Raw genomic sequence first — 114,359 nt, 5'->3', positions numbered from 1 at the left:
CGAGGGACCGGCCGGTGGGGAGCTGTGGCCGGCCGGTCCGGACCGTGAACGATCACCGGTCTACGCGATGTTTTCGTAAACACGATGTGTCCGGAAGTGTGTGAGGGCCGCGGGATACTGTCAAGGCGTCGGGCAGAGGCGGCCCAGGTTTTTGACCCGCCGGTGTGTTTGCGTCAACATTGCGGGGCGGGGGCACACCAGGTGCGCCCTCGCGATGGGCCCCGAGAGAAGGCGGTCGGCTGTGGCGGAGAAGGCGACGAGAGCACCCCGCTCGCGCACGCCCCGGAAATGGCCCTCGATGGCCGAGGTCGCGGCGAAGGCGGGGGTGTCCTCCCAGACCGTCTCGCGCGTGGCCAACAACCACGACAACGTGGACGCCACGACGCGCGCCAAGGTCCTCGACGCCATGCAGGCGCTCGGATACCGCCCGAACGCGGCGGCTCGTGCGCTGGTCACGGGCAAGTTCGGGGCGCTGGGTGTGGTCAGCTTCGACGTCGGCGCGCACGGGAACGCCCGGACGCTCGCCGCCATCGCGGACGCGGCTCGCGAGGGCGGCTTCTCCGTCAACTTCATGGGGATCCGGGCGCAGACCGAGGCCGCCGTGCAGCAGGCCTTCCGCCACCTGATGCTCCAGTCCGTCGACGGCATCGTGCTGATCGAGTCGCAGATGCTCGACACGCCGTCGCTGCGCCTGCCGCCGACCATGCCGATCGTCGTCGCGGACGGCGACACCGGGCACCGCTACCCCCATGTCGACTTCGACCAGGCCCGCGGCACCCGGAGCGTGGTCGCCCACCTGCTGGAGCTGGGCCATCGCACGGTGCACCACGTCAGCGGCCCGCGCGACTCCTTCGCCGCCCGGCGGCGCGCCGAGACCTGGGAGCAGACCGTCGTCGCGGCCGGAGCCCCCCTGCACCCCGCCCTGCACGGGGACTGGAGTGCCGAGTCCGGCTATCTGGCCGGCCGGACGCTGGCGAAGATCCCCGATGCCACGGCCGTATTCGCGGCCAACGACCAGATGGCGCTGGGGGTCCTGCGCGCCATGCACGAGGCCGGGCGCAAGGTACCGGAGGAGGTCAGCGTGGCCGGCTTCGACGACGTCCCGGAGGCCCGGTTCTTCCAGCCGCCGCTGACCACGGTCCACCAGGACTTCGACGTGGTGGGGCGGCACTGCGTGACGCTGCTCCTGGAGCAGATCGAGCGCCGTGCGGGCGGCCCGCACCGGCTCGCCGTCGAACCCACCCTCGTGGTCCGGGCCAGCACGGCGCCGCCGCCCGCCTGACCTGCTCACGGTCCCGCGACGGCCCGCCCGCGTACGCGTGGGCGGGCCGCACTTCGTCATGCCTGTGGGGCCGGGCGTTCGCCCGCCGTCCGGCACGCCCCAGGATATGGCCAGGCCCGCGACTCCCGGCCGATTTCCCTCTGTTCGCTACCGCATCATGCTTGACGCCCGTCTCGGGGTGGTGCCACCATCAGCTATCGATGATTACGTAAACATGGTTCATCGACCCAGTCTTCTTCCGGCCCGTCGGCCCCGAGGCTCCCCCTCCCCCGCTCCGTTCCCGACGGTCGCTCAACGACGCAAGGAACCACCATGACGCTCCTGTCGCCGTCCGCCCAGGCAGTCCGGCCACCCCGGCCGAGGCGGCGCCGCCCTCTCGGGCGGTACGGCCTGACCGGATGGGGATTCGCCGGACCGTTCGTCGCGGTCTTCGCACTCGTCTTCCTCGCGCCGATCGGATACGCCGCCTACCTGAGCCTCTTCCGGGACCGGATGATCGGCGGCAGGTCGTTCGTGGGCATGGACAACTACCAACAGGCGCTGACCGACCCGCAGTTCTGGGAGGGCCTGGAGCGCGTCGGTCTCTTCCTGGCCGTTCAGGTGCCGATCATGCTGGGCATCGCCCTGCTGGTCGCGCTGGCGATCGACAGCGGCCGGCTGTACGGGAGGTCGTTCTTCCGCGTCGCCGTCTTCCTGCCGTACGCCGTGCCCGCCGTCGTCGCCAGCCTCATGTGGGGTTTCATCTACGGCACGCAGTTCGGGCTGGTCGGCAACATCAACGACACCTTCGGCCTGTCACTGCCCGACCCGCTCTCCCCCTCGCTGGTGCTGGCCTCGATCGGCAACATCGTGACCTGGGAGTTCGTCGGCTACAACATGCTGATCTTCTACTCGGCCCTCAGGGTCGTACCTCGCTCGCTCTACGAGGCCGCGGCCATCGACGGAGCCGGCGAATGGCGGATCATCTCCTCGGTCAAACTCCCCGCGATCCGCGGCGCCCTGGTCATCGCCACCATCTTCTCCGTCATCGGCAGCTTCCAGCTGTTCAACGAGCCCAGCATCCTGCAGAAGCTCGCGCCCAACGCGATCACCAACGACTTCACCCCGAACCTCTACACGTACTCGCTGTCCTTCGCCGGACAGCAGCACAACTACGCCGCGACCGTGGCGATCGTGATGGGCGTGATCACCGCGATCATCGCCTACGCGGTCCAGCTGCGCGCCATGCGGAAGGGCTGACCCATGACCACCTCCCGGCGGCCCCCGCACACGCCGCTCAACCCACGCCGCAGCGTCCCGCTGACCCTGATCACCGGCGTCGTCGTCCTGTACACACTGGCCCCACTGCTGTGGCTGGTCATCAACGCCACGAAGAACCAGCGAGGGCTGTTCGACTCGTTCGGCCTCTGGTTCGCCGACGACTTCAGCCTCTGGGACAACATCACCCGGACCCTCACCTACGACGACGGCGCCTTCGTCCGCTGGTTCCTCAACACCCTGCTGTACGTCACGCTCGGAGCCGGGGGCGCCACCGTCCTGGCCGTACTCGGCGGCTACGCCCTGGCGAAGTACGACTTCCCCGGCCGGCGCGCCGTGTTCGCCGTCGTCATCGGCGCGGTCGCCGTCCCCGGCACGGCTCTCGCCGTACCCACCTTCCTGATGTTCAGCAACATGGGCCTGACGAACACCCCTTGGGCCGTGATCATCCCGTCCCTGATATCTCCGTTCGGGCTCTACCTCATGTGGGTCTTCGCCTCCGAGGCCGTCCCCGCCGGGCTGCTGGAGGCCGCGCGGATCGACGGATCGAGCGAGCTGCGCACCTTCTTCACGATCGCGCTGCCCCTGCTGATGCCGGGGACCATCACCGTCCTGCTGTTCTCGATGGTCGCGACGTGGAACAACTACTTCCTGCCGCTGATCATGATCAAGGACCCGGACTGGTATCCGCTGACCCTCGGCCTCAACGCCTGGAACGCCCAGGCCCAGACGGCGGGCGGCGAAGCCGTCTTCGACCTCATCATCACCGGCTCCCTGCTGACGATCGTGCCGATCGTGGCGGCCTTCCTGCTGCTCCAGCGCTACTGGCAGTCCGGTCTGGCCGCGGGCAGCGTCAAGGAATGACGCCGCCTCCCGGTCCTCCTCTCCCCTCCCCTCCGCCGCATCACCGACCAGGAGCACATCCCATGAGAACGCACTCCACCCGCAGGCTCCTCGGCGCGCTCGCCGTCGCCTCCGCTCTCGCGCTGACCGCCACGGCCTGCGGCGGTTCGGACTCCGACGCGAGCGACAGCTCCCCCAAGGGCGTCAGAGCGGCGCTCGAAAAGGGCGGGAAGCTGACCGTGTGGGCCTGGGAGCCCACGCTCAAGAAGGTGGCGGCGGACTTCGAGAAGAAGTACCCCGACGTCGATGTCGAACTGGTCAACGCGGGCACCGGCGACAAGCAGTACACGGCTCTGCAGAACGCGATGGACGCCGGTTCCGGTGCCCCGGACGTCGCCCAGGTCGAGTACTACGCCCTCGGCCAGTTCGCCATCGCCAAGTCCGTCGAGGACCTGGCTCCCTACGGCGCGCGGAAGTACGGCAAGACCTTCACGACCGGCCCGTGGAACGCGGTCACGCGGGACAAGTCGGTCTACGCCCTCCCGATGGACTCCGGGCCCATGGCCTTCTTCTACAACAAGAAGGTCTTCGACAAGCACGGCGTCAAGGTGCCGACCACCTGGGACGAGTACGTGGAGGCGGCCCGCACCCTGCACAAGGCCGACCCCAAGATCTTCATCACCAATGACACCGGGGACGCCGGGGCGACCACCAGCCTCATCTGGCAGGCCGGCGGACGCCCCTACAAGGCCGACGGCACGAACGTGAGCGTGGGCTTCGACGACGCGGGCACCAGGAAGTACACCGCGACCTGGCAGAAGCTCCTCGACGAGAAGCTGGTCGCGCCGGTCACCTCCTGGAGCGACGCCTGGTACAAGGGCCTGGCCGACGGTTCCCTGGCCACCCTCTCCATCGGCGCCTGGATGCCGGCCAACCTCACCTCCGGGGTCCCGGCGGCCTCCGGCGACTGGCGGGTCGCACCGCTGCCGCAGTGGACGAAGGGCGACCGGACGAGCGCGGAGAACGGCGGCAGCTCGCTGGCCGTGCCGAAGGCCGCGAAGAACAAGGAACTGGCCTACGCCTTTACGGAGTTCGCGACGACCGGTGCCGGTGCGAGCGCCCGTGTCGCCCAGGGCGCCTTCCCGGCCACCCGCGCCGACCTGGAGTCGAAGGCGTTCCTCGACGCCCCGTTCCCGTACTTCGGCGGGCAGAAGGCCAACCAGGTGTTCGCCGAGTCGGCCCGTAACGTCGGCGCGGACTGGTCCTACCTGCCTTATCAGGTCTACGCGAACTCCATCTTCAATGACACCGCGGGCAAGGCGTACGTTTCCTCCACCACGCTCTCCGACGGACTGAAGGCCTGGCAGGACGCGAGCGTCAAGTACGGCAAGGACCAGGGCTTCACCGTCGACTAGTCCGGCCACCGATTCCCGCTGTTTGTTTCCTTTGCGCTCTCGGAACGTCTGGGCGTGCCACCGGCATCGATGGCACGCTCAGACGAACTGGGAGTTTTTTCCTTCCTGTTCACAGATTCGGCGCGTGAACATCACAGGCGTATTTCAACCCGTCACGCCTCTTGACGCGGAGGAAACCGCGTTATGTTATGCAGTTAAACGTTTGAATGTGTTTGATTTCGACGATTCCGGTTCCCTACCGAGGCACCCTCAGCCCGCAGCCTCAATCTCTCTCGAACCGGCCTCCGCGCGACTGTGCAGCGGCGGCCGCTGTCAGTACAAAGGAGCCCCTGATGTTCCGTTCCACCTCCAGCCGTGCGGCCGCCGCCACCGGTCTCCTCCTGGCCCTCGGCCTCACCTCAGCGTGTTCCTCGGGCAAGGAGGCCACCGACGACGACCAGGGCGGCAAGGTCAAGGGCGCGATCTCGCTCACGTATCTGCAGAAGCAGGGCGACCAGGAGTACTTCATCGGCGAGGCCGCGGGCGCGAAGGCCAAGGCGAAGGAGCTCGGCATCGGCCTCAAGGTGGTGAACCTGGGCAACGACGCCAACAAGACGGTCAGCGAGGTGCAGTCGGCGATCGCGCAGAAGACGAGCGGCGTCATCATCGTCGTTCCGGACCCCGCCGTCGGCCCGCAGGTCGTGCAGACCACGAAGGAGGCCAAGGTCGCGCTGCTGACGTCCGACGACCAGATCTGCGCCACGGGACCCGACCCGGCCAAGTGCGGCAAGGACGATCTCGTCCCGCGGATCGGGTTCAGCGGCGACCAGATGGGCGGGGAGGTCGGCAAGCGCGCCGCCGCCGAGTACAAGAAGGCCGGCTGGAAGGCCGCGGACACCCGCATCATCTCGGCCTGGAAGCAGGACGTCACCGTCTGCGGCGACCGGGTGGCAGGGGCCAAGAAGGCGTTCCAGGCCGCCGTTCCCGGTGTGAAGACCATCAACGTCCCCACCGACAACACCCCCACGGGCGCGCAGGACAAGATCGCCGCGACGATCACCGCGAACTCCAAGGTGAAGAACTGGGTCGTCTGGGGCTGCAACGACGAGAACGTCATGGGCGGCGTGACCGCGCTCGCCAACGCCGACGTCAAGCCGGACAACGTTATCGGAGTCGGTCTCGGCGCCTACCTCGCGTGCAAGGAATGGCAGTCCGACAAGCCGACCGGCATGAAGGCCGCCCTCTTCATCAACGGCAAGGACGTCGGCGCCCTGGCCGTCCAGACCATGTACGACAAGCTCAAGAAGGACAAGAAGTTCCCCGCCGAGGCCTTCGCCCCCACCACCATGGTCGACTCCACCTCGTGGAAGGGCGCCGGAGTCACCTGCAGCTGAGTGCTCCCGGCGGGCGGCCACGACACGCCGCCGCCCGCCGGTGAACCCACCGCGCTTCCGCCCTTGCCTGCATCACGCCATCGAGGTGAACCGACCCATGACCCCAGAGCAACACCCGGCCGCCGCACCGGAACCCCCCGGCGGCCCGGCGGCGCCCCACCCCACTCCCGTCGCCGTCTCTGGCCTCACCAAGCGCTTCGGCACCGTGCAGGCGCTCGGCGGCGTCACACTCGACTTCCCGTCCGGACAGATCACCGCGCTGATGGGTGAGAACGGCGCCGGAAAGTCCACACTCCTGAAGATCCTCACCGGCGACCACCAGCCCACCGAGGGGGGCGTGGTCATGGACGGGGAGGACATCACGCTCGACTCCCCCGCCCGCGCACGGGCCGCCGGTATCCGGATCATCCCGCAGGAACCCGAGATCATCCCCCACATCTCCGTGGCGGAGAACGTGTACGCCGGCGCCCTCCCCCGCAAGCGCGGACGGGTGCTGGACCGGGCCGAGCTCAACCGGCGCATCAGGGCCGACCTGGACCGGCTGGGCTTCGCCCACGTCCTGGACCCCGCGCTGCTCGGCTCCCAGCTCACGCCCGCGCAGCGCCAGTTGGTCGAGATCATGCGTGCGCTGACGGGTGCCACGACCGCGCGGCTGATCGCCTTCGACGAACCCACCTCTTCGCTCTCCGAGCACGAGGTGGACGCCCTGTTCACCCTCATCCGGCGGCTGCGCGACGAGGGCATCGCCATCGTCTACGTCTCGCACCGCATGCAGGAGATCTTCCAGCTCGCCGACCGCATCGCCGTCCTTCGCGACGGCAGCCTGGTCGGCGTCCAGGACGCCGCCGCCACCAACGAGGGCGAGCTCGTACGCCAGATGGTCGGCCGTGACCTGTCCGCCGCGTTCGTACGCCCGCATGTCGCGACCGACCGCCTGGTCCTCGACGTCCAGCACCTCACCACCGACGACGTCACCGACATCTCGCTGCAGGTCCACGCGGGCGAGGTGGTAGGCCTCGCTGGCCTGATCGGGGCCGGCCGCTCGGAACTCGCCCTCGCGCTCGCGGGCGACCTGCCCATCCGTGAGGGCACGGTCACGCTCGACGGCGCGCCGCTGCGCAGCGGCCGGCCGGGCGAGGTCATCGCCGCGGGTCTCGGGCTGGCGCCCGAGGAACGCAAGGCCCAGGCGTTGTTCCTGCAGCAGTCCATCAAGGAAAACACCTCGCTCGTGGTGCTGGACCGGTTGCGGCGCTTCCGCTTCGTCCGGCGTACGGCGGAACGCCGCCTCGCGCAGGAGTACACCGACCGGCTCCGGGTCCGGGCCCCGTCGGTCGACCACGAGGTGCGCAAACTGTCGGGCGGCAACCAGCAGAAGGTGGTCCTGGCCCGCTGGCTGGCCCGCAAGCCGAAGGTGCTGGTCCTGGACGAGCCGACCCGCGGCATCGACGTCGGCGCCAAGGCGGAGATCTACCAGATCATCGCCGACCTGGCGGCCGAGGGGGTCGCGTTGCTGGTCATCTCCTCCGAGCTCCCCGAACTCCTGGGCCTCGCGGACCGTGTGGTCGTGATGCAGAACGGCCGCATCACGGGCGAACTCGACCGCGGTGAAGCCACCGAAGAATCCATCCTCCAGCTCGCCATGGCCGACGACATAGTCGGCACCGCCCCCGGAGCCTCCTCATGACCCTCACCAGTTCCCCCTCTCCGTCCGTGAAGGGAACCCCCGGCGACAGCCCCGCCCCGCGCCGATCGAAGCTCCTTTCCGGCCTGGGCGGCCAGAACGTCAGCCTGATCGGTGCGCTCGCCGTCGTCCTCATCCTGTTCGGTGTCCTGAACGACAACTATCTGAGCCTGTCGAACATGCAGGTCATCGCCGAAGCGGCGACCATCACCGGGCTGCTGGCGATCGTGCAGACCGTGGTCATCATCTGCGGCGGTCTGGACATCTCCGTCGGCTCGCAGGTGGGCGTGGCCTCGGTCGTCAGCGCCATGGTGTTCACCTCAGCCGGCTCGAACGCCTTCCTCGGCATGGCCGCGGCCGTCGGCGTCGGTGTCCTGATCGGCGCGCTGAACGGCCTGGTGATCGTCTACGGCCGGGTCAACCCCACGATCGCGACCCTGGCGGGGCTCGCCGCCTACAAGGGGCTCGCCCAGCTCCTGTCGGACGGACGGGCCCAGGGATACGTCCTCAACAACGACTTCTTCATCTTCCTCGGGCGCGGCAAGATCGCCGGTCTGCCGGTCATGGTCTGGATCCTGATCGTGGTGGCCGTCGTCGTCCACCTGCTGCTGAAGTACACCGACATCGGGCGCAACCTGTACGCGATCGGCGGCAACGACACCGCCGCCCGGCTCGCCGGTATCAACATCAACAAGTACCTGATCTGCGTCTACGCCCTCATCGGCGTCGTCGCCGCCATCGCGGGCATCCTGCTGACCGCCCGCACCGGCTCCGGTCAGCCCGTCTCCGGCAGTGAGGGCCTCGAACTCAAGGCGATCACCGCGGCGGCCCTGGGCGGCGCGGCGCTCAAGGGCGGCAAGGGCGGTATCGGCGGCACCCTGCTGGCCGTGGCGCTGCTCGGCTGCCTGGAGAACGGCCTGACCGTCCAGGGCATCAACACCTTCTGGCAGAACGTCGCCCAGGGCGCGCTGCTCGTCATCGCCGTCGTCATCCAGCAGCGCCGCAGCGGTGAGCGGGCGGTCGGGCTGCCGCACTGACCGCTTCCTCCGTCGCCGCGCCGGCCGGCGCGGCGACGGACCGTTCAGCGGGCGGAACGCCGGACGTACGTCGTCACCGGTCGCTCAGTGGCGGCCGACCTCGATCCGGATCAGGTTGCGCCCGCGGATGGCGTAGAACCTGCCACGCTCGTCCACCGCGGCTCGCGGGATGCCGTACCAGTCCGCGTCGAGCGCGACCAGGTCCGTACGCGCGAACGTCCTGCGGTCGTAGCGGACGAAGTCCGAGCTGGACGCGCCGTACACGTACCCCCGGTCGGCCAGCAGGGTCCCGTAGTTCGGCACGACCGGGCCGTGGTTGGCCGTGTGGATCACCTTTCGGGTGCGCAGGTCGATCACGAAGAAGTCGCCCTTGTAGCACATGACGTACAGGTGATGGCCGAGCACGGTGAGCCCGGTGATACCGGTGGGCTTGGTCTGCGGCGTCATCCGCCACAGCTCCCGCTTCCGGACCGGGTCCCACGCGACCAGTGTGCCTGCGGTGGAGGCGCCGTTCTGACCGCCGAGATAGGCCACGCCCTCGTGGGCGACGACCGCACGGATCATCTGGTCGTCGTCGATCGGGTTGACGGCGACCGTGGTGGCGCCGCTCCTCGGATCGAAGGTCATCAGCGATCCGGCCAGATCGTAGTCGGACTGGATGCCCATCAGGGCCAGTCGGTGCCGGTCGTCCCAGACGATCTGGTGCGGGCGGTTCTGCTTCGGCGGCAGATCGGCCAGCTTGCGGGGCCACTCGTCGTCCGTGCGCGGGTTGTACGCCAGGAGACCGATCGCGTTGTACTGGGCGAGGTAGGCGGTGCCCTTGTGCAGCAGGATGTCCTTGGCCTCGCTCGTCGCCAGCACCCTGCTCTGCTTACCGGTTCGCAGGTCGTGCCGTGCCACCGTGTTCGTCCCGCCGACGTACACGTTGTGCGTGTCGGCGGCCACCGACATCGCCAGCTGCGGGCCGATCGGAGCGCCTGCCTCGATCAGGTCCCACGAGGTGTCGGAGCCGGTGCTCGGGTCGACCTCGAAGATCAGGCCGAAAGCAGAGACGACGATCACCTTGTCGCCGCGGATCCACAGGCCCCAGAGCTCGCCGAAATTGCCCTCCTTGAGCTTGATCTCACGGAACTTCCCGGTGCTCAGCGTCAGTTCGATCAGCGCGGCACCATTGAAGTACATCTTGTCGCCGAGCTTGCGCGGCAGCCGGAGGAAGGACTGCTTGCTCTGAACGAGCGTGTACGTGTCCGGGTCATCGGCGTCCATGATCGCGACCGCCGCACCGTCGGCGGTGGTCGAGCACACGTACAGCGTGCCGTCGTAGAGGCCGATGTCACGGACCTCCACCTGCCCCGCGAATTCCTTCGGGAGGATCGAGGTGATCTTCTTCGTGGCGCGGTCCATGACGAAGAGTCCGGCCTTGGTGCTGGTCGGAGTGGCGCCGAGCGACGCGCCCGTTCCGATGTAGATCCTGTCCTCGGTGGCCAGCAGGCAGCGGATCATCGGGACGTCCGGATCGGGGATCGCGATCTCGGTGAGCTCACCGGTGGCCGGGTCGTACTGACGCAGCTTGGGCCGGGGCTCCCGTCCACCGAAGAAGATCTTGTTGTCGGGGGACGCGCTGATGGCGTACGGGTCGAGGCCGGGGATCGAGTGGAGATCCTCCTTGGGCGCGCCGGCCGCGGACAGGTCGAGCCGGATGAAACCGGGGCCGGGCGCGGAGTCGTACTCCCGGATCGCCGAGTACAGATACCGCCCGTCCGGGTCGACGGCGAGCAGCTGGGTGCTGATCCCGGGACCCTCGGTGACGCTGGTGACCTTCCCGGTGCCGAAGTCGAAGCCGATGATCCGCGTCGGGTCGATGTTGCGCGAAGCTATGTACGCCTTGTCGCCCACCGGAATGGCGGCGGCGAGCGAGAAGTTGTTCACCCCCGGGCCGAGGTCCGTGACCCGCACCCCCGCGTTCCGCGCCGCCACGGCGTCGGTCGCGGGCAGGCCGGTGACGGCCAGCGCACCCGCACCGACGGCTCCCCACTGCATCAGCTTCCGTCGTGTGATCTGTCCGTCCTGCATGTTCAGTGCTCCTTCGTAGGGTTTCTGAGGATGCGCACGGGGAGTTCATGGCCTTCCCCGTGGCCGGATGGATCAGGCGGCGGTCCAGCGCAGGCCGCCCAGGAGGTGGCCTCGGAAGGCCGGGTCTGTGTAGGCGTCGGCCGCGTGGCCCAGCGACGTGTAGAACGCGCGCCCGGCGCCGGACTCCCTGCACCACACCAGGGGGTGGTCGGCGCCCATGCCGCCACCCTCGTAGCCGGATTCGTCGATGGTCGCGAGGACCTGTACGCCGGGGCGCCGCGGGTTGCTCCGGAAGTCGTACCACTCGTCGTTCCAGTCCCACCGCCGCGGCAGATGACGCGTCGACGGATGGTCCAGGTCCTCGACCAGCACGGTGCCGGGCTGGAAGTCCGGGTGGCCGGCGAAGCGTGCGCCGAGCAACTCCCCGTAGTACGGCCAGTCGTACTCGGTGCACGCGGCGGAGTGGACGCCCATGAAGCCGCCGCCGTCGGAGGTCCAGCGCCGCAGCGCCAGCTGCCCGTCCGGGGTGAGCACCTCGCCGCTGGTGGACAGGAAGACCACCGCGCTGCGCCCGGCGAGGGAGGCGTCGGTGAAGACCGAGGGGTCCTCGGTGGTCTCCACGGTGAAGCCGTGCTCCTCCCCCAGCTCCCGCAGGGCCGCCTGTCCGGCGGGGATCGAGTCGTGGCGGTAGGCCGTGGTGCGGGTGAAGACGAGAACGTCCGACAGACGGTCGGGCTGGGACATGCTGGCGCTCCTGGTTCTGGACGTGCGGGATGATCGTCAGTCTCACAGGGCGGGGCGGGGCGGCGCGGCGGCCGCCCGGGGCGCTCAGGCCGAGGTGGTCAGGGCCGCGCGGTTCACGGGATACGCGAACTCCCGCCCGGCGCAGTACCGTTCGACCTCGTCCAGGGCGCTGCGGGTGATCCGGGCGAGCTCACCGCCGAGCGATCCGGCGATGTGCGGGGTCAGCAGCACGTTCGGCAGGGCGTACAGCGGTGAGGCCGCCGGCAGCACTTCGGGTTCCGTGACGTCGAGAACGGCGTGGACGCGCCCCGACAGCGCCTCCGCGGTGAGGGCCTCGGTGTCGATGAGTGAGCCGCGCCCCGTGTTGACGAGCGTGGCGCCGTCCCGCAGGAGCGAGAGTCTGCGGGCGTCGAGCAGATGGTACGTCTCGGGCAGCGCGGGTGCGTGCAGCGAGACGACGTCGGAGACGGCCAGCAGTTCGTCGAGCTCGACGAGCCGGGCGCCCATCGACCGGGCGGACTCGGGGTCGAGGTGCGGGTCGGCCAGCAGGATGTCGAAGTCGTGGGGCCGGAGCAGCTCCAGCACCCGGCGTCCCACCAGGGACGCGCCGACGAGTCCGATCGTCCGGCGGTAGTTGCCGAATCCCGGGAAGTGGGCCGCCCAGTCCAGGGCGTCGCGGTGTTCGCGGTAGAGCCCGCCGATCTCCAGGACGCGCTTGTTGGCGAAGAGGATCGCGGCGAGGGTGTATTCGGCGACGGGTACGGCGTTGGCGGCGGCCGCCGTGGAGACCTGGATGCCTCGGTCCCAGCAGGCGTCCGTCACATGGTGTTTGACGCTTCCCGCCGCGTGCACGACCGCCTTCAGCGCCGGCATGCGGGTCAGTACGGTGTCGTCGAGCGGGCGGCAGCCCCAGGACGTGATCAGGATCTCGACGGCGGCCAGGTGGGGTACTTGGTCGAAGTCCTCCGCGACGAAGTCCGGTTCGATGTCGACGAGGCGGGTCAGGCGGTCGGTCGCGGCACGCGGGAAGAGTGCGTCCCGGTGCGGCCGGCCCATCGCGAACAGGGCGCGGGGGCGGGGCGGGGTGGATGGCATGGGGGTTCCTCGGGACGATGGCCTACTTGACGGCGCCGGCTGTCATGCCGGACTTCCAGAACCGCTGGAGCATCAGGAAGAGGATGACCAGCGGGACCACGGACACCAGCGATCCGACGATGGCCAGGAGGTAGTCCTGTGGGTGCCCCTGGGAGAGCGCGGAGGAGTACCAGACGTACAGCCCGAGGTTGACCGGGAAGAGGTCCTTGTCGGACAGCATCACCAGGGGGAGGAAGAAGCTGTTCCAGATCTGGGTGAACTGGAAGAGGAAGATGGTCACGAAGCCCGGTGCGATCATGGGCAGACCGATCCGGCAGAAGGTCCTGAACTCCCCCGCCCCGTCCACACGGGCGGCTTCCAGGACCTCGTTGGGGATGTACGAGGCGCTGAAGACACGGGCCAGGTACACCCCGAACGGGAACACCAGGCCGGGGATGAACACGCCCCAGAAGGAGTTCACCAGACCGGCTTTGGCGGCGAGCAGGTAGAGCGGGATCGCCATCGCCGTTCCGGGCACCATCACGCCCAGCAGGACGAAGGAGAAGAGCCTCTCCTTGCCGGGGAAGTTCAGTTTGTCGAACGTGTACCCGGCGGCCACGCTGAACACGGTCGCCAGCAGCGAGCCGACACCGGCGTACAGGACCGTGTTGAGCAGCCAGCGCAGGAAGATTCCGTTGTCGACCTGGAAGAGGTACTTGAGGTTGTCGACGAGCGCGAAGTCCTTGCCCGGGGCGAAGCCGTTGGTGGCGAAGAGGTCCTGGCGGCTCTTGGTGGACGAGAGGAACAGCCAGAGCATCGGCAGCAGTGTGTAGAGGGCGGCGAGACCGAGCATGGCGGTCACACCGGCTCTGGACAGGAGGACCGATGGCCGGTTCCCGGCGCCACGCCGCCCCGGCCCGCGGTTGTCCGTCCGGCTCTTGCCCGTCCCGCTCCTCTCCGTCCCGTTCCCGCCCGTGCTGTCCGGAGCCGGACCGGAGCCGTAGGGGGCGACGCGTGTCATGGTCTTGGTCACGGCTTGCTCCTGCTGCGCGAAAAGCGGGTGACGAGGAAGGACAGCAGCGCGGCGAACAGCGCGATGAGCAGCGAGGCCGCCGCTGCCAGTCCGAAGTCGTTGTGGGTGAAGGCGGCGGTCTGGACGAACATGTTGGGGGTCCAGCTGCTGCCGATGGAGCTGGACGCGCTGTAGATGACCTTCGGTTCGGTGAAGAGCTGGACCGATCCGATGACGGTGAACAGCACGGCCAGGGCGATGGCCGGACGGATCATCGGGACCTTGATGGAGAGGGCGGTACGGATCTGGCCGGCGCCGTCGATCTTCGCCGCGTCCAGGGCCTCGGTCGGCACCGCCTGGAGGGCCGCGTAGAAGATGACCATGTTGTAGCCGATCCACTCCCAGACGGCGATGTTCGCCGCCGAGAAGACCGCGTTGTCGGCCGACAGGAAGTCGATGTCGAGGCCGCCGGCGTTGAGGAAGTCGATCACCGGGCTGAGTCCGGGCGTGTACAGGTAGACCCAGATGAGTGCCGCGATCAGACCGGGCACCGCGTGCGGGAGGAACAGCGCCAGCTGGAAGAAGGTCCGCGCCCTGGTCAGCGCCGAGTCCAGCAGCAGGGCGAGGGCGAGCGCGCCGCCGATCATTATCGGGATGTAGATCGCGACGTAGGCGGCGATGGTGAGGAATCCGCCGCGGAACGCCGGGTCCGACAGCGCGTGTACGTAGTTGTCCAGTCCGGCGAAGACCTCTTTTGTCCCGCCGAAGCCGAGGCCGGAGGTGTGGGTGGTGAACAGGCTCATCCAGCCCGCGTAGACCAGCGGGGCGAGGGTGACGGCGGTGAAGAGGACGAAGAAGGGTGCCAGGAGCAGCGTGGCGGTGCGGCGCTGGGCGCGGGCTGACGGAGTTGTCATACCGGGCCTTTCTCGAAAGGGGGAGCGGGAAGCGTCGGGGCGGGAACCGATGCCGGCCTCGGCCATGCGTGGCGGGCATCGGCTCACCGGGGTTCGCGAACTGCTTCGCGTACCTACGGGGCGACCTTCATCCCGCGCCGCTTCATGTCCTGGACGGTCGCCTGCTGGGCGCCGGTGAGGACGTCGAAGAGCTTCACCTTGCCCTGGGCGACCTTCGGAAGCTGGTCGACGACTGCCGTGTTCGTGGTCCCCATGACGGGGCCCCACGTCCAGCCGGGCCGGACCGCCGCATAGGACTTGTCGCCCAGCGCGTACACGTCCTGTCCGCCGAAGTAGTCGGTGGGGAAGGCGGCCTTGGTGACCGGCACGAGCTTGGGGTCGGCCGGGAACATGCTGCTGGTTCCGGAGGAGACCCACGCCTTCATGCCCTCGGGGTCCGTGGTGATCCACTTGATGAACTCCGCGGCGGCGGCGCTGTTCTTGGCGCCCTTCGGTATGACGAAGGAGGAGCCGCCGTACATGGCGGAGGCGGGCTTGCCGTCCCAGGTGGGCACCGGGGCCACCGACCACTTGCCCTTCTGGTCGGCGACGGTCGCCTGCTGGGACCCCGCGCACCAGCTCGCGCAGACGTAGGCGACGGTGCGGCTCTGCTGGACGCTCGTCCAGAACGGGTCGAGCGAGCTGACCGAGCTGATCAGGTCCTTCCGGGCGAGGTCACCCCAGTAGTCGGCGACCTTCCGGGAGGGGGCGTCGTCCAGCGACACCTTCCAGGAGTCCTTCTCCGTGCCGAACCACTGCGAGCCGGCCTGCCAGGCGAGGGCGGTCAGGAGTCCCGGGTTGTCGGTGTAGAGAACCCCGCCGCGGGCCTTCGGGTCCGCCTTCTTCACCTGCTCGGTCATGTTCCGGTACGCGTCCCAGGTCTTCGGGACGCTGATCTTGTGGCTCTTGAAGAAGTCGTTGCGGTAGTACAGCATCAGCGGGGCCGCGTCGCGGGGAACGCCCCACGTCTGGCCGCCCAGCTCGACCAACTGCCTGACGGACTCGGGGAAATGGTCCTTGACCAGGGGCCCGAGCGAATCGCTCAGCGGCTCCAGCTTGTCCTGGGTGGCGAACTCGGGCAGCTGCGGGTACTCGACGACCGCGGCATCCGGGGCGGTGCCGGCCTTCACGGCGTTGGTGAGTTTGGAGTAGTACTCCTGGCCGGAGGGCACCGCCTCGAAGGTCACCTTGATGTCCGGGTGGGTCCGGTTGAAGGCCTTCGCCACTTCGTCGGAGCCCTTGACGAAGGACCAGAAGGTGACCTTTCCGGTGCCCTTGTCCGCCGTGGAGGTCCCGCTGTCCGAGTCCCCACACCCCGTGGCGAGAAGGCCGATTGCCGCGACGGAGCCGACCAGCGCTGTCAGTCGTCTACGAAACATGATGTGCCACCGATCGTTTGCTTGGGTGTCACCGCAATCATTCGTTACGTACGACAGCGAGTCAATGCATCTGATTTCGTTTTTTGATAACGAAACCACTTGGCATCACTTGCCTACACTTCGCTCCGTCGGCTGGCCCCGCAGGACGCCCGGACCCGCAGTTCCGGGCGGAGCAGGATCTCCGCCAGTGGGGTGGACGGGTCGGACAGTCGGCGTAGTGCCAGGTCCAGCGCCCATGACCCCACGGCCTGCTTGGGGGGCGCGACCGCGGTCAGGGGTACGTCGCTCAGCTCCGCGACCTCGTCGTCATAGGTGACCAGCGCCAGGTCTTCCGGCACGCGCAGACCTCGTGCGCGCAGGATGCCGACGAGAGCGATGGCATCGATGTCGTTGTGCACCAGCGCGGCCCGGACCTCGCCGGACTCCACGGCTGCGACCACTTCCTCGAAGCGGGCGTCGGCCACAACCGCGTCCCCGGTGGTGCTGATGAGGAACTCCGGCCCCGGCGTCAGCCCCATGGCCTTCACGGCGTCGCCGTGCCCCTTACTGAGAAGTGCCGTGTTGGGGCTCTCGATCCTGGCGACGAGGGCCACCTTGTCGTGCCCGAGCCCGGCGAGATGGCGCACCGCGAGGGCCGCGCCGTAGGCGTGGTCGGACGCCACCTGCTCCAGCCGCCCGGCCTGAATCCCGGCCCGGCGCTCCACCAGCACGGCCGGCACATCGAGGGTGCTCAGCCACTGCTCGGCCGCCTCCAGTGGGCGGAGCCCCGGGTGCAGCATGAGCAGCAGGCTGTTGATCCCGCCCGCCACGAGCTGTCGGACCTGTTCCTGATTCTCCGCCAGCGACTCCCCGGAGACGGCCAGTACGACGCGGACGCCGCGCGCGCGGGCCGCGTTCTGGACGCCCCGGATCACCTCCGCGTAGTAGTAGCCGCCCGGCGGCACTACCAGCCCGACGGCGTACTTCTCCCCCGCGAGAGCCGGGGCGGGGGCCGGGCCGGTGGCCGGGGCAGCGCCCGGGGCTTCGGCGGTCGCGGCGACGGGAACGTTCGGCGCCAGGGCCGTGGCCCCGCCGTGCACGCGGTTCAGCAGCCCCTGACCGGCGAGCTCCCGCACGTCCTGGCGCAACGTGACGGCGGAGACCCCCATCTCCTCGGCCAGCACCGTCACGGTGATCGAACCCTGGCGCTCCACCGCGCGCAGGATCGCTTCCCGCCGCTCGTTAGCCAACACCTTCAGTCCCCTCTCGGTAACGAGTGACCCGTCGTCCTTCACTCGACAACCGAAAGATATCAATCAAAGGTCAACGATGGCCTGGAGCAGCGAATCGGCGAGGGGTTCGGTGGACGCGGTGATCAGGACCTGCGGTACGTGCTCATCGACGGTGGACGCTCACGGCATAGCCGCCGCCGTCGTAGGGCTCGGCGTCCCAGGAGGCGAAGTGGTCGACGAGGGTGAGGCCGGACGCGGCGCAGTAGTCGTCGTAGTCCGACAGCGTGAGGCCGGGCGGTACCGGGAGGTGGGCTTCGTCCAGGCCGAAGCCGGCGACCAGCAGCCCACCCGGGCGCAGGGCCGCGGACAGCCGCTCCACCACCGTCGCCTCGGTGTCGGGGGCGAGCAGGGGGAAGATATTGCCCGCGGCGACGACAAGGTCGAACCCTCCCGGGATATCGATCCGGGCCGGGTCGAACTCGGCCAGATCGACCTCGAACCACGGCAGTCCCGGCGCCTGCTTCCGCGCCACGGCCAGCATCGACGCGTCGAGATCCACCCCGACACAGTCGTACCCGAGCTCCGCGAGCCGGATCATGACCCGTCCGGTACCGCATCCCGCGTCCAGCACCCGCGCTCCGGCCGGAACGAGAGCCGCACAGAACCGCGCCTCACCGTGTACGTCCTCGCCACTGCGGGCCAGGGTCGCGAATCGTGCGGCGTAGTCCTCCCCTGACGCCTTCCCGGCGAAATCCGTCCAACGACTCATGGGGCCAAGCATAGGGCGCCTCTCGCCGGCCGAAGCCGACACCGGAGCCGCACACCGAAGCCGAACGCCGGCAGCGACCCCTTGCCGGGGCGGAGGGGACGATCTAGCGTCACGTGCGGTGCATGACAACGATGTCTTCGAGCAGGCGCACGACGGGAGTGGTATGCAATCAACGCGATACGCACCGGCCCGGAACGGATCGACGGCACAGCGTCTACGGAACCGGCTGGGGACGGCTGCGCTCTGTATCGCCCTCGCTGCCGCGGGATCCGTCACCGGGAGCGCGGCGAGCGCGGCCGCCGCCGATCGGGCAGCGGTGTCCGACGCGACGCCGGGCGCGGGAACCGATCTGACGAAGCTGGTCAATCCGTTCATCGGGACCGAGAACGAGGGGCTGACCTTCCCTGCCGCGGGCGCGCCGTTCGGCCTGGTGCAGGAGAGTCCGCTGATGAAGACGTCCGGTGGCACGGGGTGTGACAAGGAGTCCTCCGACACGGTCATCGGGTTCAGCCAGACGACGATCAACGGATGCCGGTTCAACTATCTGCCGATGATGCCCACGACCGGCGCGGTGACCTCGACCGATCCGGCGCGGTACGCGTCCGCGTTCAGTCATGAGAACGAGACGACGGGGCCCGACTACTACCGGACGAAGCTCGACAGGTACGGCGTGACCGCCGCCTTGACGGCGACCGAGCGGACCGGGTGGCAGCGGTACGAGTTCCCCCGGACGAGTCAGGCGAACGTGATGTTCAACGCCGGTTCCGGCGTCGCCGGTTCCGAGATCCACGTCGTCGGCGACCGGACGGTCGAGGGGTGGGTCGAGGATTCCAAGAAGACCTACTTCGTCGCACAGCTCAGCCGGCCGTTCACGTCGTACGGCACCTGGAAGGGCACCGACCGGAGCCCGGGGTCCCGCACATCGGCGGCCAAGGGTTCCAACGGGGCGTGGGTGTCGTTCGACACGAGGAAGAACGACGCCCCTGTGGTCGCGAAGGTGGGGCTCTCCTTCACCGGGCTCGACGGCGCCCGGGGGAACCTCGCGGCGGAGACGGGGAAGTTCGGCTTCGACTTCGACGCCGTGCACAAGGCGTCGAACACCGAGTGGAACTCGATGCTGCGCAAGGCCGCGATCGGTGGTGGTTCGCATGACCAGCAGGTCGCGTACTACACGGCGCTGTACCACTCCATGGTTGATCCGAACATCATCGGTGACGTAGACGGCCGCTACGTCGGAGCCGACGAGAAGATCCACACCGCCAGGGACTACACCCCGTACAGCAACCTCTCGCTGTGGGACACCTACCGGACGCAGAACAAGCTCCTGGAGATGCTCGTTCCCGAGGTCGCGCACGACATCGACATGTCGATCCTCGCGATCGCACGGGAGGGCGGTGCGCTTCCGCGCTGGTATCTGGAGAACGAGGAAGGCAACATCATGACCGGCGACCCGGTCACGCCGTTCCTGGTCGAGGGCTGGTCAAAAGGGCTGCTGACCGGAGCGGACGCCCAGGAGGCGTACAAGTACCTCCGGGCGAACGCGACCGAGGTGCCGCCCGCCGACGTCCGTGAGAACGGGCGTGCTGGAGCCGCGTACTACGCGGAACGCGGATACGTCCCCTACGGCCTCAACGTGAAGTCGGGCGCCGACTGCGACGGAGGAACGAGCGGCAACTGCTGCCCGACCAAGTCGAACGACAACGACTGCTACTACGGGACGTCGGCCACGTTGGAGTACGCGGCGGCCGACGCGTCGTTGGCCCTGATGGCGAAGGGGCTCGGTCACACGGCCGACGCCAGGATGTTCGCCGAGCGCGGCCAGGCGTACAAGAACGTGTTCGACACACGGACCAGCCAGTTCCGGCCGCGCACCGCGGCCGACGGCACCTGGCTGACCCCGTACGACCCGGTCACGAGCGACCACGCGTTCCACGAGCAGAACGCGAGCCAGTACCAGTGGTCGGTGCCCCAGGACCCGGCCGGGCTCGTCGCCATGCTGGGTGGCAAGGACGCGACGGACAAGCGGTTGAACGACTTCTTCGCCTACGACGACCTCCTCACCGACCCGGCGGGGACCGCGCGCACGGCCTGGGTCAGTGACCCGTACGACTACTACGGCTCCACGAAGTACAACCCGAACAACGAGCCGAACCTCATCGCGCCGTACCTCTACGCGTGGACGGGGCAGCCCGGCAACACCGCGACCGTGGTCAAGGCACAGGAGACCCTGTTCACGAACAGCCCCGGCGGCATCCCCGGCAATGACGACATGGGTGAGATGTCCGCCTGGTACGTGATGTCGTCGCTGGGGCTCTACCCCACCACCAGCGGTGGCAACTTCGACGTCATCACCACGCCGCAGTTCCCCAACGCCCGGGTGCGGATCGGTGAGTACGGGAAGAAGCAGGGCGGGACGCTGACGATCTCCGCGCCCGGCACCAGCATGGCCAACCGCTACATCGCCTCCGCGACGGTGAACGGCAAACACTGGGACAAGGCGTGGGTCGACCAGGCCGACATCGCCCACGGCGGGCGCATCGACTACGCCCTGAGCACCGAGCCCACCGCGTGGGCGACGGCCGCGAAGAGCTCCCCGCCGTCGATCAATACGACACCGAATCCGCAGCACCGGCTCAGCGCCGACGTCGGCCCCGACCGGGCCGTCCTGGAGCCCACGGCGGACCACGCCTCGCGGCAGCAGGTCGACCTGACGCTGCTGGCCACGGCTCCGCACACCGCGCGGGTCACCGTGACCGCGAAGGCGCCGAAGGGGTGGTCGGTCTCACCGTCCCGCGCGACGGCGACGGCCGAATCGAACGGGCTCCCCGCCCAGCTGAACAAGCACCTGCGGATCACCGCGCCGGCCGGAACGGAGGCGGGCACCTACAAGGTGACGGTCGCCGCCGAACTCCCCGGAGCCGCGCCGGTCAGGAAGACCGTGGGCGTCGTGGTCGAGAAGTCGGGCAGCTGCGCCATCAGGACGAGCACTTCATGTGCCGTCGAACTGAACGGCACCTACAACAACGACGGCGTCGCCACGCTCGCCGCCCCGGGCCAGGGAGACTTCGACGGCACGGGTACGAGCTTCGCCGCCGACCAACTGCCCGCGCCGGGGCCGGTCACCTTCGGTGGGGTCACCTACCAGGCGCCCGAGACCTCCGGCACCAGCAAGAACTTCGTCAAGTCCACCGGGCAGGCAATCGCTCTGCCCTCCGGCAACTACCACAGCCTCCACATTGTGGGCGCCTCCGACAACGGCAGCACCGGCGCCGCGTCGGCCACCGCCGTCGTCACCTACACCGACGGCAGCACCGCGACGGTTCCGCTCGAACTCACCGGCTGGGCGAACAAGACCCCGGACTTCGGCAACGCCGTCGCGCTGACGACCGCGTACCAGCTCAAGGCCGGAACCGGGAAGACCACCACCCCGGCATCGCTCTACGGAACGACCGTCCCACTGGAGTCCGGGAAGAAGGTCCGGTCCCTCTCCCTGGCAACACCATCCGTGCCGGCCTGGGTCGCACCCGGGTCCGGAGGGCTCGACTGGCAACGCGACAGCGACCTGGAGATCTACGCGATGACCCTGGAGCACTGACCGTCGCGGTCACTCCCGGCACACGGATTTACAGCGATCGGCGGGAGGCGGGCCCCGAGGCCGGGGTCTGCCTCCCGCCGATCGTTGGACAGGCATCGCGTGGTTGGGAGACCTCGAAGCGGCCCACTACCCCAGGAAGCTCAGCCGCACCTGACGTTCCGGGTTGTCCCCGTTGGTGTCCGCGAAACTCCGTTAAGACAACCCCAGACTAACCGGATGACGACGCGCACCGAGCGCCTGCCATCGTCATCACCTTGCGGGGGCATGCGGCGGCTCACAAGCGGGTACAGCGCGCATAAGTCGACCGTGGCACTCCCTTCGCGTTGTCAGCTCGTCACTTCCTTTTCGGAAAGTTGGCTAGGAGCCGCAACGCTCGTCACCATCCGTCCTCATGCCGTGCGGGACCACTCTGCCCGCGCCAATCGTTCCTCACCGTACGAAGTCGGGCGGGCCCACGGCACGGCGATCTGACCAGCCCAGGTGCTATACCAGTCCAGTCTGACAGTCGAAGGGTGATCGGAATCAGTTTCCGCCGCGTTCGACACCTTGCCAGAGCCCGGTGTCATCCCCTCCGCTGCCCGCAACCCCATCACAAGCGTTCTCCGACCGAACTGCACCGTACGCAGCGGCACCTCACGTACATGGCTGAATCACGTCAGCCCGATCACCGGGGATCGTCCCGGACCCCAGGCTTGCCGACATCAAAAGGCAACGAAGGGGAGGGGTACACACGTGGACGCTCTCGCGGCTGCGGTACACACGCTTCTGGAAGATCCGGAGGCATCTGTCGAAGTGGACGTGCCGACCCCCGACGAAGCCGCACGCGCTGTCCGGCTTTTCGATCAGGGGTTGCGCAGCGGCCGCGGGGTCCACCGCAAGATGGCCGAAGGCGCGCTGCACGGTGCCAAAACACTCTCGACAGACCGACTTCAGGTTCTGTCCGAGTTCGTCCAGAACTCCGACGACGCAGGAGCCGAACAGCTGCGCATCCTGCTGCAGTCCGGCCGTCTTCTGGTCGCCCACGACGGAGCCGGCCTGCACCTGGCCGATGTTCTCCCACTCGGCATGCCTTGGCTCAGCGGCAAGACGTTCGACGCCGAAACTACGGGCCGGTTCGGCATCGGACTGTCCACGCTCAGGGCCCTCACCGCGGTCTGGGAGGTGCACTGCCACCCCTTCCACGTGCGCTTCTCCGGTACCAGCCTCGAACCCGCGGCACCGCCGGAACTCCCCACCGAGATCTCCGGACCCGAGTGGACCGTCTTTTGCATCCCGCTGACGCCCGGCACACTGACCGCAGCCCAGCTCCTTGCATGGTTCGACGACTGGAACGACGCTTCCCTGCTCTTCCTGCGTCACCTCCGCAGCCTCGAGGTGAAGGCGGGCGAGCACAGCACCGTAATGTCCTTGACTTGGACGGACGTGACAGAGCGTCGGCTCCTGATCGAGGGCGTCGAGCACCAGGTGAGTGTGCAGCACGCCCAGGCGACCGACGGAGCACGGTGGCGTGTGTACACGGCCCAGGTGGAACCGCACCCTGACTGGGAACGGAGCCACAAGGCACTGGGCCCGCTCGTGCCCGTGGGCGTCGCACTGCCCCTGGAACCTGGGGCGCACGGCAGCGTCCACGCCGGCCTACCCGTCGCCCCTCTAGACATGGCGGCCCGAGTCCACACCCAGTTCGACCCCGTCGCCAGTCGCGAGGGTTTCGCCAGCAGCCTCCTCAACACTCAGCTCGTCCCCGTGATCGCCGACCTGTGGGCAGCCGCCGTACGCGACGTCCTGGAGAGGGTGGATCACACAGCGTGGCACCTCGTTCCCCTTGCCCTCCCCTCAGGCTCCGGGTCGGCAAGCCTGCTCCAGGACCGGATCCGCACCGCTCTACTCACCCGCGCACGGCAGTCACTCGCCGCCGAACTGGCCCTGCCCGTCGCGGAAGACGGTCCCAACGCCCTGTTGGCCGAGTTCGCGGTCGAGGAGGCCGCGCTGTCTGAAGTCCTCGATGCCACCGATATCGCCCGGCTGAGCACAGCCCCGTACACCTTGCCGGCCGCCGTCCGCGACAGCGCCGACCGTTGGCGGGAGGTCCTCTCGGACTGGCGTGCGGAGGGTGCCGCAGATCTGCGGCCGGAGGTGCGGGTAACGGACGCGCTCAGCCTGTTCTCCAACGACGAGTGGCAGGACATCGCGCGGCTCGTACGGCTCGCCGCGGTCGCCATCGAAGCGGGCCTCGATCATGCGCTGGCCAGCCGGACGTGCCTGGCGACTGCCGACGGACGCCGGCTTCGGCCGCAGCTCGCAGAGAACGCGTTCGCCGACCCGTCCGGCGGGCCTACCGGTCCCTTGGACCTGCTAGGCGTCGTTCTGAACCTGCATCCCGCCTATGCGGAGGACAACGCCTGGACGAAGACGGTCACCGCATGGCTGCGGCGGCGGGACTGCCTGGTGCGCCGCGATGACACGGCAGCCGTGCTGAAAATCGTCTCCCGGCTCGGAAAAGCCGGCGGACGACTTGCCGACGGCGACGAGGCAACGGAGACAGCCCGGCTCGTGGCCCTGCAACAGGCACTTGGCGACATGCCCAAGAAGCTGCGCGACCCGCTCGGTCCGGGCATCGGACGGGCCATCCTCCTCAACGGGTTCACCTACGACAAGGACGGAACCGAGCAGCCCCGCCGTGTGAGGCCCGGCGCCGCCTACCTCCCCCAGGCGTTGGAGAGCGCTGACGGAGACCGATTCGAGGTCGCTGCGCGCAGGACTCCCGGTCTCATCTGGGTGCGTCGCTCCTACACGCGATCGCTTCTCTCCGCCGCCCGGGCAGGTGGCCTGAGCAGGACAGTCTTCCTACGTTTGCTGGGCGTGGCGGACGTGCCTCGGCTCACTGCGGTGCGCGAAAGTTCGGCGGACACCAAGACATACCCGGGAGATTCCCGGATCGGCCTCGCACGGTACTGCAGGTGGTCCATCGCAGACCGGCGGCAGCAGATGACGGGCACGGGAGCCGACCACACCCTGGACGACCTGACCAGCAGCGACATCGCCGCAGTGGTCAGGAACATCGCGGCTGAGAAGAACGTGGACGAGCGACGACGCCGCACGGCCGCCCTGCTCCGCACTCTCACCACACTGCTGACCAACTCGGACAAGGCCGTCGTCCCCATGGCCCGGGGCCACTACAAGTGGAACCTCAAGGGCGAGACGGCGGCCATCTGGGTATGGCAGCTCCGGGAGACCGCCTGGCTGGAGGACAGCCACGGCCGACTCAAGCCGCCGGCCGAGCTCACTCTGCGTACAGCGGACACGGAGGCCCTGTACGGACCCGAGGACCCCGGATACCTGCATCCGGCAATCCACCAGGCCCTGGCCACCCGCACGGAAGTCCTCACCGCTCTCGGCATCTCCGGCGACCCCGACGTCCCGCGCCTTATGGAACGGCTGCGTGAACTCCGGGACCGTCACGACGAGGCCGATACCGATGCCGACGTACCGGACAGCCTGCGCGCGGAGGCGCTGCTGGTCTACCAGTCCCTTGCCCGACGCCTAACGCGCCGTCCGGCAGATGCAGCTCAAATGGCAGTGGAAAAGCAGATCCGCAACGAGTTCCGCTACGAGCACCTCGTTCTGACCGACCAGGGATGGACGGAATCGGGCAAGTGCTTCCAGGGACCCGCGATCCTGCGTGGGTTCCGTCCCTTCGCCCTGACCGGGTCTGACATCGATCCCCTGTGGCAGGTACTGGGCATCCCGGAACCCGGACTCGATGACCTCATCGACGTGCTAAAGGAGATCTCCGGGACCGGCGCGACCCTCGACGCCGAGCACGAAAGGGTCATGCTCGAGGCTCTGCGCCGCCTGCGGGACGTGATCCGATCCGACGAGAAACCCATGTCACCCGGGCTGCAAAGCAGACTGCGGAGTCTGCCTCTGTGGACCACGGCAGGCTGGGTCAAGGGCAAGAGCAACGCGGTGTTCGCCGTGGCCGACTCTCGCGTCGAGCGGGCGCTGACAAGCCGTCTGCCGCTGTGGAAGCCAGGAGGGAACGTGCAGCAGTTCACGGCGCTGTTCGGTCCACTGCGCATCACTCCGTTGGACGTCGCGGGCGCCCAGATCACGTACGAGTCCGGAGGCATGGGCAAGGCTGGGGACGCAGTGCTGAACCAGCCGGCGGACGGGAGCCTGACGGAAGAGTTCCAGCAGGGAGTCGCCGCACTCCAGGACCTCTTGGTACGCGACGAGCCCGAGACGGCCGAGGCCTTCACCGGCTGGGCTTGGCTGGCGGCCCTGGAAGTCCGGCTGCTCCCCGGCCTGATGATTCGCCTCGATCCGGGAGCCACCCACGCACCCATCGAGCTCCCCGTCGAAGCGCAGATCGACCGCGGCCGCAACACGCTGTTCCTGAACTCGAACGCGGCTCTGACCACCAAGGCGGGAGCGGGCACGGCTATCGCCGCCCACTTCGCGGAGGAAAGGTCGCGCGTGGGCCACAGTTGGCGGGATGTCTGGGAGGAACATCTAGTGGAAGCAAAGTCCGGGACCGCGCTCACATCGTCAGGGCAGCAGAGTCACGAAGAACGGCAGCGACTCGCCGAAGAACTGCGCCGACGCGCACAGCGGGCTTCCGTCCCGCCGATGCCGAACGGGAAGCAGCCCACGCAAAGGGGCGCCAGCATCGGCCCGGCCGTCGTCGTCCCGCCACCCCGCAGCGGTTCGGTCACCGCGCCTTCGTCCGCAAACCCCGGGTCCAGCGCCCCATCCGGCCCACACCACGCGCCGGCCGCACGCCCTCTGGTGGACGCGTCCGCCTTCGAAGCCCTGCCCGGCAGCATTACCCGCACTGGAGCGCCGTACACACCGGGCAACACCCCTGCCCGTACGTCAGGGCTGGCGAATCCCTCGCCCCGCCGACACGGGGCCCCACTCCCCCAGCCCAGGCCCGGAGGGGCCCCACCCCGCAGCCAGGCCTCACCGCTTGGCTACGCGGACCATGACAAGGAAGAGCTCGTCATCCAGGCTCTTCGCCGAATCCTGCAAGAGCGAGGAGTCAAGCTGGACGACCAGCGGGGTGCGTCAGGTATGGGCGCCGACGCGTACGACTCGACTGGGCGCTACTACGAGATCAAGGCCCACGGGGGCGCGGTGCCAAGCGAACTGACGCTTACACGTTCCGAGTTCGTACGGGCCTGGAGCGAAGGCGAGAACTACACGCTCGTGATCGCCTCGCACCTGGAGAAGGACGCCGGCAGGCCGACCCTCCGCCTGGTGAACGACCCCGTACACCGTTTCGAAGTCGAACCGCCGACAGACGTCCGCCTCAAGCGCGTACGGGACAGGGCAGTGGAATCGACCGTGTACGAATGGCCCAGCTCAGACCGCTAGCGTGACCCACCTCGGACGTCGGGCGCCCGGTCGGCTCCATGCCATCAGACGACAACGAACCCATGCGCGAGCTCACAAATGACCTTGTCGGCTGGTTGCCCTCAGCCTCCTGGATGGGGACAACCAGCCGACCATAGCTACGCGCTCCCGTCTCCCTACTAGGGGCTAAACGCGGCTTGCCGCCAGGTCATTGAGGACGGCGTTGACAGTGGACCAGCAGAGGTCGGCTGTATCGAAGTCTGCGCTGTGCTTGGCTCGCTTCTCGGCGAGCGGATGAACCAGGTTGCGGTAGGTCCGCAGGAGCTCCGAAGCCATCTTCGCGTCTTGGTCGATCCATCCATTGACGTAAGCATGCTGAACGAGGTCCTGCATCCCGGCCGAGCGCAGCGGCTTGGACAGCGGCTCGCTGGCAGGCCTGACTTCGGCTGCGTGTACGAGCACGCCTTCGAGGAGGCTGCCGAGCATGATGACCGCTGAGGTGTAAGCGCCGTGTTCTTGACAAGTGTGCGCTTCGTCAAGACGTAGCTGGACGGCGCGGGCCAAGTCGGGATCAGCGACGATGTCGGTGATGGTGACCTTGAGTTCGACGCGCTGCGGCCGTGGTGGTTCGTCGGGGTCGTATTCAGTAAGGCTGGGTCGGCCGTTGCGGTAGTCGACGCGGATTCCTTCAAGGGCCAGGACTTCTTGGAGGCGTTCGATGACGGGGGTGTACTCGCTGGGTTGTTGTTGGTACTCGCGCCGGTCGGCCAGGCGTAGAACGACACGTTCGATGTCTCCTGCGTCGTCTTCCTTACGTTCGCGCAGGAGATCCAGAAGCCATGGGTTTCGTGGGCTGCCGTCGTGATCGGGAACGTCCTTCCAGCCGGCCCGGCGGAGGAAGGGCGCCAGCTCCCAGCCTCCGCGGCGTTTCATGCCAGCCTCATCTCCGCTGATCATGGAAGCAAGCTCTTCGAGAGTGCTTTCGTCGAAGTTTTCCATGTCAGACTGCCTCGCTGTCGTCGTCCAGTTCACCGTCATAAGGGTCTGCCTCTTCCTCTTCCTCTTCGGCCTCGGCTTCAGCCAGACCGACCGGCGCCCACACCGCTAGAGGTTCTGTGCCATCTGCGGAATTGTCTGATGTGGTATCCGGGTGGATACCGAGGTCGGTCAAGCGTTTCCACAGAGGGGCCAGGGCATCCTCTGGCGAGAGAGCAAAGGCGCTGCTGCGCACGCGCCAAAAGGTCCAGCCTGCGCGGCGTAGTTCTCGTTCGCGCTCCGCATCGTCGTGGATCTGTTGCCTCGTGGAGTGGTGGGGACTGCCGTCACACTCGACGGCGAGGCGTCCGTGGCCCCCGGTGACGACGAGGTCGATGCGCTTGCCGTTGACTTCCCATTGCGGCACTACGTCGTAGCCACGTTCCTTGATGCGTAGGTAGACGCGTTGCTCGAAGAGCGAGTCGAAGGGGGCGCATAGCTGGTCTGGGGTGACGTTGACCGGCTGGCGGGCGTGGGTGTAGGGCGGGGGCGGGTTTTGCATATAGGTGAGCAGGGAGCGGCGCAAGTCTTTGCTGCTCAGTTGGTCGACGGTCATCGAGTGGAAGAGCCACATCTGGTCGCGAGCTCGGCTGGCTGCGACATTGAAGCGCCGTTCATGGCTGCGACCAGTTGCAGCGATGACGTTGGCGCCGTCGACGACCATGGAGAGCAGGATGACGTCGCGTTGGTCGCCTTGGAATTCCTCAGGAGTACCGACCAGGATGTTGTGGCGCTCGCGAGCGGGCATGTCGATGCGCAGGTCGACGAGGTCTTGTACGAGCCGGGTCTGGGCGCCTTGGCGCAGGATGATGACGCCTAGGCTGCGGTCGGCATAGGCCGGGTCCTGTGTGAGGCGGCAGAGCTGGTCAACGACTGCTTCTGCTTCGGGGCGGTTGATCAGTTTATCTCTGCGTCCTTCACAATGGCCTTCTGGTACGTGGACGACTTTCAACGGGGAGAGCCGGTCTGAGCCGTGCTGACGCAGCGGGATGAGCTCGTTGTCGGGGTAGAACTGCATGGAGGACCACTTGATGATTTCGGGCATGCAGCGAAAGTGTTCGGTGAGACGGACCACTTCGGTGAAGCGTGAGGAAAGCAGCTCGTACAGGTTGGATTTGGGGTCGAAGCCTTCGCGCTGCCAGGGTTCAAGCGCATCCATGCGTTCGTCGAAGATTTGAGTGATCCGGTCGTGTTTGCTGCCGGTGTAGTAGGGCGCGCACTGGCGGTCGTCCCCGACGACGATGATCCGCGGCGCGAGCCACAGCAGCAGGAGACCGTTCAGACCAACCTGGCTGGCTTCGTCGACGATCACAACATCGAAGGAGTCTGGTTCCGGGCTGATCGTCTCGGCTACCTGCCTGAGTGGCATGATCCATGCGGGGACCGCGCCCTGAGCTGTCTGCATGGCTGAGCGCGCGTGTCGTTGGTGGCGCTTTCCGTAGTCCGTTGTCCCTTGGCCGGCATTGGCTATGGCGCTGGCGTAAGCGGCCAGGGCTTGTTTGTGTTTCGTGGTCATGCGGCTCACGCAGTGCAGGGCTGCTCGGTCGCACACGAGGCCCTCTACCAGGTCGTGGAGTCTGCCTTCGATCTGCGCCAGCTCACCTTCAAGCTGTTCCTCACGGCCTGGGAGGAGAACGGTGTCGAGGAAGTCCTGTGCTTGCCGCCAAGCCCACGCCTGGGGGAAAGCAGCGAATCGATCACGCCAGTGCCCTGCGAGGGGGTCGGAGGCGAACACCTGCGCCAACTCAGTGTGGGCTTCGCTCAGTCGCTGGAACAATCTCCCTGTCTCTCGACGGTCCGCTTCACGCTGGTAAGCCAGCGTCAGTGCTTGCACTGCGTTGGCATAGGCCTCGGCGTCGCGGGCAGCTACGGCATCAGCTGCCTGGCGAAGCTCCTGAACGCCTTGAGCTTGTGGCTGAGGAAGGCTAGTGACAAGCTCATTGAGCTGGCGGTCTGCTGCTTTGACCCGTTGCAAGTTCCGGGCCTGTGCAGTGGCTCGTCGGACGTTCTGCCACTGATCAATGGTGGTGACAGGTACTGGGATACCGTTGGTGAGCAGCCTCGTGTGGACTTGGCGGATTGCCGCGACGCAGCAGTCGATGACCTGCAGCAAGGAAGCCCTGTCCAGGAGTTCGGAGAACAGTAGCTCTGGTGTGTTCTTCTCGACGTCCCATCCGACCCCTGCCCAGCGGCTGCGCAAAGTACGGATATGGGAGCGCATCTCCAGATGGTGCACCACCGCGGTGACTTGCTCTCGGTTGGCGGGTGCCATGCCTTCGACTCTGCATTGTTCGAGTAGGACCCGGGCTTGTTTGAGGACAGCTGGCCGAGGCCATCGTTTGTTCAATTGACCGTTGCCCAGGAGGTACTTCTCAACGTCTCGGCTGCTTACCAGTAGTTCTCGCTCTTCGCCTTCGGGTAGCTGGGGCACTTCCACATTCAGGAAGGAGGCATTCGCGATCTCTTGTTGGGTCTGTTGGGCTCGCTGTGAGGCGTTACGGATGCTGTCCCACATCTGTTGCGAGCGTCGTGCGATACCGTCCGCAAGCGCGCGAGTGGGCCAGGTCTTCTCTTGCCACGCTGCAGAGTCTGCGGACAGCCCCATACCCTGAAGGGCCTGCTGGGCTTGCTCCAGTAGGCGTTCCGTCACCGCAAGCTCCACATCACCGTGTTCGGCCAGGGCCTGGGCTAGTGGCGTTACGGGCTCCGATTCGAGGACTGTGTTAGCTGCCTCTATGTCCCTGATGCGACCTGAGACCTCGTCGAGGTCGGGCAAGGTGCCTGGATCGGGGCAGTACTGAATGTGAGCATCGAGGATCTCTGGGCCGTGCTGGGTCACCAGCAGCCATAGCCGCTGAGCTTCGTCAGTATCCAGTGGTGGCAGTTGCCCTGGTTGTGCAGGCAGCGGCGGCAGCCACTGGTAATCAGCATTGCCCCGTTCGGCCGTCTGCACAATCTCGTCGAGGCGGCCGCGGTATCCCGGTGCGATCTCGGGGTGCTCATACCACTCCACTTCCCGTACCGCTCTCAGACGTTCTCGCAGCTTGGCCCGTTCAGCCAGAAGTTGGTGCCGCTGAGCCTGCTGGGTCTCGATGTGCTGCTGAAGCCGCTCAGTGTTCGTGGTCGCGCTCAGGTGGGCCAGAGCTCCGAGCGACTGGCGCAGGTCGGAGGTGCCGCCCTGCCACTGATCGCGCTGGAGCACGCACATGCTGCGCAGTTTGGGCGGTAATTGGTCGATCAGTACCTTGAGAGCTTGTCCCTTTTCGCTGGTGACCAAGACTCTCTTGCCATCCGCGAGAAGCGCCGCGATGAGATTACTGATCGTGTGGGTCTTTCCGGTGCCTGGCGGGCCTTGGACCACCACGCTAGTGTCGTGCTGCAGTCTGTCCAGCACGTCCAGCTGGGCCGCGTTTGTGAGCATGGGGAATAGCGGTTCCGGGCCCAGTGCCGGAGGGACGGGACCCTTACTGCTCCCCCAGGCGGTGCGTTGCTCGGGTTCGAGGTCGTACAGCAGCTGCGCCAGCCCCAAAGGCGCCTGCGCTCCGGGACGCTTCAAGACTCGCGCGATACTTTCGAAGAAACCGAGTACCGAGCGCTGGCCATGTTCGCGCAGGATGATCGCCGGCGCATGATGCAGTGACCGTGCCTGGGGGTCGGCGGTGAGGTCAGGGTGCCCGCTGCCGGAGTCGAACGGAAGTGTTCGCTCGACACCGAAGGCACGCTGGGCCCATGAGCGCACGGCCTCAGACGCCCGGTCTGACAAGGGGTGGAAGGCGGCTTCCTCCACCTCAGAACGTACGACCCCCAGTAGTTCCGAGGTGTAGCCATCAGACTCGCTGAGAAACTCGGTATCTTCCAGGCGACCTGACTGACCCGGCACCAGAGACACCGTGACGTTGACTGAATTCGGATCAACCGTAAGGGTGACAGGAACCGTCACAATGTGCCTGCGTACCCGAGCCGAAGCTCGCTCGGCTCCCATTTGCAGGAGGCCTACGGCCAAGACGGTTTCGAAGGAGTCACCGTCCTGTTGGATCTTCTTGGCAATCCGATACAGCTGCTGGTGCAGACGGCGGTGCGACACAGCCGCTAGCTCTTTCTGCGCCCATCGCTTCCATCGGCCGGCCCAGCCCTCGTATGCCTTACGCACATCTGAGCTACCGACATCCAATTCCTTCGGATCGTCGGCCTCGTCAGTGAAGGCGCCTGTCCGTTCACTGAACATTGCCGTGTCGTCGAGCAGCTCGGGAGGCTCCGCGGCGGCGGTCACTGCGGCCTCGACTGATACGCGTCCCTGCAGAACTGCTGGCAGCCGGGGCGCGTCCAGGGGTGGACGGTGCTTCACCACCATGATGCGGGAGTCGGCGTCCTTTACGGGCCGGACGAGTCCCTCTGGAACATCTGCAAGCCACACCGTTTCGGGGTACTTGCTGCAGTTCCTGACAGGCCGGTAGGCGCCTCGCACCAGCTCCTGCAGGCAGTCGACCAACACGCGCGTGTCACGGACAGCCTTGGGATCACTGCCGTCGCGTACTGCCGGGCGTACCATCACATCCCCCAAACGCCCGCCACCGTGGCAAGCCTTCCAGAGTCCATGAGCGCTAAGGGTTAGGCAATGCGGCAGACCTTAGCCAAGACGCTTTTCAGACAGGCATCGGATCATTGCCCGCCCCGATCGGCCACCCCTGAGGTGGCAGGGCGGGCAGCTACTTCAAGAGCACCGCCGAGCACGAACGCGCGAAGACTCACCCCGGTCTCCAGGGTCACCTCTGGTGGTACTGCTCGCCGCGCTCGTGCTGACCTTCTGGACGGTGGGCGGGCAGCAACGCCCTCGGCTGCGGGTCTGGTTCGCCGTCGGCCTGGCCGGAACAGTGGCTGGTGCACTGATCCTGGTGACGTCTCCGGGCTCGCGGCGCAGAAGAGGCCGATTCGGCGCCGTGAAGGACACCTCGCTGATCGCTCCGGATTCCCTGGCCGGGGTCACCCGCAGCTTCGGGCACATCATGATCGACACACTCTCCGCGTGGCCGTATCTGGGCGCTGTCGCGGCCGGTGCCCTGCTCGGTCTGGTGCTGCGGGGGCCCGGCGGCGCCACACCGGGCCCGCCCCGCCGGCCGGTCCTGCTGGTAGGCGCCGGAGTGATCACCTTCCTCATCAGTGGCTATCGAGCCACACTCGTCGCGTATCCCGTCTTCAAGTCCGGTGTGGTCGCCTCCACCCGGCTCTGGAACGACTTCCTCTTCCTGTACATCGTGCTGCCGACCGGCCTCGGCATGCTGCTCGGGCAGGCGCTCCAGGGGTTCCGGCCGCACGTCGCGGCGATGCGCTGGGTCGCCGCGGTGCTGTGCGCCGGCACATGTATCGGCCTCACGCCCCCGCTCGTCCACCTGGGCAGTCAGATGCGGGTGCGGGCGCACGACTGGGAACGGCAGGACCACTGGATCCGCGCCCGGGTGGCACACGGGGCGCAGGTCGTCCCGTACACGCCGACGCCCATCGGCAAGATGACGGAGCCGTTCGGCAACGGGAAGCGAAGCCGGTCGACGGCGTGCGTCGCCCGCTATTACGACGTGAAACACGTTGACTACGCACTGCGGTTGCCATGACCCGACCCAGCCGACCGGATCACAGGGCGAATATGCGGGCGATGAAGAAGGCGGCGATGAGAACCGCGCCGAAGACGATGAGTCCCAGCCAGATCTTGGGGTGCTCCCACACGCCCCCGTCCGGGCGCTCTTCATGGGCCTCGGCGATGCAGCCCTCGGCAGGAGGGGTCTCACCGGGAGGTATGAGGTGCTCAGCCATGGTTCAAGCGTGATGCCTTACACCCGTCTGCGCATCTCCAGACCACCGGGAACGGGAGGGGAACGGCGGTGGAGCGTCCCTGACCGGCGGGGAGAGGCGCAGCCCGGTCGGCGCGGTGGTTCATCTCTTGTTGCGTCGCAGGAGGTGCGCCACCACCTGGCGTTGCCGAGGAGCGCGACGAGGACGGTGCGAGCACGCCGCAGACGATGGTCCGTCGATGACGATGCCGAGCGCGACAGCTGTGGCAAGGATCGTGACGTCGGTGGTGGGGACGCGTGACAGGGCGACGAAGGCGAGGAACAGGATGAGTACCTCGGAGCTGACGAGCCCGCCTGTCCGGGCGACGCCCAGCACCGTGGCGGTGTTCGTGTCGGCTCCGGCGTCGTGTTCTTCGCGGATCCCGGAGAGCAGGACTACCTCGTAGTCCATCGAGAGGCCGAGAGGAACGCGAACACGGCGATCGGGACCCAGACGGTGATCGCGCCCGATGCGGACTGCCCGAACCGGCACTCGGTACCCAGCCGTGCTGCCGGATCAGGACCGTGATGCCGTACGCGGCGCCGAGCGAGAACACGTTGAGCACCAGTGCCTTGACCGGCAGCCAGAACGGACTCAGGGCTCTGGACAGGAGCAGGAACGTCACGACCACGATGATGGCCAGCACCCAGTGCGCGCTGCCGTAGACGGCGCTGAGGAAGTCCGCGTCCTGGCCGTGGCCTCCGCCGACAGTGCCTCACAGACCATCACCACGTCCTCAGTAACGATCTCGACAGGTTGCGCGAGACCGGCTCGGCATTGCGGATGCCACAGCGAAGCGCAGCTCCGCATTCGGCGGAGACCCGCAGGGCATTTCCGGAGTCCTGGTCGCCGAACGCGACTGGAATGGCTAGGAACTGTCCGGCCGATCATCGGATGCGTACCCTTGGCTCGTGATTGATCACGGCATTGCCCTGCCTCACTACCGCCTTCATGTCGTACCTGCGGTCGTGGCATTGGCCAGCCCGACATGGCAGCGAGAGGTGTGGCTCGATCCGGATCAGTTCCAGGACCTCGACTACACCGTCCACGTGCTCTTCGACGACTTCTGCGATGCGGACAATCCTCGGCCCTGGCTTGGGCAGTGCCTTCGCAGCGAGGAGGAAGCCGAGCTGATGGCGCGTCTCGGTGCTGCCTACGGCGCGGTACAGGATTCGGTCGGCGCCGCGGCTCGGGACGAGGCATACCTGGACTCGCCTGGCTGGTCTGCTGTAGTCGCCGCGGCAGCCCGGCTGGCCCAGGTGCTGGTGGCCAATGACCACTTGGCGTTGAGCAAGTTGCATGACGCCGGCCACCGCTGGCCGCTCGAAACCGAGCCGATCATGTCCGGGACGGAAGGCCAGCGCGCCGATTAATGACCGCAACCAGATGACCAGGGCGGCCGCAGTGACCGTTCCAAGGAAGACGTAGCCGCGCTTGTCGTAGCGGGTCGCGACGGCCCGGGAATTCTTCAGCTTGTTGATGGCCCGCTCGACGGTGTTGCGCTTCCTGTACCGCTCCTCGTCGAAGCCAAGTGGCCGTCCGCCCGCGATCCATTGCGCAGGCGGGCGGCCTGGCTGTCGGCCTTCTCCGGGATCGTATGCCGGATGGCCGCGCTGTCCAGGTACTGACAGCAGGGACCGTTGCTGTAGGCCTTGTCGGCCGGGACGATGGCGCGCTTCTTGCGGGGCCTGCCCAGTCAGGCTGCTTGCCCGTGCGCTGCATGCTGTGGCCGGTGCCGTCGTCGAGATACAGGCCAGTGGGGTCGGAGAAGGTGGCAGGGTTGTTGTTGCTGTACGTGTAGCCGTTCATCTGCTGGGGGTCGGCTACGTCCAGGATCGGGTCGATGGAGATGAAGCGGCCGAGGTCAGCGTCGTATTCGCGTGCGCCGAGGTGGGTGAGGCCGGTGGTTTTGGTGTCGTTGGTGCCGCCCACGAAGCCCTTGGTGCTGGGCCAGGTGGTAGGTGCTGTGCCGCGGTCTCCACCGAAAGGGAGGGAGCGGCGCTGGGTGATGGCAAGGTCGGTGGCTTGGATGGCTAGTTCGCCAGTGCCATGGTGATCAGCAATGGTGAAGGCGAAGGTGCCGTCGTCGTTGCGGATGGCTGTCTGGCCGCCGCCGAGGTCGAAGTACCGGGTGGCCTTCGCCTTGGTCGCGCCGGTGGGAAGGGTGACTTCGGTGTTCCCCAGGTACAGGGTGGTCTCGGTGGGGGTTCGGCCTATGAGCCGGTTGCCGGAGGCGTCGTAGAGGTAGCTGGTGGTCTTGCCGCTCTTGGTGACGCTTGACAGGTTGCCTTCGGCGTCCCAAGTGAGCGACTGGCCCGGGCGGGTAACCGTGTTCCCGGAGGAGTCGTAGGCGTAGGTGTCGGTGGTGGAGCCGACGGGCCCGGTGGTGGTCCGGGAGCTCAGGCTGTGCGGCTGGGGTGCGCCTGGGGCAGGGTAGGTGTAGGTGTCCTTGAGGTCCTTGGCGGCGTTACCTGTTACGTCGTGGCGTGTCTGCGTGGCGCGGTTGCCGGACTTGTCGTAGGTGAAGGACTGCCAGTACGGGGCAGGGCCTCCGACCTGGGACGCCGCAGGTGCGGCTGCGCAGGTCGTTGTGGGCTGGGCCCAGGCTTCAGTGAGTCGGCCGAGGTAGTCGTAGGTGTAGCACTGGTTGTCCTTGCCGGTGCGGGAGCTGTCCGAGATCGAGAGGACGTTGCCGACCTCGTCGTAGTGGTAGGTGGCGTAGCGGTCGACGCCGGGCTGGTCCTGGCGGTCGACGCGGGAGGTGGCGAGGCGTTGTGTGCCCCACTCGTAGGTGTTGGTGACCTGCGTGATCTTGCTGCTGGAGGCCAGGCTCATCTGGTACTGGAGCGGTTTGCCGGTGAGGCTGTAGCTGACGCTGGACGTCATGCCCTCGCCGTAGACCGTGGCTGGGCGGAGGGTTGCGATGTCGTAGGTGTAGTTGGCGGAGCCGCCCGGCAGGGAGCCGGCTGCGGAGTAGCTCACGCTTGCGGTGAGGCCGGAGGGACGGAAGACGGCCCCCGCCTGGTAGGTGCCCTGAAGGGCGCCCTCAGCAGCGGAAATGACGACCGCGGTCCGGGTGGGGCGGTAGAGCCTGTCGTAGGTGGTCACCTTGGAGGTGTAGGCCTGGCCGTCCACGTACCGGGTGGATTCGGCGAGCTGTCCCTTGGCGCCTGTGAGCGTGTCGTAGACCTGCTTGGTCCGCAGGGTCCCGGTGGCGGACTTCTCGCGTACCTCGGTCTGGCGGCCGAGGTTGTCGTAGAGGTACGCCAGGCCGCCCCGAGACCGTCCGAGTCCTTCGTCGGGGCGGTGGTTCCGAGGCGTCGTCCCTTTTTCGGGACACGCGGCTTCTTCTTGCGCGCGCCGGCCGCGTGCTGATGGGCCCGGCAGGACGTCGAGTCAACGCTGACTATGCTCCAGTCGATCCGGTCCGCGAGGTCGGCGTCGGCCTGGACGGCACACAGGATCCGGTCCCACGTGCCGTCCGCCGAACAGCGCCGGTGCCGGTGCCGTTCGTAAGCGGACTTCCAACTGCCGAAACGCTCGGGAAGGTCTCGCCACGGTATGCCCGTTCGGACCCGGAACAAGATCCCGTTGATCACTCTGCGGTGGTCGTTCCACCGCCCCCCACGCAGCCCCGACACCGGCAAGTGCAGCTCCAGCCGGACCCACTCGGCATTCGTCAGATCACCCCGCCCCATGCCAGACACAACGAGCCGACAATCCGACAGTTACAAGATCCGCCGGACAGGCCCTAGGTTCTGTCCGGCGGATCTTGGGCCCGTAGGCTCGAACCATGATTAATCTCCAGGTCCGTAGCGAGGACGGCACCATCGCCGTGCGCGCCAGGCATGGTGTGGTTTGGGGGCCGGAGCTGGCCCATCTCGACCAGTCGGTGTTTCCGATGCTGGGGCACCTGCTGCCATACGCGGACACTGTTTTCAACAGCCGCCAGGTGACCACCCTGCTTGCAGAAGTACCGCGCCTGCCGCCGGGCGTGGTCACCGATGAGTTCTCCCGTGAGCTTCTGGACCTGGGCCGGACGGTTCTCGACGGACAGCACCTCTACCTGTGGTTCCTCGGGGACTGAGACAGCAGGTCTGCTCAGGCCCGGAGCCAAAGCCGGATCGCGGCGGTAGCGACAGTTCCGTGGAAGACGTAGGCGCGTTTGTCGTAACGAGTGGCGACGGCCCGGTGGTTCTCGAGTCGGTTGATTGTCCGTTCGACTTCGTTGCGGCGCTTGTAGATCTCGCTGTCGAAGCCGGTGGGCCGGCCGCCGTTGCTGCCGCGGCGTTTGCGGTTGGCCCGTTGGTCCTTCGACTCGGGAATCGTGCGCTTGATCTGGCGCCTTCGCAGGTAGCGGCGGTTTCGCCGCGAGCTGTATGCCTTGTCGCCACCGACATGGTCCGGTCGGGTTCGCGGGTCACCGCCCTGCGGGCGGTGGACCCGGATCCGTTGCAGGACCTCGATCAACTGGGGTGCGTCGCCCCACTGGCCCGGTGTGACCAGGAAGGCAAGCGGGCGGCAGCCGCCTTCACTGGCGAGGTGGATTTTGCAGGTCAGGCCGCCCCGGGACCGTCCGAGCCCCTCGTCGGGCCGGTGGTTTCTGGGCGTCGACCTTTTTTCGGAACGCGGGGTGCCTTCTTGCGGGCTCCGGCTGCGTGTTGATGGGCTCGGCAGGACGTGGAGTCGACGCTGACCATGCTCCAGTCGAGTCGGCCGACCAGGTCTACGTCGGCCTGGACGGCACACAGGATCCGGCCCCAGGTGCCGTCGGCCGACCAGCGGCGATGGCGTTCGTAGAGGGTCTTCCAACTGCCGAACCGCTCAGGAAGATCCCGCCACGGTATGCCGGTCCGCACGCGGAAGAGGATCCCGTTGATCACCTTTCGGTGATCGCACCAACGACCGCCGCGTCGCCCGCCCGCAGGCAGATGCGGCTCCAGCCGAACCCACTCCGCGTTCGTCAGATCACCCCGCCCCATGCCGAGCACAACGATCCGCCAACCCGACAGTCACATGATCCGCCGGACAGAACCTAGGGCAGGAGGAGGACGCGGCCAAGCTGAGACCGGTCTTCGAGTAGCTGGTGTGCTGCGGCTGCCTCGGCGAGCGGGAGGCGGGCGTGCACGGCGGTGTGCAGTTGCCCGGCAGTCGAGTATTCGGCGACCTCGGTCATTTCTCGGCGGGCCTGCTCGGGGTCGGCCGCGCGCCATGCGATGAGCGAGAACCCGGCCACGGACTTCAGGGCGAAGAGGTTGGTGACAGGCAGGCTGGTCAGCTCGCCGCTCGCGGCTCCGTAGATGACGATCCGGCCGAACGGAGCCAGTACGTCGAAGCTCCGCTGCAGGGTCTCGCCGCCGACGGAGTCGAGAACGACGTCCACGCCTCGTGGTGCGGCCTTGCGGACCTGGTCGGGCCAGTCTCTGTTTCTGTAGTCGATGGCGATGTCGGCGCCGCACTTGCGGGCGAAGTCGAGTTTGGCCGGTGAGCTGGCGGTGGCGATGACCATGCCAGCGCCGAGCAGTCTGGCGAGTTGTACGGCCAGGTGGCCGATACCGCCGGCCGCAGCGTGGATCAGTACCGTCTCACCCGGCGCAAGCTGGCCAGTGCGCAGGATCCGGAGTGCAACCGGGGCGCCCATGGGCAGCATGCTGGCTGCACCGAGGTCGAGTCCGTCGGGTATCGGAGCGAGCCATTGCGCGTCGGCGACGATGTAGTCGGCGAACGCGTCCTCGGCCAGCCCTGCGACTCGTCGGCCGACCTGCTGAGTGTCGACGCCAAGTCCGACGGCTTCGACAGTGCCCACCACGTCGCCGGTGAGTTTGCCGGGCAGGGGACGCTGGAAGACCGCCCCGCTGGACGGCCCGCGCCGGAACTTGGTGTCGACGAAGTTGGCCCCGATCGCCTCGGCCCGGATGAGCACCTGGCCCGGCCCCGGCGTGGGGATTTCGGCCTCCTCGATCGTGAGGACGTCCGGATCGCCGTATTCGTAGTAGCGGACTCGTCGCATGATGACTCTCCTGAGGGGTCAACGGGCAAGGGGTGCCACCGCTGGCAGCTAAAGTGGACTTCCGGTCAGCTTCGACGACCGTACTGGACCGTCAGTCCAGTTGTCCATGTGGGGTGAGGACTCGATGACAGAAGGCCGCCGCGAACGTGCCGACGCAGCACGAAATCGGCACGCGATCCTGCTGGCGACCGAGGAACTCCTGGCGCGGCACCGGCCCGAGCAGATCTCGATGGAACAAGTTGCCGCCGCAGCCGGCGTCGGCAAGGGCACGGTTTTCCACCGCTTCGGCAACCGCATGGGCCTTATGCGGGCGCTGATGGCAGAACGGGCCCTTGCCCTGCACGAAGCCGTCACCACAGGGCCACCGCCTTTGGGCCCGGGTGCCCCGTCACGAGAGCGCCTCCTCGCCTTCCTCGACGCCGTCGTTGGCGTGGTCGGCCGCAACAAGGGCCTCCTGGCCGCGCTCGGCCACGCCGTGACGACAGCACACAAGTCCGAAGAGGATCCGCGCAGCGCGCACCCCGTCTACCAGTTCTGGCACGGCCACATCACCTCGCTGATCAGCCAGGAGCGTTCGGACCTGGACGCCGAACTCCTGGCCCATATCCTGCTCGCCACCCTGCACAGCGACCCGATCCTGCGTCTGCTGGAGCAGGGCGACGGCCAGCGCCTCGCCGATTCGCTGCGCACCCTGGTGACCGCTTTGCTCAACGCCCCGGCGGGCAGAACCGAGCCGAGGGACGACCGCCGCCCGAACGCCCTGCCGCGGTGAGTATCCAGCGGCGCGCCGACCGTGCTTCGCGAGCCGAAGGCCGGGCGAGCCTCAATCCATCGACGTGGATTGAAGTAGGTTGCGGCAGGTTGAAGCCGCTGGTTTGTTCCGCTTTTCCTGTCAGGCCCGACTCCCCGAGAAGGCGAGCAAGGCGGCAGAAGGCGGCCCTGTGCTTCGCTGTCCGGTGATCAGAATTCCGTCGGCGCTCAGTCCTCGGAGTCCGTGCTGCTTCGTCCGGCATCGCGGCGGAAGTGGGGCATGCCGAGGCGAACGCGGGAGGGCTGTCCTGCACGGTCGCGCGCGGCCTCCAGCTTTGCGCGGCGGCGGCCTTGGTGGTCTCGGTGACGGCGACCTCGCCGAGCAGTCCCTGTTGCTTGGCCTCTTGGAGGCGGTCGATGAGATTGGCGTGGATCTGCTCAAGGCGAGGCATCTGGGCCGGGTCCGCGAGAAGGAAGGGACATCTGACCCAGGCGTTTTCGCGCTGGCAGGGGGTCGCGTAGTCGCGGCCGCAGGTTCCCAGAGCGACCTTGCGAAGTTCGAAGTCGGAGAGGAACTCCTCCCACTCGGAGGTGGTGAGCTCGCGGTACTCCTCGCTGGTCCGCTCGGTTCTGCGGCGCGCGACGAAGGCCCGGTGATGGGAGATCACGTCTTCTGGGTAGATCGCGGCATAGCCCATGGTGGTTTCCAGAGCGGCATGGCCGCAGACCTTCGCCGCGATGTGCGGGGGCAGTCCGGAGCGGCAGGACGTCGAGTCGACGCCGACCATGCCCCAGTCGATTCCCCCGGCGAGGTCGGCGTCGGCCAGGATCGCCTGCAGGAGCTGGTCCCAAGTACCGTCCACTGACCAGCGGCGATGCCGTTCATAGGCAGTCATCCAAGAACCGTAGCGTTCGGGCAGGTCACGCCACGGGACACCGGTGCGGATCCGGAACAGGATCCCGTTGAGCACAGTTCGGTGATCGTTCCACCGGCCGCCCCGGCCACCCGGCAAAGGCAGATACGGCTCCAGCAACGACCACTCGCGATTCGTCAGATCCTCCTACCCAGGACCCAACCAACGAGCGACCGGTCAGAACGTCACATGATCCGCCGGACAGTGCCTAGTTGACGGAGGTACGTCGGCCGGTCGCCCTTCGGGTAGGGAATGGGCTGGCGCGAGAACATTAGGGCGTCGCCACGGACCCCAACGACGACCTTGACGACGTTGTGATCCAGGACGGAGCCGACGTCGACCAGTTCGGTGTACGTGTTCACGGCGAGCGTGCCCGACGGCAGGTGCTCCAGGGGCGGCGGCCACGAAGGCGTGGAGCGTCTCGACGATGCCGGCGAACTTCTCCGCGAGGTGCGCGGTGGCCACTGACTCCGCCTCGTACGTCTGGCGGACCACTTCGGCGTCGGTCACGCCCAGCCGCTGCATGATGTCCCCGAACTCGCGGCCCAGGTGGTCAGGGCCCCAGTTTGGGCCTGGTCATCGGGTCTGTGGCACCCGACACCTCCCAGTCGTCCGCCCAACCGATGATGTGGCCACCGATTGCTGCGGCAGACGAGAGGACATCCTCCCGCTGGCGCTCCGGCGAAGAGGTCGCTGCCTTCATGCGGGACAGCCGCCGCACTCCGAGCAGGCATTTGCCGCATCCGTCGTAGGGTCGCTCGATCATGTTCAGGTCCGTAACGCGCAAGGTCTCTCCGTTTCGAGCACGCAGCGTACGGAGAAATCGCGGCCACACCCTGGGCGATGATCTTGGTCATCCCAGGAAGCTCAACCGAACCTGACGGTTGGGATTAGAGATGTTGGTGTCGACCAGGCACACCGACTGCCACGTCCCCAGCTCCAGCCGACCCGCGATCACCGGGAGCGTCGCGTGCGGCGGTACGAGGGCCGGGAGTACGTGGTCGCGGCCGTGGCCGGGGCTGCCGTGGCGGTGCTGCCAGCGGTCGTCGGCGGGGAGCAGGGTGTGCAGGGCGGCGAGGAGGTCATCGTCGCTCCCCGCGCCGGTTTCGAGGACCGCGATCCCCGCTGTCGCGTGCGGTACGAAGATGTTGAGCAGTCCGTCCCGGCCGGCGGCCGTCCGGCTGAGGAACTGTTCGCAGTCGGACGTCAGGTCGGTGACGGTCTCCGTGGTTCCCGTGGTGATGTGCAGGACGCTGGTGGTGAAGGCGGTCGACATGGGTTCATTCTCCTGCCCGTGCAGCGGGATCGCGCGTCCACGTGCCGAGACACCATTGACCGTTTCATCGAGGGATCGCTACGTTCAGCGCCATGTTCCGATCAGCTCTGCTCACTTCGCGCGGTCACATCGACCTGCTGCGGGTGGCCTCCGCCGCGTGTTGTCGCGGCTGCTGACGTTCTCTCAGCACTCTTCCGTCAGTGACCGGGCGCGAGGCGCCCGACCGCTCCTGACGTAGTACGCGTCCCGACCCGCCCCCTCCCCTTCCCCTCCCGTGCACCCGGTCCCGCCGGAGGCTCGCGGCGATTCCTCCATGGCCTCCTGCCGTACGGCATGGCCGTCGCATGCCCGGGAGGCCTGGGGGCCGAGGGCCGGGCATCCCATTCCCATGAACCGTTCGTGGAGCCCACATGACTCTCGATCACGCTCTCGGCCCACCCGATATATCAGCCGAAAAAGTCACATCAGACCAGCCGGAAGGCGCGGTTCGGCCTCGTCCGCTCGAACTGGAGCCCGTGACACCGGCCGCCGTTCGCGGAGTGCGGCTGCGGAACGTACCGCGGTGGCTCCGGCGCACCGCCGGGCCGCTGTTGCTGCTGGCCCTGTGGCAGGTGTTCAGCGCCACCGGAGTGCTGCATCCGGACGTGCTGGCCTCGCCCGGCATCATCGCCCGCGCGGGATGGGATCTGATCGCGGACGGGACCCTCACCTCCGCGATGGCCGTCTCCCTCCAGCGGGTGGCCGTGGGGCTGGTGCTCGGGGGCGCCGTCGGGACGGCGCTCGCGCTGGTCTCGGGGCTCTCCCGGCTCGGCGAGGACCTGGTCGACGCGAGCGTCCAGATGCTGCGCACCGTCCCGTGGGTCGGGCTGATCCCGCTGTTCATCATCTGGCTGGGAATCGGTGAGGCCCCCAAGGTGGCGCTGATCGCGCTCGGGGTCGCGTTCCATCTGTATCTCAACGTGTATGCGGGCATTCGCGGGGTGGATCCCCAACTGATCGAAGCCGGTGAGTCGTTGGGGCTCGGACGGTGGGGGCTGGTGCGGCATGTGGTGCTGCCGGGGGCGTTGCCCGGGGCCATGACGGGGCTGCGCTACTCGCTGGCGACCGCGTGGCTGGCGCTGGTGTTCGGCGAGTCGGTCAACGCCGATGCCGGAATCGGGTTCCTGATGAACCAGGCCAGGGAGTTCTTCCGTACCGACGTCATCGTCGTCTGCCTGGTGGTCTACGCCTTCCTCGGCCTCGCCGCCGATGTCATCGTCCGCGTTCTCGAAAGGCTGCTGCTGCAATGGCGACCGACCTTCACGGGCCAGTGACCCACCGCTCCCCCGGCCGGGCCGGCACGCTGCCGGAGGCCGCCGTACGGGTCGAGGGGCTGTCCCGTTCCTTCGACGGCCGGGACGTCATCGACGGTCTCGATCTGACCCTGCGCGCCGGGGAGTTCACCGTGCTGCTCGGACGCAGCGGCTGCGGGAAGTCGACCCTGTTGCGGGTGCTCGCGGGCCTCGACCGGGAGATCCGGGGGACGGTACTGGTGCCCCGGCGCCGGGCCGTCGCGTTCCAGGCACCGCGGCTGATGCCCTGGAAGCGGGTCTGGCGCAACGTACTGCTCGGGCTGCCCGGGAAGCCCGAACGGGCTGTCGCGGACAAGGCGTTGGCGGAGGTCGGGCTCAGCGAGCGGTCCGGGGCCTGGCCCAGGACCCTCTCGGGCGGTGAGGCGCAGCGCGCTTCGCTCGCGCGGGCGCTGGTCCGCGAGCCCGATCTGCTGCTGCTCGACGAGCCGTTCGGCGCACTCGACGCGCTGACCAGGATCAAGGCGCAGCAGCTGGTGGCCGAGCTCTGGCAGCGCCGGGGCTGCGCCGTACTGCTCGTCACGCACGACGTGGACGAGGCGCTGCTCCTCGCCGACCGGGCGCTGGTGATGCGGGACGGCGCGATCGCGTACGAGACACCGGTGGGCCTGGACCGGCCGCGTAACCCCGGCACCCCGGAGTTCGCCGCGCTGCGCACCCGGCTGCTCACCGAACTCGGCGTGGAGACAGCCCCCGCCCCCTCCTGAATCACCGATCCCTTCAGCCTTCCGCACCCCCCCCTGTCCGGACCGGAGAGAGACGATATGAATCGCCGTACCCTGCCCGCGCTCCTGCTCCCCCTTGCCCTGCTGCTCACCGCCTGCGGTGGCGCGAGCTCCGCCTCCACAGCGGGCAGCACCGACGGAAAGGGCAGCGTAACGCTCAACATCGGTGACCAGAAGGGTGGTTACGAAGCCATCCTGCGCGCCTCCGGTGAGCTGGACGACCTCGACTACCGCATCAAATGGTCCACCTTCACCTCAGGCCCGCCACTGCTTGAGGCCGTCAACGCCGGGGCCGTGGACATCGGCGGGGTCGGCAACACCCCTCCGGTGTTCGCCGCGGGCGCCGGTTCCAAGGTCGTGGTGGTGGGCGCCACGCACGGCTCCTCGGCCGGTGAGGCGATCGTGGTTCCCAAGGACTCGCCGCTGCGGAGTCCGGCCCGGCTCAAGGGCAGGTCCATCGCTGTGGCCCAGGGCAGTTCCGCCCATTTCCAGCTGATCAGTTCGCTGAAGAAGGCGGGGCTCGGCCTCTCCGACGTGAAGCTGAAGTATCTCCAGCCGGCCGACGCGCTGGCCGCGTTCACCCGGGGCAAGGTCGACGCCTGGGCGATCTGGGACCCGTACACCTCGCAGGTGCTGCGCGGCGGGAAGGCCCGGGTCCTGACGACGGGTGAAGGGGTCGTCAACGGTCTCGGGTTCCAGGTCGCCTCGCCCGCCGCGCTCAAGGATTCCGGGAAGTCCAAGGCCATCGGCGATCTGCTCGTCCGGCTGAACCGGGCACAGAGCTGGGTGTTCAAACACCCCGACGCGTGGGCGAAGGTCTGGGCGAAGGAGACCGGGCTGCCGTACGAGGTGGCGCTGGACGCGGTGAAGCTGACCGCCGGCACCAGGGTCCCCGTCGCCATCGATCCGGCAGCGATCGCCTCCGAGCAGGAGATCGCGGACACCTTCGCGGATCTGAAGCTCATCCCGCACCGCTTCGTCTTCAAGGACTTCGTCGACACCCGGTTCAACCGCGATCTGCCCGCGTCCTCCGCGACCCCGCGCTCGTACGGAAAGGCCTCCTCATGAACGTCCACCTGCACTGGTTCCTGCCCACGGGCGGCGACGGGCGCACGCTCGTCGACCGGCACGCGTACACCGACGGCGGGATCAAACGGGACCGGATCACTCCGGTCAGCGGGGTGCGCGCACCCGACATCGAGTATCTGGCGCAGATCGCCAAGGCCGCCGAGCAGTTGGGGTTCGAGGCCGTGCTGACGCCGACGGGGACCTGGTGCGAGGACGCCTGGCTCACGACCGTGGCGCTGGCCCAGCACACCGAGCGGCTGAAGTTCCTGGTGGCGTTCCGGCCGGGTGTGATCTCGCCGGTCCTCGCCGCGCAGATGGCCGCGACGTATCAGCGGATCACCCGGGGGCGGCTGCTGCTCAATGTCGTGACGGGCGGTGACTCCACCGAGCAGCGGAGGTTCGGTGACCATCTGGACCACGACCGGCGCTACGCGAGGACCGCGGAGTTCCTGTCCGTGGTGCGGGGGGCGTGGAGCGGCCGGCCGTTCGACTTCGACGGTGAGCACTACCAGGTGGAGGGCGGGTTGACGGCGCTGCCGCCGGATCCGCTGCCGGACATCTTCTTCGGGGGTTCGTCGGCCGCCGCCGGGCCGGTCGCGGCAGCGCACGCCGATGTCTACCTGACCTGGGGCGAGCCGCCCGCCGACGTGAAGAAGAAGATCGACTGGATCAAGGGACTCGCCGAGGAGCGGGGCCGCACCGTCCGGTTCGGGATCCGGCTGCACACCATCTCGCGCGACTCCTCGCGCGAGGCGTGGGCGACCGCAGAGCGGCTGCTGGGCGATCTCGACGCCGACACGATCGCCGCGGCCCAGCAGGCGCTGGGGCGGAGCGAGTCCGTGGGGCAGCAGCGGATGCTGGCGCTGCACGGCGGCTCACGCGACAAGCTGGAGATCGCGCCCAATCTGTGGGCCGGCGTCGGTCTGGTACGGGGCGGTGCGGGCACCGCGCTGGTCGGCAGCCACGCAGAGGTCGCGGACCGGATCGAGGAGTACCACGCCCTGGGTGTGGAGCACTTCGTGCTCTCCGGATACCCGCATCTGGAGGAGGCGTACTGGTTCGGCGAGGGCGTGACCCCGGAGCTGGCGGCCCGTGGGCTGCTGTCGACGGTCCCGGCGTCCCCGCTCTCCGCGGTCCCCGCGGCGAACGGCCGTCCGGCCTCCGCTCCGGGTGGCGCACCGCTGCTGATCGCCGGGGGGCGCTGAGCCCGGCGACGGGCCGGGGACGGGTCCGGGAAGATCCACGCATCCCACGTAGTTGGTAGAAGCGTGAACAACATCGGGGTGCAGCCAGTGGATGTCGTGGTGGTGGGTGCCGGGCAGGCAGGTCTGTCCGCCGCCTACCACCTGCGCCGTACGGGCCTGGAGCCGGACCGCGATTTCGTGGTGCTCGACCACGCGCCGCGCCCCGGTGGCGCCTGGCAGTTCCGCTGGCCGTCGCTGACGTACGGCAAGGTGCACGGCATGCACGCGCTGCCCGGCATGGAGCTGACCGGCGCCGACGACAGCAGGCCTTCCTCCGAGGTGATCGGGGAGTACTTCGATTCGTACGAGCGCGCCTTCGGCCTCCGGGTGCACCGGCCGGTGGAGGTGAGCGCGGTGCGCGAGGGCGACGGCGGGCGGCTGCTCGTGGAGACGTCCGAGGGGACCTACGCGACGCGCGCGCTGATCAACGCCACGGGCACCTGGGACCGGCCGTTCTGGCCGCGCTATCCGGGCCAGGACACCTTCCGGGGCCGCCAGCTGCACACGGCGAACTATCCGGGGCCCGCCGAGTTCGCCGGACTGCGGGTCGTCGTGGTGGGCGGCGGGGCCTCCGGTACCCAGCATCTGATGGAGATCGCCGAGGTGGCCGCGGACACCCACTGGGTGACGCGCAGGCCGCCCGTCTTCCGCGAGGGTCCGTTCGACGCGGACCGGGGACGGGCGGCGGTCGCCATGGTGGCTGACCGGGTGCGGCGCGGGCTGCCTCCGCAGAGCGTGGTGAGCGTGACCGGACTGCCGGTCACCGACGCCGTCCGGCGCGCCCGCGAATCGGGGGTGCTCGACCGTCTGCCGATGTTCGACCGGATCACTCCGGACGGTGTCGCCTGGGACGACGGCCGCACCGTCGAGGCGGATGTGATCCTCTGGGCGACCGGATTCCGGCCCGCCGTCGACCACCTCGCCCCGCTGAGACTTCGCGAACCGGGCGGCGGCATCCGGGTCGAGGGGACTCAGGCGGTACGCGACGAGCGCGTCCAGCTCGTCGGCTACGGCCCGTCGGCCAGCACGATCGGCGCCAACCGGGCGGGGCGGGCCGCCGCGCGGGCGGTCGGACGGCTGCTGGACCGCACCGGACCGGCCGCCGAACCCGCGGAGTCCGCGGCGTGAAGGACCCCGGAGCGGAGACCCGGGTGCGGCTCAGCCGCCGCCGCGGCGGTTGCGGTTGAACTCCGCTACGTTGCGCTGCTGCTCCGCGTAGTCGGCGGTGAAACGGGTGTCGCCCGGCGCGACGGTGACGAAGTAGAGCCAGGGGCCAGGGGTGGGGCTGATCGCGGCGACCATCGCCTGCTCCCCCGGATTGCCGATGGGGGTGGGCGGCAGCCCCTTGCGTTCATAGCTGTTGTACGGGCTGTCGATCTTCGTGTCGCCGGTGGTCGTGTCCAGGGTGCTGCGGTTCAGCGCGTAGTTGAGCGTGGAGTCCATCTGGAGCGGCATGTCACGCGCGAGCCGGTTGTGCACGACCCGGGCCACCTTGCCCATGTCCGACTCGGTGTCCGCCTCCGCCTGCACGATGCTGGCGAGCGTCACCGTCTGGTACACCGTGACGCCGTTGCGCTGCGCCCCGGCCGTGATGTGGTCCGCGCCGAACCGCTTGACCGCCGTGTCCACCATGTAGCGCAGCAGGCTCTCCGGGGTGCTACCGGAGGTGACGGGGTACGTCGCCGGGAAGAGGTAGCCCTCGGGGTTGCCCTTCGCCGCCGCCGGGAGGGGCAGGTCGGCCGTGGCGACCGCCTTCTCCGTGGTGCCGGACGGCTCATCGAGCACCTTGTCCACGGCCGCGTACACCTGGGAGGCCCGCCATCCCTCGGGGACCAGGAGGGAACGGGCCGGCTCGTTCCCCCGCTCCCGCGTCAGCAGGGGTACGAGCACGGCGGCGGCCACCGCGAGGACGAGCACGGCGCCGATGAGCAGCGCCAGCCGGCCGCGCCGGGTCGGGCGGAGCTTGCGAGGGGGCGGGGTGTCCGGGGACTCGTTCACCATGCGGGCACGCTATCCCGCACCCGTCCGCTCCTCGGGCACCCCGCCTCCGACGACACGCGCCCGCACCGGAACCGGTGGTGCCGGAGGCGGATCACTGCTCGGTCCGCGCCGCCGTGCGGACTCCCCGTCCCGGGTTCACCCCGCAGCGAATGAGGTGAACATGTCCACGAGCGGCTGCGGCGCCCGGTCATTGAAGATCGTTTCCAGCCCCTCGGCGGACTCCTGGGCGCTCTTGGCGCTGCGCGCGAAGAGGGGTTCCTCGTATGCGGCCAGCGCCGCCCCGGCGTCTCCCGGGTGAGCGGCGAGCGCCAGGCCCAGATCGGCACCGTCGATCATGGCGAGGTTGGCGCCTTCGCCCGCGAAGGGGGACATCAGATGTGCGGCGTCACCGAGCAGGGTGACGCCCGGAGTGCGCTCCCATCGGTGCCCTGCGGGAAGCGCGTGGATGAGGCGCGGCGTCAGCAGTCCGTCGGCGTCGGTGATCAGCCGCCGGAGACCGGGTGCCCAGTCCGCGAAGCGCTGTACGACGGCGGCCCTGGAGGCTTCGGCGTCGGTGAAGTCGATCGTCGACAGCCCGTCCTCGGCGACGCGCAACCCTGCGTAGACGTGCAGACTGCCGTCGGATTCGCGGTGCGCGAGGAATCCCTTGTTGTCGCCGAGCGCGAAGAACATCCCGCCGCCGATGAGCCCGGCGCACTCGGGATGGTCGGCATCGGCTTCGAAGAGGTCCATTTCCACGAAGGAGACGCCGGTGTAGGAGGGGACGGCGTCGGAGAGCAGCGGCCGGATACGGGACCAGGCGCCGTCCGCGCCGACGAGCAGTCCGGCCGTGAAGGAGGCGCCGTCCGCGAGCGTCACCTCGTGCTGTCCGTCGGCGGTGGGCGTGGCGCCGGTGACCCTGCTGCCCCAGCGGACGGTGCCCTCGGGCAGCGAGTCGAGCAGCAGATCGCGGAGGTCTCCCCGGTCGATCTCGGGACGGCCGCCGGAACCGTCGTCCGCTTCCTCGTGCAGCACCCGGGCGTGCTTGTCGAGGATCCGCATGGCTTCGCCGCCGGGGTGGACCTTCTCCCGGAACAGCTCGTACAGGCCGGCGGCGCGCAGGGCCGCCTGGCCGGAGTCCTCATGGATGTCGAGCATGCCGCCCTGGGTACGGGCGCTCCGGTCGGCCTCCAGGTCGAAGACCGCCGCCTCGATTCCGTTCACGTGCAGTACGCGGGCGAGCGTGAGTCCGCCGAGGCCGGCGCCGATGATCGCGATGGGGTGGTGCGCGGTGCTCATGGTGGTACCTCCGGCTCGTCGGGAATGCCGGCCGCGGGATTCCCGGGGACCGGCGCCCTCGGCAGCGACAGAACGGCGAGGGGCACACAGCCACGGTAACGAACGTGTTCGTTACGAACAAGTTCGTTCGTCGGCTCGGCGTGTCCGGCGGCCCGTCGGCCTGCCGCCGGGACGGACCGCGCCCGTCAGCCTGCCGCCGGGGCGAGCTGGGTGTCCCTGCGGACCAGAGCCGCGTAGCGACCGTCCTGGTCGAGCAGTTCCTCGTGGCTGCCGCGCTCAGCGGTCCGCCCGCCGTCCAGAACGACGATCTGGTCCGCGTCGCGCACGGTGGACAGCCGGTGCGCGATGGTGAGGGTGGTGCGTCCGGCGGAGAGCGCGTCGATCGCCTCCTGCACGGCGAATTCGGTACGGGTGTCGAGCGCGCTCGTCGCCTCGTCGAGGATCAGCACCGGCGGGTCGCGCAGGATCGTGCGGGCGATGGCCAGGCGCTGCTTCTCGCCACCGGAGAACCGGTAGCCGCGTTCACCGACCAGGGTGTCGTAGCCGTCGGGCAGCGACGCGATGTGGTCGTGGATCTGTGCCGCGCGGGCGGCTGCCTCGATCTCGTCGTCGGTGGCGTCCGGCTTGGCGAAGCGCAGGTTCTCCGCGACCGAGGCGTGGAAGAGGTACGTCTCCTGGGAGACCACCCCGATGGCCCTGGCGAGGGTGTCGAAGTCCAGATCCCGTACGTCGACGCCGTCGAGCGTGACCCGTCCGCCCGTTACGTCGTACAGCCGGGGCACCAGATAGCTGAGGGTGGATTTACCGGAGCCGGTGGGGCCCACGACGGCCAGGCTGCCGCCGGCGGGCACGGCCACGTCGACGCCGCTGAGCGTCGGCGCGCCCTTCTCGTCGTAGCTGAAGTCGACGTTCTCGAAGCGGATCTCGCCGCGGATCTTCTCCAGCCGGACCGGGTTCTCCGGTTCGGTGATGTCCACCGTGAGGTCGAGGTACTCGAAGATCCGCTGGAAGAGCGCGAGGGACGTCTGCATCTGCACGCCGGTGGAGAGCAGGCTCACCGCGGGCCGGAACAGGCCCTGCTGGAGCGAGACGAAGGCGACGAGCGTGCCAATGGAGACGGCGGGTCCGCTGGACTGGAGGGTGATGCCCGCCGCCCAGTAGATGACGGCCGGCATCGCGGCCATGACGATGCCGATCGTCGACATCCGCCAGCGTCCGGCCATGCTGGAGCGCACTTCGAGGTCGACCAGCCGCTCGGACTCCTCGGCGAAGCCCTTGGTGAGCGAGTCGGAGCGGCCCATCGTGCGGCCGAGCAGGATGCCGCTGACGGAGAGCGATTCGGTGACGGTGGCAGCCATGGCGGCCATCTGCTTCTGCCGCTGGGTGGTGATCTTCTTGCGCTCGCGGCCGACCCGGCGGCTGATCCAGACGAAGACCGGCAGCAGGAGCAGCGAGACGACGGTCAGCCGCCAGTCGAGCGCGATCATGGCGACGACGGTGGCGATGACCGCGGTGAGGTTGGAGACCAGCGAGGTCGCCGTCGAGGTGACGGTGGCCTGCATCCCTCCGATGTCGTTGGCGATCCGGGACTGGACCTCGCCCGTGCGGGTCTTGGTGAAGAAGGCGAGCGGCATCCGCTGGAGCTGGGTGTAGACCGCGGTGCGCAGATCGTGCATCACGCGCTGGCCGACCGTGGTGGAGATGAGGGTCTGCAGCACGCCGAAGACGCTGTTCATCACGGCGGTGAGGATCATGCCGAGCGCGAGCAGCGACAGCAGGCCGGTCCGCCCCTGCGGAATGGCGGTGTCGAGGATCTCGCGCAGCAGGAACGGCGAGGCGACCGACACCAGCGACGAGGCGCCGACGAGCAGTCCGACCACCGCGAGGCGGCCGCGGTACGGATGGAAGAGACGGAGGATGCGGCGCAGCTCGGCGGGCGGCTGCTCGGCATCCGGGGGCGGGGGTGTCCACGTGGGTTCGTCGGGTTTCATGGGCTCCTTCGTCAGGCGTGCGACAGTTCAGCGGATAGGAGCATAGCTCATTGTTACCTCTACTCACAATGAACGAGGTCCTGATATTGTTCCCCCATGGATTCCCCCGACCCCGACGGCCTGCTCGCCGAACAGCTGCTGCGGCTGACCCGCAGACTCCAGCGCATTCAGAGCCGTCAGCTGGAGCCGGCCGGCATCACTCCCGCGCAGTTCCGGCTGCTGCGCACCGTCGCCCAGTACGACGGCGCGCCACGGATGGCGGATCTCGCGCAGCGCCTCGATGTGGTCCCGCGCGCCGTCACCACCCTGGTGGACGGCCTGGAGGCCAGCGGCCGGGTGCGCCGGGTCCCCGATCCGGACAGCCGCCGGGTGGTCCGGATCGAGATCACCGACGAGGGAATCGCCACCCTCCGCTCGCTGCGCAACGGGCGCCGGGCGGCCGCGGAGGAGATCCTGGCTCCATTGACCGCCGATCAGCGCGACGTGCTCGGCGGCCTGCTGACCGCTCTGGTCGACGGAATGCCGGAGCGCCGCTGCTGACCGGGGAGCGATGCACCCCACCGAGCCGCCGAGGGGACCTCGAATGCCGCTGCTGGAGCCGAAGCCGGAAGCCCTGAGCCCAGGGGCGATGCGCAGCCCCGCCCACGACCGGGTGCCCGACGAGCAGGCACCGGGCACACCCGAGCCGATGCGGAGCGAGCTGACCGCCCTGCTCGGGCCCCGGAAAGTGCTGTGGAAGATCTCCGACCTGGTGCGGTACGCCTCCGATGCCAGCCCCTACCGGTTCGTGCCCCAGGTCGTGCTCGTCCCGGAGGACATCGACGACGTCTCGGCGATCCTGTCGTACGCGCACGGCAAGGGCCGCGACGTCGTCTTCCGGGCCGCGGGCACCAGCCTGAACGGCCAGGCGCAGGGCGAGGACATCCTCGTCGACGTACGGCACCACTGGGCGGGCATCGAGGTCCTGGACGGCGGGGCGCGGGCCCGGATCCTGCCGGGGACGACGGTCATGCGGGCCAACGCGACCCTCGCCCGGCACGGCCGGCTGCTCGGTCCCGACCCGGCCAGCGCGATCGCCTGCACGATCGGCGGGGTCGTCGCCAACAACGCCTCCGGGATGACGGCGGGCACCAGCCGCAATTCGTACCGGACCGTGTCCTCGCTCACCTTCGTGCTGCCCGGCGGCACGGTGGTGGACACCGGCGATCCCTCGGCCGACGAGGACCTGGCGCACGCCGAGCCGCAGCTGTGCGCGGGGCTCCTCGCGCTGAAGGCCGAGATCGAGGCCGATACGGAGCTCACCGCCCGGATCAGGGCCAAGTACGAGATCAAGAACACCAACGGCTACCGGCTCGACGCCTTCCTGGACGGCACGACGCCCGTGGAGATCCTGCGCGGGCTCATGGTCGGCTCCGAGGGGACCTTCGGCTTCATCTCGGAGGTCGTCTTCGACACGCTGCCGCTGGACCGCCGCGTCTCCACCGCGCTGCTCTTCTTCCCGTCCCTGACCGCGGCGGCGGCCGCCGTGCCGCTGTTCAACGAGGCGGGCGCCATCGCCGTCGAGCTGATGGACGGGAACACCCTGCGGGCCTCCGTCAGCGTCCAGGGTGTGCCCGCCGACTGGGCCGGGCTGCCGAAGGAGACGGCGGCGCTGCTGGTGGAGTTCCGCGCGCCGGACGACGCGGGCCAGGAGGCGTACGAGCGGGCGGCGGCCGGTGTGGTGCGCCGCCTGGAGCTGGTCCGGCCCGTCACCTCTGTCACCAATGAGTTCACCCGGGACGCGAAGACCATCTCCGGCTACTGGAAGGCCCGCAAGGCCTTCGTCACCGCCGTGGGCGGCTCCCGCCCGTCCGGTACGACGCTGATCACGGAGGATTTCGCGGTACCGCCCTCCCGGCTGGCCGACGCCTGCGAGGCGTTGCTGGCGCTCCAGGCCGAGCACGGTTTCGACGCCGCCGTCGCGGGCCACGCGGCCCACGGCAACCTGCACTTCCTGCTCGCCTTCGACGCGGCGAAACCGTCCGACGTGGACCGGTACGCCGCGTTCATGGCGGACTTCTGCCGGCTGACCGTGGAGCGGTTCGACGGATCACTCAAGGCGGAACACGCCACCGGCCGCAATATCGCGCCCTTCCTGGAGCTGGAGTGGGGACCGAGGGCGACCGAACTGATGTGGCGGACCAAGCAGCTCATCGACCCCGACGGCGTGCTGGCGCCCCGGATCGTCCTGGACCGCGATCCGAAGGCCCATCTGCGCGGTCTGAAGACCATCCCGCGCGTCGAGCCGGTGGCCGACCCCTGTATCGAGTGCGGGTTCTGCGAACCGACCTGCCCCAGCCACGATCTGACCACGTCACCGCGCCAGCGCATCGTGCTGCGCCGGGAGATGATGCGGCAGCCGGACGGCTCCCCGGTGGAGACCGGGCTCCTCGACTCCTACGGCTACGACGCCGTCGACACCTGCGCGGGCGACTCCACCTGCAAGCTCGCCTGTCCGGTCGGGATCGACACGGGCGCCATGATGAAGGGCTTCCGCCACCAGCGGCACTCCCCGCGCGAGGAGCGGATCGCCGCGCTCACCGCGAAGAACTTCCGGGCCGTGGAGGCGGCGGCCCGGCTCGCGGTGGCCGCGGCGAGCCGGATCGACGACCGGCTCCTCGAAGGCGTCACCGGTCTCGCCCGCCGGGCGGTGCGCCCCGATCTGATGCCCGCCTGGCTGCCGGAGATCCCCGGCGCCGCCGCCCGCGAGCTGCCGACCACGTCGAGGACGGGGGCGAGCGCCGTCTACTACCCGGCCTGCGTCAACCGCATCTTCGGCGGCCCTGAGGGGCAGCACCTCCCGTCGCTGCCGCAGGCCGTGGTCGCCGTGTCCGCGCGGGCCGGAAAGCCGGTCTGGATCCCCGACGATGTCGCCGGAACGTGCTGCGCGACGATCTGGCACTCCAAGGGGTACGACACCGCGAACGCCGTGATGGCCAACCGGATCGTGGAGGCCGCCTGGGGCTGGACGGCGGGCGGAAAACTGCCGCTCGTCGTCGACGCCTCCTCCTGCACGCTGGGCATCGCCCATGAGGTGGTGCCGTATCTGACCGACGACAACCGGGCGTTGCACCGCGAACTGACCGTCGTCGACTCACTGGTCTGGGCCGCCGACGAACTGCTGCCGGAGCTGACGGTGCTGCGCCGGACCGGCTCCGCGGTCCTGCACCCGACGTGCTCGATGGAGCATCTGGGCGACGTGGCGCACCTGTGCGCGGTCGCGGAGGCCTGCGCCCGGGAGGTCGTCCTGCCGGACGACGCCGCGTGCTGCGGATTCGCCGGCGACCGGGGCATGCTGCACGAGGAGCTGACGGCCTCCGCGACCGCGAAGGAGGCGGCGGAGGTCAACACCCGGGAGTACGACACGTATCTATCGGCCAACCGGATGTGCGAGATCGGCATGGACCGGGCGACGGGCCGTTCGTACTACTCGGCGCTGATGGAACTGGAGCGGGCGACCAGGCCCGGCCCCGGTCAGGCCTGAAGCGCCGCGCGGTCGCCCATGACGACGACCGGGTGCTGCTTCGGGTCCAGGGTGCGCAGCAGCTTCTCCATGGCCGCCTTCGGCAGGCTCACGCAGGCCGAAGTACCGCTGCCGTGGTCCATGTGCAGCCAGATGCTGCCGCCCTTGGTCTGTCCCTGGGGCCGCGTCGGGTCGTTGGGCGGCGTGCCCTTGACGCGGTTGTAGTCGATGGCGATGACGTAGTCGAAGTCGTGCCAGTAGGACTTGGCCCAGTAGCGCGGCGCCTGGATGGACGCCGACTGCGTGTACGGGAGCCGGGCACCCGGGTCGGGCAGTACGCCGCCCGCGTCGCTGAGGGTGAAGACACCGACGGGGCTGCGCTTGTCGTCCTCGTGGTGGTTGTCGGCCCAGCCCTTCTTGCCGTTGTGGGCCTTCCAGTCGGCGCCCTTGTCCCAGGTGGAGCCTGACTTGGTGTAGAGCACGACCGTGGAGTCCGCGGAGTTCTTGCCCTCGCCGTACACGGTGACGACCTGACGGGAGTCGTCCGGGATCTTCGATGCCAACCGGTCGCCGACGTCCGGAATGCGCTTCAGGTCGGTGGTCGCCTCGCCCTTCGGCTTCGGGGCATCGGCGGACCGCGCGTCGCCCTTCTCCGCGTCCTGGTCCGCGCCGCACGACGTCAGGGTCGTGAGCAGGACTCCACAGGCGGCCGCCGAGACCACCACTCGTACCGCACCGGCTATATGCATCCGTACATGGTCGCATCCGACGGCGTCCGGCCCCGACCACCCGTGCGGGCCGCGGCGAATGCGTGCCGAATCTTTACCCCCGGACCGGAGTCGGTGCGCGGTCCCCCGTGCGTAAAAGGGTTTGCCGCGCCCACGGCCGGACGCGAGGATTGGACGGTTTGGTCCCCCCGCACGCTTCTGCCCACGTGATTCTGGAGGTCCTCGTGGACCTCGGCTCCTTCCGATCTTTGGGACGTCATGCAAATTCGCGATCTTCCGTACCCGGATCCCGGCGATCCCGATGTCCGGTCGGGTCCTCGCTTTCTGATCTGGCTCGGCCGCAACCAGATCCGCGGACAGCTCAAGGCCATGTCCTGGGGCCTGCTCCACCAGTGCTCCATCGCCGGGCTGCCGCTCGGCGTCGGGTTCGCCGTGCAGGCGGTCGTCGACCGGTCCGGCGGGCGGCTCGCGCTGGCCGGCGGGCTGATCGCGGTCCTCGGCGCACTCATCGCGGTGGGTGACACGATGCTGCACCGGACCGCCGTCACCAACTGGATCACCGCGGCCGCCCGGATCCAGCAACTGCTGGCGCGCAAGACCGCGGAGCTCGGCTCCGCGCTGACCCGCCGGGTCGCCGCGGGCGAGGTCGTAGCGGTTTCGACAGGTGATGTGGAGAAGATCGGCTGGTTCGTCGAGGCGCTCTCCCGGTTCGTGGCGGCCGCTGCGGCCCTGGTCATCATCTGCGTCGGTCTGGTGCTGTATCTGCCTTCGCTGGGCGTGCTGGTGGCGCTGGCCATGCCGGTGCTCGCGCTGGGCGTGCTGCCGCTCCTCCCCCGCGCCACCCGCCGCGCCGACTTCCAGCGCGAGAAGGCGGGGAAGGCCACCGAGCTGGCCTCCGATACCGTGGCCGGGCTGCGGGTGCTGCGCGGTATCGGCGGTGAGGAGCTGTTCCTCGGCCGTTACCGGCAGGCCTCGCAGGAGGTCCGCAAGGCCGCCGTCCGCAGTGCGCGGATGTGGTCACTGATCTCCGCGGTCCAGGTCCTGCTGCCGGGAGTTCTGCTGATCTCGCTGGTCACGTACGGTGCCGCCCTGGCCCGTGACGGGAAGATCGACGTCGGTCAGCTGGTGACCGTGTACAGCGCGGCGACGCTGCTGCTGTTCCCGCTGCGCCACTTCGAGGAGATCGCCATGGCGTACTCCTTCTCGCGGCCGTCCGCGCAGCGCGCGGTCCGGGTGCTGTCGCTGAGCCGGGTCGCACGTCCCTCGACGCTCGACACCGCACCGGCCGGTGACCTGTACGACCCGGTCACCGGACTCATGGCGCCCGAGGGCCTGTTCACCGCGGTGGTCTGCGGCGACCCGGACGAGGCAGGAAGGCTCGCGGACCGGCTCGGCGGCCACGCCCAGCCGGAGGTGGCGAAGGACGGTGCCGTCGCGGGCGGGACGGCGGACCCCGAGGTGCCGTCCGTGCTGCTCGGCGGAGTCCCCCTGGACGAGCTGGAACTGGACGCGGCCCGGACCGCCGTCCTGGTCCAGGACAAGGACCCGGTGCTGCTCTCCGGCACCCTGCGCGAGCTGCTGGACGTGCCGTCGTCCGGCCGGGTGACCGCCGGGGAAGCCCTGTCCGCCGCCCAGTGCGACGACGTCCTGAGCGCCCTGGCGCACGCCTCCGTCGACTCCGACGGCGATCCGATGAACACCCGGATCACCGAACGCGGCCGGTCGCTCTCCGGCGGCCAGCGCCAACGGCTCGCCCTGGCACGTTCGTTGGTGACCGACCCGGAGGCGCTGGTGCTCGACGAGCCGACCTCCGCGGTCGACTCGCACACGGAGGCGCGGGTCGCCGCGGGCATCAAGGCGCTGCGCAAGGAACGTACGACGGTGGCCTTCGCCTCTTCGCCGCTGCTGCTCGACCTGGCGGACCGGGTGGCGCTGGTCCACCGGGGCACGGTGGTGGCCGTCGGCACCCACCGTGAGCTGCTGCTCCGCGAACCGCGCTACCGGGCCGTCGTCACCCGCGAGACCGACGACGAGACCCTCGCCCGGCCGGGCGGGGAAGAGCCGGGCGGGGAAGAGCCGGGCGGGAAAGAAGCGGTCCACGCGATCGACACCCACGAGGAAATCGAGGAGAGGGCATGACCGGCCTCGCACCACCGGCCTTCGACCCGGCCGCGCCCGAGTCAGCCACCACCCTGCCGGTCGGCACCCCCGCGACCGTGAGGAGCTACGTCGGGGAGCTGATGCGGCGCCACCGGGGGCCGTTCATCGTCGTCACCCTGCTCAACACGGTCGCCGTGGTCTCCTCGATCGCCGGGCCCTACCTGCTGGGCGGGCTCGTCGAGGACCTGTCCGACGGGGTCACCGACCTCCATCTGGAGCGCACCGCCGCGGTGTTCGCCGTCGCGCTGGTCATCCAGACCGTGGTCACCCGGATGATGCGGCTGCGCAGCGCGATGCTCGGTGAGGAGATGCTGGCCGATCTGCGCGAGGACTTCCTCGTGCGCTCCGTCCGGCTGCCGCCGGGTGTGCTGGAGCGGGCCGGGACAGGGGACCTGCTCTCGCGGATCACCACGGACATCGACCGGCTCGCCAACGCCATGCGTGAGGCGGTGCCGCAGCTGGCCATCGGCGTGGTGTGGGCGGGGCTGCTGCTCGCCGCGCTCGCGGTGACCGCTCCCCCGCTGGCGCTCTCGGTGCTCGTCGCGCTGCCGGTGCTGATCATCGGCTGCCGCTGGTACTTCCGCCGGGCGCCGTCCGCGTACCGCTCGGAGGCCGCCGGTTACGCGGCGGTCGCGGCCATGCTCGCGGAGACGGTGGACGCCGGGCGGACCGTGGAGGCGCACCGGCTGGGTGCGGGCCGGGTCGCGCTGTCGGACCGGCGGGTCAAGGAGTGGACGGCCTGGGAGCGGTACACGCTGTTCCTCCGGTCCGTGCTCTTTCCCGTCATCAACGCCACGTACGTGACGATCCTCGGCGCGGTCCTGATGTTCGGTGGCTGGTTCGTGATCGAGGGCTGGCTCACGGTGGGGCAGCTGACGACGGGCGCTCTGCTCGCCCAGATGATGGTCGACCCGATCGGTCTGATCCTGCGCTGGTACGACGAGTTGCAGGTCGCCCAGGTGTCGCTGGCGCGGCTGGTGGGGGTCCGCGAGATCGAGCCGGACGCGGGTGACGCGTCGGTGGCCCCGGACGGCCGGGACGTGCGGGCGGACGAGGTGCGCTTCGGTTACCGGGCCGGGCTCGACGTCCTGCACAAGGTGTCGCTGGACGTCGCTCCGGGCACCAGGCTGGCTCTCGTCGGCCCGTCCGGCGCGGGCAAGTCGACGCTGGGGCGGCTGCTGGCCGGTATCTACGCGCCGCGCACGGGCGAGGTCTCGTTGGGCGGTGCGCAGTTGTCGCGGATGACCGCGGAGCACGTGCGTACGCATGTCGCACTGGTGAACCAGGAACACCATGTGTTCGTGGGGACGCTGCGGGACAACCTGTTGCTGGCCCGTGCCGGGGCGCAGGACGCGGAGCTGTGGGCGTCGCTGGCCGCGGTGGACGCGGACGGCTGGGCCAGGGCGCTGGACGAGGGTCTTGACCGTGAGGTCGGCTCCGGCGGTCTGGTGCTCACGCCCGCGCAGGCGCAGCAGATCGCGCTGGCCCGGCTGGTGCTGGCCGATCCGCACACGCTGGTGCTGGACGAGGCGACGTCGCTGCTCGATCCGCGCGCGGCCCGTCATCTGGAGCGCTCGCTCGCCCGGGTGCTGGACGGCCGTACGGTCGTGGCCATCGCGCACCGGCTGCACACGGCGCACGACGCGGATGTGATCGCGGTCGTCGAGGAGGGCCGGATCAGCGAACTGGGCAGCCATGACGAGCTGGTGGCGGCGGACGGCGCCTACGCGGCGCTGTGGCGGTCCTGGCACGGCTGAGCCGGGAGCCCCGGATCCACCGGACTTCCGGGGATCGTTAATGTCGGTACATGACAGATTCCTATACGGATCCGGGGACGCCCGACTGTCGTAGCGCACCGCGCTACCTGTGGTGGCTGGTCACCAGCCAGTGCCACCGGATCGCCGCCGGTGCGCTGCTCGGCAGTGCCTGGATGGTCTGTCTGACGCTGCCGCCGTACCTGCTGTCGCGCGCCATCGACGACGGGCTCGAACCGGGTCGGTGGCCCGCGCTGGCGGGCTGGGTCGCGGCGTTGCTGGGTGTGGGTGTGCTCAACGCGTGGCTGGCCATCATGCGCCACCGCACGATGACCAGGGTGCGCATGGACGCCGCGTTCCGGTCCGTCGCGGTCGTCGTCAGGCAGGCGACCGTACTGGGTGCGGAGCTGCCGCGCCGGGTCACGGGCGGGGAGGTCGTCACGATCGGGTTCCGCGATGTCGCCGTGATGGCCGGGACGCTGACCATCACCGGCCCCGGGGTCGGCGCGGTCCTCGCCTATGTCCTCGTGGCCGTGCTCCTGCTGACCGTCTCTCCGCTGCTCGCGGCGGTGGTGCTGCTCGGCGTACCGCTGCTCGCGGTGCTGGCGGGCCCGCTGCTGTGGCGGCTGCAAGGCGTCGAGGCGGCGTACCGGGAGCAGGAGGGCAGGCTCGCCGCCCGTTTCGAGGACATCGTCGGGGGCCTGCGCGTCCTCAACGGCATCGGCGGCAAGGAGGCGTACGGCGAGCGCTACCGGCAGGGTTCGCGGGAGCTGACGGCGGAGGGGTACCGGGTCGGTACGGTGACCAGCTGGATCCAGGCCCTCGGTGTCGGACTGCCCACCCTCTTCCTCGGCGTCGTGACCTGGCTGGCGGCCCGGATGGCCGCTCAGGGGACGATCACCGTGGGCGAGCTGGTCGCGGTGTACGGGTACACGGCGGTGCTGGTGGTGCCTGTCACGTTCTTCATCGAGGGCGGTTACGACCTCAGCCGGGGGCTGGTCGCCGCCCGCAGGGTCATCCGGTTCCTGTCTCTGGAGCCCGCTTCCCCGGGCGGGGAGGCCACTTCGGACGGGCCCTCGGAGCCGTCCGCGCTGCGTGATCCGGAATCCGGTGTCGAGGTGGAGCCGGGCGTGCTGACCGCGCTCGTCAGCGCCCGCCCCTCGGACTCCGCGGCGGTGGTCGACCGGCTCGGCCGGTTCGCGGAGTCGGCGGCGACCTGGGGCGGGATACGCCTCGACGAGATCGATCTGACGCGGGTCCGCCGCCGGATCCTGGTGGCGGACAACGAGGCCGATCTGTTCGCCGGACCGCTGCGCGAGGTGCTCTCCGGCGCGCTGGACCGGAACGAGGAGGCCATCGGCCGTGGCGTCCGCGCGGCCGTGGCGCAGGACGTCGTGCGCGGACTGCCGGACGGGCTCGACTCGCCGGTCGACGCGCAGGGCCGCAACCTCTCCGGAGGCCAGCGCCAGCGCATCCGGCTGGCCCGAGCGCTGCTGGCCGATCCCGAGGTGCTCCTCGCGGTCGAGCCGACCTCCGCGGTCGACGCGCACACGGAGGCGGCGGTCGCGGCGGGGCTGCACACCGCGCGGTCCGGCCGCACCACGGTCGTCACCAGCACGTCACCGCTCCTGCTGGACCGGGCGGACAACGTGTACTACCTGGTCGACGGCTCCGTCGCGGCCGTCGGCAGCCACCGCGAACTCCTGGACGGACAGCCCGGATACCGCGGGCTGGTGTCCCGCGGCGCGGACGACGACGCCCCCGGCGAAACCGTCCCGGCGTCCAGGAAGGCCGTTCGATGACCGCCGTCCCCGGGGCGGCGGACCGGGCCCTGCCCGTCGCCGGACCGCACCTGGTCCGCCGGGCCGCGCTCCGGCTGGTCCGGCTGGACGGCCGTGCCTTCGCCGCCATGACCGCGCTCAACGCCCTGGCCGCGGCGGCCGGGCTCGTCGGCCCGTGGCTGCTCGGGCGCATCATCGACGAGGTCCGGGCGGGCGGCGGGGTGGCAGAGGTGGACCGCCTCGCGCTCACCATCCTCGTCTTCGCCGTGGCGCAGCTGCTGCTGGTCCGCTACGCCGGGCTCGTCGCACACCGCTTCGGTGAACGGACCCTGGCCCGTATCCGGGAGCAGTTCGCCGAGCGGGCGCTCGCGCTGCCCGCCACCGCCGTCGAGCGGGCCGGCACCGGAGACCTGATGACCCGCGGCACCACCGATGTCGCCGCGGTCGGCGCGACCCTCCGCGACTCCGGGCCCGAGGTCCTCGTCGCGGGGGTCCAGGCGCTGTTCATCCTCGGCGCGGTCTTCGTCCTCGATCCGCTGCTGGGCGCCTGCGGGGTGCTGTGCCTGCTCGGCATCTGGTTCGCCGCCCGCTGGTACCTGCGCCGGGCGCTCACCGCGTACCTGGCGGAGGGAGCCGCCAACTCCGAGCTCGCGGAGCAGCTCGCCGCCACTGCCGCGGGGGCCCGCACCGTCGAGGCCCTGGGGCTGCAGCGGCGCCGTGTCGCGGCGTGCCGGGAGAGTATCGCGAAGTGCCGGCGCACCCGGACCCGGACGCTGTCCCTGCGCAGTGTGCTCTTCCCGGCCGTGGACATCTCCTACGTCATCCCGGTGGCCGGTGTTCTGCTGATCGGCGGCGTACTGCACGACCACGGGGCGATGAGCCTCGGCGCGGTCGTCGCCTCCGCGCTGTACCTGCGCCAGCTGTCCCAGCCCCTGGACGTCATCCTCCAGCAGATGGAGCAGCTCCAGAGCAGCGGCGCCTCGTTCGCGCGGGTGGAGGGGATCGGCACGACGGCGCAGGCGCTGTCGGCCGTCTCTCCCGCACCGGTTGCCACTTCCGCACCGGTTGCCACTTCCGGTCCAGCCGATGACGTGATCGAGGTGGCCGGGGCGCGCTACGCGTACGAAGGCGGGGACGACGTCCTGCACGGGGTCGACCTGACGGTACGGCCGGGTGAGCGACTGGTGATCGTCGGCCCCTCCGGGGCGGGCAAGACCACTCTGGGCAGGCTCCTGGCGGGCATGGACGCACCGCACACCGGCTCGGTGACGGTGGGCCGGGTCCCGGTGGCCGGTCTGGACCCGGACCGGCTGCGCCGGCACGTCGTCCTGGTCACCCAGGAGCACCACGTGTTCCTGGGCACGGTCCGGGAGAACCTGCGGATCGCCTCGGCAGGCGCCACCGACGCCGAACTGCACGCGGCGCTCGCCGCCGTCGGCGCCGAGTGGGCGGCGGAGCTGCCGGACGGCCTGGACACCGATCTGGGCCACGGCGGGCACCGGCCGGACGGGGCCAGGGCGCAGCAGCTCGCCCTGGCGCGGGTGGTACTGGCCGACCCGCACACGCTGATCCTCGACGAGGCCACCGCGCTGCTGGACCCGAGGACGGCCCGGCACACGGAGCGCGCGCTGGCCGCCGTACTGGAGGGCCGGACCGTCGTGGCCATCGCGCACCGGCTGCAGTCGGCCCACGACGCCGACCGGGTGGCGGTGATGGAGGACGGCCTGATCACCGAGCTCGGCACCCACGACGATCTCGTCGCGGCCGGCGGCGCGTACGCCGCGCTCTGGCGCTCGTGGCACGGCGGGCGGCCGCCCGCGTCCTGAGACGGGCGGCGGTCAGCCGCCCGCGCCCGCCCGGAATTCGGTGACCCACCGCGACGTGGCCCCGATGCCGCCGAAGGTGTAGAAGTGCAGCTTGAGAACACCGTGCCGGCGGATGTCGTACCCCTCGGCCAGGGCACGGATGAAGCGGTCGGGGCCGGCCGTGCCCATCAGGTTGGTGAGCGAGAATCCGTACTTCTTCGCGATGGACGTGCTCGTGCCGACGCCGAAGCGCGTGGCGTACGTCATCAGCCGCTTGATTCCGGCGGGGCCGGGGACCCCGACCCGCACCGGTACGTCGATGCCCCGTTTCCGTACCGCCTCGACCCAGGCCAGGACCGGGTCCGCGTCGAAGCCGAACTGGGTGATGACGTCGCCCGAGAGGCCCTGACCGGCGAGGGCGCTGGTCTTGTCCTCGATCGCGGACCAGAGCGCCGGGCCCGCGATGGCCGGGTGCCCCTCGGGGTATCCGCCGATGCCGACGTGCCGTACGCCGTACGACTGGAGCAGCCCGGACCGGATGAGCGCGAGGGAGTCGTCGTAGGGGCCGTGGGGTTCGGCCGGGTCGCCGCCGATGACCAGGACGTTGTCCCCCGTGCCGTCGGAGCGGAGGGCGGCGAGGAGCTCTTCCAGCTCCGGCCGGGAGCGCAGTCGGCGGGCCGATATGTGGGGAACGGGGGTGCAGCCGAGCCGCCGGACGGTACGGGCCGCGGCCAGCCGGGTGTCCAGGTCCTCCGTGCCGAGGAAGGTGATGTTGATCCGGGTGCCGGCCGGGATGCGGTCGCGGGCCGCTTCGAGCCCGGGGACGTCCTTGCCGGTCATCTCCAGGGAGAAGTCGTCGAGCAGCGCGGCGACGGCGGGGGCGGCGGCCGTGGAGAGGGAATCCATCGTGCTCCTCGTTCGTGCGGTTCTCCCTTGCCCCCAATTCTGCCGGTTGCGACTGACACCCCACCGGGAGCCCCCGGTGGGGTGTCAGTCGCGGGCGCGCGTCCGTCAGCCCACGGGGGCCTGCGCGGCGGCGGGCACGCCGGTGGAGGAGGCCGCGACGGTGGATGCCCGGCGCGGGCGGCGCAGGAGGACCGCAGAGACCAGGGCGGCGAGCAGGGTGAGGGCGGCGGCGACGATCAGGCAGAGGCGGAGGCCGTCGAGGAAGGCGTCGCCCACGGCGCTCAGGGCCGGGCCCGTGGCGGCGTCAAGGTGCATTCCGGCGACCGCGCCGAGTCCGCCGGAACGGGCGGTCTCGACGATGCCCTGCCCGGCGGCTCCGGTGATCCCGGCGTCCGCGAGGTGCGCCGGGAAGGTGTCGAGGGCGCGGGCGGTGAGGAGGGCGCCCAGGACGGCGGGGCCCAGTGCCCCGCCGACCTGCCGGAAGGCGTTGTTCCCGGCTGCGGCCATGCCCGCCAGGTGGACGGGCACGGAGGCGACGGCGGTGGCGGTCATGGGTGTCAGGACGCCGCCCATGCCGAGGCCCAGCAGCGCCAGCCGCCAGGCGATGGAGGCGAACGAGGTGTCCGCGTCGACGGTGGTCAGCGAGAGCAGGGAGCCGGTGACGACGAGGAGTCCGGCGGTGATCAGGACGCGGGCGGGCACCCGGTGCATCAGCCGGCCGACGGGGGCGCCGGCGACGATGGCGGCGCCGGTGACCATGAGCAGCCGCCAGCCCGCCTGGAGGGTGTCGAGCTGCTGCACCAGGCCGAAGTAGAGGCTCAGGAGGAAGAAGAAGCCGATCAGTGCCAGGAAGGTGATCATCGCGACGAGGGTGGTCGCGGTGAACGCGGCGCTGCGGAACAGCGTCAGGTCCAGCATCGGGCTGTCGCTGCGCCGCTCGGCCACGACGAAGGCGACGGCACCGGTCACCGCGACGAGCAGTGCCACCAGGACCCGGGTGTCGGTGAACGATCCGGCGCCGCCCTCGATCACGCCGTACACCAGCGCGGTGATCGCGGACGCGGCGGTGATCTGGCCCGGCCAGTCCAGCCGCCGCCCGTGCGGGGCGCGCGAGTCGGTCAGCAGCCGCGCGGCGACCGCCATCGCGATGAGCGAGACGGGGATGACCAGGAGGTAGATCCACCGCCAGGCGGCGTGCTCCAAAACGACTCCGGCGATCAGCGGTCCGACGGCCAGCGCCAGCAGGAGCGAGGTGGCCCAGAGGCCGATGAACTTGCCGCGCTCCCGGTGGTCGGGCACCGCGTGGCTGATCAGGGCGAGTGTGGTGGGCAGCAGCGCGGCCGCACCGAGTCCGGCGAGGGCCTGTCCGGCCCACAGCAGTTCGATCGACGGGGCGGTGAGGGCGACGGCGGCACCGACGGCGGAGGACGCCAGCCCCGCCTGGAACACCTTCTTGCGCCCGTGGACCTCGCCGAACACTCCGGCGGTCAGGATGAACGCGGCCATGGGCAGGACGAACGCGTCCTGGACCCACGCCAGCTGGGCTGTCGACGCGCCCAGTGCCGCCTGAATGGCGGGCAGGCTGACGGAGACGGTGGTCACCGGCAAGTAGGCGACGAATACGCCCAGGCAGGCCATGGCGAGCGTGGCCGCCCGCCGGTCGGCCGGCCCGCTCGCCGGGGGTGTGACGTTCACGGATGTGCTCCTCGGCGGCGCTCGGCGCCGCGGTCGATGTTCAACGGGGGCTCGTCCGCCCCGGTCGCCAGCATCGGTGACACCGGCCGGAATCAACGAAGCGGCTCCTCACATCGGAGCGATACCTCCATCGTCTCGACGCTCCGTGGCACACTTCCTCCGTGATGGACGCAGTGGACACGCAGATCCTCCGTACGCTCCAGTGCGCGCCGAGGGCCCCGTTCCGGCTCATCGGTGAGGTGAACGGGGTGTCGGAGCAGACCGCGGCCCGCCGCTACCACGCCCTGCGCCGCAGCGGGGTGATGCGGGTGGTGGGCCTGGTCGACCCCGCCGTGCACGGGGAGGCGCAGTGGGTCGCGCGCATCCGCTGCCGCCCCGACCGGGTCGGTCCGCTGGCCGACGCCCTCACCCGGCGTCCCGACATCGCCTACGCGAGCATCGCCTCCGGCGGCTCGGAGATCATCTGCGTGATCCGCTCACCGCTGGACGCCCAGCGCGAGGACATGCTGCTCCAGCAGCTGCCCAGGTCAGCCGCCGTACTCGACCTGAGCATCGATCTGCTCATCCACCCCTTCGACGCGCCCGGCGCGCCCGGGTGGACCGGCTACGGCGGACATCTCACGCCCGAGCAGGAGGAGCGGCTGACCGGCGGCCCGCCCCCCGTTCCGGCAGGCCCTCCCCTGCCCCCGGACGCGGAGGACGCCCCGCTGCTCGCCGCTCTCGCGGAGGACGGCCGTACCTCGCACACGCGGCTGGCCGAGGTCACCGGTTGGTCCAAGGGCCGCGTCGCGCGCCGCCTGGAGTCCCTGGAGTCGTCCGGCGCGCTCTCGTACGACATCGATCTGCTGCCCGAGCGCCTCGGCTTCCGCCTCAACGCGACTCTCTGGCTGCGCGTCGCCCCGGCCTGTCTGGAGCGGACCGGGCGGGAGATCGCCGGGCACGAGGAGGTCGCGTTCGCCGGCGCCACCAGCGGCGACCACAACATGATGGCCATCGTCACCTGCCGGGACGCCCAGGACTTCTACCGCTATCTGACCACCCGCCTCGCGGCGGTGCCGGGCGTCGACGCGTACGGGGTCAGCATCCGGGTCCGCCGCCTCAAGCAGGCCGCCTCACTGATCTCCCACGGCCGCCTGGTACATCCCGTACAGGTCTAGAGCCAGGCCTCAGATGACGTTCATCGCGGCCGCGGCGCCCACTCCCCCGAGCACCATGAACACCGGCATCAGCACCTTCAGTTCCACCCAGCTGCCGGCCCGGAACCGCATCGCCTTCGGCGGGCCGACCGGGTACCAGCGCTTGCGGCCCACCGGGATCGGCCAGAGGATCGGGCAGCCGGAGACGGTCAGCGCGTCCCCGATGTCGTGGACGAGAGCGCCCAGCACGATCGGCAGCCCGAGCCAGAGGTACTCCTGGCCGGGGGCGCTGAAGAGCCAGTCGGAGCCGTTGCCCGGCTTGTCCAGGACGCCGGCGAGAATCCACGCGCTGGTGGCGCCGAGCAGCCAGACCAGGACGTCGCTGGACACCCGGGCGGCCCGCCACAGCAGGCCTTCGACGGCGAGCACCAGATGGACGAAGAGGATCGCCAGCACCGCCCAGCGGCCGCCGGTGATGGCGGCGGCGGAGGCGCCGGCGCCTATCAGGACCGCCCACAGCCAGGTGTGGGTGAGGGTCCGGTGGCCGCCGTTGCGGTTCGAGTCGCCCCGCATCTTCGTCGCCTTGTAGACGGCGTGCGACAGCGTGTCGACGATCTCGCAGAGGCCCCGGGATATCGGCCCGAAGGCGCGTGAGATGGTCGCGGACTTGTGGTCCAGGTCCGGTGCCAGTGCGGCACCGGCCGTGATCAGCGCGCCGACGGCCAGGACGGGCCACGGCATGGTGTGTCCCGTGGCTGCCGCAGCCGCACCCACCCCCAGCCAGGCCGCCGCCCCTGACAGAGAGTGTGCCGGTCCCATCATGTCTGTTGCCGCCCCCGTAGGTATTGACCAGTGATGGACAACGCGTGGACGGGTGTCGTCCTCTCCGGGTACGGACCACCGTCGTTGTGCTGTCGTCGAGTTGAGGGGAAAGCGTATCGTCCATGATCTTCGTGCTGTCGTCCGGTTCCCTCATCCGGGCGGAAGGCAGGCAAGATGGGGGCGTGACCCTAATCGATCAGCTGCCCCCGACCGACGACCCCGACGACCTCTTCGAGGCATTCTCGTCATGGACCGAGACGCAGGGCATCACCCTCTATCCGGCTCAGGAGGAGGCGCTGATCGAGGTGGTCTCCGGGGCCAACGTGATCCTGTCCACCCCCACCGGCTCCGGCAAGAGCCTGGTCGCGGCCGGTGCGCACTTCGCTGCCCTGGCCCAGGACAAGGTCACCTTCTACACCGCGCCGATCAAGGCGCTGGTCTCGGAGAAGTTCTTCGACCTGTGCAAGCTGTTCGGCACGGAGAACGTCGGCATGCTCACCGGCGACGCCTCCGTCAACGCCGACGCCCCGGTGATCTGCTGTACGGCCGAGGTGCTGGCCGCCATCGCCCTGCGCGACGGGAAGTACGCGGACATCGGCCAGGTCGTGATGGACGAGTTCCACTTCTACGCGGAGCAGGACCGCGGCTGGGCCTGGCAGATCCCGATCCTGGAGCTGCCGCAGGCCCAGTTCGTCCTGATGTCCGCCACCCTCGGTGATGTCAGGATGTTCGAGGAGGACCTGACCCGCCGCACCGGCCGGCCCACCTCCGTGGTGCGGTCCGCGACGCGTCCGGTCCCGCTCAGTTACGAGTACCGGCTGACGCCGATCACCGAGACCATCACCGAGCTGCTGGACACCCGGCAGTCGCCGGTCTACATCGTGCACTTCACCCAGGCCTCGGCCGTCGAGCGGGCGCAGTCGCTGATGAGCATCAACATGTGCACCAAGGAGGAGAAGGAGAAGATCGCCGATCTGATCGGCAACTTCCGCTTCACCACCAAGTTCGGCCAGAACCTCTCCCGTTACGTGCGGCACGGCATCGGGGTGCACCACGCGGGCATGCTGCCGAAGTACCGCCGGCTCGTGGAGAAGCTCGCGCAGGCGGGTCTGCTCAAGGTCATCTGCGGTACGGACACGCTCGGCGTCGGCGTCAACGTCCCCATCCGCACCGTGCTGTTCACCGCGCTCACCAAGTACGACGGCACCCGGGTGCGTACGCTGCGCGCCCGTGAGTTCCACCAGATCGCCGGCCGGGCCGGGCGGGCGGGCTTCGACACGGCGGGCTTCGTCGTCGCACAGGCCCCCGAGCACGTCGTCGAGAACGAGAAGCTGGTCAAGAAGGCCGGTGACGACCCGAAGAAGAAGCGCAAGGTCGTCCGCAAGAAGGCCCCCGAGGGGTTCGTGGCCTGGTCGGAGACGACGTTCGACAAGCTGATCCAGTCCGACCCGGAGCCGCTGACCTCCCGTTTCCGGGTCACGCACACCATGCTGCTGTCCGTCATCGCGCGTCCCGGCAACGCCTTCGAGGCGATGCGGCACCTGCTGGAGGACAACCACGAGCCGCGCAGGGCGCAGCTGCGCCACATCCGCCAGGCGATCGCCATCTACCGCTCGCTGCTGGACGGCGGCGTGGTGGAGCGGCTGGAGACCCCGGACGCGGAGGGCCGCATCGTGCGGCTCACCGTCGATCTCCAGCAGAACTTCGCGCTGAACCAGCCGCTGTCCACGTTCGCACTCGCCGCGTTCGAGCTGCTGGACGCCGACTCCCCCTCGTACGCGCTGGACATGGTCTCCGTGGTGGAGTCGACGCTGGACGACCCGCGTCAGATCCTCGCCGCCCAGCAGAACAAGGCGCGGGGCGAGGCGATCGGGCAGATGAAGGCCGATGGCATCGAGTACGAGGAGCGGATGGAGCTCCTTCAGGAGGTGACGTACCCGAAGCCGCTGAGCGAGCTGCTGTGGCACGCGTACGACGTCTACCGGCAGAGCCACCCGTGGGTCGGTGACCACCCGGTGTCGCCCAAGACGGTGGTCCGTGACATGTACGAACGTGCCATGACGTTCACGGAGTTCACCTCGAACTACGAGCTGGCCCGTACCGAGGGCATCGTGCTGCGGTATCTCGCGGGCGCGTACAAGGCGCTGGAGCACACCATCCCGGACGACCTCAAGTCCGAGGATCTGGAGGACCTGATCGCCTGGCTCGGTGAGATGGTGCGTCAGGTGGACTCCAGTCTGCTCGACGAGTGGGAGCAGCTCGCCAATCCCGAGGTGGAGACGGCCGAGCAGGCTCAGGAGCGGGCCGACGAGGTCAAGCCGGTCACGGCGAACGCCCGCGCCTTCCGGGTGCTGGTCCGCAACGCGATGTTCCGCCGGGTCGAGCTGGCCGCGCTGGACCGGGTCCGTGATCTCGGTGAGCTGGACGGCGACGCGGGCTGGGACGAGGACGCGTGGGGCGAGGCGATGGACGCGTACTGGGACGAGCACGAGGAGCTGGGCACCGGCCCCGACGCCCGCGGCCCGAAGCTGCTGAAGATCGACGAGGACGCCGAGCACGGTCTGTGGCGGGTCCGGCAGACGTTCGCGGACCCGAGCGGCGACCACGACTGGGGCATCAGCGCCGAGGTCGATCTCGCCGCGTCCGACGAGGAGGGCCGGGCGGTCCTCCGGGTCACCTCCGTGGGCCAGTTGTGAGAGTGGAGACGAACAGCATGACGAACCCCGCAGAGCGCCTGGTCGACCTGCTCGACCTGGAGCAGATCGAGGTCAACATCTTCCGCGGCCGCAGCCCGCACGAGTCCCTTCAGCGGGTCTTCGGCGGACAGGTCGCCGGGCAGGCCCTGGTGGCGGCCGGCCGCACCACCGACGGGGACCGGCCGGTCCACTCACTGCACGCCTACTTCCTGCGGCCCGGCCGTCCGGGAGTGCCGATCGTCTACCAGGTCGAGCGGGTCAGGGACGGCCGGTCCTTCACCACCCGCCGGGTGACGGCGGTGCAGCAGGGGCGCACCATCTTCGATCTGACGGCGTCCTTCCACCGTCCGGAGGAGGCGGGCATCGCGCACCAGCTGCCCCCGGCGCGGGTGGTCCCGGATCCGGAGGAGCTGCCGACGGTCGCGGACGAGGTGCGTGATCACCTCGGCGCGCTTCCCGAGGCGCTGGAGCGGATGGCGCGGCGCCAGCCGTTCGACATCCGTTACGTCGACCGGCTGCGCTGGACGCGGGAGGAGATCACGGACGCCGACCCGCGCAGCGCGGTCTGGATGCGTGCGGTCGGCCCGCTCGGTGACGACCCGCTCGTGCACACCTGTGCGCTGACGTACGCGAGCGACATGACGCTCCTGGATGCGGTACGGATCCCGGTGGAGCCGCTGTGGGGGCCGCGCGGCTTCGATATGGCGAGCCTGGACCACGCCATGTGGTTCCACCGTCCGTTCCGGGCCGACGAGTGGTTCCTGTACGACCAGGAGTCGCCCGTGGCGACGGGCGGGCGGGGTCTGGCGCGCGGCCGGATCTACGACCGCGAGGGGAATCTGCTGGTGTCCGTGGTGCAGGAGGGACTGTTCCGGCGGCTGGACGAGCAGCCCTCCTGACGGCCGGGGATTCCGGGTCCGCCGGGAGCGGGCTCAGATGCCGGGCAGCGGGTCCTGATCGACCTCGTGACGGCGGGTGCGGATGTCCGGCGGCGCCGGATGCAGCTTGGCGTCGCAGGCGGGGCCGAGTCCGCTGCGGCGCGAGGCCGTGCCGGTGAGCGGGCGTCCGCACAGCCGGCAGCGCACGGTGCGGCGGACCGCCGCCGGCCCGGCCTCCGGCAGCGGTTCGGTACCGGATCCGGGGAAGGGTTCTGGAGACTCCACCCGTCGATCCTCTCAAGCCAGGGGGCCACTGCGCGACTTCCCGCCCGGCACCCGGAGGGGTTCGCGGGTGACCGGCGTCAGCCCCGGCCGCACCGGTCCGCGGGGCGCGCTCCGTTAGCCCGTCCGGCGGACAGCGCGGGACTCGGCCGCCTCCCGGCGCGAGCCCTTCCCCCTCTGCCGTTCGCCGCCACGGAGGGTGGTCGCGCGCGGTGATCCACGGGGCGGAAGCGCCGGCCCGGTGCTCCCACCGCAGGAGGCGCGGTCATGACGGACGATCAGGTGTTCCTCGGCCTGGGACTGATTGTGGTGCTGGCGGTCGGCTCGCAGCTGCTGGCCGGCCGGCTGCGGGTACCGGCGCTGCTCGTCCTGCTGCCGGTCGGTTTCACCGCCGGCGCGCTGACGGACGACATCGATCCCGAGCGGCTGCTGGGCACCGCCTTCTCCCCGCTGGTGTCACTGGCCGTGGCGGTGATCCTGTACGACGCCGGGCTGGGGCTGGATGTCAGCAGGCTCAAGGGCCACAACCGCCGTGTCGTGGTCCGGCTGCTCTGGATCGGGACGGTGCTCACCGTGGTGTCGGCCGCGCTGTTCGCCGTGCCGGTACTCGACATGTCGGTCTCCGGGTCCGTGATGCTCGCGTCGATCCTGGTCGTCTCCGGTCCGACGGTCGTCGGACCGCTGCTCAACTTCGTCCGGCCCAGCGAGCGGCTCCAGCGCGTGCTGATCTGGGAGGGGTCCCTGATCGATCCGGTCGGCGGGATCCTGGGGGCGCTGGTCTTCCACGGGGTGCTCGCGGGTGACCGGCCGGGGTTCGGCCGTCAGCTGGGGCAGTTCGCGGCCAGCGCGGCGGTGGGGGTGGCCGGCGGCGCGGTCGGGGCGGGTCTGCTGTGGCTGCTGCTGAGCCGGGTGCGGCTGAGCGAGGAGCTGGGTACGTCGGTGCAGTTCGCCGCGGTGATCGGCGTGGCGGCGGCGTGTGACGCGCTGCGCGACGACACGGGGCTGATCTCCGCCGTCGTCATGGGGATGGCGGTCGCCAATCTGCCGGGCCCGGACATCCCGGTGCGTCGGCCCTTCTTCGACACGCTGGTCTCGCTCACCATCGGTCTGCTCTTCATCTCCATCTCGGCCACGGTCACCCCCGCCTCGCTGCGGCACGTGGTGCTGCCGTCGCTGGCGCTGGTCGCGCTGCTCGTTCTGGCGACCAGGCCCCTGGTGGCCCACCTCGCGACGCTCGGGACCGATGTGCCGCGCGGGGAGCGGTGGTTCATCGGCTGGATGGCCCCCCGGGGCATCGTCGCGGCGGCCACCGCCTCCACGTTCTCCGCAACCCTGGCCGACAAGGGCATCGGCGGCGCGGACCGCATCCTCCCGGCCACCTTCGTGGTGATCGTCGCCACGGTCACGCTCTACGGCCTGACGGCGTTCCCGGTGGCCCGGCGGCTGCGGGTGCTGCGCCCGGCGAGGTCCAGGCCGCTGCTGGTGGGCGGCGCCGCGTGGACGGTGGACCTGGCGTGCGCGCTGCGCTCCGCGGGTCCTGACGTACTGATGTGGGCGGGCGCCGCCCCCGAGCGGGCGCGGATCGAGGAGGCGGGGCTGAAGCTGGCCCCCGGTGAGCTGCTCGCCTCCGCCACCGGCGCCGGGGCGGAGCTGGAGGGGATCAGCGACGTGCTGCTGCTGACCGGGGAGGACGACTTCAACGCGCTCGCGTCGATGACACTCCGGGAGTCCGTCGAGGGCCCGGTCCACCGGCTGCGCCCGCCCTCCGCGAGCCACGGGGTGGTGGCCCCGTACACGGGTGGTGAGTCGCTGTTCGGTCCCGGACTCACCGGTCCCGAACTGGCCCGCAGGTACGAGGCCGGGGCGCGGGTGGTCAACCGGCCCTACGACGGTGAGGTCCCGGCCGGGCACGAGCTGCTGTTCGTGGTGAACGCGGCCGGCCGGCTCACCCCGGTGACCGGTGCCGGCACGGCCGCACCGGTACGGGGCGACACCCTCGTCCTGCTGAGCCCGCCGTCGCGGCCCTGAACCGGACCGTCCCGGATCAGAGATAGAATCTCTGCCGTGAGAGAGATGGAGAGCGCCGAGCCGGGCGCCGTCGATGCCCGGCTGGCGGCACGGCTGGCCGAACTACGCGCCGAGGCGGGCTGGTCGCTGGAGGAGCTGGCGCACCGCACCGGAGTGAGCCGGTCGACGCTCTCGCGGCTGGAGCGCGGCGAGCTGAGCCCGACCGCGGCGCTGCTCGGGCGGCTGTGCACGGTCCACGGCCGGACCATGTCGCGACTGCTCCTCGAAGTGGAGGCGGAGCCGCCGCAGCTGGTGCCCGCCGGGCGCCAGCCGGTGTGGCGCGACGAGGAGTCCGGCTTCGTACGCCGCTCCGTCTCGCCGCCGCACCCGGGGCTGCGCGCGGAGGTCGTCGAGGGGGTGCTCGGCGCGGGCGCCTCGATCGCGTACGAGAATCCGCCCGTGCCCGGTCTCGAACAGCACATCTGGGTCCTGGAGGGGGCGGTCGAGATCACCGTGGACGGCACCGTGCACACCGTCCGCACCGGCGACTGCCTGCGCTTCCGGCTGCGCGGGCCCTCTCGTTTCCACTGTCCGGGCCCGGCCGGGGTCCGTTACGCACTGCTGATCGTTCTGCCCTGAAAGGACCTGTCGTATGACCGAGATCGTCCAGGTGTCCGGACCCGAACTGGTCACGTACGCCGATGAGCTGGCCGCACTCCTGGTGGAGATCGTGGACGGCGGGGCCTCCGTCGGATTCCTCGCACCGCTGGACCGGGACGCGTCGGCCCGCTGGTGGCGCGAGCAGGCCGCGTCGGTGTCCGCCGGGCGCCTCCAGGTCTGGATCGCCCGGGACGGTGAGCGGGTCGCCGGGACCATCGGCCTGGTCCGGGCCCCGCTGCCGAACGCCCGTCACCGCGCGGAGGTCACCAAGCTGATGGTGCGTCCGTCGGCGCAGGGCCGGGGGCTGGGCCGGCGGCTGCTGGACGCGGCCGAGCGGACGGCGGCCGGGGACGGTGTCACGCTGCTCGTCCTGGACACCGAGAGCGACAGCGCCGCCGAGCGGCTCTACCGCTCCGCGGACTGGACCGCGTGCGGCTCGATTCCCGGCTACGCCGCCGATCCGGTGGGGGCCCTCAAGCCGACCACCTACTACTACAAGGCGGTCGGCCCGGGGTCTGCTCAGCCGGCGAGTCCGTCGAGGTCCTTGTAGACGACGCCGTCCTTCATCACCACCAGGACGTTCGCGGGGTCACCGAGGGCGCGGATGTCGTCGAGCGGATTGCCGCGGGCTATGACGACGTCGGCGCGCTTGCCGGGCTCCAGGGTGCCGGTCTCGTGGGCGATGCCCAGGAGCTCGGCGGCCTCGGCCGTACCGGCGCGCAGCGCGCCCATCGGGGTCATGCCGCAGTCCACGAGGTGGCCCAGTTCGCGCAGGTTGGTGCCGTGTTCCGCGATGCCGCAGTCGGTTCCCATGGCGACCCGCACCCCGCGCGCGATGGCGTGCGGGATGTGCGTGCGGGCGACCTCCTGCCAGTGCTTCTTCTTCGCGTACGCCCAGGGCGCCGCCTTCTTCGGGTCCGGGTCGGTGTGGGCGGTGGTGAGGGTCGGTACGAGGAACGTGCCGCGCTCCAGCATCAGGTCTATGGCCTCGTCGTCGATCTCGTAGCCGTGCTCGATGCTGGCGACCCCGCCCCGTACGGCGTTGAGGATGCCGCCCCTGCCCTGCGCGTGGGCGGCGACCTTCTTGCCCCGGTGTCCGGCGGCGATCTCGGTGATCGTACGGATCTCGTCCTCCAGGAATCCGTCGTCGTCGGGCTGGTCGGTGGGGCTCCAGACGCCGCCGGTCGCGGCGATCTTGACGCAGTCGGCGCCCTGGCGCAGCACGCCGCGCACCGCCCGGCGGCATTCGGCGGTGCCGTCGGCCAGCCGCCCCATGGTGTTGTCGTTGGCTCGGTCGTCGTTCCCCGACCGGAAGTCGCCGTGCCCGCCGGTCGGGCTGAGCATGGCGACGGCCACCAGCAGCCGGGGGCCGACCAGCAGCCCGGACTCGACGGCCCGCCGGTGTCCGGCGTCCGCCCCGCCGAGGTCCCTGGCGGTGGTGACCCCGGCTTCGAGCGTCGCCCGCATCCGGGGTGCGGCGAGGAAGGTGAGCAGGCTGCGGGGCATGGTGGCTATCTCGGCGTGGCTCAGTGCGGTGCCGGGGGCGGCCATGTGGACGTGGCAGTCGATGAAGCCGGGCAGGATCGTGCCGCCCCGGACGTCGACGCGCCGGGTCCCCTCCTCGGTCGCCGGACAGTCCGCGGACGGGCCCGCCCAGCGGACGCGTCCGTCCTCGACGAGCACCGCGCCGTCCCGGACGGGTTCGGCGCCCGTGCCGTCGATGAGCAGGCCGTTGTGCAGGAGTACGGGGGTGGTGGGAGCGGGCATGGCGCTGTTCCTTCCCTGGGGGGTGTGCGGATCGGGGTGGGTGGCGGGTCAGCCGAGGGTGGTACGGGGCCGGGCCACGACGGCCGCCGCGGCGGCGACCAGGACCGACACGCCCGCGCAGCACCACCAGACGGTGGTGTAGGCGTCGATCGTGGGGATCTTCGTGCCCTTGAAGGTGATCGCGGTGAGGATGGCCGCGAAGACGGCACCGGCGACCGAACCGCCCACTGTCTTGGCGGTGTTGTAGATGCCGGTGGCGATCGCGGTGCGCTCGTGCGGGCTGGCTTCGACGATCAGGACGGGCATGGCGCTGAGGGCCAGCCCGAAGCCCGAGCCGACGATGGCGTTGACGACGACGAACTGCCAGGGCTCGTCGTGCGCCACGATCAGCAGCACGTAGCCGGCCGCCATGAGGAACCCGCTGAGCACGAGGGCGCCGCGTCCGCCGATCAGCCGGAAGAGCCGGGAGGCGACGAGCGAGGCGGCGAACGCCATGACACCGGACGGCAGCATGAGCCACGCGATCCCGAGGGCGTCGTAGCCGAATCCGTATCCGAGCTTGTCGCCGGGCGAGGACACGAAGAGGACGGCGGCGGTCTGGGCGCCGAAGAGCGCGGTGCCGAGCAGGAAGCTGGCCGCGTACACGGGGAGCAGGGTGCGCCGGACGGTGAGGCGGATGTCGACGATGGGCTCCGCGACGCGGAGTTCGACCAGGACCCAGACGACGAGCGTGGCGGCGGCGACCGCGAGGAGCGTCAGGGTCCAGCCGTCGCTCCAGCCCCACTTGGGTCCCTGGGAGATGCCGAGCAGCAGCGTGGCGAGTCCGACGCTGAGCAGCCCGGCGCCCGCCCAGTCGACCCGGCCCGGGGCGCGGGTCTTCGATTCGGGTACCAGGAAGAAAACGACTCCGGCGCACAGGACGGTCGTGACGGCCGGGATCCAGAGCACGCCGTGCACCGAGGAGATGACTTCGCGCAGGAGACCGGCGATGACCATCCCGGCGCTGGCGCCGAAGGTGAGGGCGCCGACGAGCAGGGCGATGGCGCTCCGGGCGCCCGCCGCGTCGAGCCGGTCGCGGACGAGGCCGATCTCCAGCGGCAGGAGCGCGGCGAGCGGTCCCTGCAGGACGCGCCCGACGAGCAGCACCTCGAAGGAGGGCGACCAGGCGACCAGGACGGAGCCGGCGACGAGGCAGAGGACCGCGATGCGCAGCAGCCGCCGGTGGCCGTACATGTCCCCGAGCCGGCCGAACAGCGGTACGGAGACGGCTGCGGCGAGGAGCTGTGCGGCGTTGACCCAGTTGAGGTCGCCCGCTCCGACGTGCAGGACGGTGCCGAGCTCGGGCAGCAGGGCCGGCATCATCCCCTGGATGATGCCGCTGGTCAGTTCGACGAAGACCAGGAATCCGACGACCGCGGCGACGCGGGCGCCGCCGAGGCCAGGCGCGCCGGCGCCCGCGGTGGGCTGGATACGCGACATGGGGATCTCCACTTGGGCACGGCCGCGCACACGGGCGCGGCGGAGGGTGGTGGGGCAGGAAGAGTTGGCCGCGAGGGCACTTCGAAGGACGGGAGCGGGTGGGTCCCGGCGGTTCAGGCGGCCGGTCGCCGGCCGGCCGCGAGGAGCCCTCGGGCCACCGCGCCGACGGCGGCCAGATCGGCCGGGCCCGGTTTGATGCCGACGGCCGCGAGGGCTTCCTCGATACCGTCCGGGGCGCGGCCGGGGCCGGGTACGGAGGCGGCGGGCGCCGGTGCTTCGCGGTCCGGGTCGCGGAGCGGGGCGGGCCGGTGCCGGGGGTCGGGCGCGGCCCGGCGCAGATGCCAGGTGGTGACGGACTGGAGGGCCTCGCCCGCGCGGAGCAGGGTGTGCTCGCTGCGGGGACGGCCTGCCAGTTGGAGGGAGAGCGGCAGTCCGGCGGGGTCGGCGCCCATGGGCAGCGCGAGGGCCGGGAAGCCGGTGGGGTTCCAGACGGCGGTGAGGTTGAGTTCGTCGCCGGGTGCGGTTTCCCGGGCGTAGGGGCGGGCGGGCGCGGGCCAGGTCGGGGTGGCGATCACGTCGGCCCCGGCCGGGCCGTCCAGCCGCTCCAGCAGTGCGGCGGTGAGCCGTTCGCGGGTCCGCTGGGCGCGGAGGTAGAGGTGCGCGGGGATCAGTCCGCCCGCCGCGGCCAGCCGGCGGAAGCCCCGCCCGTGTCCGTCCCAGTCGGCGGCGAGCCGTTCGCCGTGTTCGGAGAAGGCCTCCGCGAGCATGGTGACGGCGTTGACCGCGAGCAGCTCCCCGAACTCCGGGAGTTCGAACTCCCTTGTCTCGCAGCCGAGTTCCCGCAGGTTCCGCAGCGCGTCCAGGAAGGCGGCGCGGCACGGTCCGGTGACGCCCGGCGTGTCGAGGAGCCCGTACGGGACGCCGACGCGCAGTCCCCGGATGTCCGGGGGGCCGGGTGCGCGGGTCGGCTGCCCGGTCAGCGCGTCGAGGAGGAGCCCGCAGTCGGCGGCACTGACGGCCATCGGTCCCAGGACGTCCTGGGAGGGGCTGAGCGGCAGGCAGCCGTCGGTGGGCAGCAGGCCGAAGGTGGTCTTCAGGCCGGTGGTGCCGCACAGGGCGGCGGGCAGCCGGACGCTGCCGGAGGTGTCGCTGCCGAGGGCCCCGAGGAAGAGCCCGGAGGCGATGCCCGCGCCGTTGCCGGTGCTCGATCCGCCGGTCCACCGCTCCGGGTCCCAGGGGTTGCGGGGCACCGGGAAGGGGTGGGCGGGGTCGGGCCGGCCCATGGCGTACTCGGCCATGGTGGTCTTGCCGAGGACGACGGCCCCGGCGCGGCGCAGCCGGGCGACGGCGGGCGCGTCGAGCCCGCGCCACCAGTGCGGGTCATGGACGGGGCTCTGCGCGGTGGCCGGGCCTTCGACGGTGGCGAGGTTGTCCTTCACGGCGAGCGGCAGCCCCTGCAGCGGGCCGCGTTCGGCGGCCGGGCGGGAGTCGGCGGCGCGGGCCGCGGCGAGTGCCTGTTCCGGGAAGCGGGTCACGTACACGCCGAGCAGCGGATCGAGCGTGTCGGCGTCGGCGAGTGCGGCGGCGACGAGCTCACGGCTGCCGACGGCGCCCGACCGGAGGGCGGCGGCGGCCTCGGTGAGGGTGGCGAAAGGCTGCTGCACGGGGCGCCTCCGGGCGGGAAATTGGCTGGATCTGATGAGGTAGGGCGATGCTAATCTCCGATCACGATGTGACATCGAATTGCTTATCTCTGTCATGAATCACGATCCAATGCAGTTTTTTCCCACAACGCTTCCCGATGCGGATCTCAGATGACTGAAAACCTGCCCCCGCTCAGCGAGCTCGATCTGGCCCTGGTCAACGCGCTGCAGATCAGCCCGCGGGCGCCCTGGACGGAGTTGGCGAAGGCGCTGGACATCGACGCCGCGACCGTCGCCCGGCGCTGGGAGCGGCTGCGGACGGCGGGCCACGCCTGGGTGACCGCGTACCCCTTCGGCGGCTCCGGAGCCGGTGCGCTGATCGAGATCGACTGCGCGCCGGGGCAGGCGGGCGCGGTGGCCGAGCAGCTCTCCGCGGACCCGCACGCGGTGACCGTGGAGCACGCGGCCGGCGGCCGCGACCTGCTGATCACGGCCATGGCCACCGGCTTCGGCGCGCTCTCGCGCTACATCGTGGACCGGCTCGGCACGATCCCCGGGATCACGGCGACCCGGGCCCATCTGGTCACCCGCAGCTACACGGAGGGGAGCGTCTGGCGGCTGACGAGCCTGAACCGCTCCCAGCAGGAGGCGCTGGCCGCGTCCCGGCGCTCGGCGCTGGGCGGCTCCCAGCAGTCTCCCGAGTACGCGGAACTGGTCACGGCGATCGGCGAGAACGGGCGGATGTCGCTGAGCGAACTCGCCGAGACCCTGGGCGTCTCGGTGAACACCGCGAGCCGGCGGCTGAACCGGCTGCTGGAGTCCGGCCGGCTGGTGCTGCGCTGCGACCTGGCCCGTTCACTGTCCGGCTCGCCGGTCGCCGTGACCTTCTTCGGCACTGTCTCGCCCGAGCATCTGGAGTCCACGGCAAGGGAGTTGGCGAGGCTTCCGGAGATCCGGCAGTGCCTCGGCCTGGCCGGTCCGCAGAATCTGATCGCGACCGTCTGGGTCTCCTCGCTGGTGGACGCCCAGGATCTGGAGGTGCGTCTGGCCGCGGCCCTCCCCCATCTGCGGATCGCCGACCGGGCGGTAGCGCTGCGCGCGGTCAAGCTGATGGGCAGGCTGCTGGATCCGGACGGCCGTGCGATCGGCTTCGTCCCGATGAACCTGTGGGCATAAGTGGGCGCCCACGGGCGTAAGAATGGCAGTGAAAGCCATTTACTAGGAGATCCTCATGACGCTCTACGACATTCCCCTCCACACCCTGACCGGCGAGCCGACCACCCTGGGCGCCTACCGGGGCCAGGCCGTCCTGCTGGTGAACGTCGCCTCCAAGTGCGGGCTGACCCCGCAGTACGCCGGTCTGGAGCGGCTCCAGAAGACTTACGGGGACCGGGGGTTCACCGTGCTCGGCGTGCCGTGCAACCAGTTCGCCGGCCAGGAGCCCGGGAGCTCGGAGGAGATCCAGGCGTTCTGCTCGGCGACGTACGGGGTGAGCTTCCCGCTGCTGGCCAAGACGGACGTCAACGGCGCGGGCCGGCACCCGCTCTACGTGGAGCTGACGAAGCTCGCGGACGCCGACGGCGAAGCCGGTGACGTGAAGTGGAACTTCGAGAAGTTCCTGCTCTCCCCCGCGGGCGAGCCGGTCGCGCGGCTCCGTCCCGCCACCGAGCCGGAGGCGCCGGAGCTCGTCGCGGCCATCGAGGCCCAGCTTCCCGCCTGAAGCGATGCCGCCGGGTGGCCCGCGGCCGGACCGCCGCCCGTCACCCGGTGGCGCGGGGGCCCGCCGCTCAGGCGTAGCTGAGCAGGAGTGAGCCCTTGGGGTAGGTGACGCCGGCGTTCACATTCGCCACCTGGATGCTCACGGGCGTGCCCTCCTTGATGTTGCCGCCCTTCCAGGGGCTGCAGTAGGGGGAGTTGTGACCTCGGGTGCTCACGACCCGGTCCCAGGTCCCGTCGCGGCCGATGTCGAGCTTCACCTCGATGCTCCAGCCGTCCGCGCCCGTGTCGCAGGCGCGGATCGAGTCGCCGGGGATACCGCCGTAGGGGTCGGGGTTCCATTCCCCGTACCCGCCGAAGGTCGCCTCGATCGGCTTCGGCACGGCCGCGGCCGTGCCCTGGGCGGCGACGACGAGGCCGAACGCCGCCACGGCGGCGGCCACGATCCGCCTCCCGGTGAACTTCAGCATGGCGCGTTCCCCTCCATCGGCCGGTCACGATTTTCACGGGGAATCTACAGTGCGTGGCAGGTGCACACCATTCACCCACGGCACAGGACCGGCCCCCGTCCCCTGCCGGTGCGGCGGGAGACGGGGGCCGGGGCGTGCGTGCGGCCTGGGCCGGGTGTCAGCGGATGGGCATCCCGGACAGCGTGCGGGCGATCACCAGGCGCTGGATCTCACTGGTGCCCTCGAAGATGGTGTAGATCGCGGCGTCCCGGTGCATCCGCTCCACCGGGTACTCACGGGTGAAGCCGTTGCCACCGAGGATCTGGACCGCCTGCGCGGTGACCTCCTTGGCGGTCTCGCTCGCGTACAGCTTGGACATGGAGCCCTCGGCCGACTCGAACGGCTTTCCGGCGGCCGCCATCCAGGACGCGCGCCAGACCAGCAGCCGGGCCGCGTCGACCCGGGTGCGCATGTCGGCGAGCTGAAAGGCGATGCCCTGGTTGTCGATGATCGGGCGGCCGAACTGGGTCCGGGTCTTGGCGTAGTCGAGCGCGACCTCGTACGCGGCACGGGCGGTGCCGACCGCCATCGCACCGACGGCCGGGCGGGACGCTTCGAACGTGGCCATAGCGGCGTTCTTCACCCGCTCGCCACCGCCGGAGGCGGCGCGCTCGCGGGCCCGCGCGAGGCGCTGGTCGAGCTTCTCCTTGCCGCCGAGCAGGCAGTGGCCCGGGACGCGCACGTCCTCCAGGACGACCTCCGCGGTGTGCGAGGCGCGGATGCCGTGCTTCTTGAACTTCTGCCCCTGGGAGAGCCCGGGGGTGTCCGGCGGCACGATGAAGGAGGCGTGCCCCTTGGAGCCGAGCTCGGAGTCGACGACCGCGACCACGACGTGGACGTTGGCGATGCCGCCGTTGGTCGCCCAGGTCTTGGTGCCGTTGAGCACCCACTCGTCCTTGGCCTGGTCGTACACCGCGCGGGTGCGCATCGAGGCGACGTCGGAGCCGGCGTCGGGCTCGGAGGAGCAGAAGGCGGCGACCTTCACATCGTTCGCGTCGCCGTACATCTGCGGGATCCAGGTGCCTATCTGCTCCTCCGTGCCGTTGGCGAGGACGCCGACGGCCGCCAGGCCCGTACCGACGATCGACAGGGCGATGCCCGCGTCGCCCCAGAACAGCTCCTCCATCGCCATCGGGATGCCGAGGCCCGTCGGGTCGAAGAACTGCTGGGCGTAGAAGTCCAGGGAGTAGATGCCGACCTTGGCCGCCTCCTGAATGACGGGCCAGGGCGTTTCCTCACGCTCGTCCCACTCCGAAGCGGCCGGACGGATCACATCCGCGGCGAATCCGTGCAGCCAGTCACGGACCTGCTTCTGGTCGTCGTTGAGTTCGAGCGTGAACTCGGCCATTTTCCCCTCCACGTACTGCTGTCAAAGTACTGCCGTCGAAACCGTTCGTTACTTGCGGTAACAACAGTCTGTTACCGGCAAGTAGCCTCTGTCAACCGGTCAACCGCAGATCCGCGCCCCGCTGATCAGGGTGTTACGTTGCGCAGGCAGGACGGACAGGCACAGCCAGGGGTGGGAGAAACAGCATGGAGACCACACGACAGGCGGAGCGGCAACGGTCCGCGGCAGAACGCCGCCGCCGGGAGCTGCTCGAAGCCGCCGACCGCGTGGTGCTCAGGGACGGCCCGGGGGCCTCGATGAACGCCATCGCGGCGGAGGCCGGGATCACCAAGCCCATCCTCTACCGGCACTTCGGTGACAAGGGCGGTCTCTACCGCGCCCTCGCGAAGCGGCACACCGACGCGCTCCTCGGCGCACTGCGGGCGGCGCTCGACGCCCCCGCCGACCGCCGCGCCCGGGTCGAGGCGACGCTCGACACCTATCTCGCCGCGATCGAGGCCCGTCCGCAGGTCTACCGGTTCCTGATGCACCCCTCCGACGACGCGGCGCCCGCCTCCGAGCAGGGCTTCGACGTGGGGCGCCACTCCGCCCCGCTGCTGCGCCGCCTCGGCGAGGAGCTCGCCACGGTCATCGCGGAGCGGGTGGACCTCGGGGCCGACAGCCAGGTCATGGCCCGGATCTGGGGTCACGGGATCGTCGGCATGATGCACGCGGCGGGCGACTGGTGGCTGGGCGAACGCCCCTGCTCACGGGCCCAGCTGGTGAGCAGCCTGGCCGATCTTCTGTGGGGCAGGCTGTCCGCGGCGGGCGACCGCCCCGGCGGCCCCGGGTTCTGAAGCCGCGCACACCGCTCGCCGGTCAGCCGGGCCGCCCCCAGGGCGCCCGGCGGGCCGCGCGCAGCGCCCGCGCCCGCCGCAGCCCGGTCAGCCGGTCGGTGTAGACGGCGCCGTCCAGGTGGTCGCACTCGTGCTGGAGGCAGCGCGCGAAGAAGCCGGTGCCGCTGACCCGCACCGGCTCGCCCTCGACCGTGACCCCTTCGACCACCGCGTGGTCGAAGCGGGGCGTGCCGGCCTCGATGCCCGGCAGCGAGAGGCAGCCCTCCGGGCCCCGCACCGTGATGCCGTCGGCCTCGACGAGGGTGGGGTTGACGAGGTGCCCCAGGTGCCGGACGTCCTCGTCGTCGGGGCAGTCGTACACGAACACCCGTAGCGCCACGCCGACCTGGTTGGCCGCGAGCCCGACGCCGTTCGCCGCGTACATCGTGGCGTACATGTCCTCGACCAGCCGGGCGAGCGAGGGCCCGAAGTCGGTGACGGGTTCGCAGGCGCCGTGCAGCACGGGGTCACCGAGCAGGCTCATGGCCCGGACGCGTCCGGAACTGCCGGGGATCGGGCGGTTTCGCATGGCCGCCATCGTACGGTCCGGGGCAGCGCCGGACGGACGGCCATCATCCGGCCCGGAGGCGACCGCGCCCGCACACCCCTGGGCGAAATAAAGAGATTTCTTCCATATGCGGCAATCCGCCCACTCCGTCGGTCTCGAATCCCTCATAGAGCCACCGAGCTGGAGCCATCGGGACAGAACCACGTGCGCCCTCGGTGACGCCATTCGCCGCCCAGGGAGACCCCATGACAGGAAAGCGAGTCGCCACACTGCCCCCGGACCCCGGTATGGCCGCTGCCGTACCGCGCAACGCCGAAGCGGCGTTCCGGGACGTTCTCGCGGATGTCATGCGCCTCGACCGGGTGACGGCGGACAGCCACTTCTTCGACGATCTGGGCGCCGACTCCCTGGTGATGGCCCACTTCTGCGCCCGGGTGAGAAAGCGCGCGGATCTGCCGCCGGTCTCGATGCGGGATGTCTACGCGCACCCCACGGCCGGTGAACTGGCAACCGCGCTGGCGGCCACCGCACCCGCCTCCCCGGCCGAGCACGCCGAGCACGCCGCGGGAGCTCCTTCCGCTTCGCCGGCTGCGGCCCCGACCGGCCGGGCCGGGTATCTCCTGTGCGGGGCGCTCCAACTCGTGGCCTTCGTCGTCTACTCGTGCGTCATCGCGTTCATCACCGTCCGGGGCTACGAGTGGATATCCGCCGGGTCCGGCCTGCTCTCCGGGTACCTCCGCTCGGTCGCGTTCGGCGCCGGGGCCCTGCTGGGGCTCTCGGTGCTGCCGATCGCCGCGAAATGGGTTCTCGTCGGGCGCTGGAGGCCCCGGGAGATCCGCATCTGGAGCCTGGCGTACGTCCGGTTCTGGATCGTCAGAACGCTCGTCCGCGCCGACCCGCTGGTGCTGTTCGCCGGATCGCCGCTGTACACGCTCTACCTCAGGGCGCTGGGCGCGAAGATCGGGAAGGGTGTGGTGATCTTCTCCCGCAACGTGCCCCTCTGCACCGACCTGCTCACCGTCGGGGACTCCTCCGTCATCCGCAAGGACTCGTTCCTCTCCTGCTACCGGGCCCATGACGGTCTGATCCAGACCGGCACCGTGACCCTCGGCAGGGACGTCGTCGTCGCCGAGGCCTCGGTGCTCGACATCGGGACGTCCATGGGCGACGGAGCCCGCCTGGCCCACGCCTCCGCCCTGCACCGCGGCCAGCGCGTACCCGCCGGTGAGCACTGGCACGGTTCACCCGCGCAGCGCGCCGGGGCGGAGTACCAGGTGGTGGGACCGGCACCCTGCGGCACCCTGCGCAGGGCGGTCCACAGCGGCACCCAGCTGCTGAGCGCGCTCCTGGTGTACCTGCCGCTGGCCGTCGGCGGTATCGGGATGCTGCTCGCCGGTGCCCCGCAGCTCTCGGCGGTACTGGATCCGGGGCCCACGGTGCTCACCACCTGGGCCTTCTACCGGGACACCCTGGCGGCCTCGTTCGTCCTGCTCTTCGTGATCGTGCCGCTCGCCTTCCTGCTGCTCGCCACCGTTCCCCGGCTGCTGAGCCGCACCATAGAGCCGGACAAGGTCTATCCGCTCTACGGCTTCCACTACGGGGTGCACCGCGCGATCACGCTGCTGACCAACCGGCGCTTCCTGACCCGCCTGTTCGGCGACAGCTCCGGCATCGTCCCCTACCTCCGGCTCCTCGGGTACGACCTCTCGCGCGTCGAGCAGACGGGGTCGAACTTCGGTACCGAGGTCAAGCACGAGACGCCGTACCTGAGCACGGTCGGGACGGGGACGATGGTGGCCGACGGGCTGTCGGTCAACAACGCCGAATACTCCAGCACTTCGTTCCGCGTCTCCCGGACGGCCGTCGGGGCACACAGCTTCCTGGGCAACAGGATCGCCTACCCGGCGCGGAGCACGGCCGGGGACAACTGCCTGCTGGCGACCAAGGTCATGGTCCCGGTCGACGGCAGGATCCGTGAGGGCGTCGGTCTGCTCGGCTCGCCCTGCTTCGAGATCCCCCGGTCGGTCCGGCGCGACAGCGGCTTCGACCGTATGAAGAGCGGCGAGACGCCGCACGGCGGCCTGGCGGCCAAGAACAGGCACAACGCCGCCTCGATGGGGCTGTACCTGATGGCGCGGTGGTGCTACGCCTTCGTGGTCACCCTGGTGATGTCGGGGGCGGCGGAGCTGTACACCTCGGTGGGCGCCGCGGCGGTCGCACTGGGCAATGTGCTCCTCGTCGTGGTGAGCGCCGGGTACTTCGTCCTGGTCGAACGCCTCGTCACGGCGTTCCACCCGCCGGGCCCGCTGTTCTGCTCGATCTACGACCGCCGCTTCTGGCGGCGCGAACGCTTCTGGAAGGTGCCCTCCGAGACGTACCTGCGGGTCTTCGACGGGACACCGTTCAAGACTCTGGTCTGGCGGTCGCTGGGGGTCCGGATCGGGCGCGAGGTCTTCGACGACGGCTGCTATCTGACGGAACGCACGATGGTCACGATCGGGGACCGCTGCACGCTCAACGCCGGCAGCGTCGTCCAGTGCCACTCGCAGGAGGACGGCGCCTTCAAATCCGCCCCCACCACGCTCGGATCGCACTGCACCCTCGGCGTCGGGGCCTTCGTGCACTACGGCGTGACGATCGACGACGGGGCCGCTCTCGCCGCGGACTCCTTCCTGATGAAGGGCGAGTCGGTCCCGCGCGACGCGCTGTGGGGCGGCAACCCCGCACGACAGATACGAGCGGACGGCGCCCGGAGCGAGGAGGCTTCACGATGAACACGCCCGCACGGACCGGAGCCGAGTACTGGCGCGATGTGCTGGCCGCCGGCGGGTCCACCGCCGTACCGAGGTGGACACGCCGTCCGACGCCGGGCACCGCGACGGTCGAGACGGCCGTCCCCGCCGCCCTGGCCGAGGAGTTGAACGTGCTGGCGCGCTCGATGGGCGTCTCGCCCACCGCGCCGCTGCTGGCCGGCCACGCCCGGGTCCTCGCCGCGCTGTCCGGCGAACCCGCTGTCACCACGGGATACGTCCCCGCCGTGGACGCCGGGCCGTTGCTCTGCCGGCTGACGACCGGTGCCGCCTCGTGGCGGGCCCTCGTGCTGCACGCGGACCGCGTCGAGGCGGAACTGCTGGCCCACCGGGGATACCCGGTGGAGGCTCTGCGGCAGCGGCTGCGCCTTCCCGCCACCGCGCCGGAGGCGGTGTTCGACGCGACCGGCGCGGCCGAACCCGTACCGGGCGCCGTCATCGACGTCGGGTTCTCCCGCCGCGACGGCCGCGACGTGCTGCGGCTGCGCTACCGGACCGACGCGCTCGACGCGGAGGCCGCGACCAGGATCGCCGGGTATCACCTCAACGCGCTTCGGCTGATGGCCGCCGGTCCCGACGCGGCGCACGGACGGCAGAGCCTGCTGTCACCCGGCGAACTCCGTCTGCAGCTCGACGGACTCGCCGGGCCGCGCCGCGAGCTGCCCGGCCTCCGCTCCCACCAGCTCTTCGAACAGCGTGCACGCGCGCACCCGGACCGCGTCGCGGCGGTCCACGGCGACCGGCGGTGGACGTACCGCGACCTCGACGCCCGCGCCGACCGGCTGGCACACGCACTGCTGGGCGCGGGGCTGAGCAGGCAGGGGGTCGTCGCCCTGGTGACCGAACGGAGCCTGGAATGGGCGGCGGCCGTGCTCGCGATCCTCAAGTCCGGCGGCGTCTATCTCCCCGTCGATCCGCACTTCCCGGCCGGGCGCGTCGCCGCCATGCTCACCCGCGCCGGCTGCGAGCTGGTGCTCACCGAAGCGGGCAGCACCGCGACGCTCGACCGCGCGCTGGACTCCCTGCCGGACGTACGGAAGCTGCTCATCGGCCCGCTCTGCGAACCGCGTCCGCAGGACGCCGGTTCCGGCACGCGCGCGGGCCCCGGCGTCCCGGTCGGCGCCGACGATCTGGCCTACGTCTTCTTCACCTCCGGCTCCACCGGCGAGCCGAAGGGCGCGATGGTGGAGCACGCCGGTCTGCTCAACCATCTTCTCGCGAAGATCGACGATCTGGGCATCGGGGAGACGGACGTGGTCGCCCAGACCGCCCCCCAGTGCTTCGACATCTCGCTGTGGCAGCTGCTCTGCCCCCTGCTCACCGGCGGAACCACCCTCCTGGTCGGCCAGGAGGACGTCCTGGATGTAAGGCGCTTTGTCGACACGCTGGCCGACGGCCGGGCCGGCGTGGTCCAGGTGGTGCCCTCCTACCTGGACGCCGTCCTGGCCTTCCTGGAGCGGCACCCGCGCGAACTGCCGGACCTGCGCCGCGTATCGGTCACCGGGGAGGCACTGAAGAAGGACCTGGTCCGGCGCTGGTTCAGCGCCCGGCCGGGGGTCCCGCTCGTCAACGCCTACGGGCTGACCGAGACATCGGACGACACCAGTCACGCGGTCATGCGCCGGGTGCCGGAAACCGAAGCCGTGCCGATCGGGCGTCCGGTCGGCAACGCCCGCATGTACCTCCTGGACGAGCACAGGTGTCCGGTGCCGCTGGGCGCACCCGGCGCGATCGCCTTCTCCGGGATCTGTGTGGGCCGCGGGTACATCAACGATCCCGAGCGGACCCGGGCCGCCTTCCTGCCGGATCCGTACCGGCGCGGGCAGCGGCTGCACCTGAGCGGGGACTACGGCCGCTGGCTCCCGGACGGGCAGCTGGAGTTCCTCGGCCGCCGCGACAGCCAGGTGAAGATCCGCGGCTTCCGCATCGAGACCGGCGAGATCGAGAACGCCCTGCTGGCGGTCCCGGGCGTCCGTGACGCCGCTGTCGTGGTCACCGGGGAGACGGCGGCCGAAGGGAGGCGCCTGATCGCCTTCTGCAGCGGCGCGCAGCCGTTGCCGGCCGCCTTCGTGAACGACCGCCTCGCCGAGTCCCTGCCCGCGTACATGGTTCCGGCCGCCGTCCACTGGCGGCGGGCCCTGCCGCTGACCGCCAACGGGAAGACCGACCGGACGGAACTGACCCGGCTCGCCGGGGAACTCGGGGCATCCGGCGACCACGGGAGCGCCGCGCTCCCCCGTACCCGTACCGAGCGGCGGCTGGCGGCCGCCTGGGCCCAGGCGCTCGGGGTCCCGCCGGACGGGGTGGGGCTGCGGGACAACTTCTTCGACCGGGGCGGCACCTCGCTCTCCGCGGTAGGCGTCGTGATCTCCCTGGACCGGGAGGTCTCGCTCAAGGACCTCGTGCGCAACCCCGTACTGACCGATCTGGCCGCGCTCGTGGACGAGCGCGCTGCCCGGTGAACCGATCACCACCCCTGAGGAGAGTGACATGTCCTCCATCGAGATCGTCGAGATCATCGAAAACAACGAAAACAACGAGACCGACGAGACCAACGAGATCGTCGAAATCACGGCCTCGTCGTCCCGCGACCCGGCCGGCTGGGCCACCGGGGCGCGCGAGCGCCTCCGCACCGAGCTCCTCACGCACGGCGCGGTCCTGGTCCGCGGGCTGGAGCTGCGCGAGGCGGCGGACGTCGGGACGGTACTGGAGCAGCTGGCCGTCGAACCGGTGACGGAACGGGAGGCCTTCGCGCCCAGGGAGAGCTACGCCCCCGGAGTGCATTCCGCGTCTCCCTGGCCACCGGACCAGCCGATGTGCATGCACCACGAGCTGAGCTACACACTCGGCTTCCCCGCCCTGCTGCTCTTCGCCTGCCTCACCGGTCCCACCAGCGGCGGAGCCGTCGGCCTCGCCGACGCGGCGGCCGTGCTCGACGCCCTGCCCCGCGACCTCGTCGAACGGTTCGAGCGGGAGGGCTGGCTGCTGGACCGCAGCTACAACGACGAGATCGGGGCCACCGTCCCCCAGGCGTTCGGCACCGCGGACCGCGATGCCGTGGAGAGCTACTGCCGCGCGCACGCGATCACCTGGGAGTGGCAGCCCGACGGAGGACTGCGGACCACGCAGCACCGCGCGGCGGTGGTGCGCCATCCGGTCGGCGGACGGCGCTGCTGGTTCAACCAGATCGCGTTCCTGAACGAATGGACGCTCGCTCCCGAGGTACGGGAGTACCTGATCGACGAGTACGGGCCCGCCGGACTGCCGTTCAACACCCGCTACGGCGACGGTGAACCCCTGGAGGAGGAGGTCGTCCGGCTCATCGGTTCGGTCTACGCCGACCACACCGTGCGCCTGCCGTGGCAGACCGGTGATCTGCTGCTCGTCGACAACATCCGTACCGCGCACAGCAGGGAGGCCTACGAGGGACCGCGCGACGTGGTCGTCGCGATGGCGTCGCCCACCCGGCTGGACACCTGCTCGCCGACGGCGGAGGTGGGGCAGCGATGAACACCGTCCAGGACCGCACAGCCGGGTACACCGCACCCGGTGACATCTCCGTCCCGTCGTTCGCGGTGATCCCCGGCGGTCAGGTCCGGCGTGCCCTGGAGGGGCGCGAGAAGGACATCGTGGAAGTGGTCGAGGCGGCCTACCGCCTGCACGGCTCCGGCCGGACGGTGAACCCGCCCTCCTCGTTCCTGCGCTTCCCGGACCGCCCGACCGCCCGGATGATCGCGCTGCCCGCCTCGCTCGGCGGTGCTTCGCGGGTGGACGGGCTGAAGTGGATCGCCAGCTTCCCGGCGAACGTGACGTCGGACGTACCACGGGCCTCCGCCGTGCTGATCCTCAACGATCCGGACACCGGATACCCGTTCGCCTGCCTGGAGAGCTCGATCATCAGCGCGACGAGAACGGCCGCCTCCGCTGCGTCGGCGGCGGACCGGCTCAGCCGGGGACGGCCCCGCCCGACCCGCGTCGGGTTCTTCGGGACCGGCCTGATCGCCCGGTACATCCACACCTTCCTGGAAGGGTCCGGCTGGTCGTTCGACGACATCGGGGTGTACGACGTGTCCGCGGAGAGCGCGGCCGGCTTCCGGGTGTACGTGGAACAGTCGGGCAGCCCGGCGCCCGTCACCGTGCACCGGGAGCCGCAGGAGCTGATCCGTACGAGCGATCTCGTGGTCTTCGCGACCGTGGCCGGGCAGCCGCACGTCAGCGACCCGGCGTGGTTCGGCCACAACCCCGTGGTGCTCCACATCTCGCTGCGGGACCTCGACCCCCGGGTCCTGCTGGCCTCGACCAACATCGTGGACGACATCGAGCACTGCCTCAGGGCCGGCACGTCGCCCCATCTGACCGAACAGCTCACGGGCGGACGGGACTTCGTCAGCGGCACGCTCGACGACGTGATGGCGGGGCGGGTGGACGTGCCGGCGGACCGGCCCGTGGTGTTCTCGCCCTTCGGTCTCGGCGTGCTCGACCTCGCGGTCGGCGCCTACGTCTACGACGAGGTGGACCGCTCGGGCGAACTGCGTACCGTCGACGACTTCTTCCACGAACGCCGCCGGTACGGGTGAGCGCCACGGCCCGCAGCACGGACAAGGCACACCATCCGGAGGAGGAGTTAGCCGTGTCGGTCATATCCGTTCCCCAGGCCTTCAACGAGGAGGACCTCTACGTCGATGTGGAGCCGGTCTTCGGGCGCTCGCTGCTCCTCAAGTGCGAGGGCTTCAACTTCGCCGGCTCCATCAAGCTCAAGGCCGCCGCCGAGATGGTGGCGTCCGCCGAGCGCGGCGGCTCGCTGAAGGACGGCTCCGTCCTGGTCGAGTCCTCGTCCGGGAACCTCGGCGTCGCGCTGAGCATGATCGCGGCCAGCAAGGGATACCGGTTCATCTGCGTGACGGACTCCCGCTGCAATCTCACGACGCGGCTGCTGATGGAGGCGCTGGGCAGCGAGGTGCGCTGCGTGGCGGGCGAGGAGTCCGACGGCGGCTTCCTCGGCGCGCGGCTGGACTACGTCCGGAGCCTCTGCGCGGCCGACGAGCGGTGCGTGTGGCTGAGCCAGTACTCCAATCCCGCGAACTGGCGGGCGCACTACCTGACGACGGCGCCGGAGATCGCCCGCTCGTTCCCGGACCTGGACGTCCTGTTCATCGGCGCCGGGACGACCGGGACCCTGATGGGCTGCGCGCACTACTTCCGGGACCTGCGGCTGCCGGTGCGGATCGTCGCGGTGGACACCGCCGGCTCGGTCGCGTTCGGCGGCACCCCCGGCCGCAGGATGATCCCGGGGCTGGGCATGAGCATGCGCCCGCCGTTGCTGGACGAGTCCTACGTGGACGAGGTGGTCCGGGTGGAGGAGGCCGACACGATCCGCGCCTGCCGCCGGCTGGCCGGCCGGGGCTTCCTCTTCGGCGGCTCCACGGGCACGGTGGTGAGCGGCGCGGTCGACTGGCTGGACCGGCACGGGGTCCAGGACCTCACCGCGGTGGCCGTGGCACCCGACCTCGGCGAGCGCTATCTCGACACGGTGTACCAGGACAACTGGGTCCGGGACCTGTACGGGCGGGGCCCGCTCGACGCCGCCGGGCCCGTCCCGGCCGGGCGCGCCCCGGCCACCGACCGGGCATCTGCGGCCTGAAGGGGCGTGACCTCGGTCACCCCGGCCGCCCGTGCCCGCACGCCGGAGGGCGGGCACGGGCGGTGCGGTGTGACGGGGAGTCAGGCCCGCCCGGCCGGGAGGAGCCGGACCGTGCGAGCCGCCCGTGAGCCGGCTGTGCGGACGCCCGCCCACGGGTTTTCCGCGCCGGCGGTACGCCACGCGCCCTACATTCCACCGGAACTCCACGCCCCGAGCGGTGCCGCCGTGCCTCCGCCGCGCCGGACATCGATAGGCTGGGCGCGGACCGATGCAAGGAGGATCTAGGACGATGGCAGGCAACACGGAGCCGTTGTCGCCGCGGGCCAAGCTGGCCGTGACGGCGGGCAAGGCCGCTGCGGCGGTGTCGCGGGCAGCCGGGCGGGGCAGCGGATCGGTGATCGGCGGCCGGGTGGCGCTCAGGCTCGACCCCGACCTGCTCGGGCGGCTGGCACAGCACCTGGACGTGATCCTGGTGTCGGCGACCAACGGCAAGACGACCACGACCCGGCTGATCGCCGAGGCACTGCGGGCCGCCGGCCCGGTCGTGTCGAACGCGCTCGGCGCCAACATGCCCGCGGGCATCACCTCGGCCCTGGCCGGCGGCTCGGACGCGCAGTACGGCGTGATCGAGGTGGACGAGAAGTACCTCGCGGGGGTCGCCCGCGACACGACGCCCAAGGTGATCGCGCTGCTCAACCTCTCCCGCGACCAGCTGGACCGGGCCGCGGAGACCCGGATGCTCGCCGAGAAGTGGCGCGAGGGGCTGTCCGGCTCGAAGGCCGTGATCATCGCCAACGCCGACGACCCGCTGATCGTCTGGGCGGCCTCCTCCTCGCCCAACGTGGTGTGGGTCGCGGCCGGACAGGCGTGGAAGGACGACGCCTGGTCCTGCCCGTCCTGCGGCGGTGTGATGCAGCGCCCAGGCGACGACTGGTTCTGCGGCGAGTGCGGTTTCCGCCGGCCGCCGCCCAGCTGGGTGCTGCACGGCGACTACGTGCTGGACCCGCACGGCTCGGCCTGGCCGATCCACCTCCAGCTGCCCGGCCGCGCCAACAAGGCCAACGCCACCAGCTCGGCCGCCGTGGCCGCCGTCTTCGGCGTGCCGCCGCAGGTCGCGCTGGAGCGGATGTACCACGTGCAGGCCGTCGCGGGCCGCTACGACGTCGTCACCTTCCTCAACCGTGAGCTGCGGCTCCTGCTGGCGAAGAACCCGGCCGGCTGGCTGGAGACGTTCTCGCTGATCGACCCGCCGCCCACCCCGGTGATCCTCTCCGTCAACGCCCGCGGCGCCGACGGCACGGACACCTCCTGGCTCTGGGACGTGGACTACACCCAGCTCGCGGGCCACCCGATCTTCGTGCTCGGCGACCGCAAGCTCGACCTCGCGGTCCGGCTCGAAGTGGCCGGTCTCGACTTCCGGGTCTGCGAGAACCTCGACGAGGCCGTGCAGCAGGCACCGCCCGGCCGTATCGAGGTCATCGCCAACTACACCGCCTTCCAGGATCTGCGCCGTCGTGTCGGCAACTGACCCCGGCCCCGGCCCCCTCCGGAGAGGACGAAGCATGAGCAACAACAGCCTGCGGCTGGTGTGGGTCTACCCGGACCTGCTCAGCACCTACGGCGACCAGGGCAACGCCCTGGTGGTGGAGCGCCGGGCCCGCCAGCGCGGACTCGACGTGTCGCGCGTCGACGTGCGCAGCGACCAGCCCGTTCCCACGTCGGGCGACATCTATCTGATCGGCGGCGGTGAGGACCGTCCGCAGCGGCTCGCCGCGGAGCGGCTGCGCCGTGACGGCGGTCTCAGCCGGGCCGCGTCCAACGGCGCGATCATCTTCTCGGTCTGCGCCGGCTACCAGATCCTCGGCCACGAGTTCGTCAACGACCTCGGTGAGCGCGAGCAGGGTCTCGGGCTGCTCGACGTGGTCTCCACCCGCGGCGAGGGCGACCGGTGCGTGGGCGACGTGCTCGCGGACATCGACCCGCACCTCGGACTGCCGCCGCTGACGGGCTTCGAGAACCACCAGGGCGTCACGCATCTCGGCCCGACGGCACGCCCGTTCGCCCGGGTGCAGTTCGGCCGGGGCAACGGCACCGGGGACGGCACGGAGGGCGCGTACAACGACACCGTGTTCGGCACGTACATGCACGGGCCCGTGATGGCGCGCAACCCGCTCATCGCGGACCTGCTGCTGAAGCTGGCGCTCGATGTGAACGCGCTGCCGCCGACCGACGACCGCTGGTACGAGGCGCTGCGCGCCGAGCGGATCGCGTCCGCGACACAGCCCGTCTGATGAGGCGAAAATCGCTCAGCTGAGCGGAGTCCAGCAGGCGGACGCCCGGTTCGGTCCCGCCACCCTGCGCCGGTAGGGTGGCGGGATTCCAGCCGGACGACGTGGTCCGGTCGTCGGCCCACGTTGCAAAGGTTTCCCGGGCAATGCGAATTGGTGTGCTCACCTCCGGCGGCGACTGCCCCGGCCTCAATGCGGTCATCCGTTCCGTCGTCCACCGTGCGGTGGTCGACCACGGTGACGAGGTCATCGGCTTCCACGACGGGTGGCGGGGCCTCCTGGAGTGCGACTACCGCAAGCTCGACCTCGACGCGGTCGGTGGCATCCTGGCCCGCGGCGGCACGATCCTCGGCTCCTCCCGGGTGCAGCCCGCACACCTGCGCGGTGGCGTGGAACAGGCCAGGGGCCATGTCAGGGACCTCGGTCTGGACGCGATCATCCCGATCGGCGGCGAGGGCACCCTCAAGGCGGCGAACCTGCTGTCGGAGGCGGGGCTGCCGATCGTCGGCGTACCGAAGACGATCGACAACGACATCGCCTCCACCGATGTGACCTTCGGTTTCGACACCGCCGTGGGCGTGGCCACCGAGGCCCTGGACCGGCTGAAGACCACCGCGGAGTCCCACCAGCGGGTCATGATCGTCGAGGTCATGGGCCGTCACACCGGCTGGATCGCCCTGCACTCCGGCATGGCGGCCGGCGCGCACGCCATCGTCGTCCCCGAGCGCCCCTTCGACATCGACGAGCTGACCGAGCTGGTCGGCCGGCGCTTCTCGGCCGGCAAGAAGTTCGCGATAGTCGTGGTCGCGGAGGGCGCGAAGCCGCGCGAGGGCTCCATGGAGTTCCAGTCGGGCGTCAAGGACATCTACGGGCACGAGCGCTTCGCGGGCGTCGCGACCCAGCTCTCCATCGAGCTGGAGCAGCGCCTGGGCAAGGAGGCCCGCCCGGTGATCCTCGGCCATGTGCAGCGCGGCGGAACGCCGACCGCGTACGACCGGGTCCTCGCGACCCGGTTCGGCTGGCACGCGGTCGAGGCGGCGCACCGGGGCGAGTTCGGCATGATGACGGCGCTGCGCGGCACGGACATCACCATGGTCCCGCTCGCGGACGCCGTGGAGACCCTGAAGACCGTCCCGGCCGAGCGGTACGGCGAGGCCGAGTGCGTGCTCTGAGCGACACCACCCTCTGAGGACTGCCCCCGGCCGCGAGTGCGGCCGGGGGCAGTTCTACTCTGGTCGGGACAACCGGCACGAAACGGGGACGTCCCGGCGCCCCCTTCAGGAGTGAACAGATGGATCACAGCGGGCACGGCATGAACATGGATCTGCCGCCGTTCACGCTGGGACGCGGACTCCAGTTCTCCGCGGACCCGATCTTCCTGATCGGCTGCGTGCTCGCGGTGCTCCTGTACGGGTACGCGGTGGTGCGGCTGCGCAGGCGCGGGGACGGGTGGCCGGTCAACCGGCTCGTCTTCTTCGTCATCGGTGTGCTGAGCATCGCCCTGGTGATGTGCACCAAGCTCAACGACTACGGCATGGTCATGTTCAGCGTGCACATGGTGCAGCACATGGTGATCAGCATGCTGTCGCCGATCCTGCTGCTGCTGGGCGCGCCCGTGACGCTCGCGCTGCGTGCTCTGCCGGTCGCTTCGCGTGGCAGCAAGGGGCCGCGCGAGCTGCTCCTGATGCTGCTGCACAGCCGGTACATGAAGGTCGTCACGCATCCGGTGTTCACCATCCCGCTCTTCATCGCCAGCCTGTACGGCCTGTACTTCACCCCCCTCTTCGACTTCCTGATGGGTTCGACGGCCGGGCACCTCGCGATGATGGTGCACTTCCTCGGGGTCGGTCTGGTCTTCTTCTGGCCGATCATGGGCATCGACCCGGGGCCGCACCGCCCGGGTTATCTGCTGCGGATGCTGGAGCTGTTCGCCGGGATGCCGTTCCACGCGTTCTTCGGCATCGCGCTGATGATGGCCTCCCAGCCCATGGTCGACGTCTACAAGAACCCGTCGGCCTCCCTCGGCATCGACGCCCTGTCCGACCAGAACGCGGCGGGCGGGATCGCCTGGGCGTTCAGCGAGATCCCCTCGGTGCTGGTGCTGCTCGCTCTGGTCTTCCAGTGGTACCGCTCGGATCAGCGGACCGCGAAGCGCTCGGACCGTGCGGCGGACCGTGACGGCGACCAGGAGCTTCACGCGTACAACGCGTATCTCGCCTCGTTGCAGGCGCGCGGACAGTAGCGCCGGACATGCCTTCGGGGTGACGATGGCAGTAACGGCCGCGCGGCCGACGAGGAGCGTGCGCGCATGTCCGGATCCACGAAGACCATGGGAGTGCTCACCATAGGTGCCCTGGTGACGGTCACCGGGTACACGGTGGCGCTGGGGAGCAACGGCTGGCTCTGGTTCGGTTGGGTGGTGCTGGGGCTGATCACGATCGGAATGGTCGCCACCCGCGAGACCTGAGCCACCGGCGAGGGCACCGGACTCGCCCCGGCCGCGTCGAGCGCGGCGCGGGCGCACTCCTGGCACGCGTTCACGGCCCCCGTGTGCCATCGCGTACGGGGAACGTCACGTTGGGGGCACATCGCGGCCCTTCGGACGGCGAGCGACTGTCCGTCACTTTACGTTACGTGAGGTACGCACCCGGTCGGCGCGGGTGCGAGACCGCGGCCACCGGGCACGAGCGTTCCGCGCCGCGCGATCCGGGACGCGCCCGGCGCGCGTTCCGCTGCCCCTCGCCTCCGCTTCCACACGTCCCGGCAGGCCCTTCTCCCCGCCTCTCCCCCACTTCCCGGTGGCCGCGCCGGGACTGCCCCGGCGCCGGAATTCAACCGACGCGAGACGGCTCCGTCGTCACCGTACGCATCCGCCACGAACGCCACCGCGCACGCCCTGAAGAGGCTTCGCGCGGCCGTTCCGACGCGTATGCGAACACCTGCGGGCGGGGTCGGCAGCCGCACCCGGGGGCCTGCAACCAGGCGCCGTTCAGCAACCGTTCGACGTATGGCCGCGTTAACGCGCCCGTAAGCCAGTTGTGATTTAAGTCTTGACAGGTGCCTATCACCACGCCACTTTGGGAGCGCTCCCACAATCAAGACTTGCACATTCCAATCCCCTCCCTTCTCCCCCAATACCGGGTGCCGAGACGGGCACTTCGGGGCGCAGCCGCGCTCCCGGCGGGCCCCTCGACGCCCGGCAGAGGAAGGCGTTTGTCATGAGCTTGATGAAGCGCTGCGGGCACCGCCGCAGCGGAGGACCCCCGGTCCTGCCGACCGGTCGTCGCGGTCCGCCCGGCGTCGGCCGGGTCTCCAACTCGTGAACACCGATACCACGACGGTCGGCCTCCGGTAAGTGGCCATCCGCTACGGGTCCACCGACCGGTCCCGCCCCTGGCAACACCCCCACGAATCCGTCCGCGGGGAGCTTCCGCGGACGTACGAGAGGAGCACGGAGCCGCAATGAGAACCAGAGGCACCATCACGCACCGGCTACGCAGCAGGCTGGCCGCACTCTCCGCCCTGGCCATGGGCGCGGCACTGGCGGTCGCCGTCCCCGCCCCCGCCTCGGCGGCGGCACGCGTCGACAACCCCTATGTGGGCGCCACGGCATATGTGAACCCCGACTGGTCCGCCAAGGCGGCGGCCGAACCGGGCGGCAGTGCCATCGCCGACGAACCGGGATTCGTCTGGATGGACCGCATCGCGGCCATCGAGGGCTCGTCCGAGGCGATGAGCCTGCGCGAGCACCTGGACACGGCGCTGGACCAGGGCGCCAACCTGTTCCAGGTCGTCATCTACGACCTGCCGGGACGGGACTGCGCCGCGCTGGCGTCCAACGGGGAGCTCGGGCCGACCGAGCTGGACCGGTACAAGGACGAGTACATCGACCCGATCTCCGAGATCCTCGCGGACCCGGCGTACGCGAACCTGCGCATCGTCACGATCATCGAGCCGGACTCGCTGCCCAACATCGTCACCAACGCGGGCGGTTCGGCCGGCTCCACAGAGGCCTGCGCGACCATGAAGGCGAACGGCAACTACGAGAAGGGTGTCGGCTACGCCCTGCACACCCTCGGTGCCATTCCCAACGTCTACAACTACATCGACGCCGCCCACCACGGCTGGCTGGGCTGGGACTCCAACTTCGTCCCGGCCGCCCAGGAGTTCAAGAAGGCCGCCACGTCGGAGGGGGCCACGGTCTCCGACGTCACGGGCTTCATCGTGAACACGGCGAACTACTCGGCTCTCAAGGAGCCCAACTTCAAGATCACCGACACGGTCAACGGCGCCCAGGTCCGTCAGTCCAAGTGGATCGACTGGAACTACTACACCGATGAGCTGTCGTTCGCCCAGGCACTGCGCACCGAGCTGGTGAGCCAGGGCTTCGCCTCCAACATCGGCATGCTGATCGACACCGCCCGCAACGGCTGGGGCGGCAGCGACCGGCCCACCGGCCCCGGACCGCAGACCAGTGTGGACGCCTATGTCGACGGTGGCCGGGTCGACCGGCGCATCCACGCGGGCAACTGGTGCAACCAGAGCGGCGCGGGCATCGGAGAACGTCCCACCACCGCCCCGGAGCCCGGCATCGACGCGTACGTCTGGGCCAAGCCGCCGGGTGAGTCGGACGGCAACAGCGCCCCCATCGACAACGACGAGGGCAAGGGCTTCGACCGGATGTGCGACCCCACGTACACCGGTAACGGACGCAACGGCAACAACCTGACCGGCGCGCTGCCGAACTCCCCGCTGGCGGGTCACTGGTTCTCCGCGCAGTTCCAGGAGCTCGTCCGCAACGCCTACCCCGCGCTCGACGGCACCCCGGGTGGCGGCGGCGATGACGACACCCAGGCGCCGACCGCGCCCACCGGCGTGACCGTCACGGCGAAGACCAGCGGCAGCGTCTCGCTGTCCTGGACCGCGTCGACCGATGACACCGGGGTGACCGGGTACGACGTGTACCGGGGCGGCACGAAGGTGGGCTCCACCACCACGACCTCGTACACGGACACCGGTCTGACGGCCTCGACCGCCTACAACTACACCGTCAAGGCCAAGGACGCGGCCGGCAATGTGTCCGCGGCCTCCGGCGCGCTCTCCGTCACCACCTCCGCGGGCGGCGGCACCGGGACGGGCACGCTCAAGGTCCAGTACAAGAACACCGACTCCTCAGCCACCGACAACCAGATCCGGATGGGTCTGCAACTGGTCAACACCGGCAGCACCGCTGTGAACCTGTCCACGGTGAAGGTGCGGTACTGGTTCACCCCGGAGGCCGGGGCCTCCACCTTCGGCACCGCGTGCGACTACGCGGCGATCGGCTGCGGAAACCTGACCCACGGCGTGCAGTCCTCCGGCAGCTCCGCGGCCGGTGCCAGCCACTACCTGGAGGTCGGCTTCGGCAGCGGAACGCTCGCCGCGGGCGCCTCCACGGGTGAGATGCAGCTGCGGATCAACAAGAGCGACTGGTCCAACTTCAACGAGGCGGACGACTACAGCCGTTCCACGACCACGAGCTACGCCGACGCGCCGAAGATCGGCGTGTACGTGACCGGCGCGCTCTCCTGGGGCACCGCGCCCTGATCCGTCCCACCCGTTCCACCCTGCCCGCCCGCTCCACCGCCCCCTGCCGGATACCCGGCAGGGGGCGGTGTGGGTGCCGGGGCGTTCCGGAGCCGATCCCGACGCACGGGCATCGACCCGCCCGGGGGCGGGTAGACGGGACGACGGCTGCACATATGGTGTCCTCTGCCGAGATCTCCGCTGACCTGGTACAACGCAGCTGTGGAGTCGAACTGGGAGCCGCCCCGTGTTCTATTACCTGCTCAAGTACGTCGTCCTTGGGCCGCTTCTGCGGTTGTTCTTCCGCCCCGTCATCGAGGGCACGGAGCACATTCCGGCGGACGGGGCGGCGATCGTCGCCGGCAATCATCTGTCGTTCTCCGACCACTTCCTGATGCCCGCGATCATCAAGCGCCGCATCACCTTCCTCGCGAAGGCCGAGTACTTCACCGGTCCCGGTGTGAAGGGCCGGCTGATCGCCGCGTTCTTCCGGAGCGCGGGCCAGATCCCGGTGGACCGGTCCGGGAAGGAGGCGGGGCAGGCCGCCATCCGCGAGGGGCTCGGGGTGCTGGGCAGGGGTGAGCTGCTGGGCATCTATCCGGAGGGCACCCGTTCGCACGACGGCCGGCTCTACAAGGGCAAGGTCGGGGTCGCGGTGATGGCCATCAAGGGGCAGGTGCCGGTGGTGCCGTGCGCCATGGTCGGCACCTTCGAGATCCAGCCTCCCGGCAAGGTCGTGCCGCGCCTCAAGCAGGTCGCCATCCGCTTCGGCGAGCCGCTGGACTTCTCCCGCTACGCCGGTCTTGAGAACGAGAAGGCGGCGATCCGGGCGGTCACCGACGAGATCATGTACGCGATCCTGGGCCTCTCCGGACAGGAGTACGTCGATGAGTACGCGGCCAAGGTGAAGGCCGCCGAACAGGCTGAACGCCCGGGAAAGTTCCCAAAACTGCGACGCTGACGGCGGATTCGCGGTCGGTGAACCCCGCTGGTCGGGGCCTTACACACCTCATAGCGTGCTCCGCATGAGCAAGGGACACGCATGGGTGCTGGGAGCGACGGGCCAGATCGGGCGGGCGGCCGTGCGCTCGCTCGTCGAGGACGGCTGGACGGTGACCGCGGCCTCGCGCGGCGGCGGCCGTGACGACCGCTGGGACGAAGGGGTGCGCACGGTCGCGCTGGACCGCGACGAGGAGGGCGCGCTCGCGGCGGCGCTCGGGGACGGCTGCGACGTACTGGTCGACATGGTCGCGTACGACGGGGAGCACGCCCGGCAGCTGACGGACCTCGCGGACCGGATCGGTTCGGCCGTCGTCGTCTCCAGCGGTGCGGTGTACGCGGACGAGCGCGGCCGCAGTTTCGATACGCAGGGCGAGCCCGACGGATCGCCCTGCTACCCGGTGCCGATCCCGGAGTCGCAGCCGACCGTCGAGCCGGGCGATTCCACGTACGGGACCCGGAAGATCCAGCTGGAGCGGGATCTCCTGGCGGCGGGCGAGGCGCTGCCCGTCACGCTCTTGCGGGCCGGTGCGGTGCACGGCCCGTACTGCCGCTCGCCGCGCGAGCTCTACTTCGTGAAGCGCGCTCTGGACGGCCGCGCCCGGCGCGTGCTGGCGTACGGGGGCAGCTCGCGCTTCCATCCGCTGCACTCCTCCAACGCCGCGGAGCTGATCCGGCTGGCCGCCCTGCGCCCCGGCTCCCGGGTGCTCAACGCCGCCGACCCGCAGGCGCCGACGGTCGCGGAGATCGGCGAGGCGGTCGACGCGGTGCTGGGCCGGGAGACAGAGACCGTGCTGATCGCGGGCGCCGCCCCGCCCGAGGGCGTCGGCCTGTCACCCTGGGGCGCCCCTCATCCGATCGTGTACGACCTGACGGCCGCCGAACGGGAGCTCGGCTACCGGCCGGTGACGGGTTACACCGAGTCGCTCCCGGAGACCGTCGAATGGATCACCGAGCGACTGGCGGGGCGCGACTGGACGGACGCCTACCCCGCCATGGCGCGGTCCTACGGGACCGGGCTCTTCGACTACGCGGCGGAGGACGCCTGGCTGGAGCGGTACGACCGGAAGGGGTGAGCGGTCAGCCGGGCCCGTCGGTCTTCAGCTCCTGCCGCGCGTGGTCCAGCACGGCCCGCAGCGCCCTGGCGTCGGCGGCCACCGCGGTGACCAGCACGGCGGGACCGGCGAGACGGGTGAGCACGGCCGTCGGGCCCAGCAGTCTGCTCTCCGGCCCCTGCTCCTCGAACGACGGCTCCACGACCAGCAGCTGTCCGACGGCGCGATGGCCGCCGAGCACGGCCGGACCGTCCCAGCCACCGGGGGCGCCGGGTCCGTGGGCCGTCTGCTGGTCGAGGAGCGGACGACCGGCCCGGCGGACGGTGAGCCGGCTGAACAGGGTGCCGGTGGTCTCTCCGTGGCGGCCGAGGATCTGTTCCTCGCGCAGCACCAGCCGTGCGGTGGGGGCCAGTTCGGCGGTCGTCCGCATGATCAGTTCGCTGCCGTGGGCGGAGATGAGCTGTTCCGGCAGCCAGTCGAGCCCGGCCCCCTCCCCCGCCGTCAGCCGTACCTCGTAGTGGGCGGGTCCGCTGCCGGGCCCCGGGCCGGGCAGCGCGACCGTCGCCGCCGCCGAGTCGACGGTGAGCCGGGCCCCCGGCTCGGCCCTGACCTCGATGGCCAGCCGGTCACCGCCGAGCGGCCCGCTCATCGCGCCGACGACGGTGACACGGGCCGACCCGGTTGTCAGGGACCTGGTCCGCCGCGGGGCCAGGGGTCCCTCGCTCTCCAGTACGGGCAGCGAGGTGGCGCCCCGGTCGTCGCGTACGGCGGTGACGCGGGCGGTGGCCCGGACGCTCATGCGGTCCAGGAGGCGAGCCGCCCCCGCACCCAGTCGGCCACCGGCCCGACGCCCTCGCCCGAGGTGAGCGAGGTAAGCAGGACGGGCAGTTCGCCCCGCTGCTCGGCGGCGTCGCGGGCCATCCGGTCGAGGTCGGAGCCGACGTAGGGGGCCAGGTCGGTCTTGTTGATCACGAGCAGGTCGGACGTGGTGACCCCGGGGCCGCCCTTGCGCGGGATGTCGTCGCCGCCCGCCACGTCGATGATGAAGATCTGGGCGTCGACGAGCCCCTTGGAGAAGGTGGCCGTGAGGTTGTCGCCGCCGGATTCGACCAGGATGAGGTCGAGCGGTCCCACCGTGTCCTCCAGGTCCTCGACGGCTTCGAGGTTGGCGGATATGTCGTCGCGGATCGCGGTGTGCGGGCAGGCGCCGGTCTCGACGGCCTGGATCCGCTCGGGCGGCAGCACCGCGTTGCGCAGCAGGAACGCGGCGTCCTCGCGGGTGTAGATGTCGTTGGTGACGACCGCGAGGGACAGCTGGTCGCGCAGGGTGCGGCAGAGCGCGGCCACGGTCGCGGTCTTGCCGGAGCCGACGGGTCCGCCGAGCCCGATGCGCAGGGCCCGCCGGGTGCCGTCGGGGCGTGCCGCGTCGGCGCCGACGGCTGCCGGGCCGGGATGGGAGTGGTCGAGGTGCATGGTGCGGCTCCTGTGCTGTTTCGGGGCGAAGAGCGGGTCCGCGGTGCTGGTCTGCGGGCCGGCCAGTGGATGGGTGTGCGGGCTGGGCTACGGGGCTGGGTTACGAGGCTGGGCTACGAGGCGAACAGCCGTACCGGCCTGGCCGCGTGGGCCTCGGCGGCGATGTCGAGGAGTGGGGCGGAGGCGGCGGGCAGCTCGTCGATGCTCCCGGCGGCGGCGGCCGCCGCCAGCCCGGCGACATGGTCGAGTTCGGGAGCGAGCCGGGCCAGGACGGCGGTCGCGTCGAACGGGTTGAGGGAGAGCAGCCGGACCACCGCCGTGGCCGGTCCGCTCACCGCTTCGTAGGCGACGCAGTACGCGGCGTCCTCTGGGCCGAGCCCCGCCGCGCGGGCGGTGAGACCCAGCACGATGGGCTGATGGACGCCACGCGGCCGGGCCCGCGCGAGCGCGTCGAGTTCGTCGCTGGGCCAGGTCGCACGGGCTGCCCGCATCAGCTGGCGGCCGAGCTTGCGGGCGACGGCGCGCAGCGCGGGCGAGGGGGTGCGGGCGTCGGCGGCCTCGTCCAGGGCGAGCGGGTCGTGGCCGTGGGCGGCCGCCGCGGCGAGCGCGGCGGCGGTCAGCCCGGCGGTGTGGAGGCGGCCCCGGCAGAACGCGGCGAGGTCCTCCGCGTCGCGGACGCGCCCCGCCTCGACGGCCGGTTCGGCGCCGCCGGAATGGGCGTGCCCTCCGGCGGGGAACCGGCCGTCGGCCAGTACGAGCAGGGCTGCTCGGTTCATCGGGAGACCACTCTCGTAGGGGGCAACAGCGCTAGAAGAGGAAGTAGCGCTGGGCCATGGGAAGTTCGGCGGCGGGTGCCGGTTCGACCGGTTCGCCGTCGATGGTGACGGCGAAGCTGTCGGGGTCGACGTCGACCCGTGGCAGCGCGTCGTTCTCCCGCATGTCGGCCTTGGTGACCCCTCTGGTGCTGGTGATCGGGACGAAGCGCTTCCCGAGCGCGAGCCGCTCCGGCAGCCCGTCGTCGATCGCCGCCTGCGCCACGAAGTTGAAGGAGTTGGCGGCCGGTGCCCGGCCGACGGCGCCGAACATCGGGCGGGGCAGGACGGGCTGCGGGGTCGGGATGGAGGCGTTGGCGTCCCCCATCTGCGCGTAGGCGATCTGGCCGCCCTTGATGACGGTCTGCGGCTTCACTCCGAAGAACGCCGGTTCCCACAGCACCAGATCGGCGAGCTTGCCGCTCTCGACGGAGCCGATCTCCTGGTCGAGGCCCTGGGCGACCGCCGGGTTGATGGTGTATTTGGCGACATAGCGACGGACCCGGCGGTTGTCGGCGCGCCCGTCGCCGGGCAGTGCGCCACGACGCCTCTTCATCACGTGCGCGGTCTGCCAGGTGCGCAGGACGACCTCACCGATGCGGCCCATGGCCTGGGAGTCGGAGGAGATGATCGAGATGGCGCCGAGGTCGTGGAGGATGTCCTCCGCCGCGATGGTGGAGGGCCTGATCCGCGACTCCGCGAAGGCCAGGTCCTCCGGGACGGTGGGGTTCAGGTGGTGGCAGACCATCAGCATGTCGAGGTGTTCATCGATGGTGTTGACGGTGTGCGGCCGGGTCGGATTGGTGGAGCTGGGCAGGACGTGCGGCTCCGAGACGACGCTGATGATGTCGGGCGCGTGCCCGCCGCCCGCCCCTTCCGTGTGGTACGCGTGGATGGAGCGCCCGGCGATGGCGGCCAGGGTGTCGGCGACGAACCCGGCCTCGTTGAGCGTGTCCGTGTGGATGGCCAGCTGCGCGCCGGTCTCCTCGCAGACGCTCAGGCAGGCGTCGATGACGGCCGGTGTCGCGCCCCAGTCCTCGTGGATCTTGAATCCGAGCGCCCCCGCGCGCAGCTGGGAGCGCATGGCGTCGCGGGACATCGTGTTGCCCTTGCCGAGCAGGCCGATGTTGACGGGGTAGGCCTCCAGCGCCGCGAACATCCGGGCGAGGTGCCAGGGGCCCGGGGTGATGGTGGTGGCCTTGCTGCCCTCGGCCGGACCGGTGCCGCCGCCGACGAGCGTGGTGATGCCGCTGGAGAGCGCCTGGTCCATCAGGGTCGGCGAGATGAAGTGCACATGCGCGTCGATGGCTCCCGCGGTGATGAACTTCCCGTTGCCCGCGATGATCTCCGTCTCCGGACCGATGACCAGTTCGGGATGGACGCCGTCCATGGTGTCCGGGTTGCCGGCCTTGCCGATCCCGGTGATCCGGCCGTCGCGGATGCCGATGTCCGCCTTGACGATGCCCCAGTGGTCGATGATGACGGCGCCGGTGATCACCGTGTCGGGGGCGCCCTCGGCGCGGGTGGTGCGCGCCTGCCCCATGGACTCGCGGATCACCTTGCCGCCGCCGAACACCGCCTCGTCGCCCGCGAGTCCGGGCCCGCCGCAGCGGTCCTCCTCGATCTCGACGAGCAGATCGGTGTCCGCGAGGCGGATCCGGTCGCCGGTGGTGGGACCGAACAGGTCCGCGTACACGGCGCGATGGACTTCAGCCATCGAGGGCACCTCCGGTCTCGCCGCGCAGGCCGGGGACGATCCGCCGTCCGGCCAGGGGCACGAGTTCGATGTCGACGGGTATACCGGGCTCGAAGCGGACAGCGGTTCCGGCGGCGATGTTCAGCCGCAGGCCACGGGCTGCCGCCCGGTCGAACTCCAGACCGGGGTTGGCCTCGGAGAAGTGGTAGTGCGAGCCGACCTGGACCGGCCGGTCGGCGGCGTTGAGGACGGTGAGGCGGGTGACGGCGCGGCCCGCGTTGAGCGGCACCGGCCCGTCCGCGTACAGGATTTCGCCCGGGATCATCGGCGGCGGCCCGTCAGACGATCGGGTCGTGGACGGTGACGAGCTTGGTGCCGTCAGGGAAGGTCGCCTCGACCTGCACGTCATGGATCATCTCGGCTATGCCGTCCATGACGTCGTCGCGGCTGAGCACCTTGCGCCCGGACGCCATCAGTTCGGTGACCGTGCGGCCGTCGCGGGCACCCTCCATCAGATGGGCGGTGATGAGGGCCACCGCCTCTGGGTGGTTGAGCAGCAGCCCGCGGGCGCGGCGCTTCTCCGCCACCTCCGCGGCTACGTGAATGAGCAGACGTTCCTGCTCGTGCGGGGTCAGTTGCACGTGTCCACCTCACAGTCATCCGCCCAGTACCGGCCCTGGGCGCAGCGCGACACTAGCCCTCTTCAACAGACTGTTGAATACCGAACTGGCTCCGCGCGGCGAGGTATTGCACGTTAGAGCCGAAGTTTTTCCGGCGCGTTAACTGATCTTTTGCACATCCATGGCCATGAGCCCCCGCAGGCCGTCCTCCATGGTCTCGGGACCGGGGTCACCGAACATCGCCATCTGGACGATGAATCCCTGGGCGGCGGCGATCAGCGTGCGGGCGACCCGCTCGTCCGGCACGTCGGCGGTGAGCACGCCCCGCTCCCGGTACACCCCGACCAGCTCGGCCCAGGCCGCCCGCAGCCCGTCGTACGCCTCGACGAGAGTGGCCGCCAGCCGGTCGCTGCGCAGCGCCTCGGACCACACCTGCACGATCAGGCCGGCGTACGCCCTCCGGTCCAGGCCGCGCCCCCCGTCCACCCCTTCGGCGAACAAGGTGCGCACCACGCGGCCGATCAGGACGTCGGGCGTGGGCGGCGGGTCGACCTGGGAGGCCCGCTCGAACGCCTGCCTGACGCCACCGACCGCCTCCCCGGCGATGGCCGCGATCAGATCGTCCTTGCCGCTGAAGTAGCGGTAGACGGCGCCCGCCGACAGCCCGACCTCCTTCAGCACGTCCTGCATCGAGGTGCCGTGGAATCCGTCGCGGGCGAAGCAGCGCGCGGCCCCGTCGAGGATCTGCCGACGGCGGGCATCGAGGTGTTCCTGGGATACACGGGCCATGGATCCAATCTAAAACGAACGTTCTTTCTTGACAAGCTCCCCCACCGCCGGGACAGTGGTGCGAGATAAAACGAACGATCATTCTCTTTAGTTGCCTGAAATCGATCAGTCTCTTCGAATCGAGGTCCGCGTCATGTCCGCTGCCCCCAACCGCCGTTTGGTGGCGGTCGTTCTCCTGGTCCCCTTCGTGGTGGCCCTGGTCCTCTGGGCCTTCGCCTGGCCCGCCGCCAGGATGGCCCCGCGCGATCTGCCCGTGGGCGTCGTGGGCTCGGGACCGGCCGCCGATCAGCTCCAGGACCGGCTGGAGGCGCGGGACGGCGCCTTCGAGATCCACCGGTACGAATCCGGGGCCGCCGCCCGCACCGCGATCGAGCACCGGACCGTATACGGAGCGGTCGCGGTCACCGCGCGGGGCCCCGAGCTGCTGACCGCTTCCGCGGCGAGCCCGGTGGTGGCCCAGCTGCTCCACGACGCGGTCGCCGCCCAGGCCCCGGACGGCGCGGCGGTCCCGGTCACGGACGTGGTGGCGGCCCCGGCCGCGGATCCGCGCGGCAGCGTCCTCGGGTCGAGCATCCTGCCCCTGGCCATCGCGGGCGTCGCCACGGGGGCCGCGGTGACCCTGCTGGGCCTGCGCGGCGGCCGGGCGGCCGCGGCACTGCTCGGGGTCGCCGCACTGGTGGGGATGGTGTCCGCCGCGCTCACGGACAGCTGGCTCGGGGTGCTGACCGGCGACTGGTGGAGCGAGGCGGGCGCGTTCGGGCTCACCGTGCTCGCGATCGGCGGCACGGTGGCGGGGCTCGCCGCGCTGATCGGCACGGCGGGCGTCGGGCTGGGGTCGCTGGTGATGGTGCTGGTGGGCAACCCCTTCTCGGGCGTCACCAGCGCACCCGAACTGCTCCCCCGGCCGATCGGTGCGATCGGTCAGTGGCTGCCGCCGGGCGCGGCCGGGTCACTGCTGCGGTCCGTCGCGTTCTTCGACGGCAACGCGGCGGGCCTGCCGCTCCTGGCGCTCGGACTGTGGGCCGTACTGGGGCTGGTCGCGGTCTTCGTCGGCGGCCGCCGCAGGACCGGGGCCGTGGCGCCCGCCGCCGCGCCCGAGCGTCAGCCCGCACTCGCCGGCTGACCCGCCTCACGCGATGCCGTGCGCCCCCCGCCCTCCACGGGCCGGGGGCGCACGGCGTTTCCATATCAGGTCCCGGGGTCGTGGTGCCCTCGGTGTTCCGCCGCGATCCCGAAGCGGCTTCGTTCGCCGGCAGCGGAAGAGGAGGAGTGGATCGAGGAGACCGAACTGATCACCTGCTCCTGCTCCGCCGCCTCCTCGTTCTCAAGTCTCTCCAGGTCAGCGGCCGACACCAGGGCCACGAGCGGCTTGCCGTGCCGCGTCACGACCACTCGCTCACCGCCGTAGACGACGCGGTTGATCAGCTCGGCGAGCTCAGCTCGGGCTTGCGTCACCGGAATCTCGTAGGCCATGCTCCACATCGTAACTTCCGTACGTCCTGTACATTTTTTACGGAAGCGCGCGCGGTGCCCCCATGGACCCCGCACGCCCGGAGGAGAGGTCCCGCGCCATGCACCGCCCCGCCGCCCGATACGTCCTTCCCGAGTTCACCGAGCGCACGTCCCAGGGGACGCGCACGCTCGACCCGTACTCCAAGCTGCTGGCCGAACGCGTCGTCTTCCTCGGCACCCCGGTCGACGACGTCGCGGCCAACGACCTGGTCGCGCAGTTCATGTACCTGGAGCACGACGCACCCGACCGGCCCATCCAGCTCTACATCAACTCCCCCGGCGGCACGTTCGGAGCCATGACGGCGGTGTACGACACGATGGCCTACCTCACCTGCGAGGTGGAGACGTTCTGTCTCGGCCAGGCCAGTGCCGGCGCGGCCGTCCTGCTGGCCGCGGGAGCTCCCGGCAAGCGGCACGCGCTGCCCGGCGCGCGGGTCGTGCTGCAGCAGCCCGAACTCCCGGAGCCGGTGCGGGGACAGCCGTCCGACCTGGAGATCGAGGCCCGGGAACTGGCCAGGATGCGCGAGACGCTGACGGGCATGCTGGCCCGTCACACCGGCCGCCCCGCCGAGCGGATCTCCGACGACACCGAGCGCGACCTCATCCTCGACGCCGAGGGCGCCAAGGCCTACGGGCTGATCGACCACGTCCTGCAGAACCGCGGGCCCCTGTTGCCGCCCGCCGCGAGGTGAACCCGCGATGCGGCCACCCGAGTTCCCGCCGCTGCCCGCCCTGACCCGCGCGGAGGGCGAGTTCGTCGACCGATACCTGGAAGTCGTCGACCAGCTGGGCCGGATCAACCCGGCCCGCGCCGACGACACCTACCGGGCGCTGCGCGCCGCACAGGCGCTCGCCTCGCACGCCGCGGCCCTGCGGGACGCGCTCACGTTGATGCACGAGCGGGGTGAAAGCCGGATCCACTCCGCCACGTTGACGCGGGCGTTACGGGTGCTGGACGGGGAGCGCCGCGCCGGGCGGCTCACCCTGCCGCCCGACCCGCCGAGTTGATCAACTCCCTTGCGCCGACACGCCCGACAGCTGGACCGAATTATCTCGCTCGTTCGGCGTAGGTGTTACCTCGCAGGAGGGACAGGCCAACTTGCGCTTTCGAAGTGGGTCGTGGGTGAAATCTCCCGTTCCGCCCCTGGTACGGCACTGGAAGGAGAAGTACGGCAACCCCCCGTAAGGGCCCCTGTCCACCCGAACGGGTCAGTCGTGATGAGCCTCACATATCACTGTTTCACCTCGGAAATCCGGCGTTCGGTGAGTCAAGATCCCTGGGACGACAAGCCCCCGCCACCGCGGCGGGGCGGTCCGGGCGGACGCCGAGTCCTGCCGCTGTCCGGATGCCTGGTCGACAGGAGTGGATCGGCAGGAGTGGAGGACCCGAGCACAACGGGCCGACCGGAGATCCGGTCGTCCCTCGGGGTGAAGCCGCCACGTGCGGCCGGGCGACTTCGCCAGCCCGAACCCGACAGGTCATCCTTCACAGGCGGCTGACGAAGGGTTGCGCATGACTGCGCAGGTTCATGTCCCGTCTCTCCTCACCCGAGCCACCACGGCCTCGGTTCTGACTCTCGCAGCCGTCGGCGGCACGCTGTTCGTCCCCGGCGCCGTGACCGACGCCCAGGCCGCGACTCATTCGATGAAGGCGCTCAACATCGCCGCGTCGAAGAAGGGATCGCCGTACCGGTGGGGCGCCACCGGCCCCAGCCGTTTCGACTGCTCGGGTCTGACGCTCTATTCGTTCATGAAAGCGGGCAAGAAGCTCCCGCGCACCGCCCAGCAGCAGTACAACAAGACCCGGCACATCTCCGCCTCGAAGCGGCAGCGCGGGGATCTGGTCTTCTTCCACTCCGGCCGCAGCGTCTTCCACGTGGGTATCTACGCGGGCAGCGGCAAGATCTGGCACTCACCGAAGACCGGTGCCGTGGTGCGGCTGGAGAAGATCTGGACGAAGAGCGTCTACTACGGCCGGGTCAGCTGACGCCACCGCCCCGCCGCATGACCCGCGCCCCGCGTCAGCGCACCAGGGTGCCGGTCACCAGTACCGCCCCCAGCACGGTGAGTGCCGCGCCGCTGCCGCCCTCGATCGCGCGGGCGGTGCGCGGCCGGCGCAGCCACCGGCCCAGCCGGTCCACCAGGAGCGCCACGGCCGGGAACCAGATCAGTGCGAGCAGTACGACGATCGCGGCGAGCAGCAGCGTACGGGGCAGCGGGGCGGCCCCGGCCGGGACGAACTGCGGAAGCAGGCTGAGGAAGAGCACCGGCGCCTTGGGGTTCAGGGCGTTGGTCAGGAAGCCCTGGCGCAGTGCGCGCCGCGTCCCGTTCGTGGCGTGCGCGTCACCGTCCCGCCCGGTGGCGGTTTCGGCGGCCGCCGCCTGCCCGGGGCCGCGCCGGGCCGCACGCAGCGCGCTGATGCCCAGGTAGAGCACGTACGCCCCGCCCAGGAGCTGAACCGTGCGGAACAGCACCGGCACCGCCACCAGCACGGCGGCCAGCCCGGCGACGGCGAGCGCGGTGTGCACGAGCAGGCCCCCGGCCACGCCGAGCGCGGTCGCCACCCCTGCGGAGCGCGAGGCGAGGGCGTTGCGTACGACGACGGTGAAGTCCGCTCCGGGCAGCGCGACCATGACGGCGGCGACTCCGAGGAAGGCGGTCAGTTGGGCGTCCATGGCTCCACCCTGGACCCGAACGGCCTTTAGCATGTACTTGCAATCCTGTGGGTCTGCCAAAAGGAACGCTTAATGTACGACCCGACACGGCTGGCGGCGCTGGTGGCGGTCGCGGAGGCCGGTTCGATCACCCGGGCCGCCGCCCGGCTGGGCTATACCGCGCCCGCGCTCTCCCAGCAGCTCGCCAAGCTGGAGCGGGAGGCCGGTGCCGCGCTGCTGGTCCGGCACCACCGGGGCGCCCGGCTCACCGCCGCGGGCGAGCTGCTCGCGGGCCGGGCCCGGCGGGTCCTGGACGAGATGGACCAGGCGCGCCACGAGCTGGCCCGGCTGGCCGGGCTCTCCGGCGGGCGGCTGCGGGTCGGCACCTTCACTACGGCCGGTATCCATCTGCTGCCCCCGGTGCTGAGCGCCTTCCGCCGGGCACATCCGGATGTGGAGCTGCTCGTCACGGATTACGAGCCGCCCGGCGGGGTGGCGGCCGTGGCCTCCGGCGAGGTCGATCTCGCGCTGACGCACGCGTACGAACCGGCCGCCACGGTGCCGCTGCCCTCGGGCGTCAGCGCCGAGCCCCTGCTGGTCGAGGAGCTGGTCCTGATCACCGCTGTGGGCCAGGTGCTGGCCGACGGGAGCGGGCGGCTGCCGGTGACGGACCTCGCGGGCCGGCCGCTGATCAGCAGCGCGCCCACGCATCCGCCACGGCGCGGGGTGGAGAACGCGCTGGCCGAGGCGGGCGCCCTGCCCGCGGTGGTCTGCGAGTCGCCCGGCTATGCGCTGGTGTGCGCGCTGGTCAGCGCGGGCATCGGGATCGCGGTGGTGCCCGAGATGGTCGCGGCGATGTCGCCGACGCCGCTGTCGGTGCGGAGGCTGGAGCCGGCCGCGTTCCGGCGGACCATCTCCGTGGTGCACCGCGGCGACCGGTCGAGCGCCGCGGCGGCGACCCTGCGGGCCCTGCTGCGCAGTGGGTTCAGCCGCTCCACCGCACCACAGTGACCCCGGCGCGCGGGCGCGGTCAGCTCTGGACGGGGACGCTCCACGGGAGCATGATCCAGACGGTCTTGCCGCCCTCCGCGGTGGGTGTGACGGTCAGCCGGCCGCCGTACTCCTTGGCCAGCGAGCGGATGATCACCATGCCGCGCCCGTTGTCCTGCTGAACGGCGGCGGGCAGCCGCTGGGGCCAGCGCGGGTGACTGTCCGTCACCCCGAGGTGCAACTGTTCCTCGCGCTCCAGGCGGAGGTCCACGGTGAAGGTG

Annotated in this window: 92 protein-coding genes, 4 pseudogenes and 1 riboswitch (1 of these 97 running past the window's edge); of the genes and pseudogenes, 52 read left to right on the top strand and 44 right to left on the bottom strand. The window is 70.2% G+C overall.

Annotated elements, in window-relative coordinates; translation table 11 throughout:
- The first annotated feature begins 298 nt into the window (after positions 1 to 298).
- From ACFVQ0_RS24175 to ACFVQ0_RS24145, 7 genes are all read left to right on the top strand, one after another.
- Complete coding sequence (locus ACFVQ0_RS24175) at positions 299 to 1,282, top strand: LacI family DNA-binding transcriptional regulator (protein WP_390091241.1); 984 nt, start codon at positions 299 to 301, stop codon at positions 1,280 to 1,282.
- Between the two features lie 312 nt (positions 1,283 to 1,594).
- Positions 1,595 to 2,521 carry a carbohydrate ABC transporter permease gene (locus ACFVQ0_RS24170; RefSeq protein WP_390091239.1) on the top strand — a complete coding sequence of 309 codons (927 nt, stop codon included), beginning with the start codon at positions 1,595 to 1,597 and terminating at the stop codon, positions 2,519 to 2,521.
- A gap of 3 nt (positions 2,522 to 2,524) precedes the next feature.
- Positions 2,525 to 3,403, top strand: coding sequence for a carbohydrate ABC transporter permease (locus ACFVQ0_RS24165; RefSeq protein ID WP_390091237.1), 879 nt, complete (start codon positions 2,525 to 2,527; stop codon positions 3,401 to 3,403).
- Positions 3,404 to 3,465: 62 nt separating this feature from the next.
- A complete protein-coding gene (locus ACFVQ0_RS24160; protein ID WP_390091235.1) occupies positions 3,466 to 4,797 on the top strand; it encodes an ABC transporter substrate-binding protein in 1,332 nt (443 codons plus the stop codon).
- A gap of 332 nt (positions 4,798 to 5,129) precedes the next feature.
- Positions 5,130 to 6,170, top strand: coding sequence for a substrate-binding domain-containing protein (locus ACFVQ0_RS24155; protein WP_390091233.1), 1,041 nt, complete (start codon positions 5,130 to 5,132; stop codon positions 6,168 to 6,170).
- Positions 6,171 to 6,267: 97 nt separating this feature from the next.
- Positions 6,268 to 7,854, top strand: coding sequence for a sugar ABC transporter ATP-binding protein (locus ACFVQ0_RS24150; protein ID WP_390091231.1), 1,587 nt, complete (start codon positions 6,268 to 6,270; stop codon positions 7,852 to 7,854).
- The gene (locus tag ACFVQ0_RS24145; RefSeq protein WP_390091229.1) at positions 7,851 to 8,888 is read left to right on the top strand and encodes an ABC transporter permease; all 1,038 of its coding nucleotides are present in this window, start codon (positions 7,851 to 7,853) and stop codon (positions 8,886 to 8,888) included. Before ACFVQ0_RS24150 ends, ACFVQ0_RS24145 begins: the two co-directional genes overlap by 4 nt.
- An 84-nt stretch (positions 8,889 to 8,972) precedes the next feature.
- Here ACFVQ0_RS24145 and ACFVQ0_RS24140 read toward each other — a convergent pair whose 3' ends face one another.
- The 8 genes from ACFVQ0_RS24140 to ACFVQ0_RS24105 form a co-directional block, all read right to left on the bottom strand.
- A complete protein-coding gene (locus ACFVQ0_RS24140; protein WP_390091227.1) occupies positions 8,973 to 10,961 on the bottom strand; it encodes a hypothetical protein in 1,989 nt (662 codons plus the stop codon).
- Between the two features lie 72 nt (positions 10,962 to 11,033).
- The gene (locus tag ACFVQ0_RS24135) at positions 11,034 to 11,705 is read right to left on the bottom strand and encodes a ThuA domain-containing protein (protein ID WP_390091225.1); all 672 of its coding nucleotides are present in this window, start codon (positions 11,703 to 11,705) and stop codon (positions 11,034 to 11,036) included.
- An 84-nt stretch (positions 11,706 to 11,789) separates the two neighbouring features.
- Entirely contained in the window at positions 11,790 to 12,800 is a 1,011-nt protein-coding gene (locus ACFVQ0_RS24130; protein WP_390091223.1) for a hydroxyacid dehydrogenase, read from the bottom strand.
- A 22-nt stretch (positions 12,801 to 12,822) separates the two neighbouring features.
- Entirely contained in the window at positions 12,823 to 13,812 is a 990-nt protein-coding gene (locus ACFVQ0_RS24125; protein WP_390091221.1) for a carbohydrate ABC transporter permease, read from the bottom strand.
- On the bottom strand, positions 13,809 to 14,705 hold the full coding sequence (locus tag ACFVQ0_RS24120; protein ID WP_390091219.1) for a carbohydrate ABC transporter permease: 897 nt from the start codon (positions 14,703 to 14,705) through the stop codon (positions 13,809 to 13,811). Before ACFVQ0_RS24120 ends, ACFVQ0_RS24125 begins: the two co-directional genes overlap by 4 nt.
- Before the next feature lie 113 nt (positions 14,706 to 14,818).
- Positions 14,819 to 16,123: an ABC transporter substrate-binding protein gene (locus ACFVQ0_RS24115; RefSeq protein WP_390091217.1), complete on the bottom strand. Its 1,305-nt coding sequence runs from the start codon at positions 16,121 to 16,123 to the stop codon at positions 14,819 to 14,821.
- Positions 16,124 to 16,236: 113 nt separating this feature from the next.
- Positions 16,237 to 17,355, bottom strand: a complete 1,119-nt coding sequence (locus ACFVQ0_RS24110) for a substrate-binding domain-containing protein (RefSeq protein WP_390091215.1) — start codon at positions 17,353 to 17,355, stop codon at positions 16,237 to 16,239.
- A 142-nt stretch (positions 17,356 to 17,497) separates the two neighbouring features.
- Positions 17,498 to 18,103, bottom strand: a complete 606-nt coding sequence (locus ACFVQ0_RS24105) for a class I SAM-dependent methyltransferase (protein WP_390091213.1) — start codon at positions 18,101 to 18,103, stop codon at positions 17,498 to 17,500.
- 316 nt (positions 18,104 to 18,419) lie between these two features.
- On the opposite strand from ACFVQ0_RS24105, the gene ACFVQ0_RS24100 reads away from it, so the two are divergent.
- Both ACFVQ0_RS24100 and ACFVQ0_RS24095 read left to right on the top strand, forming a co-directional pair.
- A complete protein-coding gene (locus ACFVQ0_RS24100) occupies positions 18,420 to 21,698 on the top strand; it encodes a GH92 family glycosyl hydrolase (RefSeq protein ID WP_390091211.1) in 3,279 nt (1,092 codons plus the stop codon).
- A gap of 732 nt (positions 21,699 to 22,430) precedes the next feature.
- On the top strand, positions 22,431 to 27,074 hold the full coding sequence (locus tag ACFVQ0_RS24095) for a sacsin N-terminal ATP-binding-like domain-containing protein (protein ID WP_390091209.1): 4,644 nt from the start codon (positions 22,431 to 22,433) through the stop codon (positions 27,072 to 27,074).
- Between the two features lie 165 nt (positions 27,075 to 27,239).
- Here the strand turns inward: ACFVQ0_RS24095 and ACFVQ0_RS24090 are convergent, their stop codons facing one another.
- Both ACFVQ0_RS24090 and ACFVQ0_RS24085 read right to left on the bottom strand, forming a co-directional pair.
- A complete protein-coding gene (locus ACFVQ0_RS24090) occupies positions 27,240 to 28,052 on the bottom strand; it encodes a hypothetical protein (protein ID WP_390091207.1) in 813 nt (270 codons plus the stop codon).
- 1 nt (position 28,053) lies between these two features.
- Positions 28,054 to 32,640, bottom strand: a complete 4,587-nt coding sequence (locus tag ACFVQ0_RS24085) for an AAA domain-containing protein (RefSeq protein WP_390091364.1) — start codon at positions 32,638 to 32,640, stop codon at positions 28,054 to 28,056.
- A 220-nt stretch (positions 32,641 to 32,860) separates the two neighbouring features.
- Here ACFVQ0_RS24085 and ACFVQ0_RS24080 point away from each other — a divergent pair, with 220 nt between their 5' ends.
- A complete protein-coding gene (locus ACFVQ0_RS24080; protein ID WP_390091205.1) occupies positions 32,861 to 33,694 on the top strand; it encodes a DUF6056 family protein in 834 nt (277 codons plus the stop codon).
- Positions 33,695 to 33,713: 19 nt separating this feature from the next.
- On the opposite strand, the gene ACFVQ0_RS24075 is transcribed toward ACFVQ0_RS24080, so the two are convergent.
- On the bottom strand, positions 33,714 to 33,893 hold the full coding sequence (locus ACFVQ0_RS24075; protein ID WP_390091203.1) for a DUF6480 family protein: 180 nt from the start codon (positions 33,891 to 33,893) through the stop codon (positions 33,714 to 33,716).
- A gap of 120 nt (positions 33,894 to 34,013) precedes the next feature.
- Positions 34,014 to 34,403, bottom strand: coding sequence for an MMPL family transporter (locus ACFVQ0_RS24070; protein WP_390091201.1), 390 nt, complete (start codon positions 34,401 to 34,403; stop codon positions 34,014 to 34,016).
- 419 nt (positions 34,404 to 34,822) lie between these two features.
- Here ACFVQ0_RS24070 and ACFVQ0_RS24065 point away from each other — a divergent pair, with 419 nt between their 5' ends.
- The gene (locus ACFVQ0_RS24065; RefSeq protein WP_390091199.1) at positions 34,823 to 35,284 is read left to right on the top strand and encodes a hypothetical protein; all 462 of its coding nucleotides are present in this window, start codon (positions 34,823 to 34,825) and stop codon (positions 35,282 to 35,284) included.
- A gap of 3 nt (positions 35,285 to 35,287) precedes the next feature.
- Here ACFVQ0_RS24065 and ACFVQ0_RS24060 read toward each other — a convergent pair.
- From ACFVQ0_RS24060 to ACFVQ0_RS24050, 3 pseudogenes are all read right to left on the bottom strand, one after another.
- Positions 35,288 to 35,604 (bottom strand): annotated as a pseudogene (locus ACFVQ0_RS24060) (IS5/IS1182 family transposase); the annotation flags it as partial.
- Between the two features lie 68 nt (positions 35,605 to 35,672).
- Positions 35,673 to 36,746, bottom strand: a pseudogene (locus ACFVQ0_RS24055) (RHS repeat-associated core domain-containing protein); the annotation flags it as partial.
- 432 nt (positions 36,747 to 37,178) lie between these two features.
- Positions 37,179 to 37,609: pseudogene (locus tag ACFVQ0_RS24050) on the bottom strand (IS5 family transposase); the annotation flags it as partial.
- A gap of 95 nt (positions 37,610 to 37,704) precedes the next feature.
- Here ACFVQ0_RS24050 and ACFVQ0_RS24045 point away from each other — a divergent pair.
- The gene (locus ACFVQ0_RS24045; protein ID WP_390091197.1) at positions 37,705 to 37,998 is read left to right on the top strand and encodes a hypothetical protein; all 294 of its coding nucleotides are present in this window, start codon (positions 37,705 to 37,707) and stop codon (positions 37,996 to 37,998) included.
- 14 nt (positions 37,999 to 38,012) lie between these two features.
- Here ACFVQ0_RS24045 and ACFVQ0_RS24040 read toward each other — a convergent pair.
- Positions 38,013 to 38,893 (bottom strand): IS5 family transposase gene (locus ACFVQ0_RS24040; RefSeq protein WP_390091363.1). Its coding sequence is split into 2 segments (ribosomal slippage): positions 38,013 to 38,533 and positions 38,533 to 38,893, totalling 882 coding nucleotides; the frame shifts between segments, so codons are not numbered across the junction.
- 53 nt (positions 38,894 to 38,946) lie between these two features.
- Positions 38,947 to 39,921, bottom strand: coding sequence for a zinc-binding alcohol dehydrogenase family protein (locus tag ACFVQ0_RS24035; RefSeq protein WP_390091195.1), 975 nt, complete (start codon positions 39,919 to 39,921; stop codon positions 38,947 to 38,949).
- Positions 39,922 to 40,045: 124 nt separating this feature from the next.
- Here ACFVQ0_RS24035 and ACFVQ0_RS24030 point away from each other — a divergent pair, with 124 nt between their 5' ends.
- Positions 40,046 to 40,693: a TetR/AcrR family transcriptional regulator gene (locus tag ACFVQ0_RS24030; protein WP_390091193.1), complete on the top strand. Its 648-nt coding sequence runs from the start codon at positions 40,046 to 40,048 to the stop codon at positions 40,691 to 40,693.
- A 733-nt stretch (positions 40,694 to 41,426) separates the two neighbouring features.
- On the opposite strand, the pseudogene ACFVQ0_RS24025 reads toward ACFVQ0_RS24030, so the two are convergent.
- The 3 genes and pseudogenes from ACFVQ0_RS24025 to ACFVQ0_RS24015 form a co-directional block, all read right to left on the bottom strand.
- A pseudogene (locus tag ACFVQ0_RS24025) lies at positions 41,427 to 41,726 on the bottom strand (IS5 family transposase); the annotation flags it as partial.
- A 44-nt stretch (positions 41,727 to 41,770) separates the two neighbouring features.
- Positions 41,771 to 41,947: a hypothetical protein gene (locus ACFVQ0_RS24020; RefSeq protein WP_390091191.1), complete on the bottom strand. Its 177-nt coding sequence runs from the start codon at positions 41,945 to 41,947 to the stop codon at positions 41,771 to 41,773.
- 491 nt (positions 41,948 to 42,438) lie between these two features.
- A complete protein-coding gene (locus tag ACFVQ0_RS24015; RefSeq protein ID WP_390091189.1) occupies positions 42,439 to 42,861 on the bottom strand; it encodes a secondary thiamine-phosphate synthase enzyme YjbQ in 423 nt (140 codons plus the stop codon).
- Between the two features lie 92 nt (positions 42,862 to 42,953).
- On the opposite strand from ACFVQ0_RS24015, the gene ACFVQ0_RS24010 reads away from it, so the two are divergent.
- The 6 genes from ACFVQ0_RS24010 (at position 42,954) to ACFVQ0_RS23985 (ending at position 48,375) form a co-directional block, all read left to right on the top strand.
- On the top strand, positions 42,954 to 43,037 hold the full coding sequence (locus ACFVQ0_RS24010) for a putative leader peptide (protein ID WP_311307964.1): 84 nt from the start codon (positions 42,954 to 42,956) through the stop codon (positions 43,035 to 43,037).
- A 234-nt stretch (positions 43,038 to 43,271) separates the two neighbouring features.
- Entirely contained in the window at positions 43,272 to 44,174 is a 903-nt protein-coding gene (locus ACFVQ0_RS24005) for an ABC transporter permease (RefSeq protein ID WP_390091186.1), read from the top strand.
- A complete protein-coding gene (locus ACFVQ0_RS24000; protein WP_390091184.1) occupies positions 44,147 to 44,917 on the top strand; it encodes an ABC transporter ATP-binding protein in 771 nt (256 codons plus the stop codon). Before ACFVQ0_RS24005 ends, ACFVQ0_RS24000 begins: the two co-directional genes overlap by 28 nt.
- 57 nt (positions 44,918 to 44,974) lie before the next feature.
- On the top strand, positions 44,975 to 46,003 hold the full coding sequence (locus tag ACFVQ0_RS23995; protein WP_390091182.1) for an ABC transporter substrate-binding protein: 1,029 nt from the start codon (positions 44,975 to 44,977) through the stop codon (positions 46,001 to 46,003).
- Positions 46,000 to 47,208, top strand: coding sequence for an LLM class flavin-dependent oxidoreductase (locus ACFVQ0_RS23990; RefSeq protein WP_390091180.1), 1,209 nt, complete (start codon positions 46,000 to 46,002; stop codon positions 47,206 to 47,208). Before ACFVQ0_RS23995 ends, ACFVQ0_RS23990 begins: the two co-directional genes overlap by 4 nt.
- Positions 47,209 to 47,286: 78 nt before the next feature.
- Positions 47,287 to 48,375, top strand: coding sequence for an NAD(P)-binding domain-containing protein (locus ACFVQ0_RS23985; protein WP_390091178.1), 1,089 nt, complete (start codon positions 47,287 to 47,289; stop codon positions 48,373 to 48,375).
- A 30-nt stretch (positions 48,376 to 48,405) separates the two neighbouring features.
- On the opposite strand, the gene mltG is transcribed toward ACFVQ0_RS23985, so the two are convergent.
- From mltG to ACFVQ0_RS23970, 3 genes are all read right to left on the bottom strand, one after another.
- Positions 48,406 to 49,248 (bottom strand): endolytic transglycosylase MltG, encoded by an 843-nt coding sequence (gene mltG, locus ACFVQ0_RS23980; protein ID WP_390091176.1) that lies wholly within the window; start codon positions 49,246 to 49,248, stop codon positions 48,406 to 48,408.
- A gap of 135 nt (positions 49,249 to 49,383) precedes the next feature.
- Positions 49,384 to 50,526 carry an FAD-dependent oxidoreductase gene (locus ACFVQ0_RS23975; RefSeq protein ID WP_390091174.1) on the bottom strand — a complete coding sequence of 381 codons (1,143 nt, stop codon included), beginning with the start codon at positions 50,524 to 50,526 and terminating at the stop codon, positions 49,384 to 49,386.
- Positions 50,527 to 50,711: 185 nt separating this feature from the next.
- Positions 50,712 to 52,517: an ABC transporter ATP-binding protein gene (locus tag ACFVQ0_RS23970; protein ID WP_390091172.1), complete on the bottom strand. Its 1,806-nt coding sequence runs from the start codon at positions 52,515 to 52,517 to the stop codon at positions 50,712 to 50,714.
- A gap of 96 nt (positions 52,518 to 52,613) precedes the next feature.
- Between ACFVQ0_RS23970 and ACFVQ0_RS23965 the strand changes: the two genes are divergently transcribed.
- Entirely contained in the window at positions 52,614 to 53,057 is a 444-nt protein-coding gene (locus ACFVQ0_RS23965) for a MarR family winged helix-turn-helix transcriptional regulator (protein WP_390091170.1), read from the top strand.
- Positions 53,058 to 53,100: 43 nt separating this feature from the next.
- On the top strand, positions 53,101 to 56,040 hold the full coding sequence (locus tag ACFVQ0_RS23960) for an FAD-binding and (Fe-S)-binding domain-containing protein (protein ID WP_390091168.1): 2,940 nt from the start codon (positions 53,101 to 53,103) through the stop codon (positions 56,038 to 56,040).
- On the opposite strand, the gene ACFVQ0_RS23955 is transcribed toward ACFVQ0_RS23960, so the two are convergent.
- Positions 56,031 to 56,768 (bottom strand): L,D-transpeptidase family protein, encoded by a 738-nt coding sequence (locus ACFVQ0_RS23955; protein WP_390091166.1) that lies wholly within the window; start codon positions 56,766 to 56,768, stop codon positions 56,031 to 56,033. The two genes, ACFVQ0_RS23960 and ACFVQ0_RS23955, sit on opposite strands and share 10 nt — an antisense overlap.
- A gap of 237 nt (positions 56,769 to 57,005) precedes the next feature.
- Between ACFVQ0_RS23955 and ACFVQ0_RS23950 the strand changes: the two genes are divergently transcribed.
- The 4 genes from ACFVQ0_RS23950 to ACFVQ0_RS23935 are packed head-to-tail and all read left to right on the top strand — an operon-like array spanning position 57,006 to position 64,268.
- On the top strand, positions 57,006 to 58,886 hold the full coding sequence (locus tag ACFVQ0_RS23950) for an ABC transporter transmembrane domain-containing protein (protein ID WP_390091164.1): 1,881 nt from the start codon (positions 57,006 to 57,008) through the stop codon (positions 58,884 to 58,886).
- Entirely contained in the window at positions 58,883 to 60,664 is a 1,782-nt protein-coding gene (locus tag ACFVQ0_RS23945) for an ABC transporter ATP-binding protein (protein ID WP_390091162.1), read from the top strand. Before ACFVQ0_RS23950 ends, ACFVQ0_RS23945 begins: the two co-directional genes overlap by 4 nt.
- A gap of 50 nt (positions 60,665 to 60,714) precedes the next feature.
- Positions 60,715 to 62,463: an ABC transporter transmembrane domain-containing protein gene (locus tag ACFVQ0_RS23940; RefSeq protein ID WP_390091160.1), complete on the top strand. Its 1,749-nt coding sequence runs from the start codon at positions 60,715 to 60,717 to the stop codon at positions 62,461 to 62,463.
- Positions 62,460 to 64,268: an ABC transporter ATP-binding protein gene (locus ACFVQ0_RS23935; RefSeq protein WP_390091158.1), complete on the top strand. Its 1,809-nt coding sequence runs from the start codon at positions 62,460 to 62,462 to the stop codon at positions 64,266 to 64,268. Before ACFVQ0_RS23940 ends, ACFVQ0_RS23935 begins: the two co-directional genes overlap by 4 nt.
- Positions 64,269 to 64,280: 12 nt before the next feature.
- On the opposite strand, the gene ACFVQ0_RS23930 is transcribed toward ACFVQ0_RS23935, so the two are convergent.
- Both ACFVQ0_RS23930 and ACFVQ0_RS23925 read right to left on the bottom strand, forming a co-directional pair.
- The gene (locus tag ACFVQ0_RS23930; RefSeq protein WP_390091157.1) at positions 64,281 to 65,153 is read right to left on the bottom strand and encodes a methylenetetrahydrofolate reductase; all 873 of its coding nucleotides are present in this window, start codon (positions 65,151 to 65,153) and stop codon (positions 64,281 to 64,283) included.
- A gap of 105 nt (positions 65,154 to 65,258) precedes the next feature.
- Complete coding sequence (locus tag ACFVQ0_RS23925; RefSeq protein WP_390091155.1) at positions 65,259 to 66,848, bottom strand: MFS transporter; 1,590 nt, start codon at positions 66,846 to 66,848, stop codon at positions 65,259 to 65,261.
- Between the two features lie 161 nt (positions 66,849 to 67,009).
- Here ACFVQ0_RS23925 and ACFVQ0_RS23920 point away from each other — a divergent pair, with 161 nt between their 5' ends.
- Complete coding sequence (locus ACFVQ0_RS23920; RefSeq protein ID WP_390091153.1) at positions 67,010 to 68,005, top strand: Lrp/AsnC family transcriptional regulator; 996 nt, start codon at positions 67,010 to 67,012, stop codon at positions 68,003 to 68,005.
- Positions 68,006 to 68,014: 9 nt separating this feature from the next.
- On the opposite strand, the gene ACFVQ0_RS23915 is transcribed toward ACFVQ0_RS23920, so the two are convergent.
- The gene (locus ACFVQ0_RS23915; RefSeq protein WP_390091151.1) at positions 68,015 to 68,806 is read right to left on the bottom strand and encodes a metal-dependent hydrolase; all 792 of its coding nucleotides are present in this window, start codon (positions 68,804 to 68,806) and stop codon (positions 68,015 to 68,017) included.
- 122 nt (positions 68,807 to 68,928) lie between these two features.
- Here ACFVQ0_RS23915 and ACFVQ0_RS23910 point away from each other — a divergent pair, with 122 nt between their 5' ends.
- On the top strand, positions 68,929 to 71,502 hold the full coding sequence (locus ACFVQ0_RS23910) for a DEAD/DEAH box helicase (protein WP_390091149.1): 2,574 nt from the start codon (positions 68,929 to 68,931) through the stop codon (positions 71,500 to 71,502).
- A gap of 17 nt (positions 71,503 to 71,519) precedes the next feature.
- Positions 71,520 to 72,401 carry an acyl-CoA thioesterase gene (locus tag ACFVQ0_RS23905; RefSeq protein ID WP_390091147.1) on the top strand — a complete coding sequence of 294 codons (882 nt, stop codon included), beginning with the start codon at positions 71,520 to 71,522 and terminating at the stop codon, positions 72,399 to 72,401.
- A 33-nt stretch (positions 72,402 to 72,434) separates the two neighbouring features.
- Here the strand turns inward: ACFVQ0_RS23905 and ACFVQ0_RS23900 are convergent, their stop codons facing one another.
- Positions 72,435 to 72,665, bottom strand: coding sequence for a DUF6011 domain-containing protein (locus ACFVQ0_RS23900; RefSeq protein ID WP_390091145.1), 231 nt, complete (start codon positions 72,663 to 72,665; stop codon positions 72,435 to 72,437).
- A gap of 264 nt (positions 72,666 to 72,929) precedes the next feature.
- On the opposite strand from ACFVQ0_RS23900, the gene ACFVQ0_RS23895 reads away from it, so the two are divergent.
- The 3 genes from ACFVQ0_RS23895 to ACFVQ0_RS23885 are packed head-to-tail and all read left to right on the top strand — an operon-like array spanning position 72,930 to position 75,879.
- Positions 72,930 to 74,690, top strand: a complete 1,761-nt coding sequence (locus ACFVQ0_RS23895) for a cation:proton antiporter (protein WP_390091143.1) — start codon at positions 72,930 to 72,932, stop codon at positions 74,688 to 74,690.
- A gap of 45 nt (positions 74,691 to 74,735) precedes the next feature.
- Entirely contained in the window at positions 74,736 to 75,308 is a 573-nt protein-coding gene (locus tag ACFVQ0_RS23890) for a helix-turn-helix domain-containing protein (protein WP_390091362.1), read from the top strand.
- 13 nt (positions 75,309 to 75,321) lie between these two features.
- Positions 75,322 to 75,879 (top strand): GNAT family N-acetyltransferase, encoded by a 558-nt coding sequence (locus ACFVQ0_RS23885; RefSeq protein ID WP_390091141.1) that lies wholly within the window; start codon positions 75,322 to 75,324, stop codon positions 75,877 to 75,879.
- Here ACFVQ0_RS23885 and ACFVQ0_RS23880 read toward each other — a convergent pair.
- The 3 genes from ACFVQ0_RS23880 to ACFVQ0_RS23870 all read right to left on the bottom strand — a co-directional run bounded on the left by ACFVQ0_RS23880 (position 75,849) and on the right by ACFVQ0_RS23870 (position 80,239).
- Complete coding sequence (locus tag ACFVQ0_RS23880; RefSeq protein ID WP_390091139.1) at positions 75,849 to 77,096, bottom strand: amidohydrolase family protein; 1,248 nt, start codon at positions 77,094 to 77,096, stop codon at positions 75,849 to 75,851. The two genes, ACFVQ0_RS23885 and ACFVQ0_RS23880, sit on opposite strands and share 31 nt — an antisense overlap.
- 48 nt (positions 77,097 to 77,144) lie before the next feature.
- Positions 77,145 to 78,575, bottom strand: coding sequence for an MFS transporter (locus ACFVQ0_RS23875; RefSeq protein ID WP_390091137.1), 1,431 nt, complete (start codon positions 78,573 to 78,575; stop codon positions 77,145 to 77,147).
- Between the two features lie 113 nt (positions 78,576 to 78,688).
- Complete coding sequence (locus tag ACFVQ0_RS23870; protein WP_390091135.1) at positions 78,689 to 80,239, bottom strand: amidase; 1,551 nt, start codon at positions 80,237 to 80,239, stop codon at positions 78,689 to 78,691.
- Between the two features lie 150 nt (positions 80,240 to 80,389).
- Here ACFVQ0_RS23870 and ACFVQ0_RS23865 point away from each other — a divergent pair, with 150 nt between their 5' ends.
- Both ACFVQ0_RS23865 and ACFVQ0_RS23860 read left to right on the top strand, forming a co-directional pair.
- Entirely contained in the window at positions 80,390 to 81,394 is a 1,005-nt protein-coding gene (locus ACFVQ0_RS23865; protein ID WP_390091133.1) for an Lrp/AsnC family transcriptional regulator, read from the top strand.
- Positions 81,395 to 81,449: 55 nt separating this feature from the next.
- Positions 81,450 to 81,938, top strand: coding sequence for a glutathione peroxidase (locus ACFVQ0_RS23860; RefSeq protein ID WP_311307118.1), 489 nt, complete (start codon positions 81,450 to 81,452; stop codon positions 81,936 to 81,938).
- 67 nt (positions 81,939 to 82,005) lie between these two features.
- On the opposite strand, the gene ACFVQ0_RS23855 is transcribed toward ACFVQ0_RS23860, so the two are convergent.
- Positions 82,006 to 82,404 carry a hypothetical protein gene (locus tag ACFVQ0_RS23855; protein ID WP_390091131.1) on the bottom strand — a complete coding sequence of 133 codons (399 nt, stop codon included), beginning with the start codon at positions 82,402 to 82,404 and terminating at the stop codon, positions 82,006 to 82,008.
- 157 nt (positions 82,405 to 82,561) lie between these two features.
- A complete protein-coding gene (locus tag ACFVQ0_RS23850; RefSeq protein ID WP_390091129.1) occupies positions 82,562 to 83,791 on the bottom strand; it encodes an acyl-CoA dehydrogenase family protein in 1,230 nt (409 codons plus the stop codon).
- 185 nt (positions 83,792 to 83,976) lie between these two features.
- On the opposite strand from ACFVQ0_RS23850, the gene ACFVQ0_RS23845 reads away from it, so the two are divergent.
- On the top strand, positions 83,977 to 84,627 hold the full coding sequence (locus ACFVQ0_RS23845) for a TetR family transcriptional regulator (RefSeq protein WP_390091127.1): 651 nt from the start codon (positions 83,977 to 83,979) through the stop codon (positions 84,625 to 84,627).
- 22 nt (positions 84,628 to 84,649) lie between these two features.
- On the opposite strand, the gene def is transcribed toward ACFVQ0_RS23845, so the two are convergent.
- The gene (def, locus tag ACFVQ0_RS23840; RefSeq protein WP_390091126.1) at positions 84,650 to 85,204 is read right to left on the bottom strand and encodes a peptide deformylase; all 555 of its coding nucleotides are present in this window, start codon (positions 85,202 to 85,204) and stop codon (positions 84,650 to 84,652) included.
- Positions 85,205 to 85,419: 215 nt separating this feature from the next.
- Here def and ACFVQ0_RS23835 point away from each other — a divergent pair, with 215 nt between their 5' ends.
- The 13 genes from ACFVQ0_RS23835 (at position 85,420) to ACFVQ0_RS23775 (ending at position 103,553) form a co-directional block, all read left to right on the top strand.
- Complete coding sequence (locus ACFVQ0_RS23835; RefSeq protein ID WP_390091124.1) at positions 85,420 to 87,948, top strand: Pls/PosA family non-ribosomal peptide synthetase; 2,529 nt, start codon at positions 85,420 to 85,422, stop codon at positions 87,946 to 87,948.
- On the top strand, positions 87,945 to 90,446 hold the full coding sequence (locus ACFVQ0_RS23830) for an amino acid adenylation domain-containing protein (RefSeq protein ID WP_390091122.1): 2,502 nt from the start codon (positions 87,945 to 87,947) through the stop codon (positions 90,444 to 90,446). The genes ACFVQ0_RS23835 and ACFVQ0_RS23830 overlap by 4 nt, the downstream gene beginning before the upstream one ends.
- A gap of 28 nt (positions 90,447 to 90,474) precedes the next feature.
- Complete coding sequence (locus ACFVQ0_RS23825) at positions 90,475 to 91,494, top strand: TauD/TfdA family dioxygenase (RefSeq protein WP_390091120.1); 1,020 nt, start codon at positions 90,475 to 90,477, stop codon at positions 91,492 to 91,494.
- Positions 91,491 to 92,561 carry a 2,3-diaminopropionate biosynthesis protein SbnB gene (gene sbnB, locus ACFVQ0_RS23820; protein ID WP_390091118.1) on the top strand — a complete coding sequence of 357 codons (1,071 nt, stop codon included), beginning with the start codon at positions 91,491 to 91,493 and terminating at the stop codon, positions 92,559 to 92,561. Before ACFVQ0_RS23825 ends, sbnB begins: the two co-directional genes overlap by 4 nt.
- A gap of 53 nt (positions 92,562 to 92,614) precedes the next feature.
- Complete coding sequence (gene sbnA, locus ACFVQ0_RS23815; protein ID WP_390091116.1) at positions 92,615 to 93,625, top strand: 2,3-diaminopropionate biosynthesis protein SbnA; 1,011 nt, start codon at positions 92,615 to 92,617, stop codon at positions 93,623 to 93,625.
- 289 nt (positions 93,626 to 93,914) lie between these two features.
- Positions 93,915 to 95,153: a MurT ligase domain-containing protein gene (locus ACFVQ0_RS23810; RefSeq protein ID WP_123528582.1), complete on the top strand. Its 1,239-nt coding sequence runs from the start codon at positions 93,915 to 93,917 to the stop codon at positions 95,151 to 95,153.
- Positions 95,154 to 95,187: 34 nt separating this feature from the next.
- Positions 95,188 to 95,916 carry a type 1 glutamine amidotransferase gene (locus ACFVQ0_RS23805; protein WP_073736191.1) on the top strand — a complete coding sequence of 243 codons (729 nt, stop codon included), beginning with the start codon at positions 95,188 to 95,190 and terminating at the stop codon, positions 95,914 to 95,916.
- Positions 95,917 to 96,059: 143 nt separating this feature from the next.
- A complete protein-coding gene (locus ACFVQ0_RS23800) occupies positions 96,060 to 97,085 on the top strand; it encodes a 6-phosphofructokinase (protein WP_390091113.1) in 1,026 nt (341 codons plus the stop codon).
- 119 nt (positions 97,086 to 97,204) lie between these two features.
- On the top strand, positions 97,205 to 98,155 hold the full coding sequence (locus tag ACFVQ0_RS23795; RefSeq protein WP_390091111.1) for a cytochrome c oxidase assembly protein: 951 nt from the start codon (positions 97,205 to 97,207) through the stop codon (positions 98,153 to 98,155).
- Between the two features lie 66 nt (positions 98,156 to 98,221).
- Positions 98,222 to 98,380, top strand: coding sequence for a hypothetical protein (locus ACFVQ0_RS23790; protein ID WP_390091109.1), 159 nt, complete (start codon positions 98,222 to 98,224; stop codon positions 98,378 to 98,380).
- A 995-nt stretch (positions 98,381 to 99,375) separates the two neighbouring features.
- The gene (locus ACFVQ0_RS23785) at positions 99,376 to 101,499 is read left to right on the top strand and encodes a glycoside hydrolase family 6 protein (RefSeq protein ID WP_390091107.1); all 2,124 of its coding nucleotides are present in this window, start codon (positions 99,376 to 99,378) and stop codon (positions 101,497 to 101,499) included.
- A 226-nt stretch (positions 101,500 to 101,725) separates the two neighbouring features.
- Entirely contained in the window at positions 101,726 to 102,439 is a 714-nt protein-coding gene (locus ACFVQ0_RS23780) for a lysophospholipid acyltransferase family protein (RefSeq protein ID WP_390091105.1), read from the top strand.
- A gap of 64 nt (positions 102,440 to 102,503) precedes the next feature.
- Positions 102,504 to 103,553 (top strand): NAD-dependent epimerase/dehydratase family protein, encoded by a 1,050-nt coding sequence (locus ACFVQ0_RS23775; RefSeq protein ID WP_390091103.1) that lies wholly within the window; start codon positions 102,504 to 102,506, stop codon positions 103,551 to 103,553.
- Positions 103,554 to 103,557: 4 nt separating this feature from the next.
- Here ACFVQ0_RS23775 and ACFVQ0_RS23770 read toward each other — a convergent pair whose 3' ends face one another.
- From ACFVQ0_RS23770 to ACFVQ0_RS23740, 7 genes are all read right to left on the bottom strand, one after another.
- On the bottom strand, positions 103,558 to 104,331 hold the full coding sequence (locus ACFVQ0_RS23770) for an urease accessory protein UreD (RefSeq protein ID WP_390091101.1): 774 nt from the start codon (positions 104,329 to 104,331) through the stop codon (positions 103,558 to 103,560).
- Positions 104,328 to 105,005, bottom strand: a complete 678-nt coding sequence (gene ureG, locus ACFVQ0_RS23765) for an urease accessory protein UreG (RefSeq protein ID WP_390091099.1) — start codon at positions 105,003 to 105,005, stop codon at positions 104,328 to 104,330. Before ureG ends, ACFVQ0_RS23770 begins: the two co-directional genes overlap by 4 nt.
- Before the next feature lie 113 nt (positions 105,006 to 105,118).
- Positions 105,119 to 105,781, bottom strand: coding sequence for an urease accessory protein UreF (locus tag ACFVQ0_RS23760; RefSeq protein WP_390091097.1), 663 nt, complete (start codon positions 105,779 to 105,781; stop codon positions 105,119 to 105,121).
- Between the two features lie 31 nt (positions 105,782 to 105,812).
- A complete protein-coding gene (locus tag ACFVQ0_RS23755) occupies positions 105,813 to 107,534 on the bottom strand; it encodes an urease subunit alpha (protein WP_390091095.1) in 1,722 nt (573 codons plus the stop codon).
- Positions 107,527 to 107,838 carry an urease subunit beta gene (locus ACFVQ0_RS23750; RefSeq protein WP_390091093.1) on the bottom strand — a complete coding sequence of 104 codons (312 nt, stop codon included), beginning with the start codon at positions 107,836 to 107,838 and terminating at the stop codon, positions 107,527 to 107,529. Before ACFVQ0_RS23750 ends, ACFVQ0_RS23755 begins: the two co-directional genes overlap by 8 nt.
- A gap of 13 nt (positions 107,839 to 107,851) precedes the next feature.
- On the bottom strand, positions 107,852 to 108,154 hold the full coding sequence (locus ACFVQ0_RS23745; protein WP_311307100.1) for an urease subunit gamma: 303 nt from the start codon (positions 108,152 to 108,154) through the stop codon (positions 107,852 to 107,854).
- Positions 108,155 to 108,292: 138 nt separating this feature from the next.
- Complete coding sequence (locus tag ACFVQ0_RS23740; protein ID WP_390091090.1) at positions 108,293 to 108,922, bottom strand: TetR/AcrR family transcriptional regulator; 630 nt, start codon at positions 108,920 to 108,922, stop codon at positions 108,293 to 108,295.
- 133 nt (positions 108,923 to 109,055) lie between these two features.
- Between ACFVQ0_RS23740 and ACFVQ0_RS23735 the strand changes: the two genes are divergently transcribed.
- Positions 109,056 to 110,045: an ABC transporter permease gene (locus ACFVQ0_RS23735; RefSeq protein WP_390091088.1), complete on the top strand. Its 990-nt coding sequence runs from the start codon at positions 109,056 to 109,058 to the stop codon at positions 110,043 to 110,045.
- Positions 110,046 to 110,110: 65 nt separating this feature from the next.
- On the opposite strand, the gene ACFVQ0_RS23730 is transcribed toward ACFVQ0_RS23735, so the two are convergent.
- Entirely contained in the window at positions 110,111 to 110,395 is a 285-nt protein-coding gene (locus tag ACFVQ0_RS23730) for a type II toxin-antitoxin system Phd/YefM family antitoxin (RefSeq protein ID WP_390091086.1), read from the bottom strand.
- Between the two features lie 98 nt (positions 110,396 to 110,493).
- Here ACFVQ0_RS23730 and ACFVQ0_RS23725 point away from each other — a divergent pair, with 98 nt between their 5' ends.
- From ACFVQ0_RS23725 to ACFVQ0_RS23715, 3 genes are all read left to right on the top strand, one after another.
- Positions 110,494 to 111,126 carry an ATP-dependent Clp protease proteolytic subunit gene (locus tag ACFVQ0_RS23725; RefSeq protein WP_390091361.1) on the top strand — a complete coding sequence of 211 codons (633 nt, stop codon included), beginning with the start codon at positions 110,494 to 110,496 and terminating at the stop codon, positions 111,124 to 111,126.
- A gap of 7 nt (positions 111,127 to 111,133) precedes the next feature.
- A complete protein-coding gene (locus ACFVQ0_RS23720) occupies positions 111,134 to 111,442 on the top strand; it encodes a hypothetical protein (protein WP_390091084.1) in 309 nt (102 codons plus the stop codon).
- Positions 111,443 to 111,771: 329 nt separating this feature from the next.
- A riboswitch (cyclic di-AMP (ydaO/yuaA leader) is annotated at positions 111,772 to 111,944 on the top strand.
- Between the two features lie 3 nt (positions 111,945 to 111,947).
- Positions 111,948 to 112,421, top strand: a complete 474-nt coding sequence (locus ACFVQ0_RS23715; protein WP_390091082.1) for a C40 family peptidase — start codon at positions 111,948 to 111,950, stop codon at positions 112,419 to 112,421.
- Between the two features lie 34 nt (positions 112,422 to 112,455).
- Here the strand turns inward: ACFVQ0_RS23715 and ACFVQ0_RS23710 are convergent, their stop codons facing one another.
- Complete coding sequence (locus tag ACFVQ0_RS23710; RefSeq protein WP_390091080.1) at positions 112,456 to 113,109, bottom strand: LysE family translocator; 654 nt, start codon at positions 113,107 to 113,109, stop codon at positions 112,456 to 112,458.
- A gap of 72 nt (positions 113,110 to 113,181) precedes the next feature.
- On the opposite strand from ACFVQ0_RS23710, the gene ACFVQ0_RS23705 reads away from it, so the two are divergent.
- The gene (locus ACFVQ0_RS23705) at positions 113,182 to 114,099 is read left to right on the top strand and encodes a LysR family transcriptional regulator (protein ID WP_390091079.1); all 918 of its coding nucleotides are present in this window, start codon (positions 113,182 to 113,184) and stop codon (positions 114,097 to 114,099) included.
- A gap of 19 nt (positions 114,100 to 114,118) precedes the next feature.
- Here the strand turns inward: ACFVQ0_RS23705 and ACFVQ0_RS23700 are convergent, their stop codons facing one another.
- Positions 114,119 to 114,359, bottom strand: the 3' portion of a protein-coding gene (locus ACFVQ0_RS23700; protein ID WP_390091077.1) for an ATP-binding protein. The gene runs 191 nt beyond the window's last position; 241 of the gene's 432 nt are visible here — the last part of the coding sequence; the start codon falls outside the window, past its right edge; it ends in the stop codon at positions 114,119 to 114,121.

Origin of the sequence: Streptomyces sp. NPDC057900, from assembly GCF_042887885.1 — a bacterium.
Taxonomy (GTDB): Bacteria; Actinomycetota; Actinomycetes; order Streptomycetales; family Streptomycetaceae; genus Streptomyces.
Note: the sequence above shows the minus strand (reverse complement) of the source record. Positions and strands in the feature narration are given on the sequence as shown.

Coding starts and splice junctions, on each gene's coding strand:
- ACFVQ0_RS24175 (WP_390091241.1), top strand. CDS start 299: ATGGCCGAGGTCGCGGCGAAGGCGGGGGTGTCCTCCCAGACCGTCTCG.
- ACFVQ0_RS24170 (WP_390091239.1), top strand. CDS start 1,595: ATGACGCTCCTGTCGCCGTCCGCCCAGGCAGTCCGGCCACCCCGGCCG.
- ACFVQ0_RS24165 (WP_390091237.1), top strand. CDS start 2,525: ATGACCACCTCCCGGCGGCCCCCGCACACGCCGCTCAACCCACGCCGC.
- ACFVQ0_RS24160 (WP_390091235.1), top strand. CDS start 3,466: ATGAGAACGCACTCCACCCGCAGGCTCCTCGGCGCGCTCGCCGTCGCC.
- ACFVQ0_RS24155 (WP_390091233.1), top strand. CDS start 5,130: ATGTTCCGTTCCACCTCCAGCCGTGCGGCCGCCGCCACCGGTCTCCTC.
- ACFVQ0_RS24150 (WP_390091231.1), top strand. CDS start 6,268: ATGACCCCAGAGCAACACCCGGCCGCCGCACCGGAACCCCCCGGCGGC.
- ACFVQ0_RS24145 (WP_390091229.1), top strand. CDS start 7,851: ATGACCCTCACCAGTTCCCCCTCTCCGTCCGTGAAGGGAACCCCCGGC.
- ACFVQ0_RS24140 (WP_390091227.1), bottom strand. CDS start 10,961: ATGCAGGACGGACAGATCACACGACGGAAGCTGATGCAGTGGGGAGCC.
- ACFVQ0_RS24135 (WP_390091225.1), bottom strand. CDS start 11,705: ATGTCCCAGCCCGACCGTCTGTCGGACGTTCTCGTCTTCACCCGCACC.
- ACFVQ0_RS24130 (WP_390091223.1), bottom strand. CDS start 12,800: ATGCCATCCACCCCGCCCCGCCCCCGCGCCCTGTTCGCGATGGGCCGG.
- ACFVQ0_RS24120 (WP_390091219.1), bottom strand. CDS start 14,705: ATGACAACTCCGTCAGCCCGCGCCCAGCGCCGCACCGCCACGCTGCTC.
- ACFVQ0_RS24115 (WP_390091217.1), bottom strand. CDS start 16,123: ATGTTTCGTAGACGACTGACAGCGCTGGTCGGCTCCGTCGCGGCAATC.
- ACFVQ0_RS24105 (WP_390091213.1), bottom strand. CDS start 18,103: ATGAGTCGTTGGACGGATTTCGCCGGGAAGGCGTCAGGGGAGGACTAC.
- ACFVQ0_RS24090 (WP_390091207.1), bottom strand. CDS start 28,052: ATGGAAAACTTCGACGAAAGCACTCTCGAAGAGCTTGCTTCCATGATC.
- ACFVQ0_RS24075 (WP_390091203.1), bottom strand. CDS start 33,893: ATGGCTGAGCACCTCATACCTCCCGGTGAGACCCCTCCTGCCGAGGGC.
- ACFVQ0_RS24045 (WP_390091197.1), top strand. CDS start 37,705: ATGATTAATCTCCAGGTCCGTAGCGAGGACGGCACCATCGCCGTGCGC.
- ACFVQ0_RS24035 (WP_390091195.1), bottom strand. CDS start 39,921: ATGCGACGAGTCCGCTACTACGAATACGGCGATCCGGACGTCCTCACG.
- ACFVQ0_RS24030 (WP_390091193.1), top strand. CDS start 40,046: ATGACAGAAGGCCGCCGCGAACGTGCCGACGCAGCACGAAATCGGCAC.
- ACFVQ0_RS24015 (WP_390091189.1), bottom strand. CDS start 42,861: ATGTCGACCGCCTTCACCACCAGCGTCCTGCACATCACCACGGGAACC.
- ACFVQ0_RS24010 (WP_311307964.1), top strand. CDS start 42,954: ATGTTCCGATCAGCTCTGCTCACTTCGCGCGGTCACATCGACCTGCTG.
- ACFVQ0_RS24005 (WP_390091186.1), top strand. CDS start 43,272: ATGACTCTCGATCACGCTCTCGGCCCACCCGATATATCAGCCGAAAAA.
- ACFVQ0_RS24000 (WP_390091184.1), top strand. CDS start 44,147: ATGGCGACCGACCTTCACGGGCCAGTGACCCACCGCTCCCCCGGCCGG.
- ACFVQ0_RS23995 (WP_390091182.1), top strand. CDS start 44,975: ATGAATCGCCGTACCCTGCCCGCGCTCCTGCTCCCCCTTGCCCTGCTG.
- ACFVQ0_RS23990 (WP_390091180.1), top strand. CDS start 46,000: ATGAACGTCCACCTGCACTGGTTCCTGCCCACGGGCGGCGACGGGCGC.
- mltG (WP_390091176.1), bottom strand. CDS start 49,248: ATGGTGAACGAGTCCCCGGACACCCCGCCCCCTCGCAAGCTCCGCCCG.
- ACFVQ0_RS23975 (WP_390091174.1), bottom strand. CDS start 50,526: ATGAGCACCGCGCACCACCCCATCGCGATCATCGGCGCCGGCCTCGGC.
- ACFVQ0_RS23970 (WP_390091172.1), bottom strand. CDS start 52,517: ATGAAACCCGACGAACCCACGTGGACACCCCCGCCCCCGGATGCCGAG.
- ACFVQ0_RS23965 (WP_390091170.1), top strand. CDS start 52,614: ATGGATTCCCCCGACCCCGACGGCCTGCTCGCCGAACAGCTGCTGCGG.
- ACFVQ0_RS23960 (WP_390091168.1), top strand. CDS start 53,101: ATGCCGCTGCTGGAGCCGAAGCCGGAAGCCCTGAGCCCAGGGGCGATG.
- ACFVQ0_RS23955 (WP_390091166.1), bottom strand. CDS start 56,768: ATGCATATAGCCGGTGCGGTACGAGTGGTGGTCTCGGCGGCCGCCTGT.
- ACFVQ0_RS23950 (WP_390091164.1), top strand. CDS start 57,006: ATGCAAATTCGCGATCTTCCGTACCCGGATCCCGGCGATCCCGATGTC.
- ACFVQ0_RS23945 (WP_390091162.1), top strand. CDS start 58,883: ATGACCGGCCTCGCACCACCGGCCTTCGACCCGGCCGCGCCCGAGTCA.
- ACFVQ0_RS23940 (WP_390091160.1), top strand. CDS start 60,715: ATGACAGATTCCTATACGGATCCGGGGACGCCCGACTGTCGTAGCGCA.
- ACFVQ0_RS23935 (WP_390091158.1), top strand. CDS start 62,460: ATGACCGCCGTCCCCGGGGCGGCGGACCGGGCCCTGCCCGTCGCCGGA.
- ACFVQ0_RS23930 (WP_390091157.1), bottom strand. CDS start 65,153: ATGGATTCCCTCTCCACGGCCGCCGCCCCCGCCGTCGCCGCGCTGCTC.
- ACFVQ0_RS23915 (WP_390091151.1), bottom strand. CDS start 68,806: ATGATGGGACCGGCACACTCTCTGTCAGGGGCGGCGGCCTGGCTGGGG.
- ACFVQ0_RS23910 (WP_390091149.1), top strand. CDS start 68,929: ATGATCTTCGTGCTGTCGTCCGGTTCCCTCATCCGGGCGGAAGGCAGG.
- ACFVQ0_RS23905 (WP_390091147.1), top strand. CDS start 71,520: ATGACGAACCCCGCAGAGCGCCTGGTCGACCTGCTCGACCTGGAGCAG.
- ACFVQ0_RS23895 (WP_390091143.1), top strand. CDS start 72,930: ATGACGGACGATCAGGTGTTCCTCGGCCTGGGACTGATTGTGGTGCTG.
- ACFVQ0_RS23890 (WP_390091362.1), top strand. CDS start 74,736: ATGGAGAGCGCCGAGCCGGGCGCCGTCGATGCCCGGCTGGCGGCACGG.
- ACFVQ0_RS23885 (WP_390091141.1), top strand. CDS start 75,322: ATGACCGAGATCGTCCAGGTGTCCGGACCCGAACTGGTCACGTACGCC.
- ACFVQ0_RS23880 (WP_390091139.1), bottom strand. CDS start 77,096: ATGCCCGCTCCCACCACCCCCGTACTCCTGCACAACGGCCTGCTCATC.
- ACFVQ0_RS23875 (WP_390091137.1), bottom strand. CDS start 78,575: ATGTCGCGTATCCAGCCCACCGCGGGCGCCGGCGCGCCTGGCCTCGGC.
- ACFVQ0_RS23865 (WP_390091133.1), top strand. CDS start 80,390: ATGACTGAAAACCTGCCCCCGCTCAGCGAGCTCGATCTGGCCCTGGTC.
- ACFVQ0_RS23860 (WP_311307118.1), top strand. CDS start 81,450: ATGACGCTCTACGACATTCCCCTCCACACCCTGACCGGCGAGCCGACC.
- ACFVQ0_RS23855 (WP_390091131.1), bottom strand. CDS start 82,404: ATGCTGAAGTTCACCGGGAGGCGGATCGTGGCCGCCGCCGTGGCGGCG.
- ACFVQ0_RS23850 (WP_390091129.1), bottom strand. CDS start 83,791: ATGGCCGAGTTCACGCTCGAACTCAACGACGACCAGAAGCAGGTCCGT.
- ACFVQ0_RS23845 (WP_390091127.1), top strand. CDS start 83,977: ATGGAGACCACACGACAGGCGGAGCGGCAACGGTCCGCGGCAGAACGC.
- def (WP_390091126.1), bottom strand. CDS start 85,204: ATGGCGGCCATGCGAAACCGCCCGATCCCCGGCAGTTCCGGACGCGTC.
- ACFVQ0_RS23835 (WP_390091124.1), top strand. CDS start 85,420: ATGACAGGAAAGCGAGTCGCCACACTGCCCCCGGACCCCGGTATGGCC.
- ACFVQ0_RS23830 (WP_390091122.1), top strand. CDS start 87,945: ATGAACACGCCCGCACGGACCGGAGCCGAGTACTGGCGCGATGTGCTG.
- ACFVQ0_RS23825 (WP_390091120.1), top strand. CDS start 90,475: ATGTCCTCCATCGAGATCGTCGAGATCATCGAAAACAACGAAAACAAC.
- sbnB (WP_390091118.1), top strand. CDS start 91,491: ATGAACACCGTCCAGGACCGCACAGCCGGGTACACCGCACCCGGTGAC.
- ACFVQ0_RS23810 (WP_123528582.1), top strand. CDS start 93,915: ATGGCAGGCAACACGGAGCCGTTGTCGCCGCGGGCCAAGCTGGCCGTG.
- ACFVQ0_RS23805 (WP_073736191.1), top strand. CDS start 95,188: ATGAGCAACAACAGCCTGCGGCTGGTGTGGGTCTACCCGGACCTGCTC.
- ACFVQ0_RS23800 (WP_390091113.1), top strand. CDS start 96,060: ATGCGAATTGGTGTGCTCACCTCCGGCGGCGACTGCCCCGGCCTCAAT.
- ACFVQ0_RS23795 (WP_390091111.1), top strand. CDS start 97,205: ATGGATCACAGCGGGCACGGCATGAACATGGATCTGCCGCCGTTCACG.
- ACFVQ0_RS23790 (WP_390091109.1), top strand. CDS start 98,222: ATGTCCGGATCCACGAAGACCATGGGAGTGCTCACCATAGGTGCCCTG.
- ACFVQ0_RS23785 (WP_390091107.1), top strand. CDS start 99,376: ATGAGAACCAGAGGCACCATCACGCACCGGCTACGCAGCAGGCTGGCC.
- ACFVQ0_RS23775 (WP_390091103.1), top strand. CDS start 102,504: ATGAGCAAGGGACACGCATGGGTGCTGGGAGCGACGGGCCAGATCGGG.
- ACFVQ0_RS23770 (WP_390091101.1), bottom strand. CDS start 104,331: ATGAGCGTCCGGGCCACCGCCCGCGTCACCGCCGTACGCGACGACCGG.
- ureG (WP_390091099.1), bottom strand. CDS start 105,005: ATGCACCTCGACCACTCCCATCCCGGCCCGGCAGCCGTCGGCGCCGAC.
- ACFVQ0_RS23760 (WP_390091097.1), bottom strand. CDS start 105,781: ATGAACCGAGCAGCCCTGCTCGTACTGGCCGACGGCCGGTTCCCCGCC.
- ACFVQ0_RS23755 (WP_390091095.1), bottom strand. CDS start 107,534: ATGGCTGAAGTCCATCGCGCCGTGTACGCGGACCTGTTCGGTCCCACC.
- ACFVQ0_RS23750 (WP_390091093.1), bottom strand. CDS start 107,838: ATGATCCCGGGCGAAATCCTGTACGCGGACGGGCCGGTGCCGCTCAAC.
- ACFVQ0_RS23740 (WP_390091090.1), bottom strand. CDS start 108,922: ATGGCCCGTGTATCCCAGGAACACCTCGATGCCCGCCGTCGGCAGATC.
- ACFVQ0_RS23735 (WP_390091088.1), top strand. CDS start 109,056: ATGTCCGCTGCCCCCAACCGCCGTTTGGTGGCGGTCGTTCTCCTGGTC.
- ACFVQ0_RS23730 (WP_390091086.1), bottom strand. CDS start 110,395: ATGGCCTACGAGATTCCGGTGACGCAAGCCCGAGCTGAGCTCGCCGAG.
- ACFVQ0_RS23725 (WP_390091361.1), top strand. CDS start 110,494: ATGCACCGCCCCGCCGCCCGATACGTCCTTCCCGAGTTCACCGAGCGC.
- ACFVQ0_RS23720 (WP_390091084.1), top strand. CDS start 111,134: ATGCGGCCACCCGAGTTCCCGCCGCTGCCCGCCCTGACCCGCGCGGAG.
- ACFVQ0_RS23715 (WP_390091082.1), top strand. CDS start 111,948: ATGACTGCGCAGGTTCATGTCCCGTCTCTCCTCACCCGAGCCACCACG.
- ACFVQ0_RS23710 (WP_390091080.1), bottom strand. CDS start 113,109: ATGGACGCCCAACTGACCGCCTTCCTCGGAGTCGCCGCCGTCATGGTC.
- ACFVQ0_RS23705 (WP_390091079.1), top strand. CDS start 113,182: ATGTACGACCCGACACGGCTGGCGGCGCTGGTGGCGGTCGCGGAGGCC.